This is a genomic window from Cellulomonas sp. URHD0024, from assembly GCF_000426185.1.
In the GTDB taxonomy this organism is placed as follows: Bacteria; Actinomycetota; Actinomycetes; order Actinomycetales; family Cellulomonadaceae; genus Cellulomonas.
Window position 1 is genome coordinate 1 of sequence record NZ_AUEW01000014.1, and the last position, 106,876, is coordinate 106,876.

Genomic DNA, 106,876 nt, shown 5'->3' on the forward strand with positions numbered 1-106,876 from the left:
GGGGGTGGTTCGGTGGTCGGTGGGTCGGGTCAGGGGTGGTCGTTGGAGGGGGGTTCGGCGGTCTCGGACGCGATCATCGGGGGTGGTTCGGTGGTCGGTGGGTCGGGTCAGGGGTGGTCGTTGGAGGGCGGTTCGGCGGTCTCCGACGCGATCATCGGGGCCGCTTCTGTCCAGAGCGGGCCGACGAGCATTGGCCTGTACGACGCGATCGCGAGGGCGAGCATCACGCACCCCGAGCTCCGGGGGCTGTACCGCCAGATGCTGTTCGCCGATTCCGTGAAGAACACGCTCTCCGACCTTCCGAACGGCTGGGGCCTGCAAGTCCTCGGCAGTTCGTACCCCTTCTGAGAGGGGTGGCTGACATGGGCGCTCCAGGCGCGGTGGTCGTGACGTGGGACGACGGGCACGTCCGTGTCCCCGCAGGCGCCGGACCGGTGACGATCGGGCGCGACCCGTCGAGCTCCGTGGTCCTCACCTCGTCGTCGGTGTCCCGCGCTCATGCGCTGCTCACCGCCGACGAGCACGGGTGGTCGTTCCGCGACCGCGGCTCCGCGCAGGGCAGCTACATCGACGGGATGCGGGTCGGTGAGGCCCGGCTCGGGCCGTCGACGGTGGTCACGCTCGGTCGCGGGTCGGGTGCGGTGGCCGTGCAGCTGCAGGTCGAGGTTCCGGCGTCGAGCGGGCCTCTGCCCCTGCGCGAACAGCTGGGGCTCGAGACGTCCCTCGACGAGGGCACCGAGGTCGCCGGCCTCGCGCCGGCGCGCGCGACCGTCGTCGGCCAGCTGCCACCGCGGGCAACGCTGACGGTGCGCGTCGCGGGGCAGCCTGACGTCGTGGTGTCCGACGGCGTCGGCGCGACGTTGGGTCGTGAGGTCGGCAACGACGTCGTCCTCGCCGGGCGCAGCGTGTCCCGCCGGCACGGGCGCATAGAGCGCGAGGCCGACGCCTGGGTCTACACCGACCTGTCGTCGTCGGGCGGTTCCTGGTCGAACGGGTCGCGGGTCGAGCGGCTCCTCGTGTCGGAGGCGTCGTCGGTGCGGCTCGGCGACCCGGACAGCGGCGTGCTGGTGCAGCTGCTGCCGGACGGCGCCGCCGGACCAGGTGTGCGTCGGCCGTCGAGACGACTCGTCGACCGTGTGCCCCGGTCCGCACTCGTGGCGGCGACCGTCGTGCTGGCGCTGGTCGTCGTGGGGACGGTCGTCGCCGTGACCCGAGGCAGCAGCGTGAGCACCGACGACCTCGCGCGCGCCACGGTGCAGATCTCCTACGACGAAGGGTCGGGGTCGGGCACGGTCATCGACGCCCGGCGCGGACTGATCCTGACGAACGCGCACGTGGCGGAGCCCCAGGCTGCCGGCCAGGCGCTGCTCTACGACAGGTTGCAGCCCGACGTCCGGGACAACTCGAAGCAGCTCGTCGTCAGCATCGCCGAGAGCGCCGGCTCGAACGCGGAACCGCGCTTCGTGGCCGACGTCGTCGCCGTGGACGGATACCTGGACCTCGCGGTCGTCAAGATCCTCCGGACGCTGTCCGGGGCGACGGTCCGCCCGAAGGACCTGCAGGGCCTGACGGCGGTGGACCTCGGCGACTCCGACGCCGTCACCTCCGAGGACGAGGTCCGGATCTTCGGCTACCCGGGCGCCTCGCAGTCGTCGGCGCCGACCGCCACCCGCGGCGTCGTCGCCGGGGTGGTCAACGACGACCGTCTCGGGCTCGACCGCGGGTTCCTGAACGTCGACGCCGAGATCTCACCCGGCAACTCGGGAGGCCTGGCGGCCGACCTGGAGGGACGGATCATCGGGGTGCCGACGCTCCTGCGGGCCGACCGGATCGGGTCGCTGCGTCCGATCGCGCTGGCCGCGCCACTGATCGCGGCGGCACGAGCGGACAAGAAGTACGTCTCGCCGTACGTGACCCCCGAGCTGGACGCCGCCGCTGAGATCACCGACGTCGGGTTGGTCGCCGCCGACTCGGCAGGGGCGGTGACAGGTGGTTGTACCGATCCCGGTGACACGGGTGCGGTTGCGATCGGATTCACCTACACGGGCTTCCCCGGCGGGGACGAGCACATCGATCTCGCGGTCGAGCTGGTCGGTGCCGACGGGCGGCTGTGGGCGAGCTCGTCGCCGCCGTTCCCCCAACCGCTGGGTGCCGACGGATGCTTCACGGCGACGTTCGACGGGCTGGAGAGCGGCACCTACGACATCCTCGTCGGCGCGGGACCGTTCCTGGAGATCCTGTACGCGGACAAGCACGCCAAGGTGACCGTCGACTGAGGTGTTCAGCGCGTCGAGGTGAGGTGCCGCGCCCGTCGGGGCTCGGGGATGCCGGTGTCCGCGCGGGCCGGGATCCGACGCTCGAGCTCGTCGGCGACGGCTCGCCAGCACCTCTCGGCCTGCCGGAGGTAGGCGGTCACGTCCTCCGGGCCGACGTGGCCGATCGTGCCCACGCCGTCGGCGGCGTCGAGCGCGTCGAAGCCGCGCTCGATCGCCTGCTTCGAGGCCCAGTAGCTCGTCGCGTCCCGTGCGGCAGCCGGCGTCACCAGCTCGAGCGCCGCCGCTGCGTCCTCGAACAGCGACCGGACCAGAGCGATCGCGTGCGGCCGCTCGCCCAGTGACATCTGGCCGGCCGCGACGGCCACGGCGCTCACGATCGTCGACCCGGCCAGGTGCTCGACCGTCTCCCGCAGCGCGTCGGGGCGGACCTGGATCTGGAGCAGGAGCGCGACGGTCCTGCCGAGCAGGGTCTCGTTGCGGGCCCGGCTGACCCGCTGCCGCTCGGCGGCGTCGCGAGCCTCGTCCTCGGCCCGCAGCGCGTCTGCCAGCGCCTCGCGCTCGCGTCGCTCGGTCTCCTGGCGGGCCGCCGTGACGTGCCGGGACACGATCTCCGTCGCGGCCCGGACATGGCGGGCGCTCTCGGCCTGCGCCTTGAGCACGACGTCGGTGGCGCACTGGTTGACAGGGGACGCGTACCCGGAGTCGGTGTAGCCGAAGAGGGCGACCCGGTGCTCCTCGGCGTACAGCACCGCGACCTTGGTGAACCCGGCGCGCGAGTAGAAGACGGCGACGGTCGCGCCGGCCGCCGCGCGCAGGCGCTCGATGTCGGATCGTTCGACGGGGCTGCGCTGGTGCTCGACGCGTCCGGAGAAGTCGTCACCGACGAGGTCGAGGCTGTTGTCGATCTGCGTCTGGGGGTCGAGATTGACCCGCACGTCCACGAACGCGAGGACGGTGCGGGCGTGGCGCTCGGCGAAGTGCTCGGCATCTCGCCACTGCGGGTTCTTCGTCACCTGGACCACTCCACCTCCAGCCGTCGTCGTGGGCGCCCGGTCGACAACTCGAGGCTAGGGGGGTGAACAGTCCGAGCACGCGGTCCGTTGGGGTGACCCACGGCAGGACAAATCGTCGGCACGGTCCCACGGATCGGGCGAATCGCCCAGCCTCGGGCCGTGGCGTCCCTCCTTCGTGGTGGCAAGGTGGGGGGATGACCGCAGGCTGGCCGCAGTTCGAGCCTGCTCTCGGGCGCGCGACGGAGCACGCCCGGGAGTGGCTCGCGTCTCTGCGCGAGCGGCCGGTGCATCCGCGGGCCCGCGAGGAGCTGAGCTTCGGCGGTCCGCTGCCGGACGGCCCGACCGATGCGGCTCTCGTGGTCGACGAGCTCGCCGCCGGGATCGAGCCGGGGTTGATGGCCATGCCGTCGGGACGGTTCTTCGGGTGGGTGATCGGCGGCTCGCACCCGGCCGCGCTGGCCGCGGACTGGCTCACGAGCGCGTGGGACCAGAACACCGCGATGCGGTACGCGACACCTGGCACGGTCGCCGTGGAGGACGCGGCGGCCGCGTGGCTGCTCGAGCTGCTCGGGTTGCCCGCCACGGCGGACGTCGGGTTCGTGACCGGGGCGGCGATGGCGAACTTCACCGGGTTGGCGGCCGGCCGCCAGCAGGTGCTGTCCGACGTCGGCTGGGACCTGAATCGCGACGGGCTGGCGGGCGGGCCGCGGGTCCGGGTGCTCGTCGGCGAGGAACGGCACGGCACGCTCGACCTGGCGCTGCGGTACCTCGGCCTGGGGGCGCCGGAACCTGTGGCCGCGGACGACCAGGGGCGACTGGTCCTCGACGATCTCGAGCGGGCCCTCGCCGCCGGCGACGGCCCGACGATCGTGTGCCTGCAGGCCGGCAACCTGCACTCCGGGGCGTTCGACCCGTTGGCGGGCGCCATCGAGCTGGCGCACGCGCACGGAGCCTGGGTGCACGTCGACGGTGCGTTCGGGCTGTGGGCCGCGGCGTCACCACGGCTGCGACACCTGACCGAGGGGCTGGCGGGTGCCGACTCCTGGGCGACCGACGCCCACAAGACGCTCAACGTGCCGTACGACTGCGGCGTCGCCGTCGTCGCCCGGCGCGAGCCCCTGCGGCGCGCCTTCGGCATGCAGGCGGAGTACTTCGCTGCCTTCGCGGGCGAGAGCGACCCTCACGACAAGGTTCCCGAGCTGTCGCGACGAGCGCGCGGGGTGTCGGTCTGGGCGGCGCTGCGCTCGCTGGGCCGGTCCGGGGTCGAGGACCTGGTGGACCGGCTCGTCCTGCGCGCGCAGCAGATCGCCGACGGCCTCGCGGCGATCGACGGCGCCGAGATCGTGAACGAGGTGGTGTTCACCCAGGTCAGCGTCGCGTTCGGTTCCGACGAGCGGACCCGGCGCGTGGGCGAGGCGCTCATCGCGGACGGCGGCACGTGGATGTCGGGGTCGCACTGGCAGGGTCGCGACATCCTTCGCGTGTCGGTGAGCAACTGGTCGACGGACGAGGAGGACGTCGCGCGCTCCCTCGAGGCGGTGCGTCGGGCGGTCGCCGTGGCGGGCTGAGTCCGGCGCTCTCACCGGAGCGCGACAGCCGCGACGCGCGGGCTCACTCCCCGTCCGGGTCGTGCACGGGCGGGGCTGCGGGGGGCTGCCCGGGGAAGGGTCCGGCAGACCCGACCGGTGCGCCGACACCGAGCGGGACCCGCTGGTACGCCTGTGGCTGCGGTGCCGGCTGCACGCGGGGGTGCGCCCGACGGTACCGGCGGACGAGGACGGCGATCCCCCAGGCGAGCAGACCACCGAGGACGAGCCACGGGAGCAGGACACCGAGCACGATCACCAGAGCCTCGACCACCGTGACCAGGGAGCTCCACCCGGCGGCGACCCCGTCGAAGAACGAGTCCGGACCGGAGGTCTTCTGTGCCGGCGCGAGGGCGGGACCGTAGAGCGCGATCGTCAGGGTCGACAGGGACACCTGCTCCGCCAGCCGCGCTCGCTCGCTCTTGAGCTGCTCCAGGTTGGTCTGCCGGTCGGACAGTGCGCTCTCTGCGGCGATGACGTCGGCGCTCGTCGTGGCCTTGTTCAGGAGGTCCTCCATGCGGGCCACCGAGATCTCCAGGCCGTGGATGCGGGCGTCGAGATCCTGCGCCGCGCCCGTCACGTCCTGGGCGTCGAGCTTGATCTCGTCGACCGTGCCGAGCGTGCGGAGCTCGTCGAGCGCACCGCTGACCTCGCTGGCCGGAAGCCGGATCGTGAGCTCGGCCGTGCCGACGTCCTGCGACGTCGCCGCGTGCTCGGTGCGGTCGTCGACGCGGCCGCCGGCCTTCTCCGTGAGCGTGACGATCGCCGCGGCGGTCTTCTGCGGGCTGTCGACGGTCATCCGGACGTCGCCGGTCTGGATGACCTGGCGCTGGTCGTCGGCCGCGGAGGCCGCGAACTCGTCACCCGACTTCGCGCCCGTGTCGTCGACCGCGGCCCCGGCGGGGGCGTCCTGCGGCGCGCTGCTGTCGTTGGTCCCCGAGTCGCTCGCGCTGCAGCCGGCGAGCAGAGCGCTCAGCGTCAGGACGGCGGCCGCGGCCAGCGCGGCGCCGCGGTGGGAGGTGGTCCGGCTGCGGTGACTCGTCGTCGACGTCATGGCGTGAACGTAGGCGATACGCGGTCGGCGTGGTTCCGGACGGGGGCAATCGTGATCGAGGGTGGCCCGAACTGCTGCAATCGTGACCGGGCCGTAGCGGTTCGGTTGCCGGACGCGCGCGCGACCTGCACGGACGCCGGGGCGCGCGACGCCTCACACCGCGTACGCACGGGCGGTCCACAGGTGGACCGCAGCGAACGCCCGCCACGGGCGCCACGGCGCAGCGGCGACGGCCACCGCGCGCGCGTCGTCGAGCCGCAGCATCCGTCGGAGCACCAGATCGCCGGTGGGCAGCGCATCCCGGTCCCCGAGCACCCGCAGGGCCAGGTAGTCGACGGTCCACGCGCCGATCCCGGGCAGCGACAGCAGCCGCGCGCGGACGTCGTCGGCCTCCGTACCGACGAGATCGGGCTGGAGCCGGAGCCCGTCGGCGCAGGCGACCGCCAGTGCGTGCACCGTCCGGGCACGCGCGTGCGTGATGCGGACGACGCGCTGCAGGTCCGCCGGGTCCACCGACGCGAGCCTGCTCGCCGACGGGTAGACGATCAGGCCCTCCGGACCGGGCGAGCCGTAGGCGGCCGCGAGACGACCCCCGAAGACGCGCGCGGCGCCGAGCGAGACCTGCTGACCGAGCACCGTGGTGACCGCGGCCTCGAAGCCGTCCGGGTGCCCGAGGATCCGCAGCGACGGTCGCACGGACACCAGCGGACCGAGGACGGGGTCGTCGGCGAAGGCGGCCGTGACCGGGCCGAGGTCGTCCGCCAGCCCGAACCACCGATCGGCCAGGCTCTCGAGCGCTGCGGGTGATCCCGTCGACGACCGCACCGTGACGCAGTCAGGAGCCAGCCGCGCCTCGACCACCGCCGGCTCTCCGTCGAGGGTCACCATCCGTCGAACGGTGTCGGCGGTGACCAGCTCGACCCCGGGCACGGCGTGCGCGACGAGCGAAGCGACCGCGGGGGCAGGGTCGAACGGGCGTCGGACGGTCACGGTCCTGGTCACGGACAGCAACGCTAGCCGTCCGGCTCTTTGCACGTTCGATGACGTTGCATGGTGCAGTTGCGGCAGAACCGTGGCAGGGAGAGAATCGATGCAGCCAACCTCCTGACGTTCTAGGAGGCTGGCTGGAGGAAGGTCTGAACCGCGTTGCAGAGGGCCGCGGCGAGAGCCGGGCCGCCCGTCAGGGTCCAGGGAGCGCGCCAAGCCTCGTGCCGGCGAGACGCCTCTCCGACAGGCCCCGTCTCCGGTCACGGAGACGGGGCCTCTCTAGCGTCTGTGCCCGAATGGCGAGGTCTGCCTACGCTGTGGCGCGTGCCCCTGATGCCCTTCGCGCAGCCAGCCGCCACCGACGTCGGCCATGACGTCCAAGGCGTCGTCGTCCCGGTGCTCGCGGTCCTTGCCGCGATCGTCGTCGCCTACATGCTGGCGACGCTCGTCGCCGTGCTGGTGAGCAGGGTCGCGCGCAGGTCCGCGACCGCCGCGGACCTGAGTCGCCGCCTCCGTCGTCCGCTGCGCGCCGTGCTGCTGGTCATCGCGATCTGGGTCGCGCTGCGACTGAGCACCGATCCGGCCAGGTGGACGGTGCAGGTCGAGCACCTGCTGCTGATCGCCCTGATCATCGCCGTGACCTGGCTGATTGGTGGCCTCGCGTTCGTGCTCGAGGACGCCGCCGTCCACCGGTACCGCATCGACGTCGCCGACAACCGGCACGCCCGACGCGTCCGCACGCAGGTGCAGGTGCTGCGCCGGATCACCGTGGCGATCCTCGTGGTCTGCGCGACCGCCGGGATCCTCCTGACCTTCCCGTCCGCCCGCGCGCTCGGCGCGAGCCTGCTGGCGTCGGCGGGTCTGATCTCGATCGTCGCCGGTCTGGCCGCCCAGAGCTCGCTGGCCAACGTGTTCGCCGGGTTGCAGCTGGCGTTCACCGACGCGATCCGGGTCGACGACGTCGTCGTCGTCGACACGCAGTGGGGACGGATCGAGGAGATCACGCTGACCTACGTCGTGCTGCACCTCTGGGACGACCGACGGCTGATCCTGCCGTCCACGTACTTCACGGCGACGCCCTTCGAGAACTGGACGCGACGCGCCGCCGACCTGCTCGGCACGGTCGAGCTCGACCTCGACTGGGAGGTACCGGTCGAGCAGATGCGCGCCGAGCTGGTCCGCCTGCTCGAGCACACCGACCTGTGGGACCGGCGCGTCGGCATCCTGCAGGTGACCGACGCCACGGGTGGGCACGTCCGTGTCCGGGCGCTGGCCAGCGCCGTCGACGCCCCGACCCTGTTCGACCTGCGCTGCTACGTGCGCGAGGGCCTGGTGGCCTGGCTCCAGAACGTGGCGCCGCAGGGGATACCGCGGACGCGGTGGGAGGGCACGGCGCCGGTCCCGGCGGAGACGCGTCGTGCCCGCCGGGAGGAGGCGGCGTCCCGCCCGACCCCGGCCCTCCCGCTGCCGGGTGCCTGGTCCGGTACCGACGCCGACAACGGCACGGCCGACGACACGATGACGATCACGACCGGTGGCAACGACGCGCGCCTGTTCACGGGCAGCATCGACGCGCTCGAGCGTTCGCGGCACTTCACCGGGCCGGGGCAGGGCGTGATCGACGAGCGCGAGCAGACCGCGCACGACCACGGCGAGGGCCGACCCCCCGCGTGAGCATCCAGCCCGTCTCCCACGAGGTGCTGGTCGAGCGGGTGGTCTCGGCGACGCTCGCAGCCGGGCCCGGCAGGGTCCGGGTGATCGTCGACGGGGCGCCGCCCACCCGGCCGGGCGCGCTCGCGGACGCCCTCGTCGGCCCCCTTCGAGCCGCGGGCCGCGCGGTGGTGCGCGTGCACGCCGACGACTTCCTACGTCCCGCCTCGCTGCGCTGGGAGTTCGGTCGGTTCGAGCCCGACGCGTACCTGGAGGACCGGCTCGACCTCGGCGCCCTGGGTCGTGAGGTCCTCGGCCGCTTCGTCGAGGAGGGCCGCTACCTGCCGTCGCTGTGGGACGCGTCGGCGGACCGGGCGACGCGCGCACCGTACGCGCCGGCACCCGAGGAGGCGGTGCTGGTCCTCGACGGCAGCCTGCTGCTCGGCCGCTGGCTGGACCACGAGGTCGCCGTGCACCTGACCCTCCGGCCGGCGTCGCTGGCGCGGCGCACCCCGGCCGACGAGCGTTGGACGCTGCCCGCGTTCGCGCGCTACGACGAGGAGATGCTGCCCTCGGCGGTCGCGGACCTCGTCGTGCACGTGGACGACCCGCGGCACCCCGCGCTGGAGGTCACGCGACCGCCGCACTGACCCGTTCCGCGAGCCGCCGCGTCGCGGCGACCAGCTCGGCCGGGCCGACGATGTGCAGCGGCGCACCGAACATCGCCATCTGCGCCGCGAGCCCGTCCCACGACCACGACGACAGGACGACCCGGCACCGCCGCGCCGAGACCGCCTCGACCAGCCCGTCACGGCCGGCCCACCGGGCCACCTCCTCGGCGGGTCGATCGATCAGAGCCTCGCCGCGGATGGCGGAGCGCCAGGGGGAGATCGATGCGAACCGCTCGGCGACGAAGGTCGCGACGTCCGCGTCCGGCAGCGCACGGGGTGCGAACCGGGGCCCGGCCGGCGTCTTCGGGGTCATCCGGTCCACGCGGTACGTGCGCCAGTCCGAGCGGTCCAGGTCGTACCCGACGAGGTACCAGCGGTCGCCCCACGTGACCAGGTGGTGCGCCTCCGCACGGCGCGGGATTCCGAGCGGGTTCTCGGTGCCGCCCGCGTAGTCGAAACGGAGCACCTCGCGGGCCCGCACGGCGCTGCCGAGAATGATCAGCGTCTCGGCGTCGACCGACGGGCGCTTCCGCGTCGAGGCCCGGCTCACGCTCGTGATCTGCAGGGCCTCCGCGGCCGACCGCAACCGTGCGGGCATCACCTGGCGCAGCGTCGCCAGCGCGCGCACGGCGGCCTCGTCGACCCCGGCGACCCCGGTCGACGCGGTCTGCAGCGCGACGACCAGGGCGACGGCCTGCTCGTCGTCGAGAAGCAGGGGCGGCATGTGCGTTCCGGGCTCGAGCCGGTAGCCGCCGTCCGGACCTTTGGAGGCGTGCACCGGATAGCCGAGGTCCCGTAGCCGGTCGACGTCGCGGCGCACCGTGCGCGGGCTGACGCCGAGCCGGTCGGCGAGCACGTCGCCAGGCCAGTCCCGGCGCGTCTGGAGCAGCGACAGGAGCGCGAGCAGGCGGGAGGACGGCGTGGACATGACGTCAGGATGCCACGCAGTAGCGGACAGGATCTGACCGCTACCTCGGGAAGAGTCGTCTCGTACCCCTCCCGGAAGGAAGAGCTGATGATCCAGACCCGAGGACTGACCAAGGTGTTCGAGGTGAGCAAGACGCAGACCGTGCACGCCGTGCGCGGGATCGACCTCGACATCGCGCCCGGCGAGCTCGTCGCGGTGCTCGGCCCGAACGGCGCCGGCAAGACGACGACCATGCGGATGCTCACGACGCTCGTGCGGCCCACCGCCGGCACCGCGGTCGTGGCGGGTGTCGACGTGGTGCGGGACCCCGCCACGGTGCGGCGGCACATCGGCTACGTCGGCCAGGGCAACGGCGCCGGCCACACCCAGCGCGGTGTCGACGAGCTGTTCTCCCAGGGGCTGATCTACGGCCTCGACCGTCCCTCCGCGCGGCGGCGCGCGCACGAGCTGGTCGATGCCCTCGACCTGTCCGCGCACGCCACCCGCAAGGTCAGCGAGCTGTCCGGCGGCCAGCGGCGCCGCCTCGACGTCGCGCTCGGCCTGGTCCACGCGCCGCAGCTGCTGTTCCTCGACGAGCCGAGCACCGGCCTCGACCCGCAGAACCGCGCGAATCTCTGGGACCACATCCTGCGGCTGCGCGCGGAGCACGAGATGACCATCATGCTCACCACGCACTACCTCGACGAAGCCGACACCATGGCCGAGCGGGTCGTCGTCGTGGACCACGGTCAGGTCATCGCCGACGACACCGCCGACGGCCTCAAGCGCACGCTCGCCGGAGATCGGGTGGTGCTCACGACCACCGGGTCGGCGGCCGTCGTCGCGGGGCTGCTGGCGCACGTCCCCGGTGCACGGGACGTCGTCGTGGACGGCGCGCGCGTCGAAGCCCGCGTGGCTGACGCGGGAACCGCCGTCCCGGAACTCGTGATCGCGGCGTCGCGGGCGGGCGCGCCGCTGCTCGAGGCGCTCGCGGTCCGACCGACCCTCGACGACGTCTTCCTGGCGCTGACCGGCCGCTCCTTGCGCGACGAGCAGGCCTCTTCTTCCTCCGACGAGATCGAAGGGCGGGACGCAGCATGAGCACGCTGACACTCGAGACCCCCGTTCGGGCGGTTCCGACCTCCTCCAGGCGTCCCTGGTTCTCGGACGTCTGGCTCGTCATGACCCGCGAGCTGCGGCCCGTGGTCCGCGAACCGTTCTCGGTGGTCTTCGGCCTGATCCAGCCGCTGGTCTTCCTCGCGCTGTTCGGCCCGCTGCTCGCCGGCTCCACCGACCTGCCGTCGGCCGACGTCTGGCAGTGGTTCGTCCCCGCGATCCTCGTGATGACCACCCTCTTCGGCACGTCGATCACCGGCTCGAACCTGCAGACGGACATGCAGACGGGTGCCCACGAGCGGCTGCTGGTCACGCCGCTGTCGCGGTCGTCGCAGCTGGTCGGGCGCTCGCTCAAGGAGATCGTGCCGCTGGTTGCCCAGGCGCTCGTCGTGATCGTGGTCATGCTGCCGTTCGGGTTCCGCGCCGACCCCGTCGGCGCCGTGGTGGGTCTGGCCATGCTGGCGGTGCTGGGCGTCGGGCTCGGGTCGCTCAGCTACGCGCTGGCCATCGCCGTCCGAAAGCAGGAGTGGATGTTCTGGGCCGTCCAGCAGACCGTCCTGTTCCCGCTGCTGATCCTGTCGGGGATGCTGCTGCCCATCGAGTCCGGTCCCCAGTGGATGAAGGTCGCGTCTGCGTTCGACCCGCTGCGCTGGGTGGTCGAGGCCGAGCGCGCCCTGTTCGCGGGTGACCTGACCGTGTCGGCCGTGGCGTGGGGCTGGGTCGCCGCCGTCCTCACCGCCGTCGTCGGGCTCGTCGTCGGGGTGCGCACGCTCCTGCGGTCCGCCGACTGACCTCACGTTCCGTGCCCGTCGCGCGTCTTCCTCTCGAGGGCGCGCGACGGGCGTGTCGGAGGGAGGGTCCAGGATGGACGCATGCTTGTCGACGAGACCGGCACCGCTGTGAGCGCCACCGCTGTGACCCACACCGTGGTGACCACGCCGCTCGGGCCGACCACGCTGGTCGCGCACGACGGCAGGCTGAGCGCGTTGCTGATGCCGAGCTCGAAGTACGCCGAGGTACAGGGTCCGTTCGGGGAGCGCGACGACGACGGTTTCGGCGAGGTCCGCACCCAGCTCGACGAGTACTTCGCCGGCAGGCGGACCGCGTTCGACCTCCCGCTGGCGCTGGTCGGCACCCCGTTCCAGGTGCGGGTGTGGGAGGGGTTGCTGGCGATCCCCTACGGGCAGACGTGGTCCTACGGCCAGGTCGCCGAGTCGATCGGCCTCGACCCGCGCACGTCGTCGCGGGCGGTCGGCGCGGCCAACGGCCGGAACCGGATCGCCGTCGTCGTCCCCTGCCACCGCGTCATCGGCGCGAACGGCACGCTGACGGGGTTCGCGGCGGGCCTCGACCGCAAGCGGTTCCTCCTGGAGCTCGAGGAGGGGACGCCCGATCTGCTCTTCTGACCTGCGCCGCCCGGGATGACCTGGAAAAGTCGTCGGCATGAGAGTCGTCGTCGTCGGGGCCAGCGGGAACGTCGGAACCGCCGTGCTGCGCCGGTTCTCCGGCGACCCGAGCGTCACGTCGGTGGTGGCGGTCGCGCGCCGCATCCCGTCGCACGACCCCGGGCCGCCCTACGACGTGGCGCAGTGGGTGTCCGTCGACGTGCGCGGCCCGTCGGCGGTGGACCAGCTGACCAGCGCGTTCGCGGGTGCGGACTCCGTGGTGCACCTCGCCTGGGCGATCCAGCCGAGCCACCGCCGCGGCTACCTCCACGAGGTCAACGTCACCGGCACGAGGAACGTCGTGGACGCCTGCCGACGTGCCGGTGTCCGGCACCTGGTGGTCGCCTCGTCCGTGGGCGCCTACTCGCCCGCCCCCGACGACGTGCCGCGTAGCGAGGGCTGGGCCACGGACGGCGTGCCCTCCTCGTCGTACAGCGTCGACAAGACGGAGGTCGAACGACTGCTCGACGACGTCTCGGACCTTTCCGTCGCCCGGCTGCGCACCGCCCTGGTCTTCCAGCGCCCCGCGGGCCAGGAGATCGCGCGGTACTTCCTCGGCCCGTGGGCGCCCAAGCGCGCGCTCCGCGGGCATCTCCCCGCACTTCCCTGGCCGACAGGTCTGCGCCTGCAGACCGTGCACGCGAGCGATGTCGCCGCCGCCTACCGCGAGGCGGTGGTCCGGCGCGTGCAGGGGCCGTTCAACATCGCCGGCCCGGGCGTCCTGCGCGGGCAGGACGTCGCGGACGTCGTCGCTCGGGGGCGCGTGCGCGAGGTCCCGCCCGGCGCGGTCCGGCCACTCCTGACCGCCGCGTGGCACGGTCGTGCCGTGCCCGTGGGCCCGGGCTGGCTGGACATGGCGCTCGCCGCCCCGCTGCTGGACACGACGCGCGCCGTTCGCGAGCTGGACTTCCGATCGCAGTGGTCGGCGGTCGAGTCTCTGCGCGACCTGGTCGACGGGATCGGGACCGGCGCCGGCACCGCCAGTCCGCCGCTGCGGCCGCGCCACCGGCGCTCGTCGAGGTCGACCGCCCCCCGCCGTGAGGCATCCTCGACCCATGGCTGACGAGTTTCCCGCGGAACGGCACGTGTACGGCCGGCTCGACGCCCCGGTGACGATCCTCGAGTTCGGGGACCTCGAGTGCCCGTACTGCCGGGCGGCGGCGGGACCGCTCAAGGAGCTCGTCGACTCCTCCGACGGGCGGGTCCGCCTGGTCTGGCGGCACTTCCCGCTGTTCGAGGTGCACCCGTACGCGCTGTCGGCGGCGCTCGCCGCCGAGGTGGCCGGGCGGCACGGGAAGTTCTGGGAGATGCACGACGCCCTGCTCGCCGAGCAGTCCCGGTTGACCGAGCCCGACCTGCGGCGTGCGGCGGAGGCGATGGGCATCGATCCGGCCGAGGTCGTCGGCGATCGGGCTCAGGCGCTGGCGCCCGCGGTGCAGGGCGACTACACCGCGGGGATCGAGCTGGGCGTCCGGGGGACGCCCGCCATCTACGTCGACGGCACGTACTTCCACGGCAAGGTGACGTTGGCGCGGTTGCGAGAGGCGGTGGATGCGGCGTGAGCGTCCTGCGGACGGCGATGGTCACGGGCGCCGGGCGGGGGATCGGCCGCGGGATCGCCCTCGGGCTCGCGCAGGCCGGGTACCGGGTCGCCCTGGTCGGCCGGACACGGGCGCACCTGGACTCCGTGGCCGACGAGATCGGCGGGTCGGCGTTCGTGGCGGCGGCCGACCTCATCGACCCGACCGAGGTCGACGACGCCGTCGTGCGGGCCGAGGACGAGCTGGGCGGCATCGGGCTGCTGGTCAACAACGCGGGCGTGATCGAGCGTTCGTCGACGGACTTCGTCGAGGACGACGTCGAGGACTCCTGGCGCGTGATCGAGGCGAACGTGCGCGGACCGCTGCTGGTGACGCACGCGGTGCTGCCGGGGATGCTCGCGCGGGGGAGCGGGCGCGTGGTCAACCTCAACTCCGGCGCCGGCCACCGCGCGATGACCGAGTACACCGGCTACGCGATCAGCAAGGGCGCGCTCGCGCGGTTCACCACCCAGCTCGACGCGCAGTACCGCGACCGGGGGCTGCGGGTGATCGACCTGGCACCCGGGCACGTCGAGACCCAGATGACGACGGCCATGCCGATGCACGCGGGCCGGACGCAGTGGACGCCCGTCGAGGCGGTCGCGGAGCTGGTACGCGCGTTCGGCGACGGGGAGCTCGACGCGCTCTCCGGGCGCTTCGTGCGCGCCGGCACGGACACGGTCTCGTCGCTGCAGGCCGCCACCGCCCAGATCCTCGCCGCCGATGCCCGCACCCTGAGCCTGAGCCGCTACGGCGACGACGACCCGATCGGCTGACCCCGCGGAGCTTCGGGCACGCTGCCGACCGGGTCAGCCGACCGCCGCGTCCGGCCCGCCACGTGTAGCGGCGCGCGGCGTCCGGACCTAGCGCCACGTGTAGCGGCGCGCGGCGTCCGGACCTAGCGCCACGTGTAGCGGCGCGCGTCGTCCGGACCTAGCGCCACCTGGGACGGGAGCAGCCGCGTGTGACGCTTCGAGCGCCCACAGGCGTCACATCCGTCCCGTGCGTCCCGGGTGCCGCTACCTCGACACGCCGGGACCGCGCACTCGGCTCGTCCCGACGATCACCAGGACGTCATTGCGGCCTTCGAGAGCGTTCGTGAACGAGTCCCGGAGCAGGCGCTACGTCGCCGGCGCGGTCCACGGCAGCGGGGGAAGGGCCGGCGGGGGACCGTCGCCGGTGGGGGAGCACAGCGGCAGCCGCTCACCGAGCCACCGCAGCAGGATCGACCCGATGACGGCGGCGGTCAGCGACCCGGCGAGGATGCCGATCTTGGCGTTGTCGAGCATCGTCCGGTCGTCGAAGGCGAGCTCCGCGATGAACAGGGAGATGGTGAACCCGATGCCGGCGAGCACGGCGCCGCCGAGCAGGTGGCCCCAGCGGACGCGGCCGGGCAGCTCGCCGAGACCGAACCGCAGGGCGATCGTCGAGGCGCCGGTGATGCCGACCGCGTTCCCCAGGACGAGCGCGACCGCGACGCCGATGGCGAGACGCGAGTGAGCGGCGGCGCTCAGTGAGTCGCTGTCCAGCACGATCCCGGCGTTGGCCAGGCCGAACAGCGGCACGACGACGAACGCGCTCCACGGGTGCAGGATGCGCTGCAGCCGGTCGTTCGTCGGGACCGCCGCCCGCGCCGCGAGCTCCGCCAGGTGCTCACGGTCGGCCGTCGGCGCGACGATGAGGTCGCGCCCGTATCCGGCGACCTCCTCGACGACCTCCCGCTCTGCCGGCCGTGCGGGGACGAGCAGCCCGATGATCACGCCGGCCAACGTCGCGTGCACCCCTGAGGCCTGGACCGCGAACCACAGCGCGATGCCCGCCAGGACGTAGGGCGCGAGCTGCCAGACCTTGAGCCAGCGCATGACGACGACGCCGAGCACGATCGCCGCCGCGAGCGCGAGGGCCATGCCGTCGATGTCGGACGTGTAGAAGACCGACATCACGGTGATCGCGCCGATGTCGTCGACGATCGCGAGCGTGAGCAGGAAGAGCCGGAGCCGGTCGGGGCACTTGGGCCCGAAGAGGGCGAGGATGCCGACCAGGAACGCGGTGTCGGTCGACATCACGACGCCCCAGCCGTGGGCCGCGTCGGTACCGCCGTTGAACGCCAGGTAGATGAGGATCGGGACGAGCAGCCCGCCCAGCGCGCCGAGCGCCGGGACCGCGACGGTCCGCTTGTCACGCAGGTCGCCGGTGGTCGCCTCGCGGCTGATCTCGAGGCCGACGACGAGGAAGAAGATCGCCATCGCGGCGTCGTTGACCCACCCGTGCAGGTCGAGCTCGACGCCCCAGGTGCCGACGTGGAACCCGGCGGTCGTCGCCCAGAACGACTCGTACGCGTCGGACCACGGCGAGTTCGCCCAGACCAGCGCGACGATCGTGGCAGCCAGGAGGTAGATCGCACTGCCGGCCTCGTTGGTCAGGAAGTCCTTGACCGTCGGCTGCAGCCCGGGAAGCGACACCCGCAGAGAGGGGCCGGGGCTCGTGGAGGTCGCCGACATGCGCACCAAACTCGCAGGTCGGCGACCTCGGCGCAACGGCTCCTAGAAGTCCTTCTCGGGGTCCCCGCGCAGTGCCGCGACGTGGTCGGGGACGTAGGACGACAGCTCGCGCGGTGGTCGGACGTACCCGGTCGAGGACGGCGGCCGGTCGGGCAGGACGATCTGCTCCTCGTGCGGCACGTCGGTGTACGGGATCGTGGACAGCAGGTGGCTGATCATGTTGAGGCGGGCGTGCTTCTTGATGTCCGACTCGACGACGTACCAGGGACTGGTGGGCACGTCGGTGTGCACGAGCATCTCGTCCTTGGCGCGGGAGTACTCCTCCCAGCGGCTGATGGACTCGAGGTCCATCGGGCTCAGCTTCCACTGGCGCACGGGGTCGTCCAGGCGTGACCGGAAACGCCGGAGCTGTTCGGTGTCGGAGACCGAGAACCAGTACTTGCGCAGCAGGATGCCGTCCTCGATGAGCATCTGCTCGAAGATCGGCGTCTGGCGCATGAACCGGCTGTACTCCTGCGGCGTGCAGAACCCCATGACCTTCTCGACCCCGGCCCGGTTGTACCAGGAGCGGTCGAACAGGACCATCTCTCCCGCTGCCGGCAGCTGCGCCACGTACCGCTGGTAGTACCACTGGCTCTTCTCGCGCTCGGTCGGCGTCGGGAGCGCTGCGACGCGCGCGACGCGCGGGCTGAGGTACTCGGTGATGCGCTTGATCGTTCCGCCCTTGCCCGCGGCGTCGCGTCCCTCGAACACGACCACGATCCGCGCACCCGTCGTCCTGGCCCACTGCTGCACCTTCGACAGCTCGGCCTGGAGGCGGAAGAGCTCGGCCTCGTAGACGTCGTTGGGGATCTTGCCCTTCTTGTCCTTCTTGTGAGATTTCTTCGCCATGTGCCGACGGTAGCGGGTGGACGTATCGAGCGAACGTCCAACGGTGTCGCCGCACCTCCCACGTCCAGCCGCGCGGCTCCGAGGAGGAGCCGGGCGGCTGGACGAGCGGAGCTCAGCCGGCCGTCGCGGGCTCGGCGCCGACGGGCTCCGCGATCGTCTCGTCGGGCATGCCGTCGGCGATCGACCACGCCTCCTCGCTCACCGTGCGCGGCCAGACCGCTGCCGCGACCAGGTAGGCGATCAGCGACGCAGCGAACGCGTAGAAGGTCGGCCAGCCGTCGAACGACGGGTCGATCCACGAGTTCTCGATGTACCAGACGTCGTTCGGCACACCGTAGATCGTCGGCGTCAGCACGAAGAGCACGAGCCGCACGCCGACGCCGAACACGAGGGCGGCGACCGCCGCGCGCGTCCCGCCGCGCTTCCAGAACAACCCGAGGATGAACGGCACGAGCAGCCCGGCCAGCATCAGGTCGAACGCGAGGGTGAGCAGGATGCCGGTCTGCGCGACCTTCAGTGCGATGGCGATGCCGAGCAGCACGATCGGGATCATGGCGACCCGGGTCCAGAGCAGCAGGGGATCGCGGACGCCCTCTTCCTTGACCGACGCGACGCGCCGGACGCCGAAGATGTTGCGGACTGCCACGGCGGAGGTGGCCAGGATTGCCCCGGAGGCGGTCGAGAACGACGCCGCGACGATGCCTGACAGGACGAGGATCGTCAGGCCGGAGGGTGCGTAGTCGTCGAGGAGCTGGAAGAGGATCGGTCCGTCGTCGGTGGTCAGGCCGAGCACCGACGATGCCGACAGGGCGACCATCGCGAACGCCACACCGATGATCGCGGTCCCCGCGGCGCCCGTGAAGCACGACTTCTGCGCGGTCTGCGGGTTGCGGGCGGCGAAGATGCGCTGCATGAAGTCGATGGCGACGATGTCGCCGATGCCGAGCGCGACGAGCGTCGCCCAGTTGATCGGGGCGCCGGCGCTGGTCTGGGTCAGCTGCTCGACGTCGAACGGACCCATGCCGTCGGCCACGTGGAACCCGTAGGTCATGCCGAACCAGACGACCAGCGACGCGGTGGCGGCGATCGTGATGACGATCTGGATCGCGGCCGTGTAGGCGTCGGAGAACATCCCGCCGCCGATCGTGTAGCAGAGCACGAGGCCCACCGCGATCAGCACACCGGCCGTGTAGTTGATGCCGAGGAACCGCTCGAGCAGGAACCCGCACGCCACGAGGTTTCCTGCCATGAGGATGGCGAAGGCGAAGATCATGAACACCGACGACGCCACCTCGACCCCACGTCCGTACCGCAGCCGGTAGAAGTCGGCCAGCGTGAAGAGCTTCATGCGGTTCATCGGTTTGGCCAGGAACAGGCCGGTGAGGAGCAGGCAGATGGCGAGTCCGATCGCGAGGGACGCGCCGGCCCAGAAGCCGAACGATGCCGAGAGGTCGGTGTTACCGACCGTGGCGTTCGAGTCGACGGCGGCGGCCATCAGGGAGGCCGCGACGAGCGGGACGCCCAGGCGGCGGCCCGCGACGAGGTAGTTGGCGCTGTCGCCGTCGACCTTGCGGGCGACGACGATCCCGACGATGACGACGGCCAGGACGGTGAGACCGACTCCGGTGATGATCATGGGGGCTCCGGGAGGAAGGCCTGCGGACGCAGGCGTGGGCCAGCAGGTCGGGGCGGTGGAGAACGATCCGGCCGGAGTTTCTGTCGGCCGACAGGTTCATTGACCACCCGGCCTGTGTCAGATCCGCTGCGCGCACGAAACGCTTGTGTTAAATCGGCTGCTGCAGCTCGTGTGACGGGGGATTCAGAGGATTCGCCGCGGAAAGGGCGGCAGATCTTCTGAATCCCGGGCGGAGGGCCGGGCGGACCGACGGGCGGACGGTCGCCCGGGGTCGGACGCTGAGGGTCAGACGCGGACAGGGAGAGTGCGGGCGAACGCGACCTCGGTCGGCGTGCAGCCGACGAGCCGCAGGACCCCGTCGGCGACCGTGTCCTGCACTGTGGCGACGTCGAGGTCGGGGGTGTCCCGGCGGCGCAGGATCACCGACTCGACGAGCCCGAGCACGAGCTCGCCGCGGTCGGAGGAGTCGTCGTCGGACGCCGCGTCCGCCAGCTCGCTGTACCGGGCGCGCAGCCGCGAGCGCAGCGCGTGGAACTCCGCGAACTGCTCCCCGGCCACCTCCGGCAGGACGTAGAGGACGCCGAGGTTCACGGGCCCGGCGGTCAGCAGCCCCACGTCGGCATGGGCCAGCGCTCGCAGCCGAGCAGCCGGCGGCTCCGCGCCGGCGGCCAGGGCGTCGGCGAGGTCGAGCGACGGGCGCACGGTGCCGAGCAGGAGCTCGAGCAGGATCGCGTCCTTGCCGGGGAAGTGGTGGTAGATCGAGGCCTGCCGGACCCCGGCGGCATCGGCGATCGCCCGGGTGCTGGTCGACGTGAAGCCGACGGTGCAGAACAGGGCCGCGGCGGCGTCTAGCACGTCTCGACGGGTGTCGCGCTCACCGTCGGGATCGCCGCTCGCGCGGGGTCGACCGGGTCTGCGTGCCATGGCGAGCCGACGCTACCACCGAGCCCGGAGCCCGACGTTCGCGCCGGTGCACGGGTCCGTAACAGGAGGTTTACCTCGCGGTGATCGCCGCGGAACACCCGGGTCCGAGCCTGTTTCTGTCAGCCGACAGAAACAGAGGACGCGATGACCGCCATCACCACCGGGACCACCGCCGGCGCGCGCGAGCACGCCCGGGCGCAGGAGGCCGCCGCCGTCGGCACGGTCGCGACGATGCCGACCAGGCCCGCGAACAGCTGGCCGTCACCGCCCACCGAGATCGACGCGCAGGCGCTCGTGCACGCCGAGGTCGTGGCGGGCGGCGGCTACGCGCACCTGGTCGTCGCGCGCGGCACCCACATCCGGCTCACGGACCTGCAGGGCGACGCGTGTGCGCATCTCCTCGCCTACCGCCTGGACCGGCCGTGGGAGCGGCTCAACGTCGCCGACACCGTCAAGGTCCAGTGGCAGGTCTACCTCACGGCCGGCCACCTGCTGCTCAGCGACCAGGGCCGCGTGCTCGCGAGCATCGTCGGCGACTCGTCGGCACACCAGGACGCGCTCTACGGGACCACGACCCGGGCCCGCAACGACGAGCGCTACGGCGACGGCAGCGCCCAGGGCCCGACGCCGGCTGGTCGCGAGCTGTTGGCGCTCGCGGCCGCCAAGCACGACCTGTCCCGACGAGACCTGCCGCCGAGCATCTCCTTCTTCCAGGGCGTACGGATCGACGACGAGGGTCATCCGGTGTTCGAGGGCTCTGCCGGACCGGGTGCCGCCGTCACGCTGCGCGCCGAGGTGCCGTTGCTCCTGCTCGTCGCCAACACAGCGCATCCGCTCGATCCGCGCGAGTTCGTGAGCACGCCGCTCGAGGTCCTGGCGTGGCGCGGTGAGCCGACCACCCCCGCAGATCCGCTCTGGAACGCCACACCGGAGGGGCGCCGCGCCTTCGTCAACACTCGGGAAGACCTCACCGCACGGGGGATCGCATGACCACGCTCCTGGACGACGTCGTCCCCGCCCGCGCACCCTGGTCGGCGGTGGTCCGCCAGGGCGACGTGCTCACGATCGTCGACCTCGGTGGCAACCAGGCTGTCGACTTCCTCGTCTTCGACGCCGCCGACACGTCCCTGCGGTACAGCGCGCCCGACACCATCCAGGGTCAGGACTCGGTCTTCCTGACGACGGGATCGATCCTGCGCGACTGCGAGTACGGACCGCTGATGACCGTCGTCGCCGACGAGGTCGGTCGCCACGACACCCTCGGCGGCGCGTGCTCCAAGGAGTCGAACACCCTGCGCTACGGCAACCAGACGTGGGCTCAGCACGCCTGCGTCGAGAACTTCCTCGCCGAGGGCGGACGACACGGCCTGGGCAAGCGCGACCTGGTGTCCAACATCAACTGGTACATGAACGTGCCGGTCGACGCCGACGGCGCCCTCGGCATCGTCGACGGCATCTCCGCGCCGGGCCTGTCCGTGTCGCTGCGGGCGGAGCGCGACGTGCTGGTGGTCGTGAGCAACTGCCCCCAGATCAACAACCCGTGCAACGGCTTCGATCCGACGCCGGTGCGGTTGGTCGTGACTGGACCGCAAGCACGCACCGACGAGCAGGCACAGCCATGAGCGGTTTCGACACTCTCCTCGTCGCGAACCGTGGCGAGATCGCCGTCCGGATCCTGCGCACCGCCAAGGAGCTCGGGCTGCGCACGGTCGCGGTCTACTCGGACGCCGACGCGGGCGCCCCGCACGTCCACCTCGCCGACGTCGCTGTTCGCCTCGGCCCGGCGCCGGCCGCGCAGTCGTACCTGCGCTCGGACCTCATCCTCGAGGCCGGCCTCGCGCAGGGTGCCGGCGCGATCCACCCGGGCTACGGCTTCCTGTCCGAGAACGCCGCGTTCGCCCGTGCTGCCGAAGCGGCGGGCATCGCGTTCGTGGGTCCGACCCCGGCGCAGCTCGAGCTGTTCGGGTCGAAGCACACGGCGCGGGACGCCGCTCGGGCGGTCGACATGCCGATGCTCGCCGGCACCGGCCTCCTCGACACCGTTGAGGAGGCTGCCGCGGCCGCGGAGCAGATCGGCTACCCCGTGATGCTCAAGGCCACGGCGGGCGGCGGCGGCATCGGCATGCGCGCGTGCGCGAACGCCGACGAGCTGGTCGCCGCGTGGGAGGCCGTCCGGCGCACCGCCGGCGCGGCCTTCGGGTCGGCCGGGGTGTACCTCGAGCGGCTGATCACCGCAGCCCGGCACGTCGAGGTGCAGGTGTTCGGCGACGGGCTCGGCCGCGTCGTCACGCTCGGCGACCGGGACTGCTCCCTGCAGCGTCGCCACCAGAAGGTCGTGGAGGAGGCACCCGCGCCCGGGCTTCCCGACGAGGTCCGCGCGCTCGTCGCGTCCAGCGCGCGCACGCTCGCGGAGTCTGTCGACTACCGGTCAGCGGGCACCGTCGAGTTCGTCTACGACGCCGAGCGGCAGGAGGCGGCGTTCCTCGAGGTCAACACCCGCCTGCAGGTCGAGCACCCGGTGACGGAGGCGGTGTTCGGCGTCGACCTGGTCGGCTGGATGATCCGACTGGCGCAGGGAGAGACGTCCGTCGTCGACACCCCGCTGCAGCCGCGCGGTGCAGCCGTCGAGGCCCGCGTCTATGCCGAGAACCCCGACCGCGACCACCTGCCGAGCGCGGGCGCGGTCACGGCGTTCGAGGTCCCCGTCGGCGTCCGAGTCGACACGTGGGTCGAGCCTGGCCTCGAGGTGTCTACCCACTACGACCCCTTGCTGGCCAAGGTGATCACCGCGGGCCCGTCGCGTGCGGACGCCTGGGCGGCGCTCGGTCACGCGCTGGAGGAGACCCGACTGACCGGCATCGCGACGAACCTGGGACTGCTGCGGACGATCGTGCACGCGCCCGAGGTCGCAGCCGCGCAGCACCACACGGGCACCCTGGCGCACCTGCGCGACCAGACGCCGCGCATCGAGGTGCTGCGCCCCGGGATGCTCACGACCGTCCAGGACTGGCCCGGGCGGACAGGTCTGTGGCACGTCGGCATCCCACCGTCGGGGCCGATGGACGACCTGTCCTTCCGCCTCGGCAACACGGCGCTCGGCAACCCCGAGGGCGTGCCGGGCCTGGAGTGCACGATGGCCGGCCCGGAGCTCCGGTTCGTCACCGGGGCGACGGTCATGGTGACGGGTGCTCCGGCCGCAGTCGCCCTGGACGACCGCCCGGTCCCGCAGTGGGAGCCGGTGGAGGTCCCGGCCGGTGGTGTGCTGACCATCGGCGCCCCCGCCGTGGGGATGCGCACCTACCTCCTGGTCAGGGGTGGCCTGGACATCCCGGAGGTGCTCGGATCGGCCGCCACGTTCGACCTGGGCAGGATCGGTGGCGCGACGGGCGTCCCGCTGCGGCCGGGCGACCAGGTGGGGATCGCGCCGGCCGGCCCCGCAGGGGCCCGACCGGTCCGGCTGACCGACCGCCCCTTGATCACCGGCGACTGGCGGATCGGCGCGCTCGAGGGTCCGCACGCAGCACCGGAGTTCTTCACACCGGGGGACGTCGAGGAGTTCTACTCCACCACCTGGTCCGTCCACTTCAACTCGGCGCGCACCGGCGTCCGGCTCGTCGGCCCCAAGCCCACCTGGGCGCGACCCGACGGCGGCGAGGCGGGCCTGCACCCGTCGAACATCCACGACACCCCGTACGCCGTCGGCGCGGTCGACTACACCGGCGACCTGCCGATCCTGCTCGGCCCCGACGGACCGTCCCTCGGCGGCTTCACGTGCCCGGCGACGGTCGCCCTCGGCCAGCTGTGGAAGCTGGGCCAGCTGCGACCGGGCGACGCCGTGACGTTCGTCCCGGTCGACGAGGCGCAGGCTGATGCGCTCAGACGGCGCCCGCAGGCCGTGCCCGCCGCGACCCGGCAGGCCCACGAGGACGGTGGCATCCTCGCCCGCACGGACAGCGACACGGCGGTCACCTACCGCCGCAGCGGCGACGACAACCTGCTCGTCGAGTACGGCGCCATGACCCTCGACCTCGCCTCGCGGATGCGCGTGCACGCCCTGGCGCAGGAGGTCCAGCAGCGAGTGGACCACGACGGGCTTCGCGGCATCGTCGACCTCACACCCGGCATCCGTTCGCTCCAGCTCCACGTCGACCCCGACCGCCTTCCGCTGCGCAAGGCCCTCGATCTCGTCCGCGAGATCGAGGACACGCTGCCGGCCACCACGGACCTCGTCGTGCCGAGCCGCACGGTCCATCTGCCGCTGAGCTGGGACGACCCGGCCACCCGCGAGGCGATCGAGCGCTACATGGCCGGCGTCCGCGACGACGCTCCGTGGTGCCCGTGGAACATCGAGTTCATCCGCCGGATCAACGGGCTGTCGTCCGTCGACGACGTCTATCGCACCGTGTTCGACGCCTCCTACCTCGTGATGGGACTCGGTGACGTCTACCTCGGCGCCCCCGTCGCGACGCCGCTGGACCCGCGCCACCGGCTGGTCACGACGAAGTACAACCCGGCCCGCACCTGGACCCCGCAGAACGCCGTCGGCATCGGCGGCGCCTACTTGTGCATCTACGGCATGGAAGGTCCCGGCGGCTACCAGTTCGTCGGTCGGACCATCCAGGTCTGGGACACCCACGCCCGCCACAGGCCGTTCGAGCCGGGCACGCCGTGGCTGCTGCGGTTCTTCGACACCATCCGCTGGTACCCCGTGGGCGCCGACGAGCTGCTCGACATGCGCGCCGACATGGCCGCCGGTCGCCTCGACGTGGCCATCGATCCGGGCACGTTCTCGATCGCCGAGCACCAGCAGTTCCTGTCCGCGAACGCCCCGTCCATCGAGGCGTTCCGCGCACAGCAGGCCGGCGCGTTCGGCGCCGAGCGCGACGCCTGGGCCGCCGCCGGTGAGTTCGACCGCCGCGCCGACGCGGACCTCCCGCTCGCGGTCGTCGGTGGCGGTGTCGACGTCCCTGACGGCTGCGAGGGCATGGAGGCTCCCTTCGTCGCGACGGTCTTCCGCGTCGACGTCCGCCCCGGCGACACGGTCGAGCGGGGGCAGCAGCTCCTCGCCCTCGAGGCCATGAAGATGGAGGCGCCGGTGACGGCGACCATCGGCGGCACGATCGTCGACGTCGTCGTCACGCCCGGCGACCAGGTCGGCCCGGGCCAGGTCCTGGTCATCGTCGAACCCACCGCGGTGACGACGGCGGCCTGAGCGGGGCTCGTGCTGTTCGTCCGGCGGCGGGACGCCGTGAACCTCACAGTCGCCCCCGGCACCCAGTGCGCGAAAGGTTCCGCACGCGCAACCGGGGACGCAGGTCGACCGAAACACGGCCTCCCTAGCGTTCGGGACGTACCCCACCCCGTCCTTCCCGGAGGTTTCTCATGGCGACACCGCTCGTGACCGCCGACGCCCCAGGCACCACCACGGCGTCCGCACCGCTCGACACCGGCGCCCTCACGGGGGCGCCGATCACCACCCGTCCCGGCCGTTGGATCGACGGCTGGAACCCCGAGGACGCCGGCCAGTGGGCGTCCGTCGGCAGGTCCATCGCGAAGCGCAACCTCGGGCTGTCGATCTTCGCGGAGTTCCTCGGGTTCGCCGTCTGGGCCGTGTGGAGCATCGTGGTCCCGCAGCTGGCGGGCGTCGGGTTCGTGCTCAGTGTCGACCAGACGTTCTGGCTGATCGCGGTGCCGAGCCTCGTCGGCGCGACGCTGCGGATCCCGTACACGTTCGCGGTCCCGCTGTTCGGCGGGCGCAACTGGACGATCATCTCGGCGCTCCTCCTGCTCATCCCGACCATCGGGCTGGGGATCGTCGTGCAGAACCCGTCGTGGGGCTTCGGTGCCCTGCTCGCGGTCGCGTGCCTGGCCGGCGTCGGCGGCGGCAACTTCGCGTCCTCGATGGCGAACATCTCGTTCTTCTACCCGGAGAAGGAGAAGGGCCGGGCGCTCGGCCTGAACGCGGCCGGTGGCAACCTCGGCACCGCCGCGGTCCAGTGGGCCGTGCCGATCGTGATCGCCATCGGCGCGGGCATCAGCCTGCAGCGCGCCGGGTTCATGTTCGTGCCGCTGGTCGTCCTCGCGGCGTTCCTGGCGTGGAAGTACATGAACAACCTGTCCAACGCGAAGTCGGACCCCCGCTCCTACGGCGTAGCCACCAAGTCGCGGCACACCTGGATCCTCTCGTTCATCTACATCGGCACCTTCGGCTCGTTCATCGGGTTCGCCGGGGCCTTCCCGACGCTGCTCAAGGGCCAGTTCCCGGACGTCACGATCTCGATCGCGTTCGCCGGTGCACTCGTCGGCTCCCTGGCCCGTCCGCTCGGCGGGATCCTGGCCGACAAGCTCGGCGGCGCACGCGTCACCATCGCCGCGTTCACGATCATGGGCGTCGGTGTCGTCTGCGCGATCTTCGCCCTGCGCGCCCACTCCTTCGGCGCGTTCCTCGCGAGCTTCCTCGTCCTGTTCACCGCGACCGGTGCGGGCAACGGCTCGGTCTACCGGATGATCCCGGCGGTCTTCCGGTTCGGGGTCACCGACGAGGCCGACCGCCTCCGTCGCATCCGCGCGGCGGCCGGGTGCATCGGCATCGCGGGTGCGATCGGTGCCTTCGGTGGGTTCCTGGTCCCGCGTGGGTTCGCGGCCTCCACCTCGCTGACCGGCAACATCCAGGCCGCGCTCTGGGTGATCGTCGGCTTCTACCTGGTGATGGGGCTGACCACCTGGGCCGTCTACCAGCGGCGCTCCGGCCAGTTCGGCACCACCGTCATCTGAGCTGCCTGCACGTCGGCGCCGGCCCCGGGGACACCCGCGGCCGGCGCCGTCGCGCTCCGGACATACGCCGCCTGACCTGCGTGTGGGCTAGGTTCGCGACGTGGACGTCTTCCGTTGCCCTCGCTGCGCAACCATCGCCTTCGTCGAGTCGACCGACTGCTCCGCATGCGGGCTGGACATCGGCCTCCACCCGCCGACGCTCACGATGCGCGCCGCACCCGACCAGGGCACCGATGTCGACGGCTCGTGGTGGTTCCCGTGCGGCAACCGCGCGTGGGGGTGCAACTGGTTGGTCGCCGGCGACGCGGGCTCCGGCCGGTGCCTCGCGTGCCGGCTGACGCGCACCCGACCGAGCAGCGACGACACCCTCGCGCTGGAGAAGCTCGCGAGCGCGTCCGCCGACAAGCGCCGCCTGCTGGTCCAGCTCGCCGACCACGGCCTGCCGGTCGTGCCCTGGTACGAGAAGAAGGGCGGCCTCGGCTTCGACCTGCTCTCCTCGCGTTCCGACGGCGCCCGCGTCCTCATCGGCCACGCCAACGGGATCATCACGATCGACCTGGCGGAGTCGCTCGACGCGCACCGCGAGGCGCTGCGGATCAGCCTCGGGGAGCCGTACCGCACGATGCTCGGCCACTTCCGGCACGAGGTCGGGCACTACTACCAGTGGATCCTCGTCGAGCAGACGGACTGGATCGACGAGTGCCGCACGATCTTCGGCGACGAGCGGGCGTCCTACAAGGACGCGATCGCCCGCCACTACCTGGTGGGGCCACCGCTGGACTGGAGCGACGGCTTCATCTCGTCATACGCATCTATGCATCCGTGGGAGGACTTCGCGGAGTGCTTCGCGCACTACCTGCACCTCACCAGCACCCTGATCACGTCCGGCGCGGGCCACCTGAGCGTGAAGATGGAGGGGGTCCCGACGATCCCCGACCACGAGATCGCCCCGCGCACCAGCTACGCGGACGCGACGATGGACGACATCCTCGGCGACTGGCTCCCGCTGGCGACCTTCTTCAACCGCGTCAACCGCGCGATGGGCAAGCACGACCTCTACCCCTTCGAGATCCCGGAGCCGGTCGCCCGCAAGCTCGACTTCGTGCACCGCGTGGTGACGTCGTCGCGGGTGCCGGTGCCCCTCGGGTCCGGGGTCAGCTGACCTTCACGCTGAACGTGTCGTAGCCGGTCGCGCCGTCCGGGACCTCTCCCTGGACGGCGCCGGTCTGGGGGCCCTGCGGGTCGAACGCGCGCACGAACAGCTGGTGATCGCCCGGCGAGGCGTCCCACGTCCAGGACCACTGGCGCCAGGAGTCGATGCCGCCGTCGTCGGCGAGCGTGGCGTCGCTCCACGACCCGTCGTCGACGCGAACCTGGACCTTCGTCACGCCGCGGTGCTGCGCCCAGGCCGTCCCAGCCACGACGACGGAGCCCGCGGGGACGGTGGTGCCGGGCCTGGGCACGTCGATGCGCGACTGCGTCTTGATCGGTCCTTCCGCCGACCAGCCGCGCTGCGTCCAGTACGCCTCGGCGTCCGCGAAGCGCGTGACCTCCAGGTCCTTGACCCACTTCGTCGCGGACACGTAGCCGTACAGCCCCGGGACCACCATCCGCACGGGGAAGCCGTGCTCGAAGGGCAGGGGTTCGCCGTCCATCGCGATGGCGAGCAGCGCGTCGCGCCCGTCCATGAGGACCTCCAGAGGGGTGCCCGCGGTGAAGCCGTCGACGCTCGTCGACAGGACCATGTCGGCATCGCCGGTCGGCCTCGCCTTCTCGAGCAGCCCCTTGATCGGCAATCCCAGCCACTTCTGGTTGCTGATGAGGGTTCCGCCGACCGGGTTCGACACGCACGCGAGCGTCACATAGGCCTCGACGAGGTCCGAGGCGATGAGCTCGTCCCAGGTCAGCGTCACCTCCTGCTCGACCAGCCCGTGGATGCGCAGCTTCCAGGTGGCCGGGTCGACCGTCGGCACCACCAGCGCGGTGTCGATCCGGTAGAACTCGTCGGCAGGCGTCAGCCACGGCTCGACACCCTCGACGCCGATGTCGACGCCGGCCGGCACCGGGGCCGCGGTGGTGGTCGCCTTCGGGATGACCACGCCGCCGCGCGAGGCCTGCGCCGCGCGGGCGTTCGCGCCGAAGGTCCGGCCGAGAAACAGAGCGACCGTGCCGGCTGCCCCGGCGACGAGCGACGCCTGGAGGAACTGCCGCCGCTCGAGAGAGGCCTTGCCTGCCGAGCCGCTCTCGTCGGGGATGCGACGGACGAGGAACCGCAACGTCCACAGGCCGGCCACCGTCCCCACGACGCTCGGCACGACCGCCAACGCCCCGGCGTCGGGGCGCGCGACCGCGGCGAAGGCGGAGGCCGCGCCGAGCAGGACGACGAGGGTCGCGCCCCACGCCCACCGGCGAGCGGCCAGCACCCCGGCGAGGGCGGCCAGCGCGAGCACGACGACGACCTCGCCGATCCTGAGCACGAGCTTGTCGTTGGTGCCGAAGTTCGTGGTCGCGAACTGCTTGAGCCACTGCGGGGTCGCGTCGACGAACGCCGAGCCGACCGCGACGAGCGGGTCGGAGGTCGGTCCGGTGAGCAGGGAGACGCACGCACCGACGCCGATCGTCACGACCCCCGCGACCAGCCCCGCGACCGCGGCCAGAGCCGTCGTCCGACGTCCCGCCATCCGAATGCCTCCTCGACGCACCACACGTAGGGCCGACTCTGCCCCCTGGGTGGCGGCTTGTCGTCATCCAGGGCGGCTCGGGCAGGAACTCACAGGTCCGGGGACCCCAACGACGCCGGCACGTGGGCACCCTGCCCCAGCTCGACGAGGGCGGAACGGACGCGTTCCGCAGCCGCGTCCAGCGCAGCGCCCGGCAGGTCGGTGCGGGCGTTGGCGAACGTCAGGCTCGCCTCGTCCCACGCCGGCAGCACGTGCAGGTGCAGGTGCGGGACCTCGAACCCGGCGACGAGCAGGGCCGCCCGCGGAGCGTCCCAGGCGTGCTGCTGGGCCTGGCCGATCGTGCGCGCGACGAGCATCAGGTGGGTGAGCACGTCGTCGGGCGCGTCGGTCAGCTGGAGGATCTCGGCGCGGGGGACCACGAGCACGTGCCCGTCGGTGATGGGCGCGATGGTGCCGAAGGCGACGGCGACCTCGTCGGCCCACACGAACCGGCCGGGGATGTCGCCGTCGATGATCTTGGTGAACAAGGTGGCCATGTGAACCCACGCTAGTGCGGCGACGCGGCGGCCCGGGCGGCGATCACCCGTGCGCACTCCAGTGCCCCGGTGCCCGTGGTGTCCACCTCGAGGTCGTAGACCACGCCGTCGTGGACGAGCGAGGCCTGCTGGGCCGCCATGCCGATGGGGCGATCACCCCGGGCGACCTCGCGGGCCGTCGCGACGAGCGGGTCGCACCGGACGCCGACCCAGAGCACGTCCAGCCCGTCGAGCGCCACGCGCCAGCGCTCCTGGGAGGCTGCGCCGCCGAGGAACACGTCGTCGACGATGAGGTGCGCGCCCGCCCGCGCCATGGCGGCCATACCGGCCATCCACGCCGCCTCCAGCTCCCGGAAGGCCGAGCCGACGGACACCGTGCCGTCGTCGGCGATGTCGATCCCGTCGGACGTCCGCAAGGACGCGGGCAGGGCGTCGACCAGCGAGTCGATCGCGGCGGCGAGCCAGGGATCGGGCAGGACGTCCTGGAGGCACCGGAGGATCTGCGACTTGCCCGAGCTGGAGCCGCCGTTGAGCACGATCACCTGAGGAGCCACCGGACCACGCTAGAGGGCGCCCGAGCGATGTCACGCCCGTTCGCGGGCGAGCCTCTGCAACGCCAGCACGGTGTTCCAGTTGCGTGCCGTGCCCACGCGGCCGGAGGCCCTGGACAGCACGTCGATGGTCAGCTTCGAGCGGCCCTGCCCGTCGGGGTAGTAGGCGTAGGTCTCACGGTCGGCCCAGACCAGGACCTCGCGGCCGTACCGGCTCGGGTCGAAGTCCCCGGCGGTCGTCGCGACGGGTCCGTCCCAGAAGACGGCGACGAGATGAGCCGGATCGTCGGCAGCCTCCGTGGTGAACGGTAGGCCGTCGACGACCGAGGACCACTGCTCCAAGGTGCGGGCGATCACGGGGATGTCGAAGCCGAACTCGTCGGCGAAGGCCGCGGACAGTCCGGCGGCGACATCCGCACCAGGCGCGGGGACGAGCACCAGGTTGCCGCTGTTCACGTACGTGGTCACGTCCGTGTGCCCGAGGGACGACGCCACGGACCTCAGCTGGGCGGACGTGACCTTGCGGCCGCCGACGTTCACGGCTCGGAGCAGGGCGATCACGGGACTCATGGGCCCACTCTCACACCCCCTGCCCACACCGTGTGCGCGAAAGGTTCCTCCGGGGTAACGGCCACGCACCTGCGGCGCAACACCGGCTTCCTACCGTCGGAGATGTCCCAGCCACCCCGTTCGACGGAGCAGCACATGACTCAGCACCTGGTGGTCGTCGGCGGCGGCATGGTCGCCCAGCGACTGGTCGAGGCCCTGCGCGACCGGGACGTCGCCGGCACGTGGCGGATCACGGTCCTGGCCGAGGAGCCGCGCCGGCCGTACGACCGTGTCGCGCTCACCAGCTACTTCTCCGGCCGCGACGCCGACGACCTGGCACTCGGCGACCCGGCCCTGTGGGACGACCCGCTGGTCACCCTCGTGCGCGACGACGCCGTGGTCACCCTGGACCGCACTGCGAAGACCGTCACCACGAAGCGCGGCCGCACCGAGCGCTACGACCACCTGGTGATGGCCACCGGCTCGTCGGCCTGGGTGCCGCCTCTGGAGGGCGCGGACCTGCCGGGCGTCTTCGTCTACCGGACCGTGGACGACGTCGCCGAGCTCCGCGGCTACGTCGAGAAGCTCTCCCAGGACCGGGTGGTCAAGGGTGCGGTCCTCGGCGGTGGCCTGCTCGGCCTGGAGGCCGCGGGAGCCCTGCAGGCACTCGGCGCCAAGACCACCGTGCTCCAGGTGGGCACCCACCTGATGTCCGCTCAGGTCGACCTCGGCGGTGGCGAGGCGCTGCGGCGGCTGATCAACCAGCTCGGCGTCGGGGTCCGGCTCAACGCGATGACCACCAAGATCCGTCCCCACCGCCGGGGCGGGGTCGGTCGGCTGGAGCTGGCCGACGGGGGTCGTCTCGACGCGGACGTCGTCGTGATCGCCGCCGGTGTCCGGCCGCGCGACGAGCTCGGGCGCGCCGCCGACCTCAGCATCGGGGAGCGCGGCGGCATCGTCGTCGACGACACCTGCCTGACCAGCGACGCCGACATCTCCGCGGTGGGCGAGGTCGCGTGCATCCAGGGCGCCTGCATCGGGCTCGTCGCACCCGGGTACGCGATGGCCGAGATCACGGCGGACCGGCTGCTCGGCGGCTCGTCCACCTTCCCCGGCGCCGACACGGCCACCAAGCTCAAGCTCTCGGGCGTCGACGTGGCGTCCTTCGGCGACGCCTTCGCCACCACGCCCGGCGCGCTGGAGATCGTCTGGGCCGACCCGGTGGGCGGCGTCTACAAGAAGCTGGTGATGTCCGACGACGCGCGGACGCTGCTGGGTGGCGTCCTCGTCGGCGATGCCTCCGCCTACGCGAGCCTGCGCCCGATGCTCGGCCGCGAGCTGCCCGGCGACCCGGCGGCGTTCCTGCTCCCCGAGGGCGGCGGCGGTGCACCCGAGCTCGAGCTTCCCGACGACGCGGGCGTGTGCTCGTGCAACAACGTCTCCGCGGGGACCATCCGCGGTGCGGTCACCGAGCACGCGTGCACCGACCTCGGCGCGGTCAAGGCATGCACGAAGGCCGGCACCTCGTGCGGCTCGTGCCTGCCCTTGGTGAAGAAGCTGATGACGACCGAGCTGACCAAGCAGGGCGTGACGGTCAGCTCGGCGCTGTGCGAGCACTTCTCGCTGAGCCGGGCGCAGCTCTACGACGCCATCAGGGTGTCCGGGGTGTCGTCGTTCACGGCCGTGATCGAGCGGTTCGGCACCGGGCGCGGCTGCGACATCTGCCGGCCCACGGTGGCCTCGATCCTGGCGACGACCTCCCCGGCACACGTCCTCGAGGGGGAGCGCGCGGCGCTGCAGGACACCAACGACCACGTCATGGCCAACCTCCAGAAGGACGGCTCCTACTCGGTGGTGCCGCGCATCCCGGGTGGTGAGGTCACCCCCGAGGGTCTGATCGCGATCGGGTCGGTGGCCAAGGAGTTCGGCCTCTACACCAAGATCACCGGCGGCCAGCGGATCGATCTGTTCGGCGCCCGGATCGACCAGCTCCCGGTGATCTGGGGTCGGCTGGTGGACGCGGGCTTCGAGTCCGGGCACGCGTACGGGAAGTCGCTGCGCACGGTGAAGTCCTGCGTCGGGTCCACCTGGTGCCGGTTCGGCGTGCAGGACTCCGTGGCGCTCGCGGTGATGCTCGAGCTCCGGTACCGCGGCCTGCGCTCGCCGCACAAGATCAAGCTCGGCGTCTCCGGGTGCGCCCGCGAGTGCGCCGAGGCCCGCGGCAAGGACGTCGGCGTCATCGCGACCGACAAGGGCTGGAACGTCTACGTCGGCGGAAACGGCGGGTTCACACCGCGGCACGCACAGCTGCTCGCGGAGGACCTCTCGACGGAGGACCTCGTGCGGACCATCGACCGGTTCCTGCTCTACTACGTCCGCACCGCCGACCGGCTGCAGCGCACGGCGCCGTGGATCGACGAGGTCGAGGGCGGTCTCGACGGCGTCCGGTCCGTGGTGCTCGAGGACTCGCTGGGCATCTGCGCCGACCTGGACGCCCAGATGGACGCGCACGTCGACGAGTACGAGGACGAGTGGCGCGCGACGCTCGAGGACCCGGAGAAGCTGCGCCGTTTCGCGTCCTTCGTCAACGCGCCGGAGACGCCCGATCCGTCGCTCGCCTACGTCCCGGAGCGCGGGCAGTCGCGCCCGGCGACCCTCGACGAGCGCGAGGCCGCGCTCCGCGGGGAACCCGTCCTCGTCGCCGGCACAACCCTGGAGGTCCGCTCATGACCGCGTTGGACGTCGCACCCGTGCAAGCCGACGTCGCCGGCTGGACCGTCGTGTGCCGGCTCTCGGACCTGGCTCCGGAGCGCGGTGCCGCCGCGTTGCTCGCCGACGGCGACCAGGTCGCCTTGTTCCGGCTCGTCGACGACCGCGTCTTCGCGGTCCAGCAGCATGACCCGTTCAGCGACGCGTACGTGATCTCCCGGGGGATCGTCGGCTCACGTCGGATCGACGACATCGACGTACCGACCGTGGCGTCTCCGATGTACAAGCAGGTGTTCGCCCTGCAGACCGGCCGGTGCCTGGACGTCGCGGGCAAGGTCCCGGCCCGTGGACTCCTACCCGACCTGAGCGTCTGGCCCGTTCGCGTGCGTGACGGGCTCGTCGAGGTGGCGCGATGACGACGATGCTCGGGCTCGACCTCACCGGTCGACGGGTGCTCGTGGTCGGCGGCGGACCGGTCGCCGCTCGTCGGGTGCAGGCGCTGCTCGCCGACGCCGCCCGGGTGGTCGTCGTCGCGCCGCAGCTGTGCGAGGCGCTGTCGAGCCTGCACACCTGGGGACTGGTCGAGTGGCACGCGCGCGAGGTGGTGGCGGAGGATCTCGACGGCGTGTGGCTCGTCCACACGGCCACGGGCGACCGGGGCACGGACGCCGCGGTGGTCGGCTGGGCGCAGGAGCGTCGGACGTTCTGCGTCGACGCGGGAGCCTCGCGGGGTTCCGCGCGGACACCGGCGACGACCCAGCAGGGAGACGTCCTCGTCGGTGTCGTCTCGACCGGCACGCCGGACCCGGGGCGCACGCAGGTGGTCCGTGACGCGATCGCGACGTCGCTGCGCGAGGGCGACGTGGACCTGCGGCGCCGCCGCACCGCCACGGGCCGCGTCGTGCTCGTCGGCGGCGGCCCTGGCGACGTCGGGCTGCTCACCCTCGCCGGCCGACGCGCGCTCGCGGAGGCCGACGTCGTGGTGACGGACCGGCTGGGGCCGGTCGCCGTGCTGGACGAGCTGCACCCGGACGTCGAGGTCATCGACGTCGGCAAGACGCCCGGCAACCACCCGGTCCCGCAGCACGAGATCGGCCGGATCCTCGTGGAGCAGGCGCAACGGGGACGCGTCGTCGTCCGGCTCAAGGGCGGCGACCCCTTCGTCTACGGCCGCGGTGGCGAGGAGGTGCTCGCCTGCCGTGAGGCGGGCGTCGACGTGACCGTCATCCCCGGGGTCAGCAGCGCGTTCGGCGCGCCGGCCGCCGCCGGCATCCCGCTGACCCACCGCGGGACCGTCGGCGCCGTTCACGTGATGAACGGGCACGACGGCTGGTCGCCCGCCGCGCTGCTCGGTCTGCGCGAGAGGTCGTGCACCGTCGTGGTGCTCATGGGCGTCAGTGCGCTGCCCACCCTCGTTCGGACGGCGCTCGACGACGGGATCGACCCGCAGACGCCGGTCGCACTGATCGAGGAGGGCAGCTTGCCTGGTCAGCGCGTCACGCGTGCCGTGCTGTCCGACGTCGTGGACGTCGCCGCCTCCGCCGGGGTCCGCGCGCCCGCCGTCCTCGTGCTCGGCGCGGTGGCCGCGGAAGGCCTGCTGGAAGCGGAAACAGGGACGGAACGTTCACCCGTCACAATGGCGTCGTGAGCGAACCTATCGACCAGACGCTTGCCGGGTGCGTCGTCCTCGTGACGGCCGATCGCCGGTCTGCGGAGCTGGCCGCTGCACTCGGTCGGCGGGGTGCCGCCATCCGACACGCGCCGGCCCTGAGCATGGTTCCGCACATCGACGACGCGGCCCTCCTGGAGGGCACCCGCTCCCTGCTCGCCGACCCGCCGGACACGGTGATCGTGACGACGGGCATCGGGTTCCGAGGGTGGATCGAGGCCGCCGACGCCTACGGTCTCGCCGAGCCCCTCGTCGCGATGCTGCGGGACACGCGGATCGTCGCGCGCGGCCCGAAGGCGCGTGGCGCGATCCAGGCCGCCGGGCTGACGGCCGACTGGGTGGCCGAGTCGGAGACGAGCGCCGAGATCGCCGAGGTGCTGCTCGACGAGGGCGTCGCGGGCCGCGACATCGCGGTGCAGCACCACGGTGCCGGCGCCGACGGGCTGGACGAGGCGTTCGCCGCAGCGGGTGCCCGCGTCCGCAGCCTGGTCGTGTACCGCTGGGGTCCGCCGCCGGACGCCGCGGTCGTCGAGGCCTCCGTCCGGTCCGTCGCCGCGGGCGAGGTCGACGCGGTCGTCTTCACCTCCGCACCGGGCGCGGCCGCCTGGCTCACGGCCGCCGACGACGCAGGAGTGGCCGACCAGATCGCGCGGCTCGCCCGGCGGGGCAGCGTCGTGATGGCAGCCGTCGGTCCGATCACCGCCAAGCCCCTGCAGGAGCGAGGGATCGAGCCGCTCGTCCCCGAACGCGGGCGACTCGGATCACTGGTCCGCGCGGTCGTCGGTCACTACGGTGGCCTCGAGGCGTTGCAGACCATCGCCGGTCCGTTGCAGGTGCACCGCGGCGCAGCCGTGCTCGACGGACGGGTGCTGGCCCTCACGCCGACGGGTCTCGAAGTGCTCCGGCTGCTCGTCAAGGCGCGAGGGTCGGTGGTCCCGCGTGAGCACGTGCTGGCGGTGCTGCCGGGTGACTCCACCGATCCGCATGCCGCGGAGGTCGCCATCGCGCGTCTCCGCGACGCGACCGGCAGCCGGGCGCTCATCAAGACCGTGGTGAAGAGGGGTTACCGTCTCGGGCTGGAGGAGGTTCGATGACCAACGCACTGCATGCCCGTGGGCCCGTGCCCGAGTACTCGTCGCCGGCCCGTCCGGTGCTCGTGGGCTGTTCGCACGGCACCGACGACGTGCAGGGCCGCGCGGCCGTCCGGTCGATCCTCAAGGGTGCCGCCGCCGCGCGCCCCGAGCTGGACGTGCGCGAGGCGTTCGTCGACGTCCAGCAGCCCGAGGTCGCCGACGTCGTCGCCGATGCGCTCGAAGGGGACGCCGCCGGTGCGGTCGTCGTGCCGCTGCTCCTGTCGGCCGGCTTCCACGTCAAGGTGGACATCGCGGCGGCCGTCGACCAGCCCGGGGCCACGGCGGCATCGCCCCTGGGCCCGGACCCCCGGCTCGTGGACATCCTGGTGGACCGCCTCAGGGCGGTCGACGTCGGTCCGGACGACCTGGTCGTGCTTGCCGCTGCCGGGTCGACCGACCCGGCAGCCGCCCTCGCTGTCGAGCAGGTCGCGGCGGGCCTGGCCGACCGCATCGAGCAGCCCGTGACGATCGGCTACGGCGCGGGCGCCGAACCGCGCGTGCCCGCCGCGGTGGCGGCGGCGCGCGCGGACCTGCCCGTGGGCGGACGCGTCGTCATCGCGTCGTACCTGCTGGCCCCGGGCTACTTCCACGACCGAGTGCTCGAGGCAGGGGCCGACCTGGTCACCGACCCGCTGGCCCCCGACGACAGGCTGGTCCAGATCGTCCTGGACCGCTACGACGCGGCGACCTGACCGCCGGTCAGAGGTAGCGCAGCGGGTCGAACTCGTCGAGCGGGATGATCCTCAGGCGGGGCAGCTGGACGTTGAACGCGGCCACGTCACCCTCGAGGTCGAAGGTCGACAGTCCCTTGGCGGTGAGCGCGGCAAGCTGGGTGCTGGTGAACTCCCGGAACGCGAGCAGGCCGACCCGGCGTGCGTCGTCGTCGACGAGGACCTCGAGCTCGGGCGCGAAGTCACCGTCGTGGCTGGCCAGCAGGACGTCGCCGCCGCGGCCGGCGATGGCCTCGAGCGTGCGCTTGATGCCGATGTCCACGACCTTCTCGTACGACTCACCGGACAGCGGGATCGGCTGGAACCCGATGGCCAGCAGCGCCTGCACGAACGACATGGGGAGCGAGCCGTTGGACGCGTTGAGGAAGAAGAGCGCCTTGACCGGTTGGTCCCAGGTCTGCTGGGCGAACGTCAGCACGCGCTCCCAGCGCGGACGCTGCTCGGGGGTCGGTCGCCCGCCGAGGATGGAGGATCCGAGCGTGGCGTCGATGTTCTCGCCGTCCACCAGGAGGTAGGTGGTGCGCTGTGCCGCCTCGGTGCTCATCGCCCCACCGTATCGGCAGGCTCGTCGTGAAGGCCCGTACGCCAGGGGACGCGCCTGGGTGGAACACCGACGAGCCGGATCCGGTTGGCACTCCATACGTACGCATGGACACGGAGAGGGAGCACGGTGACGGAGCACCTGACCACTGACGGCGCGACGGAGGACGCACGCGACCCGGCCGAGCTCCCCGGCGCGCGCGAGGCGGCCCAGGCGTGGGAGTCCTTGTTCCGGGCCCAGGTCGCGCTGATGCGCCGCTTCCAGCGCGACGACGTGTGGGGCCCCCTGACGATCCGCGAGTACGACGTGCTCTTCACGCTCTCCGGCTGCGCGGACCGGACCGCGCGCCTCAAGGAGCTGGGGGAGGAGAGCCTGTTGACCCAGCCGAGCCTGTCCCGGCTCGTCGAGCGTCTCGAGGCTGCCGGGCTCGTCGCGCGAGGGCCGGTCGAAGGCGACGCCCGCGGGGTGGCGGTGCGGCTGACCGACGAGGGCGCTCGTGTGCAGCGCGAGATCGGCTATCGCCACGTGCAGTCGATCCGCCGTCTCGTGGGGGGTGCTCTCGACGCCGAGGAGCTCGCGACGCTGCGGACACTGACCGACAAGCTGCGCGCGGCGCAGGCCGGCATCCCCGACCCGGCCTGAGGTTCAGGCGCGGAGCGCCCGCAGCTCGGCGGCTATTGCGGCGGTCGCTGGACGTGCCGCCGGTTCGGGTGCCGTCATGGCCCGCAGCAGCCGGGTCCAGTCACGACCCAGGTGCGGGGGGAGCTCGGGCGGGTCCAGCAGTCGGGCGAGGCCGCTGGCCAGGGGCGTGCCCGGGTACGCACGCTTCCCCGTGAGGCACTCGAGCAGCACCAGGCCGAGCGAGTAGACGTCGCTGGCGGGGCCCGCGGGCGCCCCGAGGGCCTGCTCGGGGCTCTGGTAGCTGGCCGTGCCCGACCAGCCGCGGGGGGTCCCGGGACCGGCGGTCGCCGACACGGCGATGCCGAAGTCCGCGAGGACGACCGGGAGTGCGGGTGCATCGACGGCCCCGGTCGGACTGCGGTCGGCGGCCACGAGGACGTTCGACGGCTTGACGTCCCGGTGCACCACCCCCGCGCCGTGCGCGTGCCCGAGTGCGAGGGCGAGCTGCCGTCCGACGTCGGCGGTCACCTCGGGGGCGAGCGCTCCGGCGGCGATCGTGTCGCGCAGCGTCGGGCCGTCGACGAGCTCCATGACGAGGAAGGCGACCGGACCGATGTCTGGCAGCATGTCCGCGCCCACGTCGAGCAGGGCGACCAGGCTCGGGTAGGCCAGCGACGACAGCACACGGGCCTCGTCCGCGTATCGCCGGATCTCCTCAGGCCGTGCGTCGCCGATCTGGAAGAGCTTGAGCGCGACCGAGCGGTGGAGTCTCTCGTCCCACGCCCGGAACACCTCGCCCGATGCGCCGCGGCCCAGCCGGTCCACGAGGCGGTATCGGCGGGCGAGCGGTCGCCGGCTCGGCGGCGGGCGATCGGTCGTCGGCACGGAGAAGCCTTCTGGCTCGGGGCTACGGGCGGCTCCGACGGTAGAAGGGGACCGCGCAGGGCGCATGTTGACGGGACCGCGCATCCGGGTGATCTTGCGAGGGCGCATCGGCTTGCAACGACATGCAAGCGGTTTGCGCGAGGGCGCGTACGATGACGCGCATGTCACGGCGACTCGCAGAGGTAGCGCGCAAGGTCGGTGTCTCCGAAGCCACCGTGAGCAGAGTGCTCAACGGCAAGCCCGGAGTGTCCGAGTCCACTCGCGAGGCGGTGCTGACCGCGCTCGACGTCCTCGGCTACGAACGGCCGACCAAGCTCCGCGGTGAGCGCGCCCGGCTGGTCGGGCTTGTGCTCCCCGAGCTGCAGAACCCGATCTTCCCGGCGTTTGCCGAGGTCGTCGGCGGAGCGCTCGCTCAGCAAGGTTTCACACCGGTGCTGTGCACCCAGACGGCGGGCGGCGTGTCCGAGGCCGACTACGTCGAGCTCCTCCTGGGGCAGCAGGTCTCGGGCATCGTGTTCGCGGGGGGTCACTACGCCCAGCGCGACGCCACGCACGACCACTACGAGCGGCTGACCGGTCGCAACCTGCCGGTCGTCCTCATCAACGCCTCCATCGGGGAGCTTCCGTTCCCCCGGGTGTCGTGCGACGACGAGGTGGCGATCGAGCAGGCCATCGGGCACCTGGCGTCGCTCGGGCACACGACGATCGGCCTGGTCCTGGGGCCGGTCGACCACGTCCCGTCCGAGCGCAAGCTGCGCGCGGCCCAGGTGATCATGCGGCGTCTGGGCCTCGAGCTGACCGAGAACCAGGTGGTCCGCAGCGCCTACTCCCTCGAGAGCGGGCAGGCCGCCGGCAACCGACTGCTGCGCGAGGGCGTGACCGGCATCGTCTGCGCGAGCGACCCGCTCGCCCTCGGCGTCATCCGTGCGGCGCGTCGCGCCGGCCTGAACGTGCCGGACGACGTGTCGGTGGTCGGCTACGACGACTCGGCGTTCATGAGCTGTACCGAGCCCCCGCTGACCACGGTCCGCCAGCCGATCGAACCGATGGGACGGGCGGCCATCGACCTCCTCGTCAGCCAGATCCACGGAGCCGTGGTCCCGCACGACGAGCTGCTCTTCGAGCCCGAGCTCGTGGTGCGCGGGTCGACCGGCCCCGCTCGCGCCCGCCAGGTCGTCCCCGTCTAGACGCAGAGTCGTGCTGCCTTCGTGACCTCCTGGTGCGAGCGTCGTCGTCGGTGTGCGACGACGACCCGCAGTGGTGCGCCCGGCACGACGTCTCCGCGGTGGAGCGCTTCACCCTGAGCCCCTCGTCGCCCTCCGGCGGCGGGGGGCTCGTGCTCGTGCTCGCGTCCTGCACAGTGAACGGCAGCCCGTCGTCGATCAAGTATCACCGTCCCTTTGGTCACGCTTCGATAACTACTCTGTCAGGTTCTTGCGTACTTTCAGTCGAGTCCTTTAGTGTCCATCTCGCGACGATGACGTAGCGACGGCACATGAGAGATGAGACCGCAGTGACGCAGCCTCAACCCGAGACCGACCCACAGTGGTGGCGCGGTGCGGTGATCTACCAGGTCTACCCGCGCAGCTTCGCCGACGGGAACGGTGACGGGACCGGGGACCTCGAGGGACTGCGGCTGCGCCTGCCCTACCTGCGTGACCTCGGCGTCGACGCGATCTGGGTGACCCCGTGGTACGTCTCCCCGCTGGCCGACGGCGGCTACGACGTCGCGGACTACCGGGCCATCGACCCCGCGTTCGGCACGCTCGCCCAGGCGGAACGGCTGATCGACGAGGCCCTCGCGCTGGGCATCCGCACGATCATCGACGTCGTGCCCAACCACGTCTCCGACCAGCACGCCTGGTTCCAGGCGGCCCTCGCCTCCGGACCCGGTTCGCCGGAGCGGGCACGCTTCTGGTTCCACCCCGGCAAGGGTGAGAACGGCGACCAGATCCCGACCCACTGGGTCTCGGACTTCCAGGGCAGCACCTGGACGCGGACGACGAACCCCGACGGCACCCCGGGCGAGTGGTATCTGCACCTGTTCGCGCCGGCGCAGCCGGACGTCAACTGGTCGCACCCGGACGTCGTCGTGGAGTTCGAGGACGTGCTGCGCTTCTGGTTCGACCGCGGCGTTGCCGGCATCCGGATCGACTCGGCCGCCCTGCTCATCAAGGACCCGGCGCTGCCGGAGGTCCCGGAGCACCCGGGTCCCGGCGAGCACCCGCACGTCGACCGCGACGAGCTGCACGACGTCTACCGCAGCTGGCGTGCGGTCGCCGACTCCTACCCCGGCACCCGGGTCCTCGTCGGCGAGGTCTGGTTGCGGGACACCGAGCGGTTCGCGCTGTACCTGCGTCCCGACGAGATGCACACGGCCTTCAACTTCGACTTCATGGCGCGTCCGTGGGACGCCAAGCAGTTCCGGGAGTCGATCGAGCTGACCCTGGCGGCGCACGGCCCGGTCGGGGCGCCGGCCACCTGGGTCCTGTCCAACCACGACGTCACGCGTCCCGTCACCCGCTACGGGCGGGAGGACAGCTCGTTCGCCTTCACGGCGAAGCGATTCGGCACGAAGACCGACCTGGCCGTCGGCCTGCGTCGCGCACGTGCCGCCGCGATGCTCACCGCGGCCCTCCCGGGCTCCCTGTACATCTTCCAGGGCGACGAGCTGGGCCTGCCCGAGGTGGAGGACCTGCCGCTCGAGCTGTTGCAGGACCCCATGCACTTCCGATCCGAGGGCGTCGACCCCGGCCGGGACGGCTGCCGTGTGCCGCTGCCCTGGTCCGGGACGTCCGCCCCGTTCGGGTTCAGTCCTGACGGCGCGACCGCGGAGCCCTGGCTCCCGCAGCCCGCCGACTGGAGTGCGCTCACCGTCGAGGGACAGGAGTCGGACCACACGTCGACGCTGCACCTGTACCGCGACGTGCTCGCGCTACGCCGCTCCGAGCCCACTCTGGGTGACGGGCCGTTGAGCTGGCTCGACCCGCTCGACACCTCCGACGACGTGCTCGCGTTCGCCCGCGGCGACCTCGTGTGCGTCGTCAACCTGGGCGATGCGCCCGCACCTCTGCCCGCCCACACCGACATCCTGCTGACGAGCGCGCCGCTCGTGGCAGGGCTGCTCCCACGCGACACCGCTGCGTGGTTGCGCACGGCTCGACCCTGACACCGCCCCCGATTTGTTCCAGCCCGTCCGCACCACCCGACCCGGCACCCTGCCGGGTACGGACAATCTCCCGAAGGAGTGACGATGAGGTCCTCACGCACCACCGCGCTCGCCATGGCCGGTGTGCTGTCCCTCGGCCTGCTGGCCGCGTGCAGCTCGAACGACGACTCCAGCGACGGTACGTCCGCATCCGCAACCGGCGACGAGAAGGTGACCATCACGGTCGCCGGGCTCAAGCCGGGCGCCGAGGCCGACGCCGTCTCCCAGCTCAACGAGCGCGTCGCGGCGTTCGAGGTGAAGTACCCGAACATCACGGTGAAGCCGCAGGAGTACAACTGGCTCGCGTCGACGTTCACCACGCAGCTCGCCGGTGGCACGCTGCCGAACGTCTTCGAGATCCCGCTGACCGATGCCAAGACGCTGATCGAGAACGACCAGCTGGCCGACATCAACGACCAGTTCAAGCAGCTCCCGTACGCCGACCAGTTCAATCCGGCGCTCCTCGAGGCCGGCACGGGCAGCGACGGGGACGTCTACGCGATCCCGGCCAAGTCCATCTACGGCGTGGCGCTGCACTACAACCGCAAGCTCTTCACGCAGGCCGGCCTCGACCCTGACAAGCCGCCGACGACGTGGACCGAGGTCCGCGAGGACGCCAAGACGATCCACGACAAGACCGGCGTCGCCGGCTACGGGATGATGGCGCTCGACAACGCGGGTGGCTGGCAGCTCGTCGCCGGTGCCAACTCGCGCGGCGGCACGGTGCAGACCCAGGACGGCGACAAGTACAAGGCCAACCTGGCCGACCCCACCGTCAAGGCGCAGCTGCAGCTCCTGCACGACATGCGGTTCACGGACAACTCGATCCTGCCGCGTGTCGACATGGGCTGGGGCGAGATCAACCAGGCGTTCGCAGCCGGTGAGATCGCGATGTACACCTCCGGCTCGGACGTCTACAACGCGCTCGTCGAGAACAACGGCGTCACCCCCGACTGGGGCTACGGCCTGACCGCGATCCCGACCGACGGCAAGGGTGGCGCCCTGACGGGTGGCACGCTCGCGGCGGTCACCAAGCAGTCGAGCGACGCGCAGAAGGACGCGGCGATCAAGTGGATCGACTTCTGGTACCTGGCCAAGAGCCTCGACCAGGAGCAGGCCGTCGCCGACGCCAAGACCCGCAACGAGGCCAAGCAGGCCGTCGGCACACCGGTGCTGCCGATCTTCAGCAAGGAGCAGTACGCCACGGCGCTCGACTGGGTCAAGGACTACATCAACGTCCCGCTCGACGACATGAAGGGCTACACGGACGTCATGTTCACACAGCCCAACTTCCCCGAGATCAGCGCGTCGACGCAGGAAACCTACGCGCTGCTGTTCCCGATCGTGCAGGCTGTCCTGACCGACCAGAACGCCGACATCGACGCTCTGCTCAAGGACGCCAACACGCAGGACCAGGCACTGCTCGACCAGGGCTGACGGATCGGTGCCCGGCGCGAGATCGTCCTCGCGCCGGGCACGGGCCGCCCGGCATCGTCGCCTTCGAAGAACGGACAATCGCATGACCACGGACGACACCGTCGTCGCCCCGAACCGCCGGAGGGTTCGCACCCCCGTCACGTGGGTCCGCGGCGGGGGGCTCAGTGCCCTCGTCTTCGCGCTCCCGATGCTGGTGATCTTCGCGGTCTTCTCCTGGCTGCCGATCTTCCGTGCCGTGGTGATGAGCTTCCAGAAGACCAACCTGTACGAGACGTCGTGGGTCGGGTTGCAGAACTTCGAGCGGGTCTTCGCGGATCCCCTGCTCCCGACGGCCGTGCGGAACACCATCTGGTTCGCGATCCTCGCGCTGATCTTCGGCTACCCCGTCCCGCTCCTCGCCGCCGTGCTGATGAGCGAGGTCCGGCGCATGAAGGGCTGGTACTCCGCACTCGCGTACCTCCCCGTCGTGGTTCCCCCGGTCGTCGCGGTGCTGCTGTGGAAGTTCTTCTACGACCCGCGCCCCGAGGGCGTGTTCAACGTGATCCTCGGTTGGTTCGGCATCGGACCGCAGCCATGGCTCTCGAGCATCACGATGGCCATGCCGTCGCTGGTGCTGGAGGCCACCTGGGCCGCCGCGGGCGGGACCGTGATCATCTACCTCGCCGCCCTCACGGCCGTGCCCCCCGAGCTCTACGACGCCGCCGAGGTCGACGGCGCGGGCATCTGGCGCAAGCTCTGGCACGTCCTGCTTCCGCAGCTGCGCGGGATCCTGTTCATCACCTTGATCCTCCAGATCATCGGGACCGCGCAGGTGTTCCTCGAGCCGTTCCTGTTCACCGGTGGCGGTCCTGCGAACTCCACGGTCACCGTCCTGCTGCTCATCTACAAGTACGCGTTCGGTACGAGCCTCGGCGGCCGGTACGGCGAGGCGACGGCGTTGTCGCTGCTCCTCGCCGTGTTCCTGGCGGTCCTGTCCATCCTCTACTTCCGCCTCACTCGCCGTTGGAGCACCTCGTGACGACGACATCCGACACCCCGCCCTCGACCGAGGAGCCGCTGCCGTCCGTGGGTGCAGCGACGGGACAGGCGTCCGCGGCAGCACCCAGTGCGATCCTGGCCGGCGCTCTTCGTCGCACGAAGAAGCGGTCCGACGAAGAGGACCGGCACGCCGTCTCGAGCTCGGACTGGCGTCGGGCGTCGGTGCGCACGACCCTCGGGACCTCCCAGGTGATCCTGTTGGTCCTGCTGGTCGTCGCCTGCGTCGGACCGCTCCTGCTGCTGGCCAAGTTCGCCATCACGCCGACGCAGGACATCATCCGCACACCGCTGGCGATCTTTCCCCACGGTGTCGACTGGAACAACCTCCACGAGGCCTGGTTCACGGTCAACATCCGCAAGTACTTCGTCAACACGATCGTGCTGGCGGCCGGCTCCTGGTTCATGCAGGTGCTCGTCGCCACGACGGGCGGGTTCCTGATCTCGGTGCTCCGACCGCGTTACGCCAAGGCGCTGCAGTCGGCCGTGCTCGCGACGCTCTTCGTCCCGGCCGTCGTCCTGCTGGTCCCGCTCTACCTGACCATCCTGAACACGCCGATCCTGCACCTGAACCTGATCAACAACTACTTCGGGGTCTGGTTGCCGGCCGGGGCGAGCGCGTTCAACGTGGTGCTGGTCGCGAGGTTCTTCGACAACCTGCCACGCGAGATCTTCGAGGCTGCGCGCGTCGACGGCGCGGGACCGTTCCGGCTGTTCTGGTCGATCGTGCTGCCCATGAGCAAGCCGATCATCGGGGTCGTGTCGGTGTTCGCCGTCATCGCGTCCTGGAAGGACTTCCTCTGGCCGTTCCTCGTGCTCAGCAACCCGGACCTGCAGCCCTTGTCCGTCCGCCTGCCGTCCATCGAGTCGACCACGGACAAGGGCGTGCTCATGGCAGCCCTGGCCATCTCGACACTCATCCCGATCGTGCTGTTCCTGGTCTTCCAGCGGATGTTCCTGCGTGGTGCAGGGCTCGGGGGAGCGGTGAAGGGGTGAGGGCGGACCGGGAGCGATAGGTCTCGAGCGCCGCGCTCAGCAGGAGCAGGCCGGCCACGAGACCGATGGTGAACCGGACCGCCACGACGCCGAGGTCCTCGGGCCACACCACCTCGGCGTCGGGCGTCGTCGCGAGGTACGCCGTGAAGGGCAGCTTCCAGGCGCTCCAGGCGAAGAGCATCCCGGACCCCACCCAGGTGGCCAGGAACGGGACCCAGACCGGCAGCCGCCCGGGCCGGGAACGGCTCATGGCCCAGGCCGACCAGGCAGCTGTGCCCGCCCAGATGGCGGTGGTGGCCGACATGAGCCGCCAGTCCGTCGCGCGAGCGTCCGGATGGTCCAGCCCGAGTGTGCCGCCGACGGTCCAGTAGACGTCGACGACGGCCACCGCGGCAGCAGCCACCACGGCCGCCCGGCCGCGTGCGCTCAGGGGTGTCGCGGGTCGCTCGCGCAGCCTGCCGACGAAGGCCACGGGCCAGCGCGCACGGAGGTAGAGCGGCAGCGCGACGGCGATGCCGAGGGCGAGACCGGCGAAGCTGACTTCGATCAGTCCGGCCTCCCAGGCGGGCATGCCGGGTCCCGTGTCCTGCGTCGCGCGGCCCTCCCCGGAGCCACCCAGCACGCTGGTGACCAGCAGGTACGGCATCATCGACACGAGGAAACCGGCGCCGACCCACGCGAACGTGAGCACGGGCGCGGCCGGTACGCGGGCGCCCCAGGGCTGCGCCATCGCGAGGCACAGCACGATGCCTCCGGACGCGAGCACGATCGTCACGATGTTGAGCGCGACCCACGAGGCCAGCGTGAATCCCGGGTCGACGGGCAGCAGCCCCAGGAGTGCACCGATCACCCAGCACACCTTGATGACCAGGTACGGCGTGATCGACAACGCCCCGCCGTACGCGAATGCCCTGCGCACTTTCGCCATGTCCATGCCGGCCATCGTGCTCGCCACGCCCTGTGGTCCCGCTGAGAGCGGCCGCCGAGTGATTCTGACAACGCGTGTCATCCATCTCACGCCCGGGCCGGGCCGTCCGCGTCCAGCGGCCCATCGGGCCGGTGGGATGATCGAGCGGTGGCCCCTGACACTGCCGTGAGCCCGAGCTCGTCCTCGAACGCCGCCAGTCCCGTCGCCCCCTACGACGCGCTGCTGCTGTTCTCGTTCGGCGGACCCGATGGTCCCGACGACGTCCTGCCGTTCCTGCGCAACGTGACCGCCGGCAAGAACATCCCCGACGAACGACTGGCCGTCGTCGCCGAGCACTACCACCACTTCGGGGGCGCCAGCCCGATCAACGGCCAGAACGTGGCCCTGCAGCGCGCACTCGCCGAGGAGCTCGCCCGCCGCGGGATCGACCTGCCGGTCCTGTGGGGCAACCGCAACTGGACGCCGTACACCAAGGACGCGCTCGCAGCCGCCCACGCGGACGGTGCGCAGCGGGTCCTCGCGCTCGTGACCAGCGCGTACTCGTCGTACTCCGGGTGCCGCCAGTACCGGGAGAACCTCTGGGCGTCGTTGGACGAGCTGGCCGACGACCTCGGGCTGGCGACGCACCCGCTCGTCGTCGACAAGGTGCACTCGTACTTCAACCACCCGGGGTTCGTCGAAGCGAACATCGACGCCGTCGTCGAGGCATACGCGACCGTGCCCTCGGACGCACGGCTGGTCTTCGTCACGCACTCGATCCCGGACACGATGGAGGAGGCGTCCGCGGTGTCGGGCGCCTCCTACCGCGCGCAGCACCTCGACGTCGCGGCCCTGGTCGCGGCCGGAGCGTCCGCCCGGCTCGGGCACCCCGTCGGCTGGGACCTCGCCTACTGCTCGCGCTCGGGTCCGCCGAGCCAGCCGTGGCTGGAGCCCGACGTGAACGACCGCCTCACGGCTCTGGCGGCCGACGGCGTCGCCGCCGTCGTCCTGTCGCCGATCGGGTTCGTCTCGGACCACATGGAGGTCGCCTTCGACCTCGACACCGAGGCGTTGGCCACCGCCGCGGAGCTCGGTCTCGTCGCGGTACGCGCGGACTCCGTCGGCGTCCGGGAGCCGTTCGTGCGCGCTCTGGTGGACCTGGTGGTCGAGCGTGCCGCCGCCGCGCGTGCCCTGGACGCCGGACTCGTGCCTGAGCCGGCCGTCGCCGTCGGCACCTTCCCGGCCGTGCGCGACGTCTGCGCGCCCGGCTGCTGCCTCATGCGCGCCGGCCAGCCCACCGGGATCCCCGCCGCCTGCTCGTCGGACCCCCGAGCGTGAACAACCCTCTGAACCGTTGGAGAACTTGCGATGACGCATGACAGCGCCGAAGCCATCAACGCCACCGTCCGCTACACGATGTGGACCGTCTTCGCCCTGGAAGAGGTGCTGCCCGAGAGCGACCGCGAGCGCGGCGAGCTGATCTCCGACGCGCTGGCCGCCGTGTCCCACGACGGGCTGGTCGTCCGTGGCTGGTACGACGTCGCCGGTCTGCGGGCCGACGCCGACCTGATGGTCTGGTGGCACGCCGAGACGGTCGAGGAGGTGCAGGGTGCCTACCAGCGGTTCCGCGCCAGCGCACTGGGCCGGCACCTGCTGCCCGTGTGGTCCGTCGTGGGTCTGCACCGTCCGGCCGAGTTCAACCGGTCGCACGTCCCCGCGTTCCTCTCGGGTGAGCCCGCCGGGGACTACCTCTGCGTCTACCCGTTCGTCCGCTCGTACGACTGGTACGTGCTCCCCGAGGACGATCGCCGCCGCATGCTCGTCGAGCACGGGCAGGCCGCCCGCGGGTACGCCGACGTCCGCGCGAACACCGTGTCCGCGTTCGCGCTCGGCGACTACGAGTGGATCCTCGCGTTCGAGGCGCCGGAGCTGCACCGCATCGTCGACCTGATGCGCGACCTGCGCGCCACCGACGCCCGCCGGCACGTCCGCGAGGAGATCCCGTTCTACACCGGCCCCCGCGTCACCCTCGAGGCCTGGGCGGATCGTCAGCCGCGCGGCTGAGCCGTTCGGTGGCAGGATCGTCGGATGGTCGACCTCGCGGGGACATGGCGGTTCACGGCGGTTCAAGGTGCTGACGTCGCGGCCGGGATGCGGTCAGCGCCGTTCCTGACGTTCGACGGCGACGGACAGGTCTACGGCGACGCGGGCGTGAACCGCGTGCGCGGTACGTGGGAGCTGGTCGGCACCAGGTTGGTGTTCGGGCCGATGGTCTCGACGATGATGGCGGGACCGCCCGAGGCGATGACCTGCGAGCAGCGGATCCTGCGCCTCCTGGGCGACCCCGTCGAGGTGATCGCTCCCGACGGCGACACCATCGAGCTGGACGGCTCGGGCGGTGCAGCCACCCTGGTCCGCGACCAGTCGGCGGCGGACAGCGCGGTCTAGCGGGCCCCGCCGACGCACGGCGCCGCCCGCGCCGGGTCGGCTCGGGCCCGCGACTCGGTGCCAAGCGCCCGTCCGTCGCCGCGCGAACCTAGCGGCACCTGTGACACCTGTGCCGGCTGTGAGCTCCTGACGCGCTGTCACGGCCTCACGCGTGCGCACCTGTCCCAAGTGCCGCTAGGCCCGAACGCCCCGTCAGGCGGGGACCGTCGCCGGCCAGCGGGCGGCGACCGCCTCGATCGTGTGCTGACGGGTGGCGAGGTCGAAGGCCGTGCCGGTGATCATGAGCTCGTCCGCCTGGGTCCGGCGCACCAGCGCGTTCAGCTCGTCGACGGCGCGGTCCGCGGTCGTCGCGATCTGGGTGCCGGGGAACTTCTCGAAGAACTCGGCCGCCTGCACGGGGTCGATCTCGGCGAGGACGGCGGCCGCGTCGTCCGGGGAGACGATGGGACCCAGCGGTCGCCCGGTCCGTAGGGACAGAGCCATCACGCGGCTCGGGCCGGCCAGGTGGAGCGCTTCCTCGTCGGAACCCGCGACGAGCACCGACGCCGAGACCATGAGGTGCGGCTGGTCGAGCAGGGACGACGAGCGGAAGGACGACCGGTACGCCTCGGCCGCCTGCAGGGTGAGCCCGGTGTTGAAGTGGTTGGCGTACGAGAAGGGCAGCCCCAGGCGGCCCGCGAGCTGTGCACTGAACAGCGACGACCCGAGCAGCCAGACCTCGGGCGCGGAGACCGCGGCAGGGGTCGCGGACAGCCGGGAGGCGCGCAGGGAACCGGCGTGACCGTCCACGGGGACTCCGAGCAGGACCAGGACGTCGATCAGCTCGGCCGGGAAGTCGTCGGCACCCAGGCCGTCGACGGTGCGACGCAGCGCGGCGGCCGTCATCGGGTCGGCGCCGGGTGCGCGGCCGATGCCGAGGTCGACGCGGCCCGGGTGCAGGGCCTCGAGCATCGCGAACTGCTCGGCGATCACGAGCGACGGGTGGTTGGGCAGCATGACGCCGCCCGAACCGACGCGGATCGTGGACGTGGACGCCGCGAGGTGCGCGAGCAGCACGCCGGGGGAGGTCGACGCGACCGCGGCCATCGAGTGGTGCTCGGCCACCCAGAACCGCCGGTAGCCGGCGGCCTCGGCGGTGCGGGCCAGCGCTGTGGAGGCGGCGAGGGCGTCGCCGGAGGTCTGGCCGACGGAGACGGGTGCGGTGTCGAGGACGGAGAGCGGTACCGGAGTCACGTCAGTCGCAACGCCCCCGCCTGCCTCGGTACTCCCGGGCTACGGGTAGAGCCCGCGGATCTGGTGTGCCTCGGCGACCCGTCGGACGCCGATGGCCAGGGCCGCGTCCCGCAGCGAGATGCCCTCCGCCGAAGCGAGCGCCGCCACGGCCCGGTGGGCGGTGACCATGCGGTGCTCGAGCCGGTCCTCGATCTCTGGCTCGGTCCACCAGTAGGCCTGGTTGGCCTGGACCCACTCGAAGTACGAGACGACGACACCGCCGGCGTTGGCCAGGATGTCGGGCACGACGACGACTCCGCGCTCCGCGAGGACGCGGTCGCCCTCGCTCGTGGTGGGGCCGTTGGCTCCCTCGACCACCCAGCGCGCCTTGACGTTGACCGCGGTCTCCGCGTCGATCACGCCCTCGACCGCGGCCGGGACCAGCACGTCGACGTCGAGGGCCAGCAGGTCGACGTTGTCGATCGGGTCGCCGCCGTCGAAGCCGGCGACACGGCCGGTGCGCTGGACGTGCCGAAGCAGCGCAGCCACGTCGAGCCCGTCGCTGCGGACCACCCCTCCGGACTCGTCGGACACTGCGACCACGCGCGTTCCGGCCTCGGACAGGAACCGGGCCGCGTGCGACCCCACCTTCCCGAACCCCTGGACGGCCGCGGTGACCTCGTCGAGCTTGACGCCGGCGTCCCCGAGTGCCGCGGCCGCCGCGTGCACGACACCGCGGGAGGTCGCGGTCGCGCGACCGAGCGAGCCGCCGACGGCGAGAGGCTTACCCGTCGTGACCGCGGGGATGGTGTAGCCCTGGCTGACCGAGTAGGTGTCCATGACCCACGCCATGGTCTGCTCGTCGGTGCCGACGTCGGGCGCCATGATGTCCCGCTCCGGGCCGATGATCGGCATGATCTCGCTGGTGTAGCGCCGGGTCACCCGCTCCAGCTCCTGCGTGGAGTGCTGCCGGGGGTCGATGGTCACGCCTCCTTTGGCGCCGCCGTACGGCACGTCGACCACCGCACACTTCCAGGTCATCCACATCGCCAGCGCGCGGACCTCGTCGACGTCCACCGAGGCGGAGTACCGCAGGCCGCCCTTGCCCGGCCCGCGCGAGATGTTGTGCTGGACGCGGTAGCCCATGAACAGCTCGATCTCGCCGTCGTCGCGACGCAGCGGCACCGCCACGTTCATCTCGCGGCGTGGTGTGGCGAGCATCTGGTGCAGGCCTTCGTCGTAGCCGAGGATCTCGACCGCCGACGCGAGCTGCGTCCTGGCGGTGTCGAGCGGGCTCGCTGGCTGCGGGGTCTTCGTGAGGTCCGTCACACGGCCACCCTGTCACTCCCGGTGCTGTCCGCCAGGGAGGCCCGAGGGGCGAGCCGCCGGTGTCCACGCTCCGGGCACGAACGGGTGTCGGAACGGCCGCAGAACGGCTGCCTGATCTGGCCGCACGGCGGCGCAGGGCAGAGACTGGAGCGGATTCCCGACGAAGGAGCGGCATGTCGCAGGACGTCACGAACGATGCGGTCCGGCTGGCCCGGGAGTGGCTCTCGGCGACCGCCGAGGGGCAGACGGCTCGGGAGCGACGCACGACCGGCAGGCTCGCGGCGCTCGTCGCCGACCCGGCTGGGCTGGAGCTCGCGGTGCGCTTCGTCGACCGCGTCGCCCGTCCGCAGGACGTGCGCGTGGCCGCGCGAGAGCTGGCCGAGCTGAGCGCGTCGTCGGCGGGGTTCCTCGGGCGGGCCGACAAGGCGCTGCTCGGGCTGGGGTCGCGGGTCGGTCCGATGCTGCCGTCGGTCGTCGTGCCGGCGGCACGCGAGCGGTTGCGATCGCTGGTCGGGCACCTGGTTGCCGACGACGGACCCGGCCTGACCAAGCACCTCGCCCGCACGCGGGCCGACGGGTTCCGGCTGAACCTGAACCTGCTGGGCGAGGCGGTGCTGGGGGAGCGCGAGGCGGCGGCGCGGCTCGCCCGCGTGACGGCCCTCGTCGAACGCAGCGATGTCGACTACGTCTCGGTCAAGGTCTCCGCGGTCGCGAGCCAGCTGTCCACGTGGGACACCGAGGGGTCGGTCGCGCGGGTGGTGGAGCGGCTGCGACCGTTGTACCTGACGGCCGCCGAGCACGGCACGTTCCTCAACCTCGACATGGAGGAGTACCGCGACCTCACGCTGACGGTCCGGGTGTTCGAGCGGCTGGCGTCGGACCCTGCGCTGGCCCGCGCGCCCATGGGCATCGTGCTGCAGGCCTACCTGCCGGACGCGCCCGACGCCCTCGACGAGCTGACGTCGGTGGCGCAGGAGCGGTCCGGGGACGCCCGTCTCAAGGTGCGGCTGGTCAAAGGTGCCAACCTCGCGATGGAACAGGTCGAGTCCGAGCTGCACGGCTGGCCGCAGGCTCCCTACACGTCGAAGGCCGAGGTCGACGCCGCCTACCTGCGGCTCGTCGACCGCGCCCTGTCGCCGGAACGCACCGCCCACATGCGGGTCGGCGTCGCCAGCCACAACCTGTTCCACGGCGCTGCCGCCCACCTGATCGCCCAGGAGCGCGGGGTCGGCGAGGCACTCGACGTCGAGATGCTGCAGGGCATGGCACCCGCCCAGGCCCGAGCGGTCCGCGACACGGTCGGCTCGGTGCTGCTCTACACGCCGGTCGTCGCGCGGCACGACTTCGACGTCGCCATCGCCTACCTGGTGCGCCGGCTGGAGGAGAACGCCGCGAGCCAGAACTTCCTGCACGCCCTGTTCGCCGACGAGGCCGCGATGGACGCCCAGGAGTCCGCCTTCCGCGACGCCTACCGCGACCGGTCCCTTCCGTCCACCACGCCCCGTCGTCTGGCCCGCCCGTCGATGGACGTGTCCGACGCGTTCGAGAACACGCCGGACACGGACCCGGCGGCCGCGATGGCGCGTGCCTGGGCGCGCGGGATCGTCGAGCGCGAGATCGACGCGCCGCCCGGCGCCGTGGTCGTGTCGTCCGTCGCCGAGGTCGACGAGGTCGTCGCGCGCGCGACCGCGGCGGCTCCTGCCTGGGCCGCGACGTCGCCCGCCGACCGGGCCAAGGCGCTGCGCCGCGTGGCCGAGTCGTTGGAGGAGGCGCGCATGGACCTCGTGGCCGCCATGGTCCACGAGGCCGGGAAGACCGTGGCCGAGGCCGACCCCGAGGTCAGCGAGGCGGTCGACTTCGCCCGCTACTACGCGGATCGGGCAACGGATCTCGGCGCCGTGCGTGGTGCCGTCCACATCCCGTCCGGCCTCTCCGTGGTGACGCCGCCGTGGAACTTCCCGGTCGCGATCCCCGTCGGCTCGGTGCTCGCGTCGCTCGCTGCGGGCAGCGCCGTGATCGTCAAGCCCGCTCCGCAGACGCCTCTGTGCGGGCAGGTGGCGATGGCCGCGATCCAGGCCGGGCTCGACGTACCGGGCGCGCTGACCGTGGTGCTGAGCCCCGAGGGACCGGTCGGACGCCATCTGGTGACGCACCCGTCCGTGTCTCGCGTCCTGCTGACCGGCTCGATCGAGACCGCGCGTCTGTTCGCCGGCTGGCGCCCCTCGCTCGACGTGATCGCGGAGACCTCCGGCAAGAACGCGCTGGTCATCACGCCGTCCGCCGACGTCGACCTCGCCGTCGCCGACCTCGTGCGTTCGGCGTTCGGGCACGCCGGGCAGAAGTGCTCGGCCGCGTCGCTCGCGATCCTCGTCGGAACAGCGGGGCGCTCCGACCGCCTGCGCCGCCAGCTCGCCGACGCCGTCTCGTCCCTGCGCGTCGGCGCGTCCACCGACCTGGGCAACGCGGTGGGCCCGCTGACAGAGCCCGCAGACGGCAAGCTGCTCCGGGCCCTGACCACGCTGGACGAGGGGGAGTCGTGGCTGATCACGCCGCGTCGCCTGGACTCCACCGGGCGTCTCTGGTCGCCGGGCGTGAAGTTCGGGGTCCAGCGGGGCTCGTGGTTCCACACCACCGAGTGCTTCGGGCCGGTGCTCGGGATCATGTTCGTCGAGACCCTCGACGCGGCGATCGACGCCCAGAACGCCACCGCGTTCGGCCTGACCGGTGGGCTGCACTCGCTCGAGGAGGCCGAGATCGCGCACTGGCTCGACCGCGTCGAGGTCGGCAACGCCTACGTCAACCGGCACATCACCGGCGCCATCGTGCGGCGACAGCCGTTCGGGGGGTGGAAGGCCTCGACCGTCGGTCCCGGTGCCAAGGCGGGCGGCCCGCACTACGTCGCGCAGATCGGGTCGTGGGCGGATGGTCCGGACGTTCCGTCCGACGACGCCGAGTGGCTCGCCTGGGCCTCGGGCGACGACGACCGCGTGTGGGCGTCCGAGTTCGCGGTCGAGCACGACCCGTCCCACCTGCGCGTCGAGGCGAACGCCTTGCGCTACCGGCCGATCCCGCTGCTGACGATCCGGGTCGGCGACGGTGCACGCCCCGTCGAAGTGGATCGCGTCCGGCATGCCGCCGCCACGGCCGGTGTGAGCGTGACGGTCAGCTCGGCGGCGTCCGAGCCGCACGAGAGCTTCGCCGCGCGCGTCCGCGACGGCTGGGTCTCCGGCCGCATCCGCGTCGTCGGCGACGCCCCGGGTCTCCGCGAGGCCGCCGTCACCCGGCTGGGCGAGGTGACGGTCCTGGACGCCCCGGTGGTCGCCAGCGCCGCCCGGGAGCTCCTCACGGTCGTCCGCGAACAGGTCGTCAGCCGCACCCTGCACCGCTTCGGCCACGTCCCGCCGACCGTCGCCGCCGACCTGTCGTGACGCCGAGCTTGTGGATACGCACGCCATTGGCGCGTTTGGCGTGCGCAACGACAAGCTCGTCGCTACGAACGCGCGATCGCGACCGGTGAACGGCCGACGTCTACGCGGACGCGCGGATGACCAGCTCGGGGGCGAAGATCAGCGGCTCGGTCGGGGAGGCGCCGTTCAGCTGAGCCAGGAGCCGGGCGCCGGCGGCGCGGGCCATCGCGACGACGGGCTGGATGACGGAGGTCAGCGGCGGGACGGTCGACGCGGCGACGCCGAGGTTGTCGTAGCCGACCACGGCGACGTCACCGGGAACCTCCTTGCCCCGTTCGGCGAGCACCCCGAGGGCACCGGCGGCCATGAGGTCGGAGGCGATGAACAGCGCGTCGAGGTCGGGGTACCGGTCGAGGATGTCGCGGGCTGCGGCGGTCCCCGAGGCGAGCGTGAAGTCGCCGTAGGCGATGGCGTCGTCGGCCATGCCGGCGGCCGCCATCGCGCTGCGCCAGCCGGCGAGCCGGTCGATGCCGCCGGCCATGTCCTGGGGCCCGGCGATCGTGCCGATGCGCTTGTACCCGCGCTCGATGAGGTGCTCGGTCGCGATGCGGCCACCCGCGACGTTGTCGGTGTCGACGTACTGGACGCCCCGGTCCTGGACGGACAGCGGACGGCCGACGAACACGTTCGGCACCCGTGAGGCCTGCAGGGCTCGGTCGAGCTCGTCGTTGCGGTGGTGGGACACCACGATCGCTCCGTCGACGTGCCCGTTGCGCAGGTAGCGCACGGTCCGCTCGCTCTCACCGGGGCGGGCGATGACGAGCACCACCTGCACGTCCGAGTCGGCCAGCGAGGTGCTCAGGCCGTTCAGGGTGCCCGCGAAGAACGGGTCGGACAGGACGCGCTCGTCGGGCTCGGGAACCACGAGGGCGATCGAGTCGGTGCGCCGGGTCACCAGCGACCGGGCGGCGCGATTCGGTGTGTAGCCGAGATCGGCGACGGCCAGCTCGACCGACGCGAGTGCCTCGGGGGAGACCCGGAGGCCACCGTTGATGGCGCGCGACGCCGTCGAGCGAGACACCCCAGCACGCTCGGCCACCTGCTCGAGAGTGGGTGCCGCAGGTGCGTCCTGCGGGTGGTGCATGATCACCGGACTTCCCCTTCGTGTGCGGTTGGCCCGTGTGGTGCCACGGCGGACCGCCCAGCCGTCGTCGGCGGGCTTGGGGTCCCGGTACCCAACCTAGGGCGGGCACCGGGACCAGGGACGGGCTCAGCCCTTGACGGCTCCGGCCATGATCCCGGCGACCAGGTGGCGGCCGGTGAAAAGGAACAGGACCAGCAGCGGGATGGTCATCAGGAACACGCCCGCCAGGACCAGCGAGTAGTCGACGAAGTAGTTCGCTTGCAGCAGCCGTATCGCCAGCGGGAGTGTGGGGTTCTGGTTGCTCAGGACGATCGAGGGCCAGAAGAAGTTGACCCACTGCGCGACGAATGTGAAGAGGGCGAGCATCGCCGCGGCCGGCCGGGCGGCCGGGAGCGCGATCGACCAGAACGTGCGGATCATGCTGGCGCCGTCCACGCGGGCCGCCTCGATGAGCTCGTACGGCAGGGCCTCCTCGAGGTACTGCGTCATCCAGAAGACGCCGAACGCGGTGACCAGGCCCGGCACGATCACGGCCTGCAGCTTGCCTATCCAGTGCAGGTCGGTCATCAGGATGTACATCGGCACGACGCCGAGCTGCGTCGGGACCGCCATCGTGGCGATCACGAACACCAGGAGCCATCCGCGTCCACGGAACCGCAGCTTCGCGAACGAGAAGCCCGCGAGCGTCGAGAAGAGCACCACCGACGCCGACGTGACCACCGAGATGATCACCGAGTTGGTGAACGCCTTCCAGAAGCTGAACGCCTCCGAGTGGATGACCAGGCTGAAGTTGTGGAACAGCGTGGAGTCCGGCAGCAGCTGTGGCAGGGGGTCCTTCGCGATCGAGATCGGGTCGGAGGAGCCGATCAGGACGGTGTAGTACAGCGGGGCGAGGCCGACGAGCACGGCGACGAGCAGCACCGTGTAGGTGAGCCAGCGCGGACGCCGGTCATAACCGCCCAGCTTGGCGCGGCGTGCGGACCTGCGGGCCGCGGAGCGGGCGGCGCCGGCTCCTGCGGTCTGAGCGACGACGGGGCCGGAGCTCATGACGCCCTCCTCTTGGCTGCGGCGCGCTCGGCGGAACGACGGGTGCGCCGGCTGGGCAAGTCGGAGCCTCCGGTCGCGATCCGTCGGGTGGCGGCAAAGTTGACGAAACCGATGACGACGATGATGAGGAAGAGCAGCCACGCGATTGCGGCGGCACGTCCGAGGTTGTGCTGGTTGCCCCATCCGACGTCGTACAGGAACAGCGTCGTGGTCAGCCACTGCTTGGACGCTCCGCCGGTGCCGGTCGCGTCGTACACGCGCGGCTCGTCGAAGATCTGCAGACCACCGATGGTCGAGGTGATCACGACGAAGATGATCGTCGCGCGGATCTGCGGGATGGTGATCGAGAAGAACTGACGCATCCGGCCGGCGCCGTCGATGATCGCGGCCTCGTACAGCTCACGAGGGACCGCCTGCATCGCGGCGAGGCAGATCAAGGTGGTGTAGCCGGTCCATCGGAAGTCCACCATCGACGCGATCGCGACGTGGCTGGCCAGGACGTTCACGTGCCACTGCACGGCGGGCAGGCCGATCGCCTCGAGCCCGGCGTTGATGAGGCCGGACTTGTCGGCGAACAGGCGACCGAAGATCATGCCGACCGCGACCGGCGCGACGACGTAGGGCAGCAGCACGCCCATCCGCCAGAAGGTCTTCGAGCGCAGGTTCTGGTCGAGGAACGCCGCGAGCACGAGGGCGATGATGACCTGCGGGACGGACGAGAGGACGAAGATCGACAGCGTGTTGCGCAACGACGTCCAGAAGTGCGGCTGGGCGAAGACGTCCGTGTAGTTCTGGAACCCGACGAACTCGCCCTTGCCGAACAGCAGGTTCCAGGAGTGCATCGACACGTACGCCGTGTAGGCGATCGGGAACAGGCCAACGATGAGGAACAGGATGAAGAACGGCGAGATGTAGAGGTACGGCGAGAACTTCACGTCCCAGCGTCCGAGCCGCTGCTTGAAGCCGACCCGGCGGGGCGGCCGGGGGGGTGCGGTCGCCGCGTCCTGCGCGGCGTCGCGAGTCTGTGTGGGCATGACGACCTCGAGAGGGAGTGGGGACGGACGAAGCCCGGGGCGGTCCGGTAGGCGGATCGCCCCGGGCTTCGGTCGGGTCCGGGGCGATCCGTCAGACGGGCCCCGGATCGCCGGCCGGGACACTCAGGTCCCGGCCGGCGTTCGGCTCACAGGCCCAGTGCAGAGAAGTCCGAGAGGGTGGTCTGCCACGAGGCGGCCGGGTCCACGTTCTCGTACTCGACGCGCTTGATGCCGTCCTGGACCGTCTGGTGGACCTTGAAGTAGTTCGGGCCCTTGAACGGGATGACGTCGATCGCGGCGATGCGGTCGGTGAAGATGGCGCCCTTCGGGGCGTCGTTGAAGAACGGGGCCTTCGCCGACTGCACCTCATCGGACTTCTGGGCCTCGAGCTGGCTCGGGAAGTTGCCCGTCTTGATGAACGCCTTGGTCTGGATCTCGGGCGAGGTCAGCCACGCCGCGAGCTCCTTGGCCTCAGCCGTGTGCTTGCCGGAGGCCGGCACCGTCAGGTACGAGCCACCCCAGTTGCCGCCGCCGCCGGGGAACGCGTTGGCGATGTTCCAGCCGGTGACGCCGCCGGCGCGCTCTTCGATCGGGCCGGTCATCCACGACGGGCAGAGCATCGTCGCGAAGCCGTTCGACTGGAACGCGGCGTCCCAGTCGGGCGACCACTGGTCGAGCTTGGCGGACAGGGCCTGGACCTCGGGCGAGGTGACCTTGTCGTACAGCTTCTTGATCTCGGCGTTGTCCTTGAGGTTGGTCGGGGTGCCGTCCTTCGGGTTCTCGTAGGCGGCCTTGACCTGGTTGATCATGCCCTGGTAGGTCGCGACGCCCGAGTCGAACCACGCGGAGTCAGACGCGGCGACGAACTTCGTGCCGAGCGCGAAGTAGTCGTCCCACGTGCCCACCGCGGCCGCGACGGCCTCGGGGTCGCTCGGCAGACCGGCGGCCTTGAGCAGGTCCTGCCGGTAGCAGATCGCCTCGGGGCCGGTGTCGGTGCCGTAGCCGATCAGCTTGCCGTCGTCGAGCGTCGCGTTACCCACCACGGCGTCGGACCAGCGGCCCTCGACCGACGGGTCGGCCAGGTCGACGAACTCGTCCGGCGCCTGGCGCAGCTCCGGCAGCCAGTCGATCTCGATGGCCTCGATGTCGGCCAGGCCTTCGCCGCCGGCGCCGAGCTTCGTGACGAGGTTCGTGTGGGCGTCCTCGGACTTGGCGGCCTTGGTCTGCTTGACGGTGACGTTCGGGTGGGCCTTGGTGTACTCCGCGAACAGTTCGTCGCTGTAACCGAAGTCGTTGAACGTCGCGATCGTGAGGGTGACCGGCTTGTTCGAAGCGGTCGACTCGTCGTCGCTGCTGTCGCCGTCACCGGAGGAACATGCCGTGGCGAGCATGGCGATGCTGGCGGCACCCGCAACTGCCACCCACATCTTGTTAGAGGTCTTGCGCACAATGACTCCCTTGTCAGTCGGACGGCGTCCTCGCCGTCACCCGAGGGCTCCCGTGGTCCCTGCGCGGGACCTCAGGTGGGCCTGGTGGACCCGGCGTGGTCGCGCTCCCATCCGCAGATTGCGGGAGCGTTCCCACGCGTTGCGGAGAACTGTCGTCGGAGGCCCCCCGGGTGTCAAGCATGTCGTTCTGACGGGGTGGCGTGGTAGCGATCCCACGGTCATGAACGCGCAGGTCAATGACTCTTTACCGCTAAGGACTCGTTACCGAATTGTTACGGGCGTGACGGGCGATTTGTGACCTCGTGAACCCGATCGTGGGAGCGTGGTCATGCTCGTCGTCGAGCCTGGGTCACGCGTGGTCGGCCAGCCACCGTCGCGCCACGTCCTGCTCCACCTCGAGCGCCGCACGCACCGCTCCGGCTGCCGCGTTCTCGATGGTCGACCCGAACAGCGGCAGCGTCGAGCGCAGGTCGCCGTCGTAGCTGACCGTGCTCGCGCTCGGGCCCGACGGCACGAGCCGGGTCCGCCCGCTGAGCCTGACCGGAGCACCCGCGATGTCCAGCACCACCGTGCCGATCCGGGAGCCGTCGGCTGCGGCGGCCTCCCAGGCCTCCACCTGGCGGACGTCGATGCTGTTGCCGACGAATCCGCGCAGGTGCGACGGGATCTGGTCGGTAGGCAGCGACCGCCGGGTGGTGACGGTGAACTCCGCGTCGGCGGAGCCGGTGATGTCGACGTGCTGCTCGAGCGCGCCGCTGGCCCGGACCTTCGCGTGCACGTAGTCCGGGTTGCTCAGGAGGAGGCCCGCGTCGTGGGCTCCGGTCGGCAGGTCCAGGGTCACGTTCAGTCGCACGAGGGGTCCTTGGTGGTGGGTGGTGGTCGTCCGAGGGTAGCCGAGCCCCGTCGGTGCGACCGGTCCGACGCCGTGCCCACGCCGCCTACCCTTGTGTGGTGTCCACACTGAGCACCCTCGTCGCTCGCCACGCGGCCCTCGACGGCCCAGATCTCGAGTGGCTGCACCTTCTGGCAGGCGACTGGCAGGTGCTCTCCGACCTCGCGTTCGCGGACCTCGTGCTCTGGCTGCCGACCGGCGACGGTGACTTCGTCGCGGTCGCCCAGTGCCGGCCGTCCACGGGTGCGACCGTGCACTACGACGACGTCGTCGGCTCGACCGCGCCGGACGGTCAGCGTCCACAGCTGCAGCGCTCGCTGGACGAGCGGGCTGCCCAGCGCTCGCGCGAGCCGCGCTGGTTCGGCTCCTACGCCGTGCGCGAGGAGGCCGTGCCGGTGGTGCACAACGGCCGGGCGATCGCCGTCCTCGCACGCCAGACCAACCTCGGCGGTGCGCGCACGCCCAGCAGGCTCGAGCTCAACTACGTCGAGGCCGCCGACGACATCTTCGCGATGGTCGGCCGCGGGGAGTTCCCGGCTCCCGACGCGCCGACCGGCCCGCGTCGCGGCGCGCCCCGGGTCGGCGACGGGCTCGTCCGCCTGAACTCCGAGGGGGAGGTGCTGTACGCCAGCCCGAACGCACTGTCCTGCTTCCACCGTCTCGGCGTCGTCGGTGACCTCGTCGGCCGTTCCCTCGTCGAGGTCACGGCCGACCTCATCGCGCAGGACGAGGACACGGTCGACGAGTCCATGCCGCTCGTCCTCATGGGTCGTGCGCCGTGGCGGGTCGACGTCGAGTCCCGCGGGGTGGCCCTGTCGCTGCGGTCCGTGCCGCTCACCGAGCACGGCCAGCGCGTCGGCGCGGTGCTCCTGTGTCGCGACGTGTCCGAGCTGCGACGGCGTGAGCGCGAGCTGATCACCAAGGACGCGACGATCCGCGAGATCCACCACCGCGTGAAGAACAACCTGCAGACCGTCGCGGCGTTGCTGCGGCTGCAGTCCCGACGGATGAGCAGCCCCGAGGCGCGCGAGGCGCTGGGGGAGGCCATGCGCCGCGTCGCGACGATCGCCCTCGTGCACGAGACCCTGTCGCAGACGCTCGACGAGTCCGTGCCGTTCGACGACCTGGTCGGCCGCAGCCTGCGTCTCGCCGCCGACGTGGCCACCGAGGGCGCGCACGTGCGGACGACGGTGCGTGGGTCGTTCGGCTCGATCCCGGCGGAGGACGCCACCGCGCTCGCGCTCATCCTCACCGAGCTCGTGACGAATGCGGTCGAGCACGGGTTCGACGGCCGCGAGTCAGGGTCGGTCGAGGTGATCGTGGACCGGCAGGACGACGTGATCCGCGTCGAGGTGGCGGACGACGGCTCCGGTCTGCCCGCCGATCGGTCGACCGGTGCCGGCTCCGGGCTCGGCACGCAGATCGTCTCGACGCTCGTCACCAACGAGATGCGCGGCACCATCGCCTGGTCGACCCGCGAGGGCGGCGGGACGTCGGTGGTCATCGAGGCCCGGCTGCGTGCCCCCCGAGACGCCGGGACCTTGATCTAGCGTCGTCGGGTTCCTGCGGCGGCACCTCGGTGGCGTCGTGACGTGTCGATGCTGCGGCACTTGTGACGCCTGTCGCCGGCTGTGGCGTGTCGATCGCCTTCGATCGCCTCAGCGGCCACTCCTGCACCAAGTGGCGCTAGGTCCGGACGCGCGGCGCCGTGCGGAAGGGGCGCGGACGCGCCGGGCGCCGCGCGGAAGGGGCTCGGACGCGGGTCGCCGCGCGGAAGGGGCGCGGACGCGCCGGGCGCCGCGCGGAAAGGGCTCGGACGTCAGAGGCGCGCGTCTCGACGACGGGTGCTCGCGCTGCCAGACGCACGAACGCCGCGTTCCCCGGCGGGGGAACGCGGCGTTCGACGTGTTGCGAGGTCAGCTGGCGCGGCGCTGGCGCGCGGTGCGGCGCTTGAGAGCTCGGCGCTCGTCCTCGGACAGACCGCCCCAGACGCCTGCGTCCTGGCCGGTCTCGATCGCCCACTTCAGGCAGGTGTCGACGACGGGGCAACGGCGGCAGACGCCCTTGGCCTCCTCGATCTGCATCAGGGCGGGGCCGGTGTTCCCGATCGGGAAGAACAGCTCGGGGTCCTCGTCGAGACACGCCGCGCGGTGGCGCCAATCCATGAGTTCTCTCCTAGGCACACGTCGGTCCCGCGCCGGGGTTTGGGCGCGCGCAACGAGACATGAAATTGAGGGGGTGCGGGGGGGTTGTGGTGCTCTCACAAGAGTCACATCCGGCCGCCGTCCGCACAAGGGGTTACGGGGAGGTTTCATGTCGGTAACGACTGAGGCGTTCGTCACACCTGTGTCGGGCCTGTGGGTGAGCCACGTCACGGCGTCGCCGCAGGTCGGAGCCTATCTAGGACGGACGTCCAGGTCAGAAGCCTGCGCTGACCTCGCACTTCGCAACACATGGTGTACGAGAGTGCTCCGTCGACGTGGTATCGCAGAGCGTTCCAGGGGCAGCCAGATACGTCGCGGCGGTTGAGCGACGACGCCGGTGACCGGCGCAGTCCCTAGGCTCGTCGGGTGACCGACCGACGCCCACCCGTACTGCTCGTGGTCTGCTGCCTGATCGTCCTGGAGGCTGCGGCGTTCGCCGGGCTCGGGCTGGCGGTCGGAGCCGAGCTGGTGCGCGGTCGCGCCACGATGCCCGGCGCGACCGCCTTCCTCGCTGTCTGCGCCCTCGGCGTCGCCGCGCTGCTCGGCCTGTGCGCTCGGGGACTCTGGCGCGGCCGGCGCTGGGCGCGGTCGCCCGTGATCATGTGGCAGATCCTGCTCGTCGTCCTCGCGCTCGGCTGGTTCGGTTCGGAGCCGTCGGCGTGGGCGCCGGTGGTGATCGTGATGGCGATCGGGATCGCCGGCGGTCTGCTGGTTCCCGCGGTCGTACGCGCGACGACCCCGCCCCGTGACGGTCAGCCCGGGTCGTAGACCTGGAGCGGGGTCACGTCGCGCCCGAGCACGAGCGCGCCCCGACCGACCGTGCGGCGGCCGGGATCGGCCAGCCACCTCGCACGGGGTCCGACGAGCTCGGCGGAGGCGGCGTCGTGGAGGTCGAGGACCAGGACGCGCCGACCTCGGAGCAGACCTGGCAGCGCGCCCCGATAGGCAGCTGCCGCAGCCTGGGCGGTGCTCGTCGCGACGATCCGCCTGCCCAGCGTCCCGACGAGGTCCGGGTGCTCGCGCTCGAGCTCGTCCAGGTCGTCGACCAGCAGCGTCACGTCGTCGGGGAGGGCGGTCGCGTCGCTCGCGTGCGTGACCGGGAAGATGTCGCCCGGCGACGAGTCCGGGGTCAGTCGCACCACGGCACGTCCCGTCCGGGCGAGCCCGAGACCGACGACGGCCAGGGCGGTGCTGCGGCCGGAACCCGGCGGACCCGCGATCAGCAGGCCTCGGGACAGGTCGACTCGGACCGGTGCCGCAGCGTCGCCGCCGACGCCCAGCAGGACGTGCCACGGCGCTGCCGTCCCGTCGTCGACGAGGGGTGCCGTCGTCGGCAGTCGTCGCACGCGCACGATCGAGGCGTCCGGCGCCGCTGCCGGCGTGGTCGACGCGCGCGGGACCGCGACCTGGACGAGTTGCGCAGTGCCGGGAGCGAGGTGGACGGCCCGCCCCGGCGTCGTCCGGGGGCCGGCGAGGACGGCAGGCACCCCGGCGAGCGAGTCGAGCAGAGGGTCGGCGACCGGGAGCACCAGACGATCCCGGAACGCACCGGCGTGCTGCGTGGCCGCTGAGCCGACGTCGGCGCTGGCTGCCACCGCCGTGCCGGCGGTCCCGCTCCCGCGCCAGAGGGCCGTCAGGCGGTCGGCACCCGCACCACGGGCGAGCTCGCCGAGGGGGCCGAGCACCAGATCGAGCCGGTCGACGAGCAGCACGGTCCGGCGTCCGGTCGGGCTGTCGAGGAGCTCCAGCAGTCGGGCGGTCTCGACCGCGTCGTCGATCGCCAGCACCGTGCCCAGCGTCCCGTGAGCGTCGCCCGCCCGTAGCAGGGCGGTCGCCTCGTCGGGCAGACCCACCGCGTGCACCACCCCGCCGGTCGCGAGCGCGGCCAGACCGACGGCGACGAGCGTCGTCGACCGACCGGAGCGCGGTCCCCCCAGGACCAGCAGGTGCCCGCCCGTGGGGTCCCACCGGACGGCCGCGCGACGCTGCTCGTCGGGAAGGTCGGCGACGGCGAGCGCCAGGCCTGGCCCCGCCTCGACGTCCTCCGCACCGACGACGGCCGGCAGGGCGGGCAGCCACGGCGGTCGCCGGGCCGGCCGGGCGATCGCTGCCTCGACCGCGGCGGCGACCCAGGCGGGTACCGGATCGAGAGGGCGATCGGCCGATGCCGGGGTCCACGTCGGCACGCAGGCCCACGGCGTGGCGAGGCGCACCGGCGGGACATCCGCGGTGGCGACAGCCCGTGCCACCTGCACGGCCACGAGCTCGAGGGAGCCGCGGCGGACCAGCGCGCGGCCGGGAGTGCGCGGGTCGATCGCGGCCGCGTCCGGGGCCTCGAGCACGTCGGTCGAGTCCGTCGCGTCGGCGACCCGCAGGGCGATGCGCAGGCTGACGTTCGCGCGCAGGTCCGCCCCGATCGCGCCCGCCGGCCGCTGGGTGGCCAGGACGAGGTGCACGCCGAGCGCACGGCCCTGCGCGGCGAGGCGGGCCAGCGCACCCGACGCGTCCGGTACGTCCTCGGTCAGCGCACGCAGCTCGTCGACCACCACGAGCAGGCGTGCGGGTGTCTCGGGCGAGTGCGGGTCGAGCTCGGCGACATCGCGTGCGCCGGCGGCGACCAGCACACGCTCCCGGCGGCGCAGCTCCGCCCGCAGCCCGCTCAGCACCCGGTGGGCGTGCGCCGCGTCGAGATCGGTGACGTGCTCGAGGACGTGCGGCAGCCCGGCGACGGCGCCGAGCCCGGTGCCGCCCTTGAAGTCGACGAGCAGGACGGCCAGCCGATCCGGCGGGTGGGTCAGGGCCAGGGCCAGCACGATGCTCGTCAGGAGCTCGGACTTGCCCGCCCCCGTGGTGCCGGCGACGAGCGTGTGGGGTCCGTCAGCGACGAGGTCGACGGTCACCGGCCGCCCGGCGACGCCGGTGCCGAGCGCGACGACGAACCCGTGCCGCGACCGGCCCCAGGCAGCGCAGACCGCGGCGGCGTCGGGTGTCGGGATGCCCGGCTGCGCGCCGAGGGTGGCGTTCTCGGGGAGGTCGCTGCGAGCCTCGCGTGCAGAGCGCCTCCCGGCGGCCCGCCGGACCTGGGCCTCCGCCGTCGGCACGTCGACGGCGTGGCGTGGAACGGGGGAGACGGTGCCCTGCGGGTCGTGGTGGCGCACGGCGACGCGGGACACCTCGATCCGCGACCGGCACCACGCCGGCACGTCGGCAGCGCTCGCGGCGAGGAGCACCACCCGTTGCGCGGGAGGGGCGCTGGACCTCCAGCGTGCGAGGTCGGCGAGATGGGGCGGGTCGTCGACGACGACGATCGCCGGCCCCTCGTCGGGCCCCGGGAGGCCGGTCCCGCTCGACCCCGCCCAGACGCACCAGGCCCAGTCCTGCGGCCGTCCGCTGCGGACGACGAGGGAACCGCGCAGGTGCGTGCCGAGGGCGGCCAGCACGGTGGCTCGCGCCACCGGCAGGGCGAGGGATCGAGGTCCGAGGATCGCGACAGCTCCGCCGTCGTCCCAGGGGACTGCCGCCTCGAAGGGCTCGTCACCCGGCCTCGCGCGCACCGTCGCCGCGACGAGGCCCGCGGGGTCCTCGGGCACCGTCAGGCCGCCCGGCTGCTCCCGTCGCCGACGGACCCGCACCGAGCCGATCGCGCCGAGCAGCCCGACCAGCCCGACGAGCGCGAGCAGCGGTTGGTGCAGCGCGACGGCGAGCGCCGCCGACCCGAGGAGCGGGGTCAGCCAGGTGACGGCCGGGGATCGCGCGGCGACGGGCGCTGGCGGCAGCGGCTCGGGGGGCGTCCGCGGCCGCAGGGCGTACGTGGTCGCGCCAACCGTGCGCTCGGCCCCCGGCCGCCACCGTCGCCAGCGGCATCCCGTGCGGACGTCGACCCGGTCGCCGCGGCGTCGGACCGTCAGACCGGGTGCGACGCCCAGCCTCGCGCGGTCGGGAACGCCGACCAGGACGCCGCACGCGGGCCCGGCGACCGTCGCGACGTGCCAGTCGGCTCGAAGGGCCGTCTCTGCCGACGAACGTGGGAGTGGGCCGAGGCTCAGCACGCACCCGTGCACCAGCGGGGTCTGACCGGCCACGTGGGACTCGTCGAGAACCTGGTCCGCGACGGCGAGGCGGTGCCCGGTGCCGGCCCAGGCCGGATGGCCGCTGACGCGCGCGAGGGCGGGGCGAAGCTCCGCCAGAGCGGTGCCGGGCGCGATCTCGACATCCGTCGCGACGGTCCCCGCACCACGTTCGGGGTCGGGGTGGAGCAGGGTGAGGCGCACCCGGCGACGATGCCTGCTCGGCGTGGGTCATGGACCGTCGCCCGAGGGCCCTGTGGACGACCGGGGGCCGTCCACAGGGCCGTGGGCTCAGTCGACTGCGAGCGCCGCGACCGGCGAGGTGCGGGCCGCCGTCCGACCCGGCAGCACTGAGGCGAGCAGGCCGGCGACCAGCGCGACGAGCATGACGAGCAGCAGATCCCGCCACGGCACGCTGAGCACGACCTCTTCGAGGCTGCCGAAGATCACCGCGGACCCGGCCCACCCGTAGAGAAGACCGAGCCCGGCCCCGAGCAGCGCCCCCACGCCCGCGATGAGCATCCCCTCCACCGCGAGCATCCAGCGCAGCTGGCGGCGTGACAGCCCGATGGCACGTAGCGTCGCGGACTCCCGTCGCCTCTCCAGGACCGACAACGACAGGGTGTTCGCGACGCCGATGAGCGCGATGACGACGGCCACCGCGAGCAGGCCGATCACGATCCCCAGCATGGTGTCCACGAACCGTGCGTCGCTCACGCGCTGGGCCGCGGCGCTGACGACCTCCAACGTGCCGTCGGGAAGGGCGCTGCGGACGTCCTGCAGCACCTCGCCCGGGTCGGCGTCGGGGTCGAGCGACACCCAGACGGAGGACACGGGCGCGTCCGGCGCGATCCGGTCGAACGTCGCGTTCGTGACGATCGCCTGGTACCCACCCAGGTCGCTCCCGACCGCGTGCACCTCGACGGACGGTCCGTCCGGACCCGTGCCCCCGTCGGCCGCGCGTGTCTCGGCGCGGACCTTCACGTCACCGGTCAGGTGGAGGTCCTTGGCCGAGGCGGGCACCAGGATGGTGTCGTCCGCGAGGCCGGCGACCGGAGCGTCGCCGCGCAGGACCGCGGCGATGTCCTCGCGGTCGCCCCCGACGAGCGGGAGCGACCCGTTGTCCGAGTTGACGACGACCTCACGGAGGAAGACCACCTTGCGGACCCCGTCGACGCGTCCGAGCGCCTGCCGGACGCCGGTCACGTCGATCGCCTGGGTTCCGTCGCCGAAGGCCTGATCGACGAGGAGGTCGACGGGATAGTGGTCGTCGAGCTCGCGGCTCATCGTCGTCCGCGCGCTGGCCGCGCCGGTGCTCATCATGACCACGAGCGTGACGCCGATGAGCAGAGCCGTACTGGTCGCGGCGGTGCGTCGCGGGTTGCGCACGGTGTTGGCGGCGGCCAGCTTGGCGCTGGTCCCCGTCGAGGCCAGTGCCCGTCCGACCAGCGCGACGATCCTGGGTACCCAGAACACCGCCCCGAGCAGCACCCCCAGGAACGACACGGCGCCGCCCAGCATCCCGACGCCGAGCAGGTAGTTGGCGCTGCCGGGGACTCGGTTGGCCATCAGGGCGGCGAGCACGAGCAGCCCCGCCCCGCCGGCGACGAACAGCAGCGAGATGGCGAGACGGACCCTGCCGGCGAGCGCCCGGACCGCCGGGGCGTCGACGGGGCGCAGTGCGGCGACCGGCGCGACCCGGGTCGCCTCGCGTGCCGGCACCAGGGCCGAGAGCACCGTGACCAGCGTGCCGACGAGGAGCGGGACGAGCACGACCGCGGGCGTGATCTGGACCATCGACGGCAGCGGCGCGTCGACCTCGGCGCGGTTGAGGGCGGCGAGCGCGGTCTGGGCGAGCACGGTGCCGGCGACGAGCCCGACGAGCGCGGATCCGAAGCCGAGGATCGCCGCCTCGAGCAGCACGGACCGGCGCAGCTGGCCCTTGGTCGCCCCGACGCACCTGAGCAGCGCGAGCGTGTGGGCGCGTTGCGCCACGAGCACCTGGAAGGTGTTGGCGATGACGAGTGCCGCCACGAGCAGCGCGACCGCTGCGAAGCCGAGCACGGACGCCAGCAGGAAGTCGTCGCCGTTCGACATCTCGGATATTTTGGCCGACGCCGCCTCGTCCCTCGTCATGACCGTGGCGCTGTCGATCAGAGGGCTGAGGGAGTCACGCAGCTCGGTGGGCGTGACGCCGGCTGCGGCAGCCACCAGGTAGGTGTCCGCCACCTCCGCCGGGTCGTCCAGCCCGAGCTGCTGCACGGCCCCGGGTGTCACCAGGCCGGCGCCGCCGAACTGCGACCAGGCGTGCCGCGGGTCGTCGGTGATGCCGACCACGACGAGGTCGGCCAGCTGGCCGCTCGGCTCTCGGGCCTCGACGGTGTCGCCGACGTCGATGCCGAGCGCCGACGCGGTGGCCGGCGGCAGGGCGATCTCGTTCGGCGTCCGCGGTGCGGTGCCGTGCGCGACGGTCAACGTGCCCAGGCGCGGGTCGGACGGTACGGGAAGGACCATCTGCAGCCGGGTCCGGCCGTGGCGGATCTCGAGCGAGGGTGGTGCGAGCGGGTCGGCGAACGCCACGGTGGGCTGGTCGTGGATCGCCCTGCGCTCCGCCGGCGTCAGGACGCCGCCGCTGACGACGACATCTGCTCGCGCGTACTGGGCGGTCACGGCGTCGTACCCCGTGCGCGTGATGACGCCGCCCGCGATCAGCGTGGCGGCGAGGAAGGCGGCACCGATCGCGATGGCGACCGCTGCGGCGGAGAGTCGGCCCAGGCTGCGGCGCATCTGGGCGAGCGTGAGACGCAGCATCAGCGGACCACCGGCTGGTCGAGGGCGCGGAGCGCGTCGAGCCCCATGAGCACGGACTCCGGGGTGGGGTCGTCGATGTCCCCCGCGATCCGCCCGTCGGCGAGCATGACGACCCGGTCGGCGTACGCGGCCGCGGTCGGGTCGTGCGTGACCATGATGATCGTGCGACCCAGCTCCCGGACGGACCGTCGCAGGAAGCTCAGCACCTCGGCGCCCGACCGGGAGTCGAGGTTGCCCGTCGGCTCGTCGGCGAACACGACATCGGGCCGGGCGATCAGGGCCCGGGCGATCGCGACACGCTGCTGCTGCCCACCGGACAGCTCGCTCGGTCGGTGGGTCAGCCGCTGGCCCAGCCCGAGCGTCTCGACGAGGGTGTCGAACCACTCCCGGTCGACGGGTGCCCCGGCAAGCTCGAGGGGCAGGAGGATGTTCTGCTCCGCCGTGAACATGGGCAGCAGGTTGAACGACTGGAAGACGAAGCCGACGCGGTCGCGCCGCAACCGGGTCAGCGCGTCGTCGCCGAGCGCCGTGATCTCGGTGTCGCCCAGCCGGGCCGTGCCGGAGGTGGCCTGGTCGAGCCCGGCGAGCACGTGCATCAGCGTCGACTTGCCCGAGCCCGACGGGCCCATGATCGCGGTGAACGCACCGGCAGCGAAGTCGACGTCGACCCCGTCCAGCGCGTGGACGGCAGCTGCTCCACGGCCGTACACCTTGGTCAGCGCGCGAGCGCTCGAGGCAGGGGGCAGGTCGACGGGGCGGTAGACGGTGGTGTCCACGGGTGCGGCTCCTTCAGTCGGTGACGTCCTCGACGCTACGGAGCGGTCCGCAGGCGCCACATCAGGCCACGGTGTCGTCCCGTGTCATCCCGTGGTCGCACGGAGGGCCTGGTCACGAGCCGGGTCGCACCAGTCCGGTCTCGTACGCGACGACGACCGCCTGCACGCGGTCACGGGCGTGCAGCTTGGCCAGGATGCGCCCGACGTGCGTCTTGACGGTCGCCTCGGCGACGAACAGGTCCTGGCCGATCTCGGTGTTCGACCGACCGCGTGCCATGAGGACGAGCACCTCGCGCTCGCGGTCCGTGAGGTCCGCGACCGCCAGACGGGCAGGGTCGCTCGGGGCGCCCGGCTCGTCGGGTGGCAGCACGGTGACGAGATGCTCCAGCAGCCGACGGGTGCTCGACGGGGCGATGACCGCGTCCCCGCGGTGCACCGTCCGGATGGCGCCGAGCATCTCCTCCGGCGGCGCGTCCTTCAGCAGGAACCCGCTCGCCCCCGCGCGGATCGCGGACATGACGTACTCGTCGAGGTCGAAGGTGGTGAGCACGATGACCTTGGGCGCCGGGGAGAGGTCCGTGCCGTGCCCGACGATCTCCGCCGTCGCCGCGAGGCCGTCCATCGTCGGCATCCGGACGTCCATGAGGACGACGTCGACGACACCCGGGTGGGTCGCCGGGTCGAGAGCGCGGACCGCCTGCGCGCCGTCGCCCGCCTCGACGACCACCTCGAGGTCGGACTGGCTGTCGATCACCATCCGGAAGCCCGCGCGGACCAGCTGCTGGTCGTCGACGAGTGCCACGCGAATGGGCGGGCCGGCCTGCTCGGTCATGTGCTCTCCTGTGATCTGCCGGGTGGGGTCGGGAGGTGGGCGCGGACCCGAAAGCCGCCGCCGGGCCGGGGTCCCGCGCTGACGGTCCCGGCGAACATGGTCGCCCGCTCGCGCATGCCGAGAAGACCCTGTCCGAGACCGTCGGAGTCCGCGGACGCGCCGCGGCCGTCGTCGCTGACCTCGAGCACGATCCCCTCCGGCAACCACTGCACCAGCACCGAGACGAGCGGGTCGGGTCCGGCGTGCTTGAGCACGTTGGTGAGTGCTTCCTGGGCGATGCGGTAGACCGTCAGGCCGGTGCCGGGCGGCAGGTTGCGCGGCGAGCCCATGCGCACGAGCGAGACCCGCATGCCGCTCGCCCGCATCTGCTCGACGAGCGTCCCGACGTCGGACTCGGCCGGCTGCGGTTCGAACTCGAGAGCCGCGTCGTCGCTGCCCCGCAGGACGCCCAGGAGCCGGCGCATGTCGGTCAGCGCCGCCCGACCGGTCTCCCCGATGGTCCCCAGGGCCCGCGTCGCGGCCGCCGGGTCGGCCTCGGCTGCGTACCGGCCGCCGTCGGCCTGCGCGATCATCACGGTCAACGAGTGGGCGACGATGTCGTGCATCTCGCGGGCGATGCGCGCCCGCTCGGCGGCGGTCGCGATCTGCGTCTGCTGGTCCCGCTCGATCTCGAGCCGCCGGGCGCGGTCCTCGAGGGCCTCGAGCCGCTCGCGCCGGGTGCGTCGGACGAGCCCGAACGCCCAGACCGCGAGCGCGGCGATCGACACGAACGCTGCGGCGGCCGTGGCCGTCGGGCCCGCGTACTGCCCGTACACGTTCGACCCGACGATCGCCGCACCGACCAGCGCACCGACGATCGCGACCCGGTGCGCCCACCGGGGCCCGTGCACGGTGACGGAGTACAGGGCGACCAGCACGAGCGCGTCCGCCGGGACCAGCATCGGGATGCCGAGCATCGTCTGCAGCAGGGCGAAGGTGTAGACGGTCGCCGCCGAGGCGGTCGGACGCACGCGCCGCCACGCGAGCGGGACGGCGAGGCCCAGCGTGAGCACAGTCGTCTGCAGGAGGCTCTGTCCCCACGACGTGGCACCGAACGCGACCGACGACGGGAGCACGAAGAGCAGGAGGAGCGTCGAGAAGGTGGCGTCGACGACGAACCGGTGTGCCTCCTCCCAGCGCAGCAGCCGCTCCCAATAAGTCACCCCCCGAGGGTAGGGGCGGCCCCACGGCCCGGCGTGCCCCCTGGGGCGGACCCGCCGCGCCGGACGTACACCGCAGGGCGCAGGAAGTGACACGCGGTGCCACTGGTGGACCACACCGTCCCGTGACCTAGCATGGGCCAATGACCCAGGTGCTGCTGGCAGAGGACGATCCCGCGATTGCCGAGCCTTTGGCCCGGGCGCTCGGGCGTGAAGGTTATGACGTGCGTGTGCAAGGAACGGGTCAAGGGGCGATCGACGGAGCTGCGGCGGCCGACCTGGTCGTGCTGGACCTCGGCCTGCCGGACATGGACGGCCTGGACGTGGCCCGAGCCATCCGCAACCTCGGCCTGACCACGCCTCTTCTCGTCCTGACGGCACGTGCCGACGAGGTCGATCTGGTGGTCGGCCTGGACGCCGGAGCCGACGACTACGTGACCAAGCCGTTCCGCCTCGCCGAGCTGCTGGCGCGGGTCCGCGCCCTGCTGCGCCGCAGCGTGGGAGACCCGGGCGACGAGGACGAGGTGCACGCGCAGAACGTCCGCGTCGACGTCGCTGCGCACCGTGCCTTCCAGGGTGAGCGCGAGCTGCACCTCACGGCGAAGGAGTTCGACCTCCTGCGCGTGCTCGTCGGTGCCGCGGGGACCGTCGTGGCCCGCGAGACCCTCATGCGCGAGGTCTGGGGATCGGACCCGACCGGCTCCACCAAGACGCTGGACATGCACGTGTCCTGGCTGCGTCGCAAGCTCGGCGACGACGCCAACGCGCCGCGGTACGTCACCACCGTCCGCGGGATGGGCTTCCGTTTCGAGACCGGTGGCGCAAGCAGCAGCACGGGCGGTTGAGCGTTGCGCCGTCGCGTCCTGCAGGCGACGATCGCGGCGGTCACCGTCGCGGTCGTCCTGCTGGGCTTTCCCCTGGCGTTCCTCGGCGCCCAGCTCGTGCGCGAGAACGAGATGCAGGCGCTCAAGGCCCGTGCGGACACCGTCGCGCGCTCGATCGACTTCCGTGAGCAGCAGGACATCGAGCTGCCCGGCCCGATGCTCGAGGTGGCGACCGGCGGCCCGGGGGACATCCCTGCGTCGGTGACCGTCCAGGCACCCAACGGCCAGTTCTACCAGGCCGGCGACCACGTGCAGGGGCGGACGCTCTCCGTGCAGGTCACCTCGCAGACGGGTGCGGTGGTGAACCTGTACGTCTCCTGGTGGGACGTCTTCTGGCAGAGCGCCCGGGTGATCGCGCTCGTCGTCGCCGCGGCGGTGGTCGCGTTCGCGGCCGGGATCGCGATGGCCATCTGGCAGGCCAACCGCCTGACCGCTCCGCTCGTCTACCTTGCTGCCTCCGCGGAGCAGCTCGGTGCGGGGCAGGTGCGCCCGCGGCTCGAACCGTCAGGCGTCGAGGAGATCGACCTCGTCGCCGCCGAGCTGGCGCGCAGCGCCGACCGGATGGCCGCTCGCCTCGCGGCCGAGCGGCAGTTCGCGGCCGACGCCTCGCACCAGCTGCGCACGCCGCTCACCGCGCTGACGATGCGGCTCGAGGAGATCATGCTCGCGACGGACGACCCGGACGTGAGCGAGGAGGCCCGGATCTCCTTGGAGCAGGTCGAGCGCCTCGTCCGCGTCGTCGACGACCTGCTGGCCAGCTCGCGGCGCGCGCAGGGCGGTACGACCGAGGCGCTCATGCTCATCGACGTCGTCCGCCAGCAGGAGGAGGAGTGGCAGCCGACCTTCGACGCCGCCGGGCGGCACATCGTCGTCGAGGTGGATCCCGCCACGCAGGTGCTCGCGACGCCGGGAGCGCTCGCGCAGGTCCTGGCGACGCTGATCGAGAACTCCCTCAAGCACGGCGCAGGAACCACGACCGTCCGCGCCCGTACCGGCGGGTCCTCGGGCGCCGTGGTGGTCGAGGTGGCCGACGAGGGTGCCGGTGTCCCCGACGACCTGGCGCCGCGGATCTTCGAGCGCGAGGTCACCTCCGGGCGCGGGACGGGTCTGGGACTGGCCCTGGCCCGCGACCTGGCGTCTGCGGACGGCGGCCGGCTCGAGCTCGCCCAGCGGCGGCCGGCTGTCTTCGCCCTGTTCCTGTCCGGGGTCCCGTCGTCGATGCGTCCGGATGTCGTCGTCCCCATGGGGAGGGTCGTGACCCGACCGAGCAGACGGCGCTGACCGCCTGCGACAGCACCGCCGAGTCTGTCCAGTTCGCCACATTTGTCCGTTACAGTGAAGGCCCCGAAGGGCACTGCCAGAGCTTCAGGAGACGATCGTTCTGTACCGACTCGCACCCGCCATCCAGCACTACGCGTGGGGTTCGACCACCGCGATCCCGGACGTGCTCGCCACGGTGCCCGACGGCAGCCCGGTCGCGGAGGCGTGGTTCGGGGCGCACACGAGTGCACCGTCGGCCGCGCGGACCGACGACGGGTCGACGACGCTCGACGAGCTGATCGCGTCCGACCCTGACTTCCACCTCGGCCGCGACATCGCGTCCCGGTTCGAGTCACGGCTCCCGTACCTGCTCAAGATCATCGCCGCCGAGGTGCCCCTGTCGTTGCAGGTGCACCCGAGCATGGAACGGGCGCGGACGGGTTTCGCGGAGGAGGAGGCCGCCGGGATCGCCGTCACGGCACCCGAGCGGAGCTACCGCGACCGCAACCACAAGCCGGAGCTCGTCTACGCGCTGACCCGGTTCGACGCGATGGTCGGCTTCCGGGCCCCGCGTCGGGCCGCGGAGCTGCTGGGCGATCTCGACGCGCCGCTCGCGCACGACCTGCACGCCATCCTCGTCGCGGACCCCAGCTCGAACGGTGTCCGCGCCGCGTTCGAGTGGCTGCTCGCCCCGGACACCCGGCCCGGTCCGGCCGACGTGGCCAAGTTCGCGGAGGCGTGCCAGCGTCGGCTGCACGACGGGTCACCGTCCCCGCGGACCGACCGGACGGTCATCCGGTTGTCCGAGGCCTACCCGGGCGACCCGGGCGCCGTCACGTCGGTGCTGCTGAACCCGGTGACCCTGCAACCGGGCGAGGCCCTCTTCGTTCCCACCGGCACGGTCCACGCCTACCTGCACGGGGTGGGGGTCGAGATCATGGCGAACTCGGACAACGTCCTGCGGGCCGGGCTGACTCGCAAGCACGTCGACGTCGAAGAGCTCCTGCGCAACGTCGACTGCGTCGCGGCACCGCCCATCCGCATCGCGCCGGAACGGGTGTTCACGTCCACGCGCATCTTCTACGCGCCCGTCGAGGACTTCGAGCTGTCCGTGACCCGCCTGACGGACGACGGCGTCGCGACGATCCCGGGCCGAGGCCCGCGCGTGCTCCTCTGCCTCGAGGGTGAGGTCGAGGTGGCGACGGCCGGAGGTGATCCGGTGCTGCTGCGGCGCGGCCAGGCCGCCTTCATCCCGGCCGCCGACGGTCCGCTCTCCGCATCGGGCGACGCCATGATCGTTCAGGCAGACGTGCCCTGACCGGCCGAGATGTGCTCGACCACGCCTCGCCAGGCGCGCCGTCCTTCCGTGTCAGACCGACGTCGTCCGGCCGGCCGGGGGCGCCACACGGTGACCGGTGAACACCCACCGCTTGTAGCCGACGTAGCGCAGCACGGTCCCGATCCCGATGCCGAGGACGGTCGCGACGTTGTCGGCGAACGCGTTGGTGAGCTCGAGCGCGTAGTGCGAGATCGCAAGGGTGAGCACGGGGACGCCGGCGCAGACGATGTTGATGCCGGCGAAGACGATCAGCTCGCGCGCCTGGCGGTCGGTCCGCTGACCGGAGAACGTCCAGTGCCGGTTCCCGACCCATGACACGAGCGTCGCAGCGACCAGCGAGATGACCTTGGCGGTCACGGGCTTCTGCTCGAGCAGGTGTCCCGGGCCGAACCTCAGCAGGTTGAACAGCCCGAGGTCGACGACGAACGCGAGCCCGCCGACGGACAGGAAGCGCAGGATCTCGTAGGTGCGCGCCCGAGTGGCCGAGACCACGATGGCAGGCTCGGGCGCGACCGTCTGGTCGGCCGCCGTCGAACCGCGCGGGACGGAGAGCCCGTCCATCGGCTCGTCACTCGTGCTCACAGCTCTCCCACCGCTCGCGTTCGCGCTCCCGCTCGGTGTCGCGGTGAGACCGCGAGGATATCGTGCCCGGGCGAGCGGCTCGGCGGCGGCGTCCCACGTGGCGCTCGCGACGGACGTGGTGCGTGGCGCTCGACTAGTGTCGTCGCCCGTGACAGCACCCGTGGTGGCAGTGGTGGGCGGTGGCCAGCTGGCCCGCATGATGGCGCCGGCGGCGACGGCCCTGGGCCTGCACCTGCGCGTCCTGGTCGAGAGCCCGACGTCGTCGGCGGCGCAGGTCGTCGTGGACGCACCGGTCGGGGCCGCGTCGGACGAGACCGCGATCGAGCGGCTCGCCGTCGGCGCCGACGCCCTGACGTTCGAGCACGAGCACGTCCCGAACGCGCTCCTGGACCGGCTCGAGGCGGCGGGTACCTCGGTGCAACCGCGGGCGGGCGCCCTCGTTCACGCGCAGGACAAGATCGTGATGCGCACACGCCTGACGGAGCTCGGGATCCCCTGTCCCCGGTGGGCGGCCCTGACCTCCCGCGCGGACCTCGACGCGTTCCTGGCCGGCGGCGAGGCCGTCGTCAAGACCTCGCGCGGAGGCTACGACGGCAAGGGGGTCCGTCTGGTGCGGTCGTCCCACGAGGTCGCCGACTGGTTCTCGGCGGTCGCCGACGGCACCGGTGCGCCGCTGCTCGCCGAGGAGAAGGTCCCGTTCACCCGCGAGCTCGCCGTCCTCGTGGCGCGTCGGCCGAGCGGCGAGGTCCGCACGTGGCCCGTCGTCGAGTCGATCCAGCGTGACGGTGTGTGCTCCGAGGTGATCGCGCCCGCCCCGGACCTGCCCCCGGCGACCCGGGACCGAGCGGTCGACGTGGCGACGCGGATCGCCGAAGGGCTCGGCGTCACCGGTGTGCTCGCCGTCGAGCTGTTCGAGGTCCCGGGCGACGACGGCACGCCGTCGGTGCTGGTCAACGAGCTCGCGATGCGCCCGCACAACTCCGGGCACTGGACGATCGACGGTTCGGTCACGAGCCAGTTCGAGCAGCACCTGCGCGCGGTGCTCGACCTGCCGCTGGGCGACACGACGCCGACCTTCCCGTGGACGGTGATGGCCAACGTGCTCGGCAGCACCCTCGCCGACCCCACGGACGCACTGCCACAGGTCGACCCGACGGCGAAGGTCCACCTGTACGGCAAGGAGGTCCGGTCCGGCCGCAAGCTCGGTCACGTGAACGTCGGCGGCGACGACCTGGCCGACGTCCGAGCGCGGGCCGTCGCCGCGGCGGCGCTCCTGCGCGGTGACGCGCTCTGACGCGTCCGCCGGCCGTGAACAGGGCGCCGCACGGCGCGTGGCCTGGGACATGATGGGTCCGGGGCGACGACGTCGCGGATCGGACCAGCAGCACAGGTGAGCGGACGGGGACAACGATGGCAGCGCAGGCCCAGGTCGGGATCGTCATGGGATCGGACTCGGACTGGTCGGTCATGCAGGCCGCCGCACTCGCGCTCGGCGAGTTCGCCGTCCCGATCGAGGTCGACGTGGTCTCCGCCCACCGGCAGCCCGACAAGATGATCACGTACGGCCGTACCGCCGTCGACCGGGGTCTGCGCGTGATCATCGCGGGAGCCGGGGGAGCGGCCCACCTCCCGGGCATGCTCGCGTCCGTCACGACGTTGCCGGTCATCGGGGTGCCGGTACCGCTCGCGCTCCTGGACGGCATGGACTCGCTGCTGTCGATCGTCCAGATGCCGGCGGGCGTCCCGGTCGCCACGGTCTCGATCGGCGGGGCACGGAATGCGGGACTGCTCGCGGTGCGGATCCTCGCCTCGGGAACGGACGACGAGGCCGTGCGGCTGCGGGCGGCGATGGCCGTGTTCCAGGAGGACCTGAAGGGTCAGGCCGACGGAAAGGGCGAGCGACTGCGCGCGCACACGAACGCGCGCCCGACCATCGGGTTCAGCGTCTGACGACGGGTCAGGCGGTCGGCATCCCGCCGACCGGGCCGGGCGGCAGCGTCCCGTCGCGGACGGCCACCCAGAAGGCCGGTGTGAGGTCGGGGTCGAGCCGGACCGTGGACCCCACCCCGCCCGGGCGGTAGTTGAGGCTCTTGATCGGGGGTGTGCCGGTCACGCCACCTGGACCGTTGGCCGCGCGAAACGCGAGCGCCAGCCTCCCCAGGTCGACGATCCCCGTCCCGTCACTGACCTTCAGCGCACGGGTGCCGGCGTCGATCAGCGCCACCTGCTTGTGGGGATGGAACACGAGGGACCCGGGCTTGACCTTGCCCATCACGGCGCTGATGAGCTGTCGCTGCCGTTCGGCGCGACCGACGTCGCCGGTCGGGTCCGCTTTGCGCATCCGCGCGAACGCGAGCGCCTGCGTACCGTCGACGTCGTGGCACCCTGCGGTCCAGACCATGTTCGAGTCGTGGTCGTTGACGTCCGCGTCGTGGCACAGGTGCACACCACCGACCGCGGTGACGATCTGCTCGACGCCGGCCATCCCGATCTCGGCGTAGTGGTCGACGGTCAGCCCGGTGAGCCCTTCGACCGTCTGCACGAGCAACGGAGCCTGGCCCCAGGAGAAGGCCGCGTTGAGCTTCGCCGACCCGTGCCCGGGGATGGCGACGTACGTGTCGCGCGGCAGGGAGATGAGCGCGACGGGACCGTGCTCGGGAACCTGCAGCACGAGGATCGTGTCGGTGCGTGCACCCGCGGTGCCGTCGTCCTTGATGCCGCCGTCCGCACGCGAGTCGGAGCCCGTCAGCAGGTACGTGGTTCCCGGCGTGTTCGCGGCGCCGCTCAGGGCGGGCGTGTGCTGCACCTTGCCGTTCGCCCACACGGTCAAGCCGATCGGCCACGCGAGCAGCACCACGAGCACGAGGACCGCGACCAGGGCCACCAGCGGCCACCGCTTGCGGCGCGTCGACGGTGCCGTGGCACGAACGGCTGGGGTCCGGGTCGAGGGTGCGGGCGGCGGCGTCGACGGTCGTCGCCCGGCGGGCCGCGAGGCGGTGCTCCGCGGTGCTGCCGGCGCCGACGTGGTTCGCGGGCCGGTCACGCTCGGCGCCGTCGCACGCGGCGCCGGAGGACGTACCACCCGCGCCCCCCCGACCTCGACGGCCGGTGCTTGCGGACGTGCGGACGGGGACTGCGGCGCGAACGACTCAGGCCGGCTCGGTGCCGGCGGGCGTCGCTGGGACGGCGTGGGTGTGGTCGTGGGTCGGGGCGGCTTTCCGACGACGATCGGTCGGGCGTCCGGCGACGATGCGGCCGGTGCGGCCCCGCCGGGCGCGAAGCTCGGTGGCGGCGTACGGCTGGTGCGTTCCTCGGACGCCATCGTCAGCAGACGTCGGTCGTGTCGCCGGCCGAGAACTCTTCCTTGCCTGCGGCCTTCGTCGGCGCCGGCGTCGGGGACGTCGCGGGGGCCGGCGTCGTCGCGGTGCCGCCCGGCGTCGTGGGTGTGGGTGTGGCGGGCGTGGCACCCGCGGGCGGGGTGTCGTGCGCCATGTCCGCCCAGACCTTCGCGGCCGCGGACGTCCACTCGACGCGGTTGCGGTCGGACTTGGCGGGCGCCCAGGGAATCGTCACGAACGTGATGTTATGACGGTCGATGTTGCGAAGGTTGTAGGCGAGGCCGGTCATGTCGGCGACCGACATGCCGTTGTCGACCGTCAGCGAGCTGGTCGCTGCGCTCAGGAAGCGGACGAGCTTGCCGGGGTTGGCCAGAACGTTCGCGGACAGCACCTCACGCGCCATCGACGCGACGAGCTTCTGCTGGTTGCCGATCCGGTTCGTGTCGGAGCCGTCCCCGACGTTGTGCCGCGCGCGGGCGTACGCGAGCGCCGTCGGTCCGTCCAACGTCTGCTGGCCCGCCGTCGGGATGTTGAGCCCGGCCAGCTTGTCCTTCATCGGCTTCGGGATGCACATGGGGACCCCGCCGATCGCCTGGACCATCGACTGGAAGCCCTGGAAGTCCACGACGGCGAAGTGGTCGATCGAGACGCCCGTGTTCTCCTGCACCGTGCTGATGGTGCATGCGGCCGCGGAGGGCATGTCGCCGCCCATGTCCCAGCCGGTGGCGAACGCCGAGTTGAACATCCCGTGCGTGGCCCTGCTCGTCTTGCCGTTCGTCATCGTGCACGACGGGATGTCGACCAGCGAGTCGCGGGGGATCGACACGATCGAGATCCGTGACCGGTCTGCCGAGATGTGCATGACCATCGTCGTGTCGGAGCGCATGCCCGAGGCCTTGCCGCCGATCTTGGCGTTGACACCGTCTCGCTGGTCCGAGCCGAGGATGAGGATGTTGACGGCCTTGCCTGCGTCCGGGTCACCCGGGTCGTGCGCGGCGGACGACGGGACCGGCTTCACCAGACCCGCCACGTCGACGGTGTGGACGTTCCCCTGCAGCCTCACGGCGAGCGCCGCGCTGCCTGCCGCCCCGAACGCCACCACCGCGACGGCGGTCAGGGCGATGCCCCGCAGCAAGCCGTGGGTCCGGACGCGGCGGGCGTGACGGGCGGCACGAGGGCGCGAGGGAGAGGCGTGGCGAATGGTCACCGGACGATCGTAGGAGGTGGATGTTCGCTCGTCGGGGAGCACACGGTCGAGCGAGGTGGAGGATCTGTGCAGATCAGCGCACGTGCGACGACAGCGCCGAGCGGTCAGCGCCCGAGCTGCGCGTACTTGGCCTCGGTCGCGTCCTTCTGCGGGCGCCACCACGACTCGTTCTCCTGGTACCAGGCGACGGTCGCCTCGAGGCCGGCGCGGAAGTTCGGGTAGCGCGGCGCCCAGCCGAGCTCGTCACGCAGCTTCGTCGAGTCGATCGCGTAGCGCAGGTCGTGGCCGGGGCGGTCGCTCACGAGGTCGTAGGCGTCCTTGGACTGGCCCATGATCTCGAGGATGTCCTCGACGACGGCCTTGTTGTTCTCCTCGCCGTCCGCACCGATGAGGTAGGTCTCGCCGAGGCGTCCGCGCTCGATGATGGCCCACACCGCGCTGTTGTGGTCCTCGACGTGGATCCAGTCGCGCACGTTCTCGCCCGAGCCGTACAGCTTCGGGCGGACGCCGTCGATCACGTTGGTGATCTGGCGCGGGATGAACTTCTCGACGTGCTGGAAGGGACCGTAGTTGTTGGAGCAGTTCGAGATCGTGGCGCGGACCCCGAAGCTGCGGGCCCACGCCCGCACGAGCAGGTCGGAGGCGGCCTTCGTCGACGAGTACGGGCTCGACGGGTTGTAGGGGGTCTCCGGCGTGAACTTGGCCGGGTCGTCGAGCTCGAGGTCGCCGTAGACCTCGTCGGTCGAGATGTGGTGGTAGCGCACGTCGTGCCGGCGGACCGCCTCGAGCAGCTGGTAGGTGCCGATGACGTTGGTCCGGACGAACGGCCACGGGTCGTGCAGCGAGTTGTCGTTGTGCGACTCGGCCGCGAAGTGCACCACCAGGTCCACGTCCTTGACCAGCGTGTCGACGATGTCCGGGTCGGAGATGTCGCCCTTGGCGAAGACGATCTGCCCGTCGACCGGGTCCAGGCTGCGCTCGTCGCCTGCGTACGTGAGCGCGTCGAGCACGGTGACGCGGACGTCCGGACGCTCGCGCACGGTCTGGTGGACGAAGTTGGAGCCGATGAAGCCGGCTCCGCCGGTGACGAGCACATGCATGGATGCCTCCTGGTTGGTTCGACCCACGAGCCTAGCCGTGCCGGTGCGCACCGATGGTGTGGATAGGGTTCCACCCACGACCCGATCGAAGGGGGTTCATGGTTCCCGCACGGCAGGCGCGAGCGCTGCTCGGCTGGCCGTTGGTCACGTTCGCCTGCTGGCTCGCAGCGGTCGCCTACGCCGTCCTCCCGCTCGCATCGAGCTTGCTCGATCGCACGGTCTTCCTCGGATCGGACGTGCTGCTGGGCTTCGCGCCGTGGCGAGGGACCGGCGCGACCGAACCCGCGGTCGCGAATCGATGGGTGGGCGACACCCTCGATGCGGCCGTGCCGACCACGACGCTGCTCTCGGACGCCGTCCGGCAGGGCCACCTGCTGACGTGGAACGCCTTCGTGAGCGGGGGGACGCCGCTCGGCTCCGTGCCCGACTCGGGCCTCGCCAACCCGCTGTCCTGGCCGTGGCTGCTCTTCCCGGCCCGGTACGCGCCGGGTGTCGTCCAGCTCGTCGTCGTGGCCGTCGCGATCGCGGGGACGGCGCTCCTCCTGCGCAGGTACGGGCTCCCGTCGGCCGCTCAGGCCGTCGGCGGGCTGGTCTTCGCCTCCACCGGGTTCATGGTCGCGTGGACCAGCTGGCCGCAGGTGCGGGTGGCTGCGCTGCTGCCGTGGCTGTTCTGGGCGGTCGATCGGCTGGTCATGAACAGGCGGGTGCGTGACGGCGTGCCCGTCGCGCTGGTCCTCGCCGCGATGCTCCTCGGTGGGTTCCACGCCGTCACGGCCTGGGCCGTGATGGCGGTGGTGCCCTACGCCGTCGTCCGGTGCGCCATGGCACGGAGCACGGTCCGGGCGTGGTTGCACGTCACGACGATCGGCGTCGGCGCCGGCATCGTCGGCTTCGCACTGGCAGGGTTCCAGGTCGTGCCGTTCGCGCTGCAGGCGGTCGGGGTCATCGACTTCGACGTGCGGCGGCAGACGGCGGACGCGCACCTGACCCTGCCGACGTTCGCCACCACAGTCGTCCCCGGTGCCCTGGGCTGGCCCGACGACCTGGCGTGGGACTGGGAGGGCGCGGGGTGGAACCCGGTCGAGCGGTTCGCGTTCCTCGGCGTCGCCGCGGTCGTCCTGGTGCTCGTGGGCCTCCTCGTGCGCCCGCGCACGGTACGCGCGCCCGACGCCCACGCCTTCGCGCTGGCGGGGGCGGCCGTCTGCGTCGTCCTGATCTTCGGCGTCGGCCCGTTCCTCGGCTGGGCGCAGCACCTCCCGGTCTTCTCGACGAACATCGTGACGCGCCTGCGCTCGCTCCTCGGCTTGTTCGTGGCGATCTCTGCGGCCTTCGGGATGGCGGCGCTCCTCGCGCCCGCCGGACTGCGCGTCCAGCTGCGTGACACGGTGGGCGGCCGTGCGATCGTCGGTGCGGCCTCCCGCGTCGCGGTCGTGGTCCTCGTGGCTGCCGGGACCGCGCTCGCGGTGCGACGAGCCCTCGCCGTCACGCCGGCGGCCTCGGCGGGGGCCGCCCGGACTGAAGCGCTCGTCGCGCTCGTCGCCGGTGCCCTCGTGCTCGGGGCCGCGGTCGTCGTCTGGGCGCGTCCGCGGCCGGGCGCGGTGGTGGCGGTGCTGGTCGTGGTGCCCGTCGTGCTGGGGGCGCAGGCGCTGGACGTGACGCGACACTGGTGGCCGACGTCCTCCGTCGACACGTTCTACCCGGTGACGGACACGCACCGCTTCCTCGACGCGAACCTGGGCCACGAGCGGTACGGCGCCGTCGGCAAGGCGATGTTCGGTGCCGGTGCGATGTACGAGCAGCGCGCGGTCGCGGGGCACGCGTTCCACACCCCGGGCTGGAAGCGGATGCTCACGGCGGCCGCCCCGGACGCGATGCTCTCGCCGACGTACTCGTCGCTGACCGTCCCTTCACTGTCGTCGCCGGCGCTGGACCGGCTCGCGACGCGCTACGCGGTGGCCGACCCGCGCGACGAGGTGCCCGGCGTGGTGACGGCCTCAGGCGCGCCTGCCGGGACGACCACGCTCGACGCGGCGACCTCCGTCGAGACGGCGGTGACCGGCCCGCTGCGCGGTGCGCGGCTCGCGCTCACCGTCGACCACGGCGACGCCGTGGAGGTGCGCGTCGAGGTCCGCGGTCCTGACGGCGCAGCTCGGGCGCGGGCCACGACCACAGTCACGCCGGCGTCCGCCGGTCTCGGCGTCTGGGTCGCCCTCGACGCGGACGATGTCGACGCCGACGCGGAGCGCACAATCGCCCTCTCCGTCGTCGGCCCCGGCGCGGTGACCGTCCCGACGGACGCGGACGGCGACTGGGTGGTCGACGTCGTCCGCCCGACTGCGGACGGGCTGAACGTGGCGGACACGGGCAGTGCGACCGTCTACGAGCGAACGAACGCCCTGCCGCGTTTCCGGTGGGCGTCCCGGGCCGTGGTCGAGACCGACGAGGACGCGCGCGTGACGCTGCTCGCCGGAGGGACGGTGCCCGACGACACAGTCGTCCTCGAGCACCCCGACCAGGCCGCGACGGCGTCTGCGACGAGCTCGGGGCACGGCGAGGTCCAGGTCCTCGCGGACCGTGGCGACTCGCTCGCCCTGAGCGTGGACGCGGACGGTCCCGGGTGGCTCGTGGTCGCGGATGCGCTGCGGCCGGGTGGGTGGCACGCCGAGGTCGACGGAGTGCCCGCGGAGCTCCTCGACGCCGACGAGGCGCTGTCCGCCATCCGGGTCGACGCCGGAACCCACGAGGTGAGCCTGCAGTACGACCCGCCCGGCATGCGGGCGGGCTGGCTGCTGACGGCGTCGGGCTGGTTGGTCGTGCTCCTGGTCGTCGGTGGCGCGGCAGTCCGTGACCGTCGCTCGCGTCGACGGTCGGTCACGACGTGAGCGCCGAGGTCGCGACCGCCGAAGGGCATGTTGCGCCCGCGGTCCCGGACGCCTGGGCGGCGATCGCCCGCCTGCTCGGATCGCGCTTCGTCACGGTGCTGCTGATCACGGTCTTCGCTGCGCAGGCGGCGTGGGTCGCGGTGACGGCGCGGTCCAGCGTCTACGACGAGGCGGGGCTGCACCTGCCGTCGATCGCCTTGCTCGCCCGCGGCGGCCCCTTCCTCCACCAGGCGCCCGACGACATCTGGCTCGGCGACCTCGAGCGCTCGGGCAGCTACCTGTACTGGTGGGTGCTGTCACTGGTCGTGCGTGTCGCGGGGCTCGATCCCATCGACGACATGGCTGTCCTGCGACTGGTCTCGGTCGCGATCGCCGCCGTCGGTGCGGCCTACGTCTGGCGCCTTGGCAGAGCGCTCGGTCTCGGGCCGGTGGGCGCGAACGTCGCGCTGCTCGTCGTCACCGCCAACCCGCTTCTGGTGTTCATCAGCGGCACGGTGAACTACGACGTCGGACTCCACACGCTCGCGTGGATGTTCCTGTACTACACGGTGCGGGTGCTGCGCTCGCGTACGCCGAGGCCCGGCCTGTACATCGCCGCCGTCACGACCTGCGGGGCGGCCTCCTTGACCAAGTACACCTTCCTCGCCCTGGCGCCCGTGCTCGTCGTCGCGATCCTCGTGCACGGGGCTCGGACGCGCGGGTGGTGGCGCGAGCTGCGGAGCTATTGGCGCGCGTCACCGTTCGTCCTCGTCCGCCGCGCCGTCGGCGTCGTCCTGATGGCCGCGGTCATCGCCCTGGTGCTCGAGCGGTACGGGCTGAACCTCGCGCGGTACGGCACCCTCGTGCCCTCGTGCGACGTCGTCCACACCCCGGCGCTCTGCGACCAGTTCGGTCCCATCCTGCGCAACCGCGTCTACGACGCGGTGCACGAGCCGGACACCGCACTGACGTGGTCGACCGCGACGGCCTACGTCACCGAGCAGTGGGTACCGCTGATGCTGGAGCGCGCGACCCTGATCGGGGTCGTGCCCCTCGGCGGCTCGCGTGCGACATGGGTCGGGACCCCGGTGCAGCTCGCGCTCACGCCGTGGCTCGCGGGCGCACTGCTGGTCGCCGCCTTCGCCCGGCTCGTGGTCCGCCGCCGAGCGGTCGAGCTCGTCCTGGCAGCGGGGTGCCTCACCTACGTCGGGGCACTGTTCGCACTGAACCTCAGCGACTGGCTCCGCCAAGACGTCGCCGCCGGCGTGGCGACACGCTACGTGCTGGTGCTGCTCCCGGTCGTCGTCGTCCTCGCGACGCTCGCGGCGGCCGACCTCGGCCGCGCGCTGCCGGCGCGGGTGCGCCCGCCCGCCGCGGTCGTGGCCGGCCTCGGCCTGGCCGTGCTCCTCGTGGCGGCGCGCGCGGGGCTGCTGTCGTTCGTGACCGCGGTCGACGCGACGTGGCTCCGCGTCGATCCGGGAACGTGGCGATCCCGCGTCACGCTCTTCCTGCACCGGCTGAGCGGGCCGGCGGACCGCTAGCTCACGCCCGGTACCCGCCGGACGGGGCGCCGGGAGGGACCAGGAGACGCTCGACCTCCCGGCGCGCGACCCGGGCGCTGCGCCCGATCGCACGTCGCTCGCGCAGCAGGTGCGGCAGCATCGCGGCCCACGACCGCAGGGCCCGCAGCCGCGTCCGGACGACCCAGCCCGGCTGCCGGCGGCGGAGTGCGATCGAGGCGGTCGTGACGACGAACCGGGTGAGGCAGCGCGCGACGAGCCGGCCCGAGCCGCACTTCGTGAGAAGCGCCAGCCGGTTGCGGGCGTCGTGGAACCGGAAGAACTCACTGCCCTCGCCGGAGGAGGCCGCGTGCACGTGGTCGACGATCGCGCCGGGGCAGTGCTCGACCCGGTATCCGGCGAGGCGCAGCCGCCAGGACAGGTCGGTGTCCTCGTAGTACATGAAGAACCGCTCGTCGAAGAGGCCGACCTCGTGCAGCGCGGACATGCGCAGGATCGCCGCCGCTCCGCTCACCCCGAAGACCCCGCGTGGCGGGTGATGGTGCCGCGCGTCGGCCAGCCAGCCGCGATCCATGCCGAAGCCGTCGGTGCGCATCTCGTTGCCGGTCGAGTTGACGAGGTGGTCCGTGCCGTCCGGGTCCGCGACCCAACGCCCGTCCGGGCCACCCACCGAGCTCGCGTCGTCCTCGGTCGCGGGGCGGAAAGGCTCCGCCAGCAGGACGGTCGCGGCCATCGCAGCGACGGACGGGTCGGCCGCGTCCATCGCGCGGACCAGTGCGGCGACGGCCTCGGGTCGGGCCGTCGCGTCGTTGTTCAGGAGGATGGCATAGCGGGACCGCACGGTGCGCAGGGCGAGGTTGTTGCCGCCTGCGAAGCCGAGGTTCGCGCCCGCCCGGATGAGCGTGACGTCGGGCCTGCGCGACGCCACCAGGTCTGCCGTGCCGTCCGACGACGCGTTGTCGACGACCACCACCTCCATGCGGAGCCCGTCGAGCTGCTGGCCTGCGAGCGAGTCGAGACAGGTGAGCACCAGGTCTGCCGCGTCGTAGGTCACGGTGACGACCGTGACGTCCGGTCCCACGGACGCGTCGGGCTGCGGGCCTGCGCCGCTGGTCATGCCGCTGCTCGACGGTACGCGCCGAGGGTCGCCCGGGCGCAGGCCCCCCAGGTGAACCGGGACGCCCAGGCGCGACGGGAGTCCTGGGAGGCCGCGTCATCGGGTGCGTCGAGCGCCCGTCCCAGCGCGTCGGCGATCGAGTCGGCGTCCGACGGGTCGGCGAAGGCGGCGTGCGGTCCGGCCACCTCGCGCAGGACGGGCAGGTCGGCGGCGACGACCGGCCGGCCCGCCGCGAGCGCCTCGAGGACGGGCAGGCCGAAGCCCTCGTCGAGGGAGGGCAGCGCGAGCGCCCTCGCGCCGGCCACGACCGCGCGCAGATCGGAGTCGGTGAGGAAGCCCGTGCGCACGATGCCGTCGCCGGTCAGATCGGTCGCTCGGCCGGCGGGCCCGGCGAGCACGAGGCGTGGCACGTCGGGCCGCGAAGCGCGCAGGCGTGCGTGCGCCGCGATCAGGCGGCCCAGGTTCTTGCGGGGGTCCAGCGACCCCACGAACACGATGTACTCCTCGTCGAGGCCCAGTCGTACCCGGGTCGGCACGTCCGGGGGAGTGGCGGCCGCCCAGGCCGGGTCGACGCCGAGCGGGGTGACCGTCAGCCGCTCGTCGGGGAGACCGTAGCGCTCCTGCACGGCGCGGCCCGTGGCCGCAGTGGGGACGACCACGTGGGCGCCACGGTCCAGCGCCCGTGGCACGAGCGCCGCGTACTGCAGGCTGTCGGGGGCGACAGTCTCGGGCAGCTCGAGGTACGTGAGGTCGTGCAGCGTCACGACCTCCGCGGCGCGCCGGGTCGGCGGGGAGACGAAGTTGGTCCCGTGGAAGACCGTCGTCCCGCCGACGAGCGTCTCGATCCGCGGCTGGTCCCCCCGCAGCCATGCCGCTCGCAGCGCACGCGCGGGGATCCGTGGCCCGACCTGACGAACGCCGTCCGGCAGGTCGGGTACCCGCCCTCGCCGCGCGCTCCACGTGGTGACGCGGACGTCGAGCGTGTCAGGTCCGTCGAGCTGGGCCAGGGCACCCACGAGCTCGGCGACGTACCGCCCGATGCCGGTGCGGGTACCGAGCAGCGGTGTCGCGTCCAGTGTCACCCTCACGGCCGGAATGGTCTCACGCTGCCGGAGGGGAACCACCCGTTCGGGTGTTGTCGGGCACCGTGGGTCGTGGAGTAGCGTTCGCACGCCCCATACCCTTGGGTGGACGCCGAGGTCCGCGAGAGGATTGCGCCGTGCCCACCTATGACGTCGCTGTCGACGAGTCCGCCGACAACAACTCCCACGCGCTCATCGTGCAGTTCGTCGGCCACGACAAGCGCGTCCTGGACGTGGGATGCGCGACCGGCTACCTCGGTGAGGTGCTGCGTCGGCGGGGCTGCGTCGTGACGGGGATCGAGCGCGACCCGGCCGCCCTGGCCGCAGCGGAGAAGGTGCTCGACGAGGTGGTCGCCGCCGACCTCGAGACCGTCGTCCTCGCCGACCACTTCGCGCCGGAGTCGTTCGACGTCATCATCTTCGGCGACGTGCTCGAGCACCTCACCGATCCCGAGCGCCTGCTGCGGGCCGCCACCGCCTTGCTCGCCCCGCGTGGCTACGTCGTCATCTCGGTGCCGAACGTCACGCACGGCTCCGTCCGCCTTGCCCTGCTGCAGGGTCGGTGGCGGTACACCGATCGCGGGCTTCTCGACACGACGCACGTGCGGTTCTTCACGCGCACCTCCCTGACGACACTGGTGCGGTCGTCCGGACTCGTCGAGGTGGACGTCGTCCCGACGACGGCCGACGCTCTCGACGTGGAGGTCGACGTCGACGCGACGGCCCTGCCCGAAGGCGTGCTGGACTGGGTGCGCGAACAACCGGATGCGGACACGTACCAGTTCGTCGTCCGCGCGGTCCGCGCCGACGCCGACGGCGCCCTCGAACGCGCGCAGGGCGCTGCCGCCGAGGCGAGCCGGCGCGCCGCGAGCCTCGAGCACGAGGTGGCCGGTCTGGCCGCGAACGTCGGCAGCCTCGAGCGGGCCCTCGAGCACGAGCGCGCGCGACGAGACGACGCGGAAGCCGAGCTTCGGGCGGTGTACGGGACGCGGTCGATGCGGCTCCTGGCACGACCTCGCGGGTGGTGGGCGGCCGCGCGCCGCCGCTGACGTCTCGTCGCCGCCGGTCCCACTCGCCGGCCCTGCCACAGCCGGTTGTCCGGACCGTCCCGGACCGTCCCGGTTCGTCCGGCGGCCGCTCAGGCGACACGCTGGCCGGTCATTGACTCGTCCTGCGCACGGTGGTTCCGTGTCAACCCGACCGGACCGCCGATGGAGCGAACCCGGGTGTCAGTGTGGACGGGGTCGACATGTTGGTGGGCAGCAGCCGAGCAGGACGACGACTGGCTCGGGTCGGCGCCATCGTCGCGCTCGTCGTGGGGATCGTCGGCGTCGGTGTGCCGACCGCGGCCGACGCGTCGTCGTTCGACCCCGGCTACATCATCAGCGACGGCGTCTTCTACGACAGCACGTCGATGACGGCGGCGGACATCCAGCGGTTCCTGACGTCGCACAACCAGGGCTGTGCGACCGGGTTCACGTGCCTGTACCAGTACCAGACAGCGACGACCACCAAGCCCGCCGATGCGTACTGCGACGGCTACACCGGCTCGTCGAGCGAGCCCGCGAACGTCATCCTGCAGAAGGTCGCGCGCTCGTGCGGCGTCAACCCCCGCGTCCTGCTGACGAAGCTCCAGGTCGAGAGCAGTCTCGTGACCCGCGTGAGCCCGACCTACGACAACGCGTACCGGAAGGCCATGGGCTACGCCTGCCCGGACACCGCCCCCTGCGACCCCTCGAAGATGGGCTTCTTCAACCAGGTCTACAACGCGGCGCGTCAGTTCGAGTCCTACCGGCTCGGGACGGGGTGGTGGTACGTCAAGGGTGGGACGTACGACATGCTCTACAACCCGAACCGGGCGTGCGGCACCGGTCGGATCACGTTGCGCAGCCAGGCGACGGCCGGCCTGTACCTCTACACGCCGTACCAGCCGAACGCCGCGCTCCTCTCGGGGCGGCCCGACGGCTGCTCGTCGTACGGCAACTACAACTTCTGGAAGATCTACACCGGGTGGTTCGGGTCGACCAGCTTCTCGATGCTGGAGCAGTTCCGCAGCTGGTACGACGTCGCGGCCAACGAGGCCCTGGCCGGCGACCCGATCGCCAACGGCGTCTCGGTGCCCGGCGGCGTCTCTCAGCGGTTCGCGCACGTGACGGTGTACTCGTCGCCGTGGACCGGCGTGCAGTACACCCGGGGACTGGTGGACGTCTTCTACCCCGCCGCCGGCGGGCCCGGCGGCCCGCTCGGATTCCCCGCGCGTTCGCCTGAGGTCGCGGTCGCCGACGGGCTCAGCCAGGACTTCGTGAACGGAACCCTGTACATCGGTCCGCGCGGCAAGTGGGGCCCCGTGCTCGGCTGGATGAACCAGGCCTACGTCGGTGTCGGCGGCGGACCCGCGAGGATGGGGTTCCCGGTCTCCGGCCAGCGCAGTGTCGCCGGGGGCCTGGTCCAGAGCTTCGAGTCCGGAGCGATCTACGTGTCGGGCGGGTCGGGCGCGTGGCCGGTCATGTCGGCGGTGAACAAGGTCTACGTCGCCCGAGGCGGCCCCTCTGGGAGTCTCGGCTTCCCGAAGGCGAGGCAGGTCGCAGACTCGGGTGGTCGGCGGCAGGACTTCCAAGGTGGCCGGCTCTACGTCGGGCCCAAGTCCTCGGGTGTCGTCTCGGGGTGGATGCTCCAGGCGTACACGGGCGTCGGCGGTGGCCCGGGATCGCTCGGCTTCCCGACCGGGGAGCAGAAGGTCGCGTCGGGCGGGATCTACCAGGCCTTCGAGAAGGGCTACATCTACATCTCCGGTGCGACCGGCGCCGTCGTCGTGCCGTCGTGGGTGAACACGTTCTACGTCGCGGCCGGTGGCACCGGTGCGTTGGGTTACCCCACGCATCGGGTCGTCTCGGTGGCCGGTGGCCTCCGACAGGACGCGGAGCGGGGCTCGGTGTTCATCGGTCCGCGGGGTGCATGGGGCTCGGTCTCGGGGTGGATGCTCCAGGCCTACCTCGGTGTCGGCGGCGGGCCTGCACTCCTCGGCTTCCCGACGTCCTCCCGCGACGACACGGTCGCGGGCGGCCTGACGCGGTCGTTCGAGTACGGCCACCTGTGGATCTCTGGTTCCACGGGCGCCTGGGCGACGCTGGGCAAGGTCGATGCGGCATTCACCGGCGCCGGTGGCGCGGGCGGGTGGCTCGGCTTCCCGGTCGGACCTCAGCAGAACGTCTCGGGTGGTGGAGTGCAGCAGCGGTTCCAGCACGGCACGATCGTCGTCCCGGCCTCCGGCTCGGCGCAGGTCACTCGCGGCTGACGCCGAGAACGCAGGTCTCTCGCGGCTGACGACGCGAGAACTTCGTCACAAGGCCGGGGTGCGCGACCGCCATGACGTGCCCGGCTACAGTGGGTCGGCTTCCCATGCCGACGAAGGGGCTCCGTTGCACCGTCTTGCCGTCTATCTCTTCTTCGACCCCCTCGGCGTCGTCGACGACTACGTCACCCACAAGCTCGGCCGTCTGCGGGAGGACGTCGAGCGGATCGTGGTCATCGCCAACGAGCCGCTGTCGGACGTCGGCCGCAAGATGCTCGAGTCCGTCGCGGACGTCGTGTGGACCCGGCCGAACGAGGGCTTCGACGTCGGGGCCTACCGGGACGCGCTCCTGCGCGTGGGTTGGGACGAGCTGGCGACGTACGACGAGGTCCACCTCCTCAACTACACGTTCTTCGGGCCCATCGGGTCGTTCCGGCCGATGCTCGACCGCATGGACGCGCAGGACGTCGACTTCTGGGGCCTGACGGAGCATCGAGAGATGCGGCCGAACCCGTTCGCCGACCCGCCCGACCCGGAGCGGCTGCCGGCGCACATCCAGTCCACCTGGCTCGTGGTCCGGCAGCGCATGGTGACGTCTCCCGAGTTCGTCGACTACTGGGAGTCGATGCCGGCCATCCGCTCCTACGACGACTCGGTGCTGCGGCACGAGGCACGGTTCACGGAGCACTTCTCGGAGCGGGGCTTCACCTACGCGGTGGCCTTCCCGGAGTCGAGCTTCCCGTCGGACAACCCCGCGCTGGAGAACGCCGAGCTGCTGCTCGAGGCGGGGTGCCCGATGGTCAAGCGTCGGGTGTTCTTCATGGACCCGCTGTACATGGAGAGCCAGTCGATCATCGCCCGGCGGGTGCTGGATCGTCTCGAGACCCTCGACTACCCCATGGCGCTCGTGTGGCAGAACCTCGTCCGCACCACCGCGCCGCGCACGCTCCACACCAACATGTCGCTGCTCGAGGTCCTCACCGACGAGGTCGTGCCCGCACCGGAGCCACTCCCTCGGGTGGTCGTCGTCGCGCACATGTTCTATCCCGAGATGGCCGACGAGGTGTCCGGGTACCTCGACCACATCCCGGTGCCGTTCGACCTCGTCGTCACGACCGACACGCCCGCGAAGCAGTCGGAGCTCGAGCGACGGTTCGCCGGGCGAGCGGCGGCTCTGGACGTGCGGGTCGTCACGACGAACGCCGGGCGTGACGTCTCGGCACTGCTGGTCGACTGTGCAGACGTGCTCGAGGCCGGGCGGTACGACCTCGTCTGCAAGGTGCACTCGAAGCGTTCGCCGCAGGACCCGTACAACGCCGCTACGTCGTTCAAGGACTACCTGTTCGAGAACCTGCTGTCGTCGCCCGGTTACGTGAGCCAGGTCCTCGCGCTCTTCGCCGCCCAGCCGTCGATGGGAGCGCTGTTCCCCCCGACCGTCAACATCGGGTACCCGACCCTGGGCCATGCGTGGTTCACGAATCGCCCGCGTGCAGACGAGCTCGCCGAGGACCTCAACATGGTGAACCCGTTCGACGAGTTCACGCCCATCGCCCCCCTCGGCAGCATGTACTGGGCGCGGCCGGAGGCCCTGCGCCGCCTCGTCGACCACGGCTTCACCGCCCAGGACTTCGAGGGTGAGAAGTATGGCGACGGCGGCCTCACGCACGTGCTCGAGCGCATGGTCGCCTACGTCGCGATGGCGGAGGGCTTCCATGTGCGCTCGGCGATGACGACCAGGTGGGCGGGCATCGGCTACACGTTCCTCGAGTACCGCCTCCAGCTGCTCGCAGCCGGGCTCCCTGCGCGGTCGGACGAGCAGCCGGCGGCGCTCGCGCACCTGCGTGAGCTCACGAACCCGGTGGTGTGGCTCAAGTGGCGCCTCTCGAACCACCGGCTCGTCGCCGCCACGCTCCGGCCGGCCTACCGGCTCGCCCGGAGGTCGTACCGCCTAGCTCGGAGGCGGCCGGCTTCGTGATCGCGACTCCTTCCCGCGTGACGCCGAGGGCGGTGCCGCGTGGTCTTTAGCTCCTACCAGTTCGTCTTCGTCTTCCTACCGATCTTCTTCCTCATCTACTTCGCGCTGCGGCCGAACCTGCGCAACCTGTTCATCCTCATCGCGAGCCTGGTCTTCTACTACCTCGGCGACTCGAACGGCATCACCGCCCTGCTGCTCGCCATCGTGCTCAACTACGGCGTCGGTCGAGCCCTGGGCCCGGCGGCGACCCTGACGGAGACGCCACGATCCGACGGCTGGCGGCGGGCGTGGATCGTGGTCGGGCTGGTGCTCAACCTCGCCGTCCTGATCTGGTACAAGTACGTCGGCTTCGTCACGACGACCATCGACAACCTCGCGAGCACGCTGGGCCACCCGGGCCTCGTTCCGATCGTCGAGGTCGCGCTGCCGCTGGGCATCAGCTTCTTCGTGTTCCAGGGGATCAGCTACCTCGTCGACGTGTGGCGCGGCACCATCGCGCCAACCCGGAACCTCATCGTGTTCGGCGCGTACAAGTCGATGTTCCCGCAGCTCATCGCCGGGCCCATCGTCCGGTACAAGGACATCGCAGAGGCGCTCGACCACCGCGACGTCAAGGTCACGATGGTGTACGAGGGCATCATCCGGTTCATCACCGGCTTCGCGAAGAAGGTGCTGCTCGCCGACACGTTCGCGGTCACGGCGGACGCCCTGTTCGCGCTGCCGGACGACCAGCTGACGACGGCGACCGCCTGGATGGCGACGTTCGCGTACACGCTGCAGATCTACTTCGACTTCTCCGCCTACTCCGACATGGCGATCGGCATGGGCATGATGATGGGGTTCCGGTTCCCCGAGAACTTCAACTATCCGTACTCGTCGGTCTCGATCCAGGAGTTCTGGCGGCGATGGCACATGACCCTGTCGGGATGGTTCCGCGACTACGTGTACATCCCGCTGGGCGGCAACCGGCGCGGCACGGTCCGGACGTACGTCAACCTCCTCGTCGTGTTCACCCTGACGGGTCTGTGGCACGGCGCAGCCTGGACGTTCGTGGTCTGGGGTCTGTGGCACGGTCTGTTCATGGTGATCGAGCGCTTCGTCGACACGAGCAGGGTGCCAACCGTGCTCCGCTGGATCGGCACGATGGCGATCGTGGTCGTCGGGTGGGTGCTCTTCCGCGCGGAGTCGTTCGGCAAGGCGATGGACATGCTCCTGCTCATGGTCGGCGTCGGCAACGACGGGGCCGGGCGGCCGCTCGGCGAGTTCGTCACCCCGTGGTTCCTCCTCATGGCAGCCATCGCGTGCGTGCTGGCGTTCCCGGTGTACCCGTGGGCCAAGGCGCATCTCGCGGTCCGCACCCGCGTCGTCCTGGGCGCCGCACTGTTCCCCGCGTTCTTCATCATCGCGAGCACGAAGGTGCTCGCCGGTGCGTACAGCCCGTTCCTGTACTTCCGGTTCTGACACGAGAGTCCCAGGTTGTCATGAAACTTCGGTACCAGAATCTCGGCCCCCGGGTGGCGGTCGTCGCGTTCATGCTCGCGCTCGTCGCGCCCGGGATCGCTGTCGCCCTCTCAGGACCGGTTCGCGCGACGGTGGCCGCCGTCATTCAGGACCCCTCCACCTGGCCGGCGCAGTCGAACCGTCTTCGTGCGGCCACCCCGTTGTGGAACAACGCCGTGAGCGGCTACTCGACGATGCTCTACCGGCTCGGTACCTCCTCGAACGACGGCTTCGGCGTGATCGGTCGCGACCGGTGGATGTTCCTCGGCGACATCCAGAACGCCAACTTCGCGCAGGCGCTCGGGCGGCGCACGTACACGAAGGAGGAGATCGACCTCTGGGCGCTGCAGGTCGGCCAGGAGCAGCAGTGGCTCGAGACTCGCGGCATCCCCATGCTCTTCGTCGTCGGTCCCGCGAAGTGGGAGGTGTACAAGGACAAGATGCCGCGCTGGAGCGACGGGCAGATCGGCGAGCACATCTTCGACCAGGTTCTGGACGCCCACCCCGAGCTCCCGCTCGTCGACCTGCGCCAGACGCTCGTGGACGGCCGGTCGACGGCCGACACCTACTCCGCCCTGAACAGCCACTGGACCGACTACGGAGCGCTCGTCGGGTGGACGGAGATCGCCAAGCGGCTCCAGGAGGCGCTGCCGGGCTCGCCGCCGATGTTCGTCCCGAAGGCCACCGGGGTGCACACGATCGACACCGGCAACGAGTTCGAGTCGACGATGGGGATCCGGGCCCCGAACCCCTGGACCGTGCCCGACCTGGACGAGCCGCTGCCGTCGTACGAGACCGTGCAGCAGGACGGAACGACGTCGACCACGTCCGGTACGCAGGTCACGAGCCTGCTGGACCTGCCTCGGACGACGAAGAACCCTGCTGCGGGCAACCACCTCACCGCGCTCGTGCTGCGCGACTCGATGGGAGACGCGATCTCGCCGTACCTGCAGGCGTCGTTCGGCACGCTCGTGCAGGTGCGGCACAACATCGACGATCCCGCGCAGACGCCCAACGTCCAGGCCCTCGTGGACCTCGTCCACCCGGACGTCGTCGTGTACGAGATGGCCGAACGTCACTTCAACTCCGGACTCGTCGACCCCGGGGCGTGGCTCACGGCGAACCGCTACGACCAGGCGTCGACCGAGGGGGAGTCGTCCTGGGTCGAGGCCGAGCCGGCGGCAGCCACGATCGACGTGCGCGGCAGCCTCTCGCTGACCTCGTCGGCCGCGCTCAGCTGGACCCCGACGGGAGAGGGCGAGCAGCTGCTGCGTCTGTCGTTGCTCGCTGACGCGCCGGGCCAGCTCGTCGTGACGGCGGGCGACGGCACGTCCCAGGTCCTGCGCGTCGCACGTGACTCCAACGTGCTGTTCGCCGCGCTGCCGGCGGGGTCGGGGGGGACGGCCACGCTGTCGATCGGCGCGGGGTCCGGCGGGATGCACCTCACCTCCGCGACGGTGCGGGCCGCACAGTGACCACGCCGACAGGCACGTGCCTGGTCACGGGCGGTGCCGGGTTCATCGGGTGCGCCCTCTCGCCCGCGCTCGCCGACCGGTTCGACCGTGTCGTCGTGCTCGACAACCTGCACCCGCAGGTGCACGCGCGCCACGAGCGACCGGCCGCGCTGGACGCACGGGTCGAGCTCGTCGTCGGCGACGTCGCCTCTCGTGACGTGTGGGACGACCTCCTGAGCGGCGGCATCCGCCCGGACACGATCGTCCACCTGGCGGCTGAGACCGGCACGGCACAGTCGCTGACCGAGGCGACGCGGCATGCCGAGGTCAACGTCATCGGGACTACGCAGATGCTCGACGCCCTCGTCCGGCACGACGCGTTGCCGACGCAGGTCCTGCTGACCTCCAGCCGAGCGGTGTACGGCGAGGGCGCGTGGACCAGTCCCGACGGCGCCGTCGTGTACCCAGGACAGCGCTCGCACGCCCAGCTCGAGGCGCAGCGGTGGGACGCCGTCGACGGCGGGTCCGCGCTCCCTCACCGGGCGAGCCGGACCGTGCCGCGTCCGACCAGCGTGTACGGCTCCACAAAGCTCGCGCAGGAGCACGTGCTCGGTGCCTGGGCGCTCGCGGTCGGCGTCGTGCCGATCGTCCTGCGGCTGCAGAACGTCTATGGCCCGGGGCAGTCCCTGTCGAACCCCTACACCGGCATCGTGCCGTTCTTCGCCGGGCTCGCCCGCCGCGGGGAGGCCGCACCGCTGTACGAGGATGGCCAGATCGTGCGCGACTTCGTGTTCATCGACGACGTGGCCGCGGCGATCCTCGCCGCGCTGCGGGACGGCAGGGCGACGCCCGACCCGTACGATGTCGGCTCGGGTTCGGCCAACACCATCGCGCGGCTCGCAGAGCTCGTCGCGGCCCGGTACGGGGCGCCCGCACCTGTCGTCGTCGGTCGGTTCCGCGACGGTGACGTCCGGTACGCGGCCGCCGACGTCAGCGACACGGTTCGCGAGCTCGGCTGGACGCCGACCGTCGACGTCAGCGAAGGGGTCGACCGGCTGTGCGCCTGGATCGACTCATGGGAGAGGGGTGAGGGGTGAGGATCGCCGGAGAGGTCTCGGACGTCGTCGCTTCGCGGGAGCTGTTGGGCAACCTCGTCCAGCGGGACCTGCGCAGCCGGTACCGCGGAACGGTGCTGGGCTGGCTGTGGTCGCTGATCAACCCGCTCGCCACCACGTTGATCTTCACCGTGGTGTTCTCGGTGATCATGAAGGTGCAGCCGACCACGGGTGCCGACGGGCTGGTCTCCTACCCCTTGTTCCTGCTCTGCGCGCTGCTGCCGTGGAACTTCTTCTCCACCGTGGTGCAGGGCGGTCAGTCGATCCTGCTGAACAACGCGAACCTCATCAAGAAGACGTACTTCCCGCGGCGCCTGCTCCTGCTCGCGCACGTCGGCTCCTCGTTCGTGACCTTCCTGATCGAGATGGCCGTGCTGCTCGTCATCTTCGCGTTCTTCGGTGTGAACACGCTGCCGTGGATCCCTCTGCTGCTGGTCTTCATGGTGCTCGTGGCGCTGTTCGGGCTCGGCATCGCACTCGCGCTGTCGGTGTGGAACGTCTACTTCCGCGACGTGGCCCACTTCGTGGCGCTGTTCATGCAGATCTGGTTCTACGCGACGCCGATCATCTACCCCATCACGCTGGTGTCCAGCGTGGAGGGCGGATCGAGCTGGGCCTCCGGGCTGCCGCTGACCACGTTGTACGAGCTGAACCCTCTGGTCAGCTTCTTCGAGCCGATCAGGGACATGCTCTACGGCGGCACGTTCCCCGAGTGGCACATGATCGGGCTGGCGGTGCTCGCGACGGCGGTCTCCCTGCTGCTCGGCAACCTGGCGTTCCGGCGGCTGGAGCCCCGGCTGGCGGAGGAGCTGTGATGGACGACGCGATGCTCGTCGAGGACGTGTCGAAGAGGTTCCGGATCTACCACGAGCGCAACCAGTCGCTGAAGTCGGCGGTGATGCGGCGCGGTCGCGCTCAGTTCGAGGAGTTCTGGGCCCTGCGGGACGTCGACCTGGCGATCCCGCACGGCAAGACCTTCGGCCTCGTGGGGCACAACGGCTCGGGCAAGAGCACCCTGCTCAAGTGCCTGGCCCGCATCCTCGTTCCCGACTCGGGCAGGATCACGTCGCAGGGCCGCATCTCGGCCCTGCTCGAGCTCGGGGCAGGCTTCCACGCGGAGCTGTCGGGGCGCGACAACGTCTACCTGAACGGGTCGATCCTCGGGCTGTCGAGGCGGGACATCGACGCTCGGTTCGACGACATCGTGTCGTTCGCGGGTCTGGAGCAGTTCATCGACTCGCCGGTCAAGAACTACTCGTCCGGGATGTACGTACGGCTCGGCTTCTCGGTCGCTATCAACGTCGAGCCCGACATCCTGCTCGTGGACGAGGTGCTCGCGGTCGGCGACGAGGAGTTCCAGCGCCGTTCCCTGGAGAAGTTCCAGCAGTTCCGGGACGACGGCAGGACGGTCGTCGTGGTGAGCCACGCGCTGGGGACGATGCAGACGATGTGCGACGAGGTGGCCTGGCTCGACCACGGGCGGATCCTCGGCGTGGGGGACCCCGAGGACATCATCGGCCGCTATGCCGGTGCGGTCGGCACGAGCGAGCCGGAGGCCCCCGACGGCGGCTCCTGCGAGGCCCGGGTCACCAGCGTGGTCGTGAGCGGTGAGCACGGTGCGGCCACGACCGTGAGCGGCGAGGCGACCCGGTTCCGGGTCGAGTGGTCTGCGGACGAGGACGTCCGCGACGTCGAGCACACGCTCACCATCCGCACCCTGGACGGCGTGACGCTCGCGGTCGCCTCGTCGGGCGGAACGGGTGCGCGGACTCTGAAGCGTGGCGACGGCGCGGTCGAGCTGGTCGTCCCTCGACTGCCGCTCGTCGCGGGCACCTACGTCGTGGACGCCACACTCAACCGTCCCGCTGACGGGCACGTCGTGCACCGGGCGGACCACGTCGCGGAGTTCGTCGTCCACCCCGCAGCCGACTCCGACGGCTCGGTCGGGCTCGTCGCGCTCGGTGGGACCTGGGTCTCGACCGGTCGCTAGCCGGCGCGGATCGCGTCCTGGTAAGCAGCGAGCGTCGCCTCGGCGGCGGCGTCCCAGGAGAACGTCGCCGCCCGGGCGAGGCCGCGGGCCGCCCAGGCGCGGCCCGGTGCACCGATCGCGTCGAGCAGACCTCGGGCGAGGGCGTCCGCGTCCAGCGCCGGCACCGTCGCTCCTGCGTCGCCGAGGACCTCTGCGCACGACGTCCCGGACGACGTGACCACGGGCACGCCGTGCGCCATGGCCTCGAGCACCGGTAGCCCGAAGCCCTCCGCCAACGAGGGGAACGCGAAGGCCGACGCTCCTGCGTACAGGGCGTGCAGGTCGGCGTCCGGGACGAAGCCGGTGAACCTGACCCGCTCCCGTCGGGCCGTGGGGACGACCGGGACGGCGCCCCACCCGGGTGGGCCGACGAGCACCAGGTCCAGGTCTGGCTGCGCCTCGGCCACCTGGTCGAACGCCTCGAGCAGTGTCGACAGGTTCTTGCGCGGCTCGACGGTGCCGGCCCACATGACGTACGGCCGCGGGAGGGCGTACCGGCGTCGCACGTCGGCGACGTCGGCCTCGCTGGGCGTCGGGACGTCGACGCCGTGCGGCACGACGCGGAGCCGGTCCCTGTCCAACCCGGCCTCGGCGCACCGGTCCGCCGTGGTCAGGCTCGGCACGATCACGACGGCCGCACGGGCGTCCACGTCGTCGAGCGCGCGCCGGAACCAGGCGTTGCCGTGCGGTGTGAACGCCTCGGGCCGGTCGAGGAACGCCAGGTCGTGCACCGTGACGACCAGGGGGAGCCTGGTCGGCGGCGTCGCCCAGGTCGTCGCGTGCACGACCTGTACGCCCCGGATCCGCGCCTCCGGGCGCGGCGCGCGCAGCCGCTGCCACGACTGGTAGAGCGCGGTCCGAGGCAGGCGGGAGTGCACCACCGGCACCGGCAGCGGCCCACCGACCGGCGGCGCGTCGTGCCGTGCGGCGAGCCCGACGGGCTTGACGTCGTCTCGCCGGGCCAGAGCGCCGACGAGGTTGCGGACGTACGTCCCGGACCCGCCCGGCGTGGCCTGCCAGAGCTGCTCGACGACGACGGCGGCGCGGAGCGGGGAGTCGGCCACGCGCTCAGACTAGGCGAGTTCCCGCACGGGGACGCGCGGCCCGGGTGCGAGAATCGGGCCTCGTGACCCTTCGCGTGCTGCTCGACGCCACCGCCATCCCCAGAGCGCGGGGAGGTGTGGGCCGCTATGTCGACGACCTGGTACCCGCGCTGGTCGCCACGGGGCTGGAGCTCGTGGTGGCCGCCCAGCGCGCCGACGTCGAGCAGTTCGAGGGCAGCGGTGCGCGCGTGGTCGCCGCTCCGGGAGCGGTCCGTGCGCGGGGCGCGCGGCTCGTCTGGGAGCAGACGATGCTGCCTGCGCTCGCTCGCCGGGTGCGGGCGGACGTGCTGCACAGCCCGCACTACACGCGCCCGCTCGTGCGTACCGTGCCGACGGTGGTGACGCTGCACGACGCGACGTTCTTCAGTCATCCTCATCTGCACGACGGGCTCAAGGTCCGGCTCTTCAAGGCCGCGACGCGCGGCGCGGTGCGGCACGCGGACGCGCTCGTGGTGCCCTCGGTCGCGACGCGCGACGAGGTGCTGCGCTTCGTGCCGGGCGACCGCTCGCGGTTCCATGTCGCCTACCACGGCGTCGACGCGCGGGTGTTCCGGCCGACGGGCCCCGACGAACGCGCGCGGGTGGCGGCGAAGCTCGGCGTGACCGGTCCGTGGGTCGCCTTTCTCGGCACCCTCGAGCCGCGCAAGAACGTGCCGGCGCTCGTCCGTGCCTGGGTGGACGCGAGCGCGGGTCGACCCGACCCTCCGGCGCTCGTCCTGGCCGGGGCACGCGGGTGGGATCAGGACGTCGACGCGGCGGTCGCGGCGGTCCCCAGCGGGCTGCGTGTCGTCGCGCCGGGGTACCTCCCGGTCGAGGACCTCGCGCCGCTCCTCGGAGGCGCGGCCGTGGTCGCCTACCCGTCGCTCGGCGAGGGATTCGGTCTGCCCGTCCTGGAAGCGATCGCGTGCGGCGCCTGCGTCCTGACCACTCGCGAGCTGTCGCTGCCGGAGGTGGGCGGAGACGCGGTCGAGTACTGCGGGACCGAGCGCCCGGACATCGCGGCGGGCCTCACACGCCTTCTCGACGACCCCGAGCGGCGTGCCGAGCTCGGCGCCGCCGCGCTGGCCCGCAGCTCGCGGTTCACGTGGGCGGCGTCCGCGCAGGCACACGTCCGGGCGTACGAGGCAGCCGTGGGACGCTGATGCTCAGCCTCGTCGAAGGCCGCCCACCCACGCCTCGACGTCGGCGAGCTGCGGCAGCAAGCCCTGCTCGCGAGCCTCGGACAGACCAGGGGCGGCGGTGTCCTTGTCCGACAGCTTCGCGGTGATCGGTCGCCCGGCGCGGTCGGTCGTGGGCCACGCGATGCCGACCTCGGGATCGAGCGGGTGGATGCCGTGCTCGCGTTCCGGTGCGTATCCCGTCGAGCACAGGTACAGCACCGTGGAGTCGTCCTCCAACGCCATGAAGGCGTGCCCGAGGCCCTCGGACAGGTAGATGGCTCGACGGTCGGTGTCGTCGAGCAGAACCGCATCCCAGGTGCCGAACGTCGGAGAGCCGACGCGCAGGTCGACGGCGACGTCGAGCACCGCGCCGCGAGCGCAGGTGACGTACTTGGCCTGGCCGGGGGGGACGTCGGCGAAGTGGACGCCACGCAGGACGCCCGCCTCGGACACGGAGCAGTTCGCCTGCTGCAGATCGAGCGGGTGTCCGAGGTGCTCGGCGAAGGCGTCGACCTTGAACCACTCGAGGAAGACCCCGCGCGGGTCCCCGAACTGCCGTGGCGTGATCTCCCAGGCTCCGGGGACCTTGAGCTCGCGGTACTGCACGTGTTCCTCCTCTGGACGGGCGCGTCCCAGGGTATCGGTGCCCGTAGGCTTGTCCGACCCTGACCGGACGGAGATCGACATGCGGTGGCTGGTGACCGGTGCCCGCGGCATGCTGGGCCGCGACGTGGTGGCGCTGCTGACCGCGCTGGGCGACGACGTCACCGCGCTCGGACGCGACGATCTCGACGTCCGCGACCACTCCGCGACACGTGAGATCGCACGGGGCCACGACGTGGTGCTCAACTGCGCGGCATGGACGGCCGTCGACGACGCCGAGGCGCACGAGCCGGACGCCTTCGCGGTGAACGCGGTGGGTGCGGGGAACCTCGCGCGCGCCGCACGCCTGGCCGGGGCTCGCATCGTCCAGATCTCGACGGACTACGTGTTCTCAGGCGAGCGGGTGGGCGAGGACGGGTACCCGGAGGACGCACCCGTCGCGCCGCGGTCTGCGTACGGGCGGACGAAGGCAGCAGGGGAGTGGGCCGTGCGGGCGGAGGCGCCCGACCATCTCGTCGTCCGGACCGCCTGGCTCTACGGCAGCGGCCCCTGCTTCCCGAGGACCGCGCTGAGCGTCGTGCGTGCCAAGGGCGCGATCGACGTCGTCGACGACCAGATCGGTCAGCCGACGTCGACGGTCGACCTGGCTGACCTCGTGGTCCGTCTCGTGCGAGCGGACGCTCCGGCCGGCACGTACCACGGCACGGCCTCGGGCCGGACGTCGTGGTTCGGGTTCGCACGTTCCGTCGTCGAAGCCGCAGGCTTCGACACCGGGGTCGTGCGCGCGACCACGAGCTCGGCGTTCCCGCGCCCCGCGGTGCGCCCGGCGTTCTCCGTCCTGGGCCACGACCGGCTCGAGGCAGCGGGCGTGGCACCGATCGGCCCGTGGGAGGACCGGTGGCGCGAGCACGCGGCCGACGTCCTGCAGGCGCCGGCCGAATCCCTGTCCTGACCCGTCGACTCGAAGGCATCCCATGCACGTGCTCGTCACCGGCGCCGCCGGGTACATCGGTCGCCATGTCGTCACGGCGCTCGCCGACCGCGGCGCCGACGTCACCGCTGTCGTGCGCGGTGTCGCGGCGCAGGGACTCGTGGATCCCCGCGCCGCCGTCGTCGACGGTGACATCTTCTCCGGCGACCTGCTCGAGCCGGCGACGGTGCCGGACGTCGTGGTGCACCTCGCATGGGAGGCGGGCTTCGTCCACAACCACCCCGCCCACATGGAACGGCTCTCCGACCACTACCGCTTCCTTGCCGGCCTCTCGGAGCTGGGAGTCCGGAGAATCGTCGCGCTCGGCACGATGCACGAGGTGGGCTATCACGAGGGCCCGATCGACGAGTCCACCCCGACCCGCCCGACGACGCTCTACGGCGTCGCGAAGGACGCCCTGCGCCGCGCGATGGAGATCCGGCTGGCGGGTGAGACGACGCAGTGGCTGTGGCTGAGGTGCTTCTACATCACCGGGGACGACGCACGGAGCAACTCGGTCTTCGCGAAGATGCTCGGAGCGGCCGCCGAGGGGCGGCGGACGTTCCCGTTCACGTCGGGCACCGCACTGTTCGACTTCATCGACGTCGCCGACCTCGGGGACCAGATCGCCGCCGCGGCGCTCCAGGACTCGGTCCTGGGCATCGTCAACTGCTGCTCGGGGGAGCCGCAGTCACTCGGTGAGCGCGCCGAGCGGTTCATCGCCGAGCGGGGCCTCGACCTCGACCTCGAGTACGGTGCGTTCCCCGACCGCCCTGGGGACTCTCCGGGCGTGTGGGGCGATGCGAGCCGCATCCGCGCGATCCTGGCCGCTGAGCGCCGCTGATCGGCGGTCCGACCGTCGCCTGCGCGCTCGCCTGCTCAGTGCCACCCGTGGTGGCGGGAGTGGTGCTTGTGCGCGTCCCCGAGGAGGTCGTCGGTCACCAGCTCGGCGGCCACGAGGCGCTCCCGGCGCTCGGCGTCCTCGAGCAGCGCGTGCGTGGTGAGGTTGCTCGCGAGCACGACGGACCCCTCGTTGACGAGCGGGCGCAGGAGCGCACGGATCGAGTGACCGTCGAGGTAGTCGGGCGCGTGCATGAGCACGCGCTCCCCGGTGCGGCCGGCGCGCGCGCCGTCGGTCGGCGCGAGCAGGTGCTCGAACGACACCCGCTCGCCGTCGTCGATCGCGGAGGCGGAGGGCGCGACGGGTGTCTCGGCCACGACCTCGTCAGGGTGGTCGGGCAGCACGGCCGCAGCATCGATCGCGTCCGGCGGCAGGGGGGCGCCGAACCGTCGAGCGCCGGCGGGCAGTGCGACCGCGATCGTGCGCTCGGCGGCCGGGGCCAGCGCGAGGTCGTTGGTGACGGCGATGTCGACGGGCGCCGTGGGCTGGCCGAGCACGAGGCACGAACCGGATCGCCAGACTGCCAGCGCCCAGACGATGGAGCGCCAGTGGCCCGGCAGGTCGAGCCCTACCCGGGTTCCCGGGCTCGCGCCGAGCTCCTGCACCAGGAGGTTCGTCGTCCTGCCCACCCAGCTGTCGAGCTCCGCCGCGGTGAGCTCGACACGCTCGTCGTCGTCGCCGTACCAGGTCACGCGGGGAGACGGCCCCGACTGGCGAAGCCCGGCGAGGAGCTCGGCGACGCTGGTTGCGGTCATGTCGTCACCCTATCGAGCGGCGCCCCGGTTGCCGGTCGGTCGCGAGGCGCCGGACCATCGGCACGGAAGCGCCCGAGAGCCGCAGGCCGGCCGGCGCTACGATTCGCCACGATGATGTGCCCGCGGCACCGGCCAGGCGGGACCCGACGGGACGGTCAATGAAGGTCTTCATCCAGATTCCCTGCCTCAACGAGGAGTTGACGATCCCGTCGGTCCTGGCGTCCATACCGAGCCGCATCGACGGGGTCGACGAGCTCGAGATCCTCGTCATCGACGACGGCTCGACCGACCGGACCGTCGAGGTGGCCCAGTCCCTGGGTGTCAAGCACGTCGTGCGGCACGCACGGAACATGGGCCTGGCGAGGTCGTTCCGTGACGGCGTGGACTACGCGTTGGCGCACGGGGCGGACATCGTCGTGAACACGGACGGCGACAACCAGTACCCGCAGGACCGGATCCCGGACCTCGTCGCGCCGATCGTCTCGGGGCGCGCCGACATCGTCATCGCGGACCGGCAGACGTCCACGATCGAGCACTTCTCGCCGTTCAAGAAGATGATGCAGCGCGTGGGGAGCCGGGTCGTCAACTTCGCCGCCGACACGGACCTGCCGGACGCGGCGAGCGGGTTCCGGGCGTACTCGCGTGCCTCGCTGTACCGCCTGAACGTCGTCACCGAGTT

General features: G+C 72.0%; 89 protein-coding genes. 52 read left to right on the top strand and 37 right to left on the bottom strand.

The window, feature by feature from the left end; genetic code table 11:
* A partial coding sequence (locus I847_RS23895) for a hypothetical protein (RefSeq protein WP_034610457.1) occupies positions 1 to 348 on the top strand: 348 nt, incomplete at its 5' end.
* A 14-nt stretch (positions 349 to 362) separates the two neighbouring features.
* On the top strand, positions 363 to 2,276 hold the full coding sequence (locus I847_RS0114640; RefSeq protein WP_081680973.1) for an FHA domain-containing protein: 1,914 nt from the start codon (positions 363 to 365) through the stop codon (positions 2,274 to 2,276).
* A 5-nt stretch (positions 2,277 to 2,281) separates the two neighbouring features.
* Here the strand turns inward: I847_RS0114640 and I847_RS0114645 are convergent, their stop codons facing one another.
* Entirely contained in the window at positions 2,282 to 3,289 is a 1,008-nt protein-coding gene (locus I847_RS0114645) for a hypothetical protein (protein ID WP_196804579.1), read from the bottom strand.
* A 194-nt stretch (positions 3,290 to 3,483) separates the two neighbouring features.
* Between I847_RS0114645 and I847_RS0114650 the strand changes: the two genes are divergently transcribed.
* Positions 3,484 to 4,857 carry an aminotransferase class V-fold PLP-dependent enzyme gene (locus I847_RS0114650; RefSeq protein ID WP_028050295.1) on the top strand — a complete coding sequence of 458 codons (1,374 nt, stop codon included), beginning with the start codon at positions 3,484 to 3,486 and terminating at the stop codon, positions 4,855 to 4,857.
* 43 nt (positions 4,858 to 4,900) lie between these two features.
* Here I847_RS0114650 and I847_RS25775 read toward each other — a convergent pair whose 3' ends face one another.
* Complete coding sequence (locus I847_RS25775; protein ID WP_051274931.1) at positions 4,901 to 5,929, bottom strand: DUF4349 domain-containing protein; 1,029 nt, start codon at positions 5,927 to 5,929, stop codon at positions 4,901 to 4,903.
* Positions 5,930 to 6,082: 153 nt separating this feature from the next.
* Entirely contained in the window at positions 6,083 to 6,931 is an 849-nt protein-coding gene (locus tag I847_RS0114660; protein WP_155856165.1) for a DNA-3-methyladenine glycosylase, read from the bottom strand.
* A gap of 318 nt (positions 6,932 to 7,249) precedes the next feature.
* Here I847_RS0114660 and I847_RS23905 point away from each other — a divergent pair, with 318 nt between their 5' ends.
* Complete coding sequence (locus I847_RS23905) at positions 7,250 to 8,590, top strand: mechanosensitive ion channel family protein (RefSeq protein WP_051274932.1); 1,341 nt, start codon at positions 7,250 to 7,252, stop codon at positions 8,588 to 8,590.
* Positions 8,587 to 9,216: a uridine kinase gene (locus I847_RS0114670; protein ID WP_028050297.1), complete on the top strand. Its 630-nt coding sequence runs from the start codon at positions 8,587 to 8,589 to the stop codon at positions 9,214 to 9,216. Before I847_RS23905 ends, I847_RS0114670 begins: the two co-directional genes overlap by 4 nt.
* Here the strand turns inward: I847_RS0114670 and I847_RS0114675 are convergent.
* Entirely contained in the window at positions 9,197 to 10,165 is a 969-nt protein-coding gene (locus I847_RS0114675; protein WP_028050298.1) for a YafY family protein, read from the bottom strand. The two genes, I847_RS0114670 and I847_RS0114675, sit on opposite strands and share 20 nt — an antisense overlap.
* A gap of 87 nt (positions 10,166 to 10,252) precedes the next feature.
* Here I847_RS0114675 and I847_RS0114680 point away from each other — a divergent pair, with 87 nt between their 5' ends.
* The 6 genes from I847_RS0114680 to I847_RS0114705 all read left to right on the top strand — a co-directional run bounded on the left by I847_RS0114680 (position 10,253) and on the right by I847_RS0114705 (position 15,061).
* Entirely contained in the window at positions 10,253 to 11,245 is a 993-nt protein-coding gene (locus I847_RS0114680) for an ATP-binding cassette domain-containing protein (RefSeq protein ID WP_028050299.1), read from the top strand.
* Positions 11,242 to 12,051, top strand: a complete 810-nt coding sequence (locus I847_RS0114685) for an ABC transporter permease (protein WP_028050300.1) — start codon at positions 11,242 to 11,244, stop codon at positions 12,049 to 12,051. The genes I847_RS0114680 and I847_RS0114685 overlap by 4 nt, the downstream gene beginning before the upstream one ends.
* An 81-nt stretch (positions 12,052 to 12,132) precedes the next feature.
* Complete coding sequence (locus I847_RS0114690; RefSeq protein ID WP_034610460.1) at positions 12,133 to 12,666, top strand: methylated-DNA--[protein]-cysteine S-methyltransferase; 534 nt, start codon at positions 12,133 to 12,135, stop codon at positions 12,664 to 12,666.
* A gap of 37 nt (positions 12,667 to 12,703) precedes the next feature.
* A complete protein-coding gene (locus I847_RS23910; protein WP_051274933.1) occupies positions 12,704 to 13,768 on the top strand; it encodes an NAD-dependent epimerase/dehydratase family protein in 1,065 nt (354 codons plus the stop codon).
* Positions 13,761 to 14,267 carry a thioredoxin domain-containing protein gene (locus I847_RS0114700; RefSeq protein WP_028050302.1) on the top strand — a complete coding sequence of 169 codons (507 nt, stop codon included), beginning with the start codon at positions 13,761 to 13,763 and terminating at the stop codon, positions 14,265 to 14,267. The genes I847_RS23910 and I847_RS0114700 overlap by 8 nt, the downstream gene beginning before the upstream one ends.
* Complete coding sequence (locus I847_RS0114705; RefSeq protein WP_028050303.1) at positions 14,264 to 15,061, top strand: SDR family oxidoreductase; 798 nt, start codon at positions 14,264 to 14,266, stop codon at positions 15,059 to 15,061. The genes I847_RS0114700 and I847_RS0114705 overlap by 4 nt, the downstream gene beginning before the upstream one ends.
* Before the next feature lie 345 nt (positions 15,062 to 15,406).
* Here I847_RS0114705 and nhaA read toward each other — a convergent pair whose 3' ends face one another.
* The 4 genes from nhaA to I847_RS0114725 form a co-directional block, all read right to left on the bottom strand.
* The gene (gene nhaA / locus I847_RS0114710; RefSeq protein ID WP_028050304.1) at positions 15,407 to 16,786 is read right to left on the bottom strand and encodes a Na+/H+ antiporter NhaA; all 1,380 of its coding nucleotides are present in this window, start codon (positions 16,784 to 16,786) and stop codon (positions 15,407 to 15,409) included.
* Between the two features lie 42 nt (positions 16,787 to 16,828).
* Complete coding sequence (gene ppk2 / locus I847_RS0114715; protein ID WP_028050305.1) at positions 16,829 to 17,677, bottom strand: polyphosphate kinase 2; 849 nt, start codon at positions 17,675 to 17,677, stop codon at positions 16,829 to 16,831.
* A gap of 112 nt (positions 17,678 to 17,789) precedes the next feature.
* Positions 17,790 to 19,313: a sodium:solute symporter family protein gene (locus I847_RS0114720; RefSeq protein WP_028050306.1), complete on the bottom strand. Its 1,524-nt coding sequence runs from the start codon at positions 19,311 to 19,313 to the stop codon at positions 17,790 to 17,792.
* 285 nt (positions 19,314 to 19,598) lie between these two features.
* Positions 19,599 to 20,237: a TetR/AcrR family transcriptional regulator gene (locus I847_RS0114725; RefSeq protein WP_028050307.1), complete on the bottom strand. Its 639-nt coding sequence runs from the start codon at positions 20,235 to 20,237 to the stop codon at positions 19,599 to 19,601.
* Positions 20,238 to 20,381: 144 nt separating this feature from the next.
* On the opposite strand from I847_RS0114725, the gene I847_RS0114730 reads away from it, so the two are divergent.
* The 5 genes from I847_RS0114730 to I847_RS0114750 all read left to right on the top strand — a co-directional run bounded on the left by I847_RS0114730 (position 20,382) and on the right by I847_RS0114750 (position 28,173).
* A complete protein-coding gene (locus tag I847_RS0114730) occupies positions 20,382 to 21,227 on the top strand; it encodes an urea amidolyase associated protein UAAP1 (protein WP_196804580.1) in 846 nt (281 codons plus the stop codon).
* A complete protein-coding gene (locus I847_RS23915; RefSeq protein WP_034610463.1) occupies positions 21,224 to 21,859 on the top strand; it encodes an urea amidolyase associated protein UAAP2 in 636 nt (211 codons plus the stop codon). The genes I847_RS0114730 and I847_RS23915 overlap by 4 nt, the downstream gene beginning before the upstream one ends.
* The gene (gene uca, locus I847_RS0114740; protein ID WP_028050309.1) at positions 21,856 to 25,449 is read left to right on the top strand and encodes an urea carboxylase; all 3,594 of its coding nucleotides are present in this window, start codon (positions 21,856 to 21,858) and stop codon (positions 25,447 to 25,449) included. The genes I847_RS23915 and uca overlap by 4 nt, the downstream gene beginning before the upstream one ends.
* A 170-nt stretch (positions 25,450 to 25,619) precedes the next feature.
* Positions 25,620 to 27,011 carry an MFS transporter gene (locus tag I847_RS0114745; protein WP_028050310.1) on the top strand — a complete coding sequence of 464 codons (1,392 nt, stop codon included), beginning with the start codon at positions 25,620 to 25,622 and terminating at the stop codon, positions 27,009 to 27,011.
* Positions 27,012 to 27,111: 100 nt separating this feature from the next.
* Positions 27,112 to 28,173 carry a putative zinc-binding metallopeptidase gene (locus I847_RS0114750; RefSeq protein WP_051274934.1) on the top strand — a complete coding sequence of 354 codons (1,062 nt, stop codon included), beginning with the start codon at positions 27,112 to 27,114 and terminating at the stop codon, positions 28,171 to 28,173.
* Here I847_RS0114750 and I847_RS0114755 read toward each other — a convergent pair.
* The 4 genes from I847_RS0114755 to I847_RS0114770 all read right to left on the bottom strand — a co-directional run bounded on the left by I847_RS0114755 (position 28,166) and on the right by I847_RS0114770 (position 31,349).
* Positions 28,166 to 29,692 (bottom strand): molybdopterin-dependent oxidoreductase, encoded by a 1,527-nt coding sequence (locus I847_RS0114755; protein WP_028050312.1) that lies wholly within the window; start codon positions 29,690 to 29,692, stop codon positions 28,166 to 28,168. The genes I847_RS0114750 and I847_RS0114755 overlap by 8 nt on opposite strands.
* An 89-nt stretch (positions 29,693 to 29,781) precedes the next feature.
* Positions 29,782 to 30,228, bottom strand: coding sequence for an HIT family protein (locus tag I847_RS0114760; protein ID WP_028050313.1), 447 nt, complete (start codon positions 30,226 to 30,228; stop codon positions 29,782 to 29,784).
* Between the two features lie 11 nt (positions 30,229 to 30,239).
* The gene (gene cpt, locus I847_RS0114765; RefSeq protein ID WP_196804581.1) at positions 30,240 to 30,782 is read right to left on the bottom strand and encodes a chloramphenicol phosphotransferase CPT; all 543 of its coding nucleotides are present in this window, start codon (positions 30,780 to 30,782) and stop codon (positions 30,240 to 30,242) included.
* 30 nt (positions 30,783 to 30,812) lie between these two features.
* Complete coding sequence (locus I847_RS0114770) at positions 30,813 to 31,349, bottom strand: DUF1697 domain-containing protein (RefSeq protein WP_028050315.1); 537 nt, start codon at positions 31,347 to 31,349, stop codon at positions 30,813 to 30,815.
* A 135-nt stretch (positions 31,350 to 31,484) separates the two neighbouring features.
* Here I847_RS0114770 and nirB point away from each other — a divergent pair, with 135 nt between their 5' ends.
* Genes nirB through I847_RS0114795 form a run of 5 tightly spaced genes read left to right on the top strand, consistent with a single transcriptional unit; the run spans position 31,485 to position 37,531 of the window.
* Positions 31,485 to 34,058, top strand: coding sequence for a nitrite reductase large subunit NirB (gene nirB / locus I847_RS0114775; RefSeq protein ID WP_028050316.1), 2,574 nt, complete (start codon positions 31,485 to 31,487; stop codon positions 34,056 to 34,058).
* A complete protein-coding gene (gene nirD / locus I847_RS0114780) occupies positions 34,055 to 34,453 on the top strand; it encodes a nitrite reductase small subunit NirD (protein ID WP_028050317.1) in 399 nt (132 codons plus the stop codon). Before nirB ends, nirD begins: the two co-directional genes overlap by 4 nt.
* Positions 34,450 to 35,685: a uroporphyrinogen-III C-methyltransferase gene (cobA, locus tag I847_RS23920; RefSeq protein ID WP_051274935.1), complete on the top strand. Its 1,236-nt coding sequence runs from the start codon at positions 34,450 to 34,452 to the stop codon at positions 35,683 to 35,685. The genes nirD and cobA overlap by 4 nt, the downstream gene beginning before the upstream one ends.
* Positions 35,682 to 36,800 carry a uroporphyrinogen-III synthase gene (locus I847_RS0114790; protein ID WP_028050318.1) on the top strand — a complete coding sequence of 373 codons (1,119 nt, stop codon included), beginning with the start codon at positions 35,682 to 35,684 and terminating at the stop codon, positions 36,798 to 36,800. The genes cobA and I847_RS0114790 overlap by 4 nt, the downstream gene beginning before the upstream one ends.
* Positions 36,797 to 37,531: a sirohydrochlorin chelatase gene (locus I847_RS0114795; RefSeq protein WP_051274936.1), complete on the top strand. Its 735-nt coding sequence runs from the start codon at positions 36,797 to 36,799 to the stop codon at positions 37,529 to 37,531. The genes I847_RS0114790 and I847_RS0114795 overlap by 4 nt, the downstream gene beginning before the upstream one ends.
* A 7-nt stretch (positions 37,532 to 37,538) precedes the next feature.
* Here the strand turns inward: I847_RS0114795 and I847_RS0114800 are convergent, their stop codons facing one another.
* Positions 37,539 to 38,114, bottom strand: a complete 576-nt coding sequence (locus I847_RS0114800; RefSeq protein ID WP_028050320.1) for an NYN domain-containing protein — start codon at positions 38,112 to 38,114, stop codon at positions 37,539 to 37,541.
* Between the two features lie 138 nt (positions 38,115 to 38,252).
* Here I847_RS0114800 and I847_RS23925 point away from each other — a divergent pair, with 138 nt between their 5' ends.
* Complete coding sequence (locus tag I847_RS23925; protein WP_369751742.1) at positions 38,253 to 38,753, top strand: MarR family winged helix-turn-helix transcriptional regulator; 501 nt, start codon at positions 38,253 to 38,255, stop codon at positions 38,751 to 38,753.
* A 3-nt stretch (positions 38,754 to 38,756) separates the two neighbouring features.
* On the opposite strand, the gene I847_RS0114810 is transcribed toward I847_RS23925, so the two are convergent.
* A complete protein-coding gene (locus I847_RS0114810; RefSeq protein ID WP_028050321.1) occupies positions 38,757 to 39,617 on the bottom strand; it encodes a serine/threonine-protein kinase in 861 nt (286 codons plus the stop codon).
* Between the two features lie 161 nt (positions 39,618 to 39,778).
* On the opposite strand from I847_RS0114810, the gene I847_RS0114815 reads away from it, so the two are divergent.
* The 5 genes from I847_RS0114815 to I847_RS0114835 all read left to right on the top strand — a co-directional run bounded on the left by I847_RS0114815 (position 39,779) and on the right by I847_RS0114835 (position 46,293).
* Positions 39,779 to 40,804 carry a LacI family DNA-binding transcriptional regulator gene (locus I847_RS0114815; protein ID WP_028050322.1) on the top strand — a complete coding sequence of 342 codons (1,026 nt, stop codon included), beginning with the start codon at positions 39,779 to 39,781 and terminating at the stop codon, positions 40,802 to 40,804.
* A gap of 308 nt (positions 40,805 to 41,112) precedes the next feature.
* Positions 41,113 to 42,786 carry a glycoside hydrolase family 13 protein gene (locus I847_RS0114820; protein WP_051274937.1) on the top strand — a complete coding sequence of 558 codons (1,674 nt, stop codon included), beginning with the start codon at positions 41,113 to 41,115 and terminating at the stop codon, positions 42,784 to 42,786.
* Between the two features lie 84 nt (positions 42,787 to 42,870).
* Positions 42,871 to 44,262, top strand: a complete 1,392-nt coding sequence (locus tag I847_RS0114825) for an ABC transporter substrate-binding protein (protein WP_028050324.1) — start codon at positions 42,871 to 42,873, stop codon at positions 44,260 to 44,262.
* 82 nt (positions 44,263 to 44,344) lie between these two features.
* Positions 44,345 to 45,280, top strand: coding sequence for a carbohydrate ABC transporter permease (locus I847_RS0114830; protein ID WP_028050325.1), 936 nt, complete (start codon positions 44,345 to 44,347; stop codon positions 45,278 to 45,280).
* On the top strand, positions 45,277 to 46,293 hold the full coding sequence (locus I847_RS0114835; RefSeq protein WP_081680975.1) for a carbohydrate ABC transporter permease: 1,017 nt from the start codon (positions 45,277 to 45,279) through the stop codon (positions 46,291 to 46,293). The genes I847_RS0114830 and I847_RS0114835 overlap by 4 nt, the downstream gene beginning before the upstream one ends.
* Here I847_RS0114835 and I847_RS23930 read toward each other — a convergent pair.
* Complete coding sequence (locus tag I847_RS23930) at positions 46,214 to 47,227, bottom strand: hypothetical protein (RefSeq protein ID WP_051274938.1); 1,014 nt, start codon at positions 47,225 to 47,227, stop codon at positions 46,214 to 46,216. The two genes, I847_RS0114835 and I847_RS23930, sit on opposite strands and share 80 nt — an antisense overlap.
* A gap of 141 nt (positions 47,228 to 47,368) precedes the next feature.
* On the opposite strand from I847_RS23930, the gene I847_RS0114845 reads away from it, so the two are divergent.
* Genes I847_RS0114845 through I847_RS23935 form a run of 3 tightly spaced genes read left to right on the top strand, consistent with a single transcriptional unit; the run spans position 47,369 to position 49,648 of the window.
* Positions 47,369 to 48,538: a ferrochelatase gene (locus tag I847_RS0114845; RefSeq protein WP_028050327.1), complete on the top strand. Its 1,170-nt coding sequence runs from the start codon at positions 47,369 to 47,371 to the stop codon at positions 48,536 to 48,538.
* Between the two features lie 30 nt (positions 48,539 to 48,568).
* Complete coding sequence (gene hemQ / locus I847_RS0114850; RefSeq protein WP_028050328.1) at positions 48,569 to 49,264, top strand: hydrogen peroxide-dependent heme synthase; 696 nt, start codon at positions 48,569 to 48,571, stop codon at positions 49,262 to 49,264.
* A 24-nt stretch (positions 49,265 to 49,288) separates the two neighbouring features.
* Positions 49,289 to 49,648, top strand: a complete 360-nt coding sequence (locus I847_RS23935; protein WP_034610470.1) for an META domain-containing protein — start codon at positions 49,289 to 49,291, stop codon at positions 49,646 to 49,648.
* 192 nt (positions 49,649 to 49,840) lie between these two features.
* Here I847_RS23935 and I847_RS0114860 read toward each other — a convergent pair whose 3' ends face one another.
* A complete protein-coding gene (locus I847_RS0114860) occupies positions 49,841 to 50,881 on the bottom strand; it encodes an LLM class flavin-dependent oxidoreductase (RefSeq protein WP_028050329.1) in 1,041 nt (346 codons plus the stop codon).
* A 39-nt stretch (positions 50,882 to 50,920) separates the two neighbouring features.
* Entirely contained in the window at positions 50,921 to 52,189 is a 1,269-nt protein-coding gene (locus I847_RS0114865) for a Glu/Leu/Phe/Val dehydrogenase (RefSeq protein ID WP_028050330.1), read from the bottom strand.
* A gap of 173 nt (positions 52,190 to 52,362) precedes the next feature.
* Between I847_RS0114865 and I847_RS23940 the strand changes: the two genes are divergently transcribed.
* Positions 52,363 to 55,617 carry a proline dehydrogenase family protein gene (locus I847_RS23940; protein ID WP_034610472.1) on the top strand — a complete coding sequence of 1,085 codons (3,255 nt, stop codon included), beginning with the start codon at positions 52,363 to 52,365 and terminating at the stop codon, positions 55,615 to 55,617.
* Between the two features lie 100 nt (positions 55,618 to 55,717).
* Here the strand turns inward: I847_RS23940 and I847_RS0114875 are convergent, their stop codons facing one another.
* From I847_RS0114875 to I847_RS0114895, 5 genes are all read right to left on the bottom strand, one after another.
* A complete protein-coding gene (locus tag I847_RS0114875; RefSeq protein WP_034610502.1) occupies positions 55,718 to 56,740 on the bottom strand; it encodes a LacI family DNA-binding transcriptional regulator in 1,023 nt (340 codons plus the stop codon).
* Positions 56,741 to 56,866: 126 nt separating this feature from the next.
* On the bottom strand, positions 56,867 to 57,787 hold the full coding sequence (locus tag I847_RS0114880) for a carbohydrate ABC transporter permease (protein ID WP_028050332.1): 921 nt from the start codon (positions 57,785 to 57,787) through the stop codon (positions 56,867 to 56,869).
* Positions 57,784 to 58,821, bottom strand: a complete 1,038-nt coding sequence (locus I847_RS0114885; protein ID WP_028050333.1) for a carbohydrate ABC transporter permease — start codon at positions 58,819 to 58,821, stop codon at positions 57,784 to 57,786. The genes I847_RS0114880 and I847_RS0114885 overlap by 4 nt, the downstream gene beginning before the upstream one ends.
* A 146-nt stretch (positions 58,822 to 58,967) precedes the next feature.
* Positions 58,968 to 60,269: an ABC transporter substrate-binding protein gene (locus I847_RS0114890; protein ID WP_028050334.1), complete on the bottom strand. Its 1,302-nt coding sequence runs from the start codon at positions 60,267 to 60,269 to the stop codon at positions 58,968 to 58,970.
* Positions 60,270 to 60,618: 349 nt separating this feature from the next.
* Complete coding sequence (locus I847_RS0114895; RefSeq protein WP_028050335.1) at positions 60,619 to 61,122, bottom strand: DUF2505 domain-containing protein; 504 nt, start codon at positions 61,120 to 61,122, stop codon at positions 60,619 to 60,621.
* 98 nt (positions 61,123 to 61,220) lie between these two features.
* On the opposite strand from I847_RS0114895, the gene I847_RS0114900 reads away from it, so the two are divergent.
* Entirely contained in the window at positions 61,221 to 62,711 is a 1,491-nt protein-coding gene (locus tag I847_RS0114900) for a sensor histidine kinase (RefSeq protein WP_051274940.1), read from the top strand.
* 366 nt (positions 62,712 to 63,077) lie between these two features.
* Here the strand turns inward: I847_RS0114900 and I847_RS0114905 are convergent, their stop codons facing one another.
* On the bottom strand, positions 63,078 to 63,326 hold the full coding sequence (locus I847_RS0114905; protein WP_028050337.1) for a WhiB family transcriptional regulator: 249 nt from the start codon (positions 63,324 to 63,326) through the stop codon (positions 63,078 to 63,080).
* A gap of 405 nt (positions 63,327 to 63,731) precedes the next feature.
* Between I847_RS0114905 and I847_RS0114910 the strand changes: the two genes are divergently transcribed.
* Positions 63,732 to 64,133 carry a hypothetical protein gene (locus I847_RS0114910; protein ID WP_028050338.1) on the top strand — a complete coding sequence of 134 codons (402 nt, stop codon included), beginning with the start codon at positions 63,732 to 63,734 and terminating at the stop codon, positions 64,131 to 64,133.
* On the opposite strand, the gene I847_RS0114915 is transcribed toward I847_RS0114910, so the two are convergent.
* The 5 genes from I847_RS0114915 to I847_RS23950 form a co-directional block, all read right to left on the bottom strand.
* Positions 64,118 to 67,636, bottom strand: a complete 3,519-nt coding sequence (locus I847_RS0114915) for an FtsK/SpoIIIE domain-containing protein (RefSeq protein ID WP_028050339.1) — start codon at positions 67,634 to 67,636, stop codon at positions 64,118 to 64,120. The genes I847_RS0114910 and I847_RS0114915 overlap by 16 nt on opposite strands.
* 87 nt (positions 67,637 to 67,723) lie before the next feature.
* Complete coding sequence (locus I847_RS0114920; RefSeq protein WP_028050340.1) at positions 67,724 to 70,243, bottom strand: ABC transporter permease; 2,520 nt, start codon at positions 70,241 to 70,243, stop codon at positions 67,724 to 67,726.
* Positions 70,243 to 71,019 (bottom strand): ABC transporter ATP-binding protein, encoded by a 777-nt coding sequence (locus I847_RS23945; protein ID WP_034610475.1) that lies wholly within the window; start codon positions 71,017 to 71,019, stop codon positions 70,243 to 70,245. The genes I847_RS0114920 and I847_RS23945 overlap by 1 nt, the downstream gene beginning before the upstream one ends.
* Positions 71,020 to 71,131: 112 nt before the next feature.
* Complete coding sequence (locus tag I847_RS0114930; protein ID WP_028050341.1) at positions 71,132 to 71,851, bottom strand: response regulator transcription factor; 720 nt, start codon at positions 71,849 to 71,851, stop codon at positions 71,132 to 71,134.
* Positions 71,848 to 73,053, bottom strand: a complete 1,206-nt coding sequence (locus I847_RS23950) for a sensor histidine kinase (protein ID WP_034610479.1) — start codon at positions 73,051 to 73,053, stop codon at positions 71,848 to 71,850. The genes I847_RS0114930 and I847_RS23950 overlap by 4 nt, the downstream gene beginning before the upstream one ends.
* A 140-nt stretch (positions 73,054 to 73,193) precedes the next feature.
* Here I847_RS23950 and I847_RS0114940 point away from each other — a divergent pair, with 140 nt between their 5' ends.
* The 3 genes from I847_RS0114940 (at position 73,194) to manA (ending at position 76,512) form a co-directional block, all read left to right on the top strand.
* The gene (locus tag I847_RS0114940) at positions 73,194 to 73,895 is read left to right on the top strand and encodes a response regulator transcription factor (RefSeq protein WP_028050342.1); all 702 of its coding nucleotides are present in this window, start codon (positions 73,194 to 73,196) and stop codon (positions 73,893 to 73,895) included.
* Between the two features lie 3 nt (positions 73,896 to 73,898).
* Positions 73,899 to 75,215 (top strand): ATP-binding protein, encoded by a 1,317-nt coding sequence (locus I847_RS0114945; RefSeq protein WP_028050343.1) that lies wholly within the window; start codon positions 73,899 to 73,901, stop codon positions 75,213 to 75,215.
* 100 nt (positions 75,216 to 75,315) lie between these two features.
* Positions 75,316 to 76,512, top strand: a complete 1,197-nt coding sequence (gene manA / locus I847_RS0114950; protein ID WP_028050344.1) for a mannose-6-phosphate isomerase, class I — start codon at positions 75,316 to 75,318, stop codon at positions 76,510 to 76,512.
* 51 nt (positions 76,513 to 76,563) lie between these two features.
* On the opposite strand, the gene I847_RS23955 is transcribed toward manA, so the two are convergent.
* Positions 76,564 to 77,115: a GtrA family protein gene (locus I847_RS23955; protein ID WP_051274941.1), complete on the bottom strand. Its 552-nt coding sequence runs from the start codon at positions 77,113 to 77,115 to the stop codon at positions 76,564 to 76,566.
* Between the two features lie 148 nt (positions 77,116 to 77,263).
* Here I847_RS23955 and I847_RS0114960 point away from each other — a divergent pair, with 148 nt between their 5' ends.
* Complete coding sequence (locus tag I847_RS0114960; RefSeq protein WP_028050345.1) at positions 77,264 to 78,409, top strand: 5-(carboxyamino)imidazole ribonucleotide synthase; 1,146 nt, start codon at positions 77,264 to 77,266, stop codon at positions 78,407 to 78,409.
* Positions 78,410 to 78,525: 116 nt separating this feature from the next.
* Entirely contained in the window at positions 78,526 to 79,065 is a 540-nt protein-coding gene (gene purE, locus I847_RS0114965; RefSeq protein WP_028050346.1) for a 5-(carboxyamino)imidazole ribonucleotide mutase, read from the top strand.
* 7 nt (positions 79,066 to 79,072) lie between these two features.
* Here the strand turns inward: purE and I847_RS23960 are convergent, their stop codons facing one another.
* The 3 genes from I847_RS23960 to rfbB all read right to left on the bottom strand — a co-directional run bounded on the left by I847_RS23960 (position 79,073) and on the right by rfbB (position 82,760).
* Entirely contained in the window at positions 79,073 to 79,999 is a 927-nt protein-coding gene (locus I847_RS23960; protein WP_231384237.1) for an LCP family protein, read from the bottom strand.
* Between the two features lie 440 nt (positions 80,000 to 80,439).
* Entirely contained in the window at positions 80,440 to 81,660 is a 1,221-nt protein-coding gene (locus tag I847_RS23965; RefSeq protein WP_051274951.1) for an LCP family protein, read from the bottom strand.
* 104 nt (positions 81,661 to 81,764) lie between these two features.
* Complete coding sequence (gene rfbB, locus I847_RS0114980) at positions 81,765 to 82,760, bottom strand: dTDP-glucose 4,6-dehydratase (RefSeq protein WP_028050347.1); 996 nt, start codon at positions 82,758 to 82,760, stop codon at positions 81,765 to 81,767.
* 98 nt (positions 82,761 to 82,858) lie between these two features.
* On the opposite strand from rfbB, the gene I847_RS0114985 reads away from it, so the two are divergent.
* Positions 82,859 to 85,642, top strand: coding sequence for a hypothetical protein (locus tag I847_RS0114985; RefSeq protein ID WP_028050348.1), 2,784 nt, complete (start codon positions 82,859 to 82,861; stop codon positions 85,640 to 85,642).
* On the top strand, positions 85,639 to 87,162 hold the full coding sequence (locus I847_RS0114990; RefSeq protein WP_028050349.1) for a glycosyltransferase family 39 protein: 1,524 nt from the start codon (positions 85,639 to 85,641) through the stop codon (positions 87,160 to 87,162). The genes I847_RS0114985 and I847_RS0114990 overlap by 4 nt, the downstream gene beginning before the upstream one ends.
* A 1-nt stretch (position 87,163) precedes the next feature.
* On the opposite strand, the gene I847_RS23970 is transcribed toward I847_RS0114990, so the two are convergent.
* Both I847_RS23970 and I847_RS0115000 read right to left on the bottom strand, forming a co-directional pair.
* Positions 87,164 to 88,258: a glycosyltransferase family 2 protein gene (locus tag I847_RS23970; RefSeq protein WP_051274942.1), complete on the bottom strand. Its 1,095-nt coding sequence runs from the start codon at positions 88,256 to 88,258 to the stop codon at positions 87,164 to 87,166.
* Positions 88,255 to 89,346: a glycosyltransferase family 1 protein gene (locus I847_RS0115000; protein WP_196804583.1), complete on the bottom strand. Its 1,092-nt coding sequence runs from the start codon at positions 89,344 to 89,346 to the stop codon at positions 88,255 to 88,257. The genes I847_RS23970 and I847_RS0115000 overlap by 4 nt, the downstream gene beginning before the upstream one ends.
* A gap of 131 nt (positions 89,347 to 89,477) precedes the next feature.
* Here I847_RS0115000 and I847_RS26800 point away from each other — a divergent pair, with 131 nt between their 5' ends.
* The 8 genes from I847_RS26800 (at position 89,478) to I847_RS27170 (ending at position 100,666) form a co-directional block, all read left to right on the top strand.
* Complete coding sequence (locus tag I847_RS26800; protein ID WP_051274943.1) at positions 89,478 to 90,389, top strand: bifunctional 2-polyprenyl-6-hydroxyphenol methylase/3-demethylubiquinol 3-O-methyltransferase UbiG; 912 nt, start codon at positions 89,478 to 89,480, stop codon at positions 90,387 to 90,389.
* A 200-nt stretch (positions 90,390 to 90,589) separates the two neighbouring features.
* Positions 90,590 to 92,635 carry an LGFP repeat-containing protein gene (locus I847_RS25780; RefSeq protein ID WP_155856167.1) on the top strand — a complete coding sequence of 682 codons (2,046 nt, stop codon included), beginning with the start codon at positions 90,590 to 90,592 and terminating at the stop codon, positions 92,633 to 92,635.
* A gap of 124 nt (positions 92,636 to 92,759) precedes the next feature.
* The gene (locus I847_RS0115015) at positions 92,760 to 94,607 is read left to right on the top strand and encodes a rhamnan synthesis F family protein (RefSeq protein WP_028050351.1); all 1,848 of its coding nucleotides are present in this window, start codon (positions 92,760 to 92,762) and stop codon (positions 94,605 to 94,607) included.
* Between the two features lie 39 nt (positions 94,608 to 94,646).
* Positions 94,647 to 96,068 carry an MBOAT family protein gene (locus tag I847_RS0115020; protein WP_028050352.1) on the top strand — a complete coding sequence of 474 codons (1,422 nt, stop codon included), beginning with the start codon at positions 94,647 to 94,649 and terminating at the stop codon, positions 96,066 to 96,068.
* Between the two features lie 20 nt (positions 96,069 to 96,088).
* On the top strand, positions 96,089 to 97,582 hold the full coding sequence (locus I847_RS0115025; RefSeq protein ID WP_081680983.1) for a hypothetical protein: 1,494 nt from the start codon (positions 96,089 to 96,091) through the stop codon (positions 97,580 to 97,582).
* Positions 97,579 to 98,658 carry an NAD(P)-dependent oxidoreductase gene (locus tag I847_RS0115030; RefSeq protein WP_028050354.1) on the top strand — a complete coding sequence of 360 codons (1,080 nt, stop codon included), beginning with the start codon at positions 97,579 to 97,581 and terminating at the stop codon, positions 98,656 to 98,658. The genes I847_RS0115025 and I847_RS0115030 overlap by 4 nt, the downstream gene beginning before the upstream one ends.
* A complete protein-coding gene (locus I847_RS0115035) occupies positions 98,655 to 99,491 on the top strand; it encodes an ABC transporter permease (protein WP_028050355.1) in 837 nt (278 codons plus the stop codon). The genes I847_RS0115030 and I847_RS0115035 overlap by 4 nt, the downstream gene beginning before the upstream one ends.
* Positions 99,491 to 100,666, top strand: coding sequence for an ABC transporter ATP-binding protein (locus I847_RS27170; RefSeq protein WP_051274945.1), 1,176 nt, complete (start codon positions 99,491 to 99,493; stop codon positions 100,664 to 100,666). Before I847_RS0115035 ends, I847_RS27170 begins: the two co-directional genes overlap by 1 nt.
* On the opposite strand, the gene I847_RS0115045 is transcribed toward I847_RS27170, so the two are convergent.
* Complete coding sequence (locus I847_RS0115045; RefSeq protein WP_028050356.1) at positions 100,663 to 101,769, bottom strand: glycosyltransferase family 1 protein; 1,107 nt, start codon at positions 101,767 to 101,769, stop codon at positions 100,663 to 100,665. The genes I847_RS27170 and I847_RS0115045 overlap by 4 nt on opposite strands.
* A 62-nt stretch (positions 101,770 to 101,831) precedes the next feature.
* On the opposite strand from I847_RS0115045, the gene I847_RS0115050 reads away from it, so the two are divergent.
* On the top strand, positions 101,832 to 102,950 hold the full coding sequence (locus tag I847_RS0115050; RefSeq protein ID WP_231384239.1) for a glycosyltransferase family 1 protein: 1,119 nt from the start codon (positions 101,832 to 101,834) through the stop codon (positions 102,948 to 102,950).
* 3 nt (positions 102,951 to 102,953) lie between these two features.
* Here I847_RS0115050 and I847_RS0115055 read toward each other — a convergent pair whose 3' ends face one another.
* Positions 102,954 to 103,574, bottom strand: a complete 621-nt coding sequence (locus I847_RS0115055) for a dTDP-4-dehydrorhamnose 3,5-epimerase family protein (RefSeq protein WP_028050358.1) — start codon at positions 103,572 to 103,574, stop codon at positions 102,954 to 102,956.
* A 79-nt stretch (positions 103,575 to 103,653) separates the two neighbouring features.
* On the opposite strand from I847_RS0115055, the gene rfbD reads away from it, so the two are divergent.
* Complete coding sequence (gene rfbD / locus I847_RS0115060; RefSeq protein ID WP_028050359.1) at positions 103,654 to 104,523, top strand: dTDP-4-dehydrorhamnose reductase; 870 nt, start codon at positions 103,654 to 103,656, stop codon at positions 104,521 to 104,523.
* A 22-nt stretch (positions 104,524 to 104,545) separates the two neighbouring features.
* On the top strand, positions 104,546 to 105,385 hold the full coding sequence (locus I847_RS0115065) for an NAD(P)-dependent oxidoreductase (protein WP_028050360.1): 840 nt from the start codon (positions 104,546 to 104,548) through the stop codon (positions 105,383 to 105,385).
* A 35-nt stretch (positions 105,386 to 105,420) separates the two neighbouring features.
* Here I847_RS0115065 and I847_RS23990 read toward each other — a convergent pair whose 3' ends face one another.
* On the bottom strand, positions 105,421 to 106,197 hold the full coding sequence (locus I847_RS23990) for a TIGR03089 family protein (RefSeq protein ID WP_051274946.1): 777 nt from the start codon (positions 106,195 to 106,197) through the stop codon (positions 105,421 to 105,423).
* A 158-nt stretch (positions 106,198 to 106,355) separates the two neighbouring features.
* Here I847_RS23990 and I847_RS0115075 point away from each other — a divergent pair.
* The coding region (locus I847_RS0115075; protein WP_028050361.1) for a glycosyltransferase family 2 protein at positions 106,356 to 106,876 on the top strand (521 nt) is incomplete at its 3' end.

Excerpts from the sequence above, each read along its gene's own strand:
- I847_RS0114640 (WP_081680973.1), top strand. The coding sequence starts at position 363 with ATGGGCGCTCCAGGCGCGGTGGTCGTGACGTGGGACGACGGGCACGTC.
- I847_RS0114650 (WP_028050295.1), top strand. The coding sequence starts at position 3,484 with ATGACCGCAGGCTGGCCGCAGTTCGAGCCTGCTCTCGGGCGCGCGACG.
- I847_RS25775 (WP_051274931.1), bottom strand. The coding sequence starts at position 5,929 with ATGACGTCGACGACGAGTCACCGCAGCCGGACCACCTCCCACCGCGGC.
- I847_RS23905 (WP_051274932.1), top strand. The coding sequence starts at position 7,250 with ATGCCCTTCGCGCAGCCAGCCGCCACCGACGTCGGCCATGACGTCCAA.
- I847_RS0114675 (WP_028050298.1), bottom strand. The coding sequence starts at position 10,165 with ATGTCCACGCCGTCCTCCCGCCTGCTCGCGCTCCTGTCGCTGCTCCAG.
- I847_RS0114680 (WP_028050299.1), top strand. The coding sequence starts at position 10,253 with ATGATCCAGACCCGAGGACTGACCAAGGTGTTCGAGGTGAGCAAGACG.
- I847_RS0114685 (WP_028050300.1), top strand. The coding sequence starts at position 11,242 with ATGAGCACGCTGACACTCGAGACCCCCGTTCGGGCGGTTCCGACCTCC.
- I847_RS0114690 (WP_034610460.1), top strand. The coding sequence starts at position 12,133 with ATGCTTGTCGACGAGACCGGCACCGCTGTGAGCGCCACCGCTGTGACC.
- I847_RS23910 (WP_051274933.1), top strand. The coding sequence starts at position 12,704 with ATGAGAGTCGTCGTCGTCGGGGCCAGCGGGAACGTCGGAACCGCCGTG.
- I847_RS0114700 (WP_028050302.1), top strand. The coding sequence starts at position 13,761 with ATGGCTGACGAGTTTCCCGCGGAACGGCACGTGTACGGCCGGCTCGAC.
- nhaA (WP_028050304.1), bottom strand. The coding sequence starts at position 16,786 with ATGTCGGCGACCTCCACGAGCCCCGGCCCCTCTCTGCGGGTGTCGCTT.
- ppk2 (WP_028050305.1), bottom strand. The coding sequence starts at position 17,677 with ATGGCGAAGAAATCTCACAAGAAGGACAAGAAGGGCAAGATCCCCAAC.
- I847_RS0114720 (WP_028050306.1), bottom strand. The coding sequence starts at position 19,313 with ATGATCATCACCGGAGTCGGTCTCACCGTCCTGGCCGTCGTCATCGTC.
- I847_RS0114725 (WP_028050307.1), bottom strand. The coding sequence starts at position 20,237 with ATGGCACGCAGACCCGGTCGACCCCGCGCGAGCGGCGATCCCGACGGT.
- I847_RS0114730 (WP_196804580.1), top strand. The coding sequence starts at position 20,382 with ATGACCGCCATCACCACCGGGACCACCGCCGGCGCGCGCGAGCACGCC.
- I847_RS23915 (WP_034610463.1), top strand. The coding sequence starts at position 21,224 with ATGACCACGCTCCTGGACGACGTCGTCCCCGCCCGCGCACCCTGGTCG.
- uca (WP_028050309.1), top strand. The coding sequence starts at position 21,856 with ATGAGCGGTTTCGACACTCTCCTCGTCGCGAACCGTGGCGAGATCGCC.
- I847_RS0114745 (WP_028050310.1), top strand. The coding sequence starts at position 25,620 with ATGGCGACACCGCTCGTGACCGCCGACGCCCCAGGCACCACCACGGCG.
- I847_RS0114755 (WP_028050312.1), bottom strand. The coding sequence starts at position 29,692 with ATGGCGGGACGTCGGACGACGGCTCTGGCCGCGGTCGCGGGGCTGGTC.
- I847_RS0114760 (WP_028050313.1), bottom strand. The coding sequence starts at position 30,228 with ATGGCCACCTTGTTCACCAAGATCATCGACGGCGACATCCCCGGCCGG.
- I847_RS0114770 (WP_028050315.1), bottom strand. The coding sequence starts at position 31,349 with ATGAGTCCCGTGATCGCCCTGCTCCGAGCCGTGAACGTCGGCGGCCGC.
- nirB (WP_028050316.1), top strand. The coding sequence starts at position 31,485 with ATGACTCAGCACCTGGTGGTCGTCGGCGGCGGCATGGTCGCCCAGCGA.
- nirD (WP_028050317.1), top strand. The coding sequence starts at position 34,055 with ATGACCGCGTTGGACGTCGCACCCGTGCAAGCCGACGTCGCCGGCTGG.
- cobA (WP_051274935.1), top strand. The coding sequence starts at position 34,450 with ATGACGACGATGCTCGGGCTCGACCTCACCGGTCGACGGGTGCTCGTG.
- I847_RS0114795 (WP_051274936.1), top strand. The coding sequence starts at position 36,797 with ATGACCAACGCACTGCATGCCCGTGGGCCCGTGCCCGAGTACTCGTCG.
- I847_RS0114800 (WP_028050320.1), bottom strand. The coding sequence starts at position 38,114 with ATGAGCACCGAGGCGGCACAGCGCACCACCTACCTCCTGGTGGACGGC.
- I847_RS0114815 (WP_028050322.1), top strand. The coding sequence starts at position 39,779 with ATGTCACGGCGACTCGCAGAGGTAGCGCGCAAGGTCGGTGTCTCCGAA.
- I847_RS0114820 (WP_051274937.1), top strand. The coding sequence starts at position 41,113 with ATGAGAGATGAGACCGCAGTGACGCAGCCTCAACCCGAGACCGACCCA.
- I847_RS0114825 (WP_028050324.1), top strand. The coding sequence starts at position 42,871 with ATGAGGTCCTCACGCACCACCGCGCTCGCCATGGCCGGTGTGCTGTCC.
- I847_RS0114830 (WP_028050325.1), top strand. The coding sequence starts at position 44,345 with ATGACCACGGACGACACCGTCGTCGCCCCGAACCGCCGGAGGGTTCGC.
- I847_RS23930 (WP_051274938.1), bottom strand. The coding sequence starts at position 47,227 with ATGGACATGGCGAAAGTGCGCAGGGCATTCGCGTACGGCGGGGCGTTG.
- hemQ (WP_028050328.1), top strand. The coding sequence starts at position 48,569 with ATGACGCATGACAGCGCCGAAGCCATCAACGCCACCGTCCGCTACACG.
- I847_RS23935 (WP_034610470.1), top strand. The coding sequence starts at position 49,289 with ATGGTCGACCTCGCGGGGACATGGCGGTTCACGGCGGTTCAAGGTGCT.
- I847_RS23940 (WP_034610472.1), top strand. The coding sequence starts at position 52,363 with ATGTCGCAGGACGTCACGAACGATGCGGTCCGGCTGGCCCGGGAGTGG.
- I847_RS0114875 (WP_034610502.1), bottom strand. The coding sequence starts at position 56,740 with ATGCACCACCCGCAGGACGCACCTGCGGCACCCACTCTCGAGCAGGTG.
- I847_RS0114880 (WP_028050332.1), bottom strand. The coding sequence starts at position 57,787 with ATGAGCTCCGGCCCCGTCGTCGCTCAGACCGCAGGAGCCGGCGCCGCC.
- I847_RS0114885 (WP_028050333.1), bottom strand. The coding sequence starts at position 58,821 with ATGCCCACACAGACTCGCGACGCCGCGCAGGACGCGGCGACCGCACCC.
- I847_RS0114905 (WP_028050337.1), bottom strand. The coding sequence starts at position 63,326 with ATGGATTGGCGCCACCGCGCGGCGTGTCTCGACGAGGACCCCGAGCTG.
- I847_RS0114920 (WP_028050340.1), bottom strand. The coding sequence starts at position 70,243 with ATGCTGCGTCTCACGCTCGCCCAGATGCGCCGCAGCCTGGGCCGACTC.
- I847_RS0114930 (WP_028050341.1), bottom strand. The coding sequence starts at position 71,851 with ATGACCGAGCAGGCCGGCCCGCCCATTCGCGTGGCACTCGTCGACGAC.
- I847_RS0114940 (WP_028050342.1), top strand. The coding sequence starts at position 73,194 with ATGACCCAGGTGCTGCTGGCAGAGGACGATCCCGCGATTGCCGAGCCT.
- purE (WP_028050346.1), top strand. The coding sequence starts at position 78,526 with ATGGCAGCGCAGGCCCAGGTCGGGATCGTCATGGGATCGGACTCGGAC.
- rfbB (WP_028050347.1), bottom strand. The coding sequence starts at position 82,760 with ATGCATGTGCTCGTCACCGGCGGAGCCGGCTTCATCGGCTCCAACTTC.
- I847_RS0114985 (WP_028050348.1), top strand. The coding sequence starts at position 82,859 with ATGGTTCCCGCACGGCAGGCGCGAGCGCTGCTCGGCTGGCCGTTGGTC.
- I847_RS23970 (WP_051274942.1), bottom strand. The coding sequence starts at position 88,258 with ATGACCAGCGGCGCAGGCCCGCAGCCCGACGCGTCCGTGGGACCGGAC.
- I847_RS25780 (WP_155856167.1), top strand. The coding sequence starts at position 90,590 with ATGTTGGTGGGCAGCAGCCGAGCAGGACGACGACTGGCTCGGGTCGGC.
- I847_RS0115025 (WP_081680983.1), top strand. The coding sequence starts at position 96,089 with ATGAAACTTCGGTACCAGAATCTCGGCCCCCGGGTGGCGGTCGTCGCG.
- I847_RS27170 (WP_051274945.1), top strand. The coding sequence starts at position 99,491 with ATGGACGACGCGATGCTCGTCGAGGACGTGTCGAAGAGGTTCCGGATC.
- rfbD (WP_028050359.1), top strand. The coding sequence starts at position 103,654 with ATGCGGTGGCTGGTGACCGGTGCCCGCGGCATGCTGGGCCGCGACGTG.
- I847_RS0115065 (WP_028050360.1), top strand. The coding sequence starts at position 104,546 with ATGCACGTGCTCGTCACCGGCGCCGCCGGGTACATCGGTCGCCATGTC.
- I847_RS23990 (WP_051274946.1), bottom strand. The coding sequence starts at position 106,197 with ATGACCGCAACCAGCGTCGCCGAGCTCCTCGCCGGGCTTCGCCAGTCG.